Consider the following 115,343-nt stretch of genomic DNA (forward strand, 5'->3'; position numbering starts at 1 on the left):
CAGGCGTTTCGTTGCTTCATCAAGATGCGATTCAAAGTCGTACTGAGAGTTTTGAATTGACACATAAGGTTTCATTTGCATATCGGTTAAGGCAAACGACCCAATAGTAAAGTTTTGAGTACCCAACCAGTAGCCTTTCGCCTGCTTACCTTCACCTACACCTTGCAGGTTTGATAGCGTCATCTCTTCACCAGATGGAAAATCAATCTGAATAGACGGAATATCAAGTTTGTAGTCAATCTGTCCCAGTACGGTTGCATGACCAGATACTGTCGACTTAGTAATAGACACTGAAGTTTGGTTCTCAGCGCTACCCTGATGGTTCAGCTGGCTCAGCTCGAGATTAAAGCTGGTGTTGCCATTCAGTTCAGTGTTCGTAGTTAGAGTCAGTGGTAGATTCGGTTGATCTTCCAGAGTCGATAACGCATCAAGGCTAATCAAACCATGACTAACGTCACTGTTAACAACATATTCGGTTGGCAAACCATCAATGGTTAACTGCTCTTTTAAGCTCTCATCGATAATCGTAATGCGTGTTTTTACATTGGATGAGAGGTAACCGCGGTCATAATCAACAATTTCAGCCTGAATGCTAGAACTGTTTAATGTTGCGATACCATCTGTAATCGCATTCTGCCCAATCTGACCAACGGCAAGTGGCCAACAGAGTGCTAATGAAATAGCGCCACCAATGGCACCAATTTTTCTAAGCTGTTCCATGTGTTCTCTTTAATTACGATCGTTTGTAATACTCAGTCTAACCTAACAATAGCATTCAGGAAACATTGCGTTAAATCAGTCTATTGCAGAATACTTCAATCAGCTCAACAAATTACCAACTAGCTCTCATCCTTTACTGACACATATTGATACTCTAGGTGTAGGGAAGCTATAGAGGGAAACACGTGAACCAATACGCTGTTATTTGTTTAGATAATAATCCAATTAGTATTGAGCGGATTCGCAGTGAGCTCGCACCATTTTCAGCGACGTTTGATATTTATACTGCCGAAAATCTCGACGAAGCGCATCAGGCTCTGCAGGACATTCACGACAACCACCAAACCGTCGCATTGGTGATTACCCACCATCACGCTCAGTTCGATGGTGTGCAATTCCTTATCGAACTCGAGCAGTTGCCACATACTAATACGGCGCGCACGATTTTGGTTAGCGCATCGTCAGATATTCAAATTATCTTAACCGCGGTTAATGAAGGACGTTTAAATCACTGCTTGACCAAACCTGTTCCCGATCAAGTGCTGTTCAAATCTGCTCAAAAAGAGCTCACCTCTTTTATCATCAAATATGCGGCTGACGACTTACTCACTTATAGCCAAGTACTGGACCAGCAGCGAATCTTACGCGCTCATATCGAACAGAAAATACGTTCATTCCAGTCTGGCTTTATTCACGACTTTCATCAGCTCTCCGATACTGCTCTGGCAGAAAAAGTGATCAACGCACTGCAAGACTTCTTCTCCCAAGATGATAAAACCAAAGCAATTCGCATCTACTCTCCCGATCACTTGTTGACCAAAGAGGGAGAAGACAACCGCTTCCTATGGTTTATTACTGATGGAGAAGTGGCTCTATATAAAAAGGATGAGCTAGGTCAGCAACGTGAAGTGGTGAGACACACCAAAGGGAACATTGTTGGCGGCATGTCGTTTGTGACTGGTGAGCCCTCTTTTTCTACAGCAATTACGCTAACGCCAACTCATGTTATTAAGCTAGATCGAGATGTTTTCTCGCAAGTGATGCATTCAAACAGCGCCCTATTACCACTGTTCACCAATCTACTACTGCGCCATTTTAACCGCCGCCTGCAACGCAGCATTACCACTAAGCTTCGCCTGCAAGAGACATTAGAATCACTCGAATCTGCCCACCAGCAACTGATTGAGAAAGAGAAGATGGCGATGCTTGGACAACTCGTCGCAGGTGTTGCTCATGAGTTGAACAACCCGATTGCGGCGATACTGCGCAGCATCGAAACGCTTGCTGATAATCTTGACTCGATTCTATTAAATTCAACCCTACCGAATTCACCATTGACCACTCAAGTGCTCGCCACGGCGAAACAATCTAAACCACTTTCTACAGCTCAAGAGAGGGACTTAGTCAAAGCTCTCACCTCAACAATTAGTGACCGGGCAATGGCGAAAAAAGCGGTAAAACTGAACCTAACCGATCAGCCACAGGTGATTGAGACACTGAAGCACTCTCCGGTTGCTGCCAAAGAGCTACTTAACGATCTAGAACACTACCATTTGGTCGGAAATTCTATTCGCTCAATCCAGGTTTGCAGTAAACGAATTGCGGATATGGTCAAAAGCCTTAAAGGTTATGCAAGGCAAGACGACGAAGCCAAGTTACATGCTGACCTTCACGAAGGGCTCGAAGATACCTTAGTGATTTTTGAAAATAGGTTGAAAGTTCATAACGTTGAAAAACACTACGATAGCAGCCTACCTCGACTGCTTTGCCAACCATTGGCGTTGCAGCAGGTCTGGACCAATCTCTTGTCTAATGCTTTAGATGCCCTGCCCGAGCGCGGTACGATTGAGATCACAACCTCTCAGAAGCAACGCAATCAACAAACTTATTGGGTTGTCGAGATAAAAGACAACGGGCATGGTATCGACTCTGCCAATCTTGAAACCATTTTTAACCCCAATTTCACGACTAAGAAGGAGGGAAACTTCGGTCTAGGAATTGGACTCTCTATTTCTCAACAAATTGTGACTGCGCACAGCGGATTCATTACTGTTGATTCAGAGCCAGACTGCTATACCTCGATGCAGGTATGGCTGCCTCTCGATTCACAAGGAGCCTCAAATGAATAAGTACCTAATTCTATGTGTTGATGACGAGCCAGAAGTGCTCAATAGCGTCCTTCAAGACCTTGCGCCATTTGAAGACGATTTTGCGATTGAAGGCGCAGAGTCGGTTTACGAGGCAAAAGAGGTGATCAAAGATATGCAGCAAGACGGCATAAAATTGGCGCTGATACTCTGCGATCATATCATGCCAGACAAAACCGGCATCGATTTCCTGATTGAATTGAACCAGCAGCCTTCAACTCAACCCACTCGTAAGCTTCTTTTGACTGGGCAAGCGGGTTTAGAAGACACCGTGACTGCAATTAACAACGCTGCCCTTGACTTCTATATCTCGAAACCTTGGCGTGGAGACGAACTCAGAGCCACCATTATTCAACAACTCACCGATTATGTTATTCAAGAAGACGACAATCTGTTGCAGTGGACGTCGATCCTCGATACAGAAAGAATTCTTACAACTATGGCAAATAAGCGCACCAGTTTTGGTGAGTAGATAGCAAATTGAACAATCAAAGTTGCACAATGGCACTCAATTTGCTTATTTTTTAGCTAAATGACAAATGATTGGCATTTAAAAGGATTACTTTTCTACAAGTTAGACTAGAATGTCTCGATATTTATTGTTTGTGCCACTGGGTGCAAACATAAGGAATTAACATTAATAAAGGTTTACTGTCGTTATGCGTAAAATTCTACTGACTACCGCTATGCTTCTGGCATCTAGCCAAGCATTTGCAGCCGATGACCAACCACAAGTAATGAGCAACTTCAGCTACGATTACTTTGAAGCTCGTATCGGCGCAAGCCCAGTTACTTTCGGTGGTGCGTTCAGTAAGTCAATCCACCCAAATGCTCACGCTGTAGCACGCATCGATTCTGAGTTCGAAGGCGATTTCGACTCTGGTGTTGGTCTTGGCTTCCACTCTCCAATCAACAACTGGGCAGACCTTACGGGTGAAATGCTAATGCGTATCGTACAGCCAGAAGACTCTAGCTCTACAGATCTAGGTATGGAGATCAACCTAGGTATTCGTCAATGGTTAGGCCCACAACTTGAGGTTGGTGGTAAAGCGGGTTACGTATCTATCGATGACAACGACGATTGGATTGGTTCTGTTTACGCTCGTTTCCACTCTACAGAGCTATTCTCCATTGGTGCTGAAGCGCGAATCAACGACTTCTACGGCGAACAGGTTATGTTCACGACTCGCTTCAAGTTCTAAGACGTTTTTTGGCTTCAGTTAAAGTGAGCTAATACCAATCACAGTAAATAAGTGGTCAAAAATAGCGCCGGGAAAAGGCTTAAGAACAAGGCAGAATTTTTTGGTAAGTAGTTATTCTACAATCAAAAATTCTAACGCAGTTATCAAGCGTTTTAACAAGCTAGGATGATCAGTTATTTACTACGATTGGTATAAGTAAGCGATTAAATAGATAAACAAAAACCGAGGATATAATCCTCGGTTTTTATTTATATTGAATAATCTGGAACATATAGGAGGATTCTAGTGGCAGCTCTTTAATAGCTGTTGTTTGCGAGGCTCTTGAAGCAGTTTCCAGTGAATACCATCAATGGCACCGGCAAACTTCCAAAGTAGCTTTAAGTCAACATCATTGCCGTAAGTTTCACGAACCTTATTGAAAACTTCAGGTGCGCCTAACTGCATGAACATAGAGACATCTTCAACACCCGCTTTCTTAACCATACGCTCTAACGTGAGTTGCATGTTAGGTAGGTCGCGTAAACGGCGACTGGCGGTTGATTTTTTGAAACTGCGTTGCTGAACTGAATTATCGATAGAAGTTCGAATAATGCTATCCAGATCAGGGTGCTCGCAGGTAAACAGATCGGTAATATCGTAGTAATTTACAGTGGCTGTCGTTTGCTTTTTGACATGGCGATATTTTTCACAGTCTAGAGCCGTCAATTTTTCATCTAATGACTCACCACCGCGAATAAATAAACAACCTTCGCTGATCAATGCAAACATCGCATCGCTCTGGAAGAGGCCAGTACCTCCAAACATTGAACGTTTTTGGTGCTCACCAAACTTACTTACGTAGTTAATAAATGCTGTCTCAGTCATATCCATTGATCCTTAATCTTATTACCCCGATTAGTACGATCACCAGATAAGCAGCTTTTTGTATGCGAAAATAAAATGTTCTAAATATAGGTGAATATTATGGTTTGTCTTCCACCTTTAAAATAAATCATACTTCGAAACAAAAATTAAGTCTGGACTTAGCTCACAGCAATTCATTGAACATCAAAAAAATTCATGATTCATATCACACTACGCCATTATTTGGCGCTTTTATTTTGACGCCTAGTGTTATCCCGGTTCAGGTTTAGTTGTTTTTAGCTAAAACTGATTTCTGTTTTTGTACTATTGCACGGCATCACTGCGGCTTGTAAAATGAGTAGATATTGTCATTTATCCTCTTTATATGAATCATTTATCCTTTTATTGGCTTCCTGAGAACAAAGCACTTCTACTCAAGGGACTTGAAACCGAGTTCGCACAATTGGTTAGCAGTTCTATTTCCTCTGGTAAAATCAACTTACCTCCCATCCCAGATGTGGTTTTGAAAATTCAGAAACTTTGTACTCTCGAATCGACAGGAATTGCTGATGTAGCAAAATGTTTGCTCGAGGATCCCGGTTTAACCGCCATTGTGATTCGTGTTGCCAATTCCGTGGTGTTCAACCGCCGCAACATTACTTGTGTCGATATCATGACTGCTGTTTCTCGTCTTGGTATTTTGCGGGTTCGTGACATTGTGACGGCTCAAGCGATTGAGCAACTGAAACACAACATCAACCTCAGCCAAGATTGCAATCAGCTATTAAGACAAAGCGCATCGATTTCAAAAGAGCTTGGTGCAACTATGGTATTGGTCACCAATCAATTCAAAGAGTATGAACCACAAGAATACAACTACCTAGAGCAGGAAAAAGCCCTATTGGTCGGCTTACTTGCTGACATCGGTCTATTCTGTCTGGTCAGCGAATATCACTACTATTTAGAGAAAGGTAATTACCTCGACCAAGACATCGCCCTGCAAATTTTCCAAACCCAGTGCTCTGCAACCAGTCAATTGGTCTTAAAGCAGTGGGGGTTCGACCGTGATTTTATTGATGTATCTTCAAATAAGTCCTCAATAAACAGTGAGAAAGACGTTTCCTACCTCGATATTGCACGAATTGCTAATCATCTCTTGATGTTTAGAAACAATGATGAAAACATCGACTCTCACGAAGTCGAACTTAACGTTACTGGAGCTGAAGTTCTCTATCAACTCAGCAACTTAAATGACAATGAGTTCCACGGACAGCTTAACGACGTTATCAGTGCCAGCGGTTTATAAGGTGATAGACCGCTAAGTCAGCATCGAGGGAATCATGTTTACAGGGATGATCTTCATTTTTGCCCCACTTGTGGTGGGTTACCTATTTTCTATTTCAAATGAAAAGACGCTAGAAACGATCAACCGTGCAACGTCTTCTCTAATATACGTCATTCTGGGGTTAATGGGGTTGAGCCTTGCTGCGCTCGATAACCTAGGCAGCAACCTACAAACGATCTTGCTCTACACTGCAACATTCTTCGTCTGCCTAAGCGCGTGCAATCTACTTGCGTTACCTTTAATTGATAAGGCCCTTCCACTTAAAACAGACAGTAGTCAGAAGAAACTGCCACTCTCTTCTATGGCGCTGGAATCGGCCAAGTTGATCCTTGTTGTGGGCACGGGTCTTATCGCAGGTCTACTACTACCAATCGGCTTGACCTGGGTAGACACCGCGAGCGAGTGGATTCTGTTCGCACTGCTGTTCTTTATTGGTATTCAACTTCGAAACAGTGGTCTAACACTACGCCAAATCCTATTAAATAAGCACGGCATGGTGATCGCTGCCACCATTATCATCTCCTCTATGTTGGGCGGCGTGATGGCAGCCTACCTGTTAGATATCCCTTTATTTCGGGCTCTCGCAATGTCATCCGGTTTCGGTTGGTATTCTTTAGCAGGGATTTTGATGGGTGACGCTTTTGGTCCCGTTTATGGCGGCGCCTCTTTTATGCTGGAGTTACTACGTGAATTGGTCGCTCTGGTCGTGATTCCGATGTTGATACGAAGTTACCCTTGCACTTCAATTGGGTACGCAGGCGCGACAGCGATGGATTTCACCCTTCCTGTTATACAGACAACCGGTGGTGTGCGTTGTGTGCCTATTGCGATTGTCAGCGGTTTCATTTTGAGTCTCTTAGTGCCGGTATTGATGCTATTCTTTGTATCTCTTGCTAACTAGATCGCAGGAATGGCCCCTATTTTCCATTAGAATGCGTCGGTGTCTTTGTACTCGAGACTTTAAGATTGCCCAAGATCCTGAAACAGTTACCGAAATAAAAAGACACTAAGTGTCGTTGCTCAACAAATACTAATCACGGTAATCTGTGAAGACATAGTTCTACATAAAAATCAGTTCTAAAAAGAATAAACCCAAAAAGGAACCACTATGAAACGCCTTTGTGTCGCACTACTGCTAGCATCAACTTCTACTTTCTCTTTTGCAGCAGAGAGCCTAACTGGAAACCAACAATGTCTTGCTGAAAAATACGATGCGTACATCGACGCCTCTCTAAATTGGTATGCCGATCTTGCAGACCTAACTGCAGCTCAATACCCAGAGCTTGAAGAAGTAAGCCAGTGGTTCCTTGAAGGCCGTAAGCACCACTTCGAGTTAAACCGAGCAGCTGTTCGCTACTACCTAGTTAACGATTCAAGCAAAGTCGCTACCGAGCAATCTGTTGAAGGTTGGCTAAAGCTGGAACAGTATGACATCAAAGCGCTATCACAGCGTGACGATGAGCTAGGCAAAATCGCAAAAACAACCTTTGATGATCGTCAATCTAAGCCACACGCTCAAAACTACGAGCTGCGTTCTGCATTTGCAGAGCTGTTAAGCCACCCGAAACAGATCGATACAGCCCTGCAGCGTTACAACCAATCTATCGCTAAAGTAGAAAATACTCAGTGTAAATAGCGGCATAAACGTGACTCCTTCTAAAAAGTTACGTTTATGGGAAGTGGGATTTCATAATTAAGACGGGACTTTGTGCCCGTTTTCGTTTAGATTGTCCCGCTCGCGTCAATATTAGAAAAATAACTCGCTTGCTATGGTTACGGAACAAAAAACAGCAGATGTAAGCTTTGATAGCCTACTGCGTATCTTCACAGTACCGGAAGGTCCAGACTCAACACTTACACAAATCGAAGACAAACTGTCACAAAACCTGAATCAATTTCTACGAGAGCATATCGTGGCTGAAGAGAAGCCGCTTCGAGAGATTGAGAAGGATTTTTCCAATGCTTCTATCCCGGAGCAGCCTGAGTTTGTTTCTGAACATACCGAGCACCTACTCGACTCACTCGTTTCTCACTCAGTTCATACATCTGCGCCAAGCTTTATTGGTCATATGACCTCGGCTCTGCCGTACTTTTTGATGCCGCTGTCAAAGATCATGATTGCGCTTAACCAGAACTTGGTAAAAATCGAAACCTCGAAAGCATTTACACCACTTGAACGTCAAGTATTGGGAATGCTGCACCGTCTTATCTATCAGCAAGATGATGCTTTCTACTCTCGTTGGATGCACAGTGCTAACCATTCACTAGGCGCTTTCTGCTCTGGTGGCACAATTGCCAATATCACCGCTCTTTGGGTTGCACGTAACAATGCACTTAAGGCACAAGGCGAGTTTAAGGGCGTTGAGAAAGAAGGCCTGTTCAAGGCGATGAAGCACTACGGCTATGAAGGCCTAGCGATTTTGGTTTCTGAGCGCGGCCACTACTCCCTGAAAAAAGCAGCGGACGTACTGGGTATCGGTCAAGAAGGTCTTGTTTCTGTAAAAACAAACAACGACAACAAGATCTGTACCGAAGATCTGAAACGTAAGATCACCGAACTCAAAAGCAAAAACATCAAGCCGTTCGCAGTAATCGGTGTTGCGGGTACAACCGAAACCGGCAACATTGACCCACTGAAGAGAATGGCTGAAATTTGTGCCGAAGAAGCGTGTCACTTCCATGTAGATGCCGCTTGGGGTGGTGCAACACTTATGTCGAACAATCATCGTCATTTGTTAGATGGTATTGAACTGGCAGATTCAGTAACGATTGATGCGCATAAACAGCTCTACATCCCTATGGGTGCGGGTATGGTGCTGTTCAAAAAGCCTGACGCTATGACAGCCATTGAACACCATGCTCAGTACATCCTACGTAAAGGCTCAAAGGATCTAGGAAGCCATACATTAGAGGGTTCTCGCTCTGGAATGGCAATGCTTGTATACGCAGCGATGCATATCATTAGTCGTCCAGGTTACGAACTATTGATCGACCAAAGCATTAATAAAGCACGCTATTTTGCAGACCTTATTAAACAACAAAGTGACTTCGAGCTCGTTTCTGAACCTGAATTGTGCCTTCTGACTTACCGTTATGTGCCTGAAAGCGTTAAACTAGCGCTCGAAAAAGCGAATGACGCTGACCGCACAGAACTTAACGAACTGCTCAACGAACTGACGAAATTCATTCAGAAGAAGCAGCGTGAAACAGGTAAGTCTTTCGTATCTCGTACGCGCCTTAACCCTGAAGCTTGGTCACACCAACACATCATCGTATTCCGTGTAGTGCTGGCTAACCCGCTAACGGGTACTGAGATCTTAACCTCTGTGTTAGAGGAGCAGCGCGAAATTGCTAAGCTAGCTCCGAACTTAATGGGTAAGATCGCAACACTAGTCAGTAAGATTCACTCATAGTTATTCAAATTTAGTTGCATCAGATTGAAAATTTATTTCTTTTTGATGTAACTAACACGTCATTTCAACGCCTATTTGCACTTTTTTTACTCAAATCCTCTTCCAGTTTTGTAGTTTTCTAAAATTTTGTTGAGGTTTGTCATATTCTGAAGCATTCATCCCGTGTTTTTGTATTAGTAAATAGTGTGTTAGGTTTATACTTATCCTATGGTGCTAGTTAAATATATATCTATTTGAAACGGCAGTACTAAAGAGCATTGTCATTGTAACTTGTTATTGATTGATAACTCTGCCTGCTATTTGTTTCAGCCACTCCCCGGGTAAGCAGATATTAACTAGCAAGTTGTTCTCTATACCCTCGTGAACACTATGAATACATTAGAAAAAATACAAAAAAACCTGGAAAATTTCAGTAAGTCTGAGCGTAAAGTCGCTGAAGTCATTATGGCTTCCCCTCAAACTGCTATTCATTCTAGTATCGCTACATTGGCAAAAATGGCCGATGTGAGTGAGCCTACTGTTAACCGCTTCTGCCGTCGTTTAGATACGAAAGGCTTCCCTGACTTCAAATTGCACCTAGCTCAGAGCTTGGCAAACGGAACACCTTATGTGAACCGTAACGTTGAAGAAGATGATGGACCAGATGCTTACACGCATAAGATTTTTGAATCGACAATGGCGTGTCTGGATGTGGCGAAAAATAGCCTAGATTCAATGCAAGTCAACCGCGCGGTTGACCTGCTAACGCAAGCTAAGCGTATTTCATTCTTTGGTTTGGGTGCGTCTTCGTCTGTGGCTAGAGATGCTCAAAACAAGTTCATCCGTTTCAACATCCCAATCACCTGTTTTGAAGACATCGTGATGCAACGCATGAGCTGCATTAACTGTAGTGACAACGATGTTATCGTTCTGATTTCACACACAGGCCGTACTAAGAGCCAAGTTGAAATTGCGAACTTAGCTCGTGAAAATGGTGCAACGGTGATTGCCATCACAGCTAAAGACTCCCCATTGGATAAGGCAAGCTCACTGTCTATTTCATTGGATGTGCCTGAAGATACTGACGTTTACATGCCAATGGCAAGTCGCGTAGTACAAATGACGGTTATTGATGTTCTGGCTACTGGCTTCACGCTGCGTCGTGGCACTGGTTTCCGCGAAAATCTAAAACGCGTTAAAGAGTCACTACGTGATTCACGCTACGAGAAATACTCTCAGTTCTAAACTGAATGTAGACAAATTAGAAAAACGGAGCCGCACGGCTCCGTTTTTGTTTACTCAAACTGATTGTTCTCTTATACCAATCACAGTAAATAAGTGGTCAAAAATAGCGCCGGGAAAAGGCTTAAGAACAAGGCAGAATTTTTTGGTAAGTAGTTATTCTACAATCAAAAATTCTAACGCAGTTATCAAGCGTTTTAACAAGCTAGGATGATCAGTTATTTACTACGATTGGTATTATATCGTCCAGCTGTTGCCCTTTTCCACGATGCTGTTTTGTGAAGCGTAGGAGTTAATAATCGTAAAACTCGATTCCGCTCCGTTTTCAGGGAAACTTGTCTGCTGAAGCTGCGAAGAATCACAACTGCAGTCACGACACACTTTCTCTAAGATATGCACCAGCCGCGCCTTGTTGAGTGGCAGTGGGTTACCCTTGATCGCGACCGACTTCATCGCATCCTCAGCAACATCTTCAAACGGTGTTTTACAGACCCCAAATTGAATAAGACTTGGTATTTCAAGTGTGTCGAGTAGCTCTGAAAGCCAACTGACTGACTGCTCCTCAATTGCATTCTCGTCGCCTGTTACGATTGCAGCGATACGTTGATAGCGAGCCAAGATATCGTCACGACCCTGCTCTCTTGCGACCTCGATATTCTCTAGCATGACCAAAGGCGCTAAACGACCAGTAATAATACTATGTGGCGCATGTATCTTTCCGCCTAATGCCGACGCTAAGCCATGAGCCGCACCAAGTTTTGCGTTGGTAATTGCCATACCACCTAGCATCGATGCAAATGCCAGATCAGAACGTGCTTGAGGGTTATCTTCAACGCACGCTTTCACCACAGAAGCACTGAGCTTTCTTAGCCCTTCTTCACAAATCATATCCGTTAACGGATTCGGCTCTCCACAGACATAAGCTTCCATTAAATGAGTGAACGCGTCCATTGCTCCTCTGCCGGACAGATACAGGCTCGTACCATAGGTAAGCGTTGGGTCGATAATAGCCACGTCTGCAAGCATATCAGGGCTGCGTAAACTGATTTTAACCTTATCTTGCCCAGACTTAAGTACCGCATTTTTGGTGACTTCAGCACCGGTGCTTGCCGTGGTTGGAATCGCAATGAAAGGTAACGGCTTCGTCTTCAAAGGCACATTACGCCCCACGACTTCTACGTAGTCGTACACATTCCCCTGATTCGGCAGAATCGCCGCCAACGCTTTCCCCATATCAATGGCACTACCACCACCCATCGCAATCACCATGTCGGGCTTAAATCGGCGTGCCGAAGTGGCAGCCTCTTCAACCATAGTTATATTTGGCTCCCCAGATACTGCGATATGCTGATAGCGCATATTTTGTGCGTCGAGATATTCGGTAACAATTGTGGTTCTTTCTAGATTACTCCCAGTTACCAATAACACACTGTAACCATACTGATTAAACTGAGACAGTGAAGACGTCAGTGCTCCTTCACCAAAGATGATCTTTGTAGATGTCATAAATTGAAACATGGTGCCTCCTGCGCCTATGACCAAACAATACTACGAACTCTTTGTTGTTGCGGTTTGCTAAAATGCGGTTAACTGTTTATTTAAATGCCATGTGATTTATCTAACTACAAGATGCCCGTAACTGAATCTAATTTTCTTGACGCGGTGCAACTTGTCGCATTAATAACGGCTTAGTGTCAGATTATTAGCGCTGATTCACATTCTGTACCCTATCTCCTTGCGTCTAGCGAGGGCTTTCGAGCGAAGCGCTGGTGTGAATGAATACTATTTAAGCTGATAGGTACAACCTATCGCATTAACAGGCGATTCCATCTTTATTTCCCCATAGCATTAAGGCATAGTTAGTTTTAAGAATTTTGAGTCGTATCCCTTTAAGAATAGTTAACATATTTGGGTTAACGAGCTTCATCCCGTATTTAGGAGAAATGAAATGTTTGTAGTAATCTTTGGTCGCCCTGCTTGTCCATACTGTGTTCGTGCTAAAGAGCACGCTGAGACTCTTAAAGCTAAGCGTGATGACTTCAACTACCGCTATGTTGACATTCACGCAGAAGGCATCAGCAAAGCAGACCTAGAGAAAACAGTAGGTAAGCCAGTTGAAACGGTTCCTCAAATCTTCGTAGACCAAGAGCACATCGGTGGCTGTGATGACTTCGAAGCATACGCAAAAGCGAACCTAGGTCTTTTCGATTAATCGACCGCATTGATTTTAATAAGCTAAACCTGTCGCAAAAGCTCATAAAATCATAAACAAAGCCTTATTTTAAAGCTCACGTGCTTCACGTGAGCTTTTTTAATGCGTAGAACAAAAATGAATCACGTTAAAATCAAGTAAAACTGCAAATTAGCGCTTATAATTTATCTAAAATTAGATACAATTCACATCTCTACACTATCTTATGTTTCACGCCTTATACTGAGCCGCTGCTGTGAATATCGACGTTGTACTGTTGCTTGAGCAAAACCCTATTCTTCTCATCTTTGTCGTATTAGCGATTGGTCTTGCCATTGGTAAAATCCGCTTTGGAAACCTTCAACTAGGTAACTCTATTGGTGTCTTAATCACCTCATTAATAATGGGTCACCTCGGCTTCTCATTCAACGCAGAAGCACTGACCATTGGCTTCATGCTGTTTATCTACTGTGTAGGTATTGAGGCGGGGCCGAACTTCTTCGGAATCTTCTTTAGAGATGGTAAACACTACCTCATTTTGAGCTTAGTTGTGCTCTCTACCGCTATCGCCCTCACCTACTTCTGTAGTGAATACCTAGGGTTAGGATTTGGTCTATCTGCGGGTATGATGGCTGGTGCACTCACGGCCACACCGATTTTGGTAGGTGCCCAAGATGCCCTCAATTCAGGGCTCGCAGAAGTACCCCGAAACATGGATATTAGCCTAGTTATTGAAAATCTCTCGGTTGGCTATGCAATGGCATACTTAGTCGGCTTGATCAGTATGATCATGTTCGCTCGCATGATTCCAAAGCTGCAAAAAGTCAATCTACATGACTCTGCAGAGCAGATAGCGCAAGAGCGTGGTCTCGGTGCGTCTGGACAACGTAAAGTTTACCTACCGATCATTCGTGCTTATCGTGTTGGACAAGAGCTCATTGACTGGACAGACGGTAAGAACCTGCGTGAGCTAGGCATCTATCGCCAAACAGGTTGTTACATTGAACGAATCCGTCGTAACGGCATTCTTGCCCACCCAGATGGTGACGCGATTTTACAAGAAGGCGATGAAATCGCACTAGTGGGCTTCCCAGACAGCCATGCTCGTCTTGACCCTAGCTTTAGAAACGGCAAAGAGGTGTTCGACCGTAATCTTCTTGACCTGCGTATCGTGGAAGAAGAGATCGTCGTAAAAAGTGACAGCATTGCGGGTAAACGCCTATCAGACCTTAATTTGTCAGAATATGGCTGTTTCTTGAACCGCGTTGTGCGTGCTCAAATCGAAATGCCGATGGATCTGAACATAGTGTTAGCTAAAGGTGACGTTCTGCAGGTCAGTGGCGAGAAGAGCCGTGTTCACGGCCTAGCTGAGAAAATCGGTTTCATCTCGATTCATAGTCAAATGGCAGACTTAATGGCTTTCTGTAGCTTCTTCATTCTGGGGATTCTATTCGGTCTCATTACCATGACATTCGGCCAAGTTTCGTTTGGCCTTGGTAATGCGGTTGGCCTACTGCTTTCAGGCATTATGCTGGGCTTCTTACGAGCAAACCACCCTACCTTTGGTTACGTGCCTCAGGGTGCTCTGAACATGGTCAAAGACCTTGGTTTGATGTTCTTTATGGTCGGCATAGGCTTAAGCGCTGGTGGCAAGATATTCGAGCATTTGACTCAAGTCGGCCCACAGGTGATAGGTATTGCATTGATTGTCAGTGTGTTGCCGGTCATATTCGCGTACTTAGTTGGCGCTTATATTCTTAAAATGAACCGCGCACTGCTATTTGGGGCGATCATTGGTGCAAGAACCTGTGCTCCCGCAATGGACATCGTAAATGACCACGCTCGCTCAACCATCCCTGCTCTGGGCTATGCGGGTACATACGCGATAGCCAACATATTGATGACCCTAGCCGGCACTTTCATCATTATTATTAGCTAACGACTAGGTTCGTTCAGACTTTTCCAATGCACTAATTCGCAAGAGTTAGTGCATTTTTTTTGCTCAAATATTATTTTACCCATGACGAGCGAACCAACTCTTAAATCTTTTCGTATCTCGCATCCGCTCTTAGATCAAAAAAGACGCTCAATGAGCGCCTTTTAGTATTTAGACCTAGTGAAGCAGATTAGATGTCTTCTACATCAAACTCAACCGCCGGGTTAACGTCAGCATCGTAATCTACGCCTTCAACGCCGAAACCGAATAGTTTCAAGAACTCTTCTTTGTACTCTACGTAATCAGTCAGTTCTTTTAGGTTTTCAGTCGTGATTTGTGGCCATAGGTTGCGACAGTGTTCTTGGATATCTTCACGAAGTTCCCAGTCATCTAGACGTAGACGGTTCTTCTCATCCACTTCTGCTGCGCTGCCGTCTTCTTTGTATAGACGTTGGCTGAACATACGGAAGATCTGTTCCATACAGCCTTCGTGTACGCCTTCTTCACGCATTTTCTTGAATACCATTGCGATGTACAGTGGCATTACTGGAATTGCAGAGCTTGCTTGAGTCACAACAGACTTAAGAACAGCAACGTTCGCAGTACCGCCAGTTTGACCTAGTTTCTCGTTAAGAGCCGCTGCAGCACGGTCTAGGTCCATCTTAGCTTTACCTAGCGCGCCATCCCAGTAGATTGGCCACGTTAGCTCAGTACCGATGTAGCTGTACGCAACTGTTTTACAGCCGTCAGCAAGAACACCAGCTTCAGAAAGCGCGTTGATCCAAAGTTCCCAGTCTTCACCGCCCATTACGGTTACTGTGTCTTTGATCTCTTCTTCTGTTGCAGGCTCTACGCTTGCTTCAATGATCGTATCTTTGTTTGTATCAACTGCTGTTGAAGTGTACGTCTCACCGATAGGCTTAAGAGAAGAACGAACAACTTCGCCAGTCTCAGGCATTTTACGTACTGGAGAAGCCAGAGAGTAAACCACCATATCAACTTGACCTAGGTCTTGTTTGATTAGGTCGATTGTCTTTTGCTTAGCTTCGTTAGAGAAAGCATCACCATTTAGGCTTTTCGAGTATAGGCCTTCTTCTTTTGCTAGCTTGTCGAATGCTGCTGAGTTGTAGTAGCCAGCTGTGCCCGGCTTTTTCTCAGTACCAGCTTTTTCGAAGAAAACACCGATAGTTGAAGCGCCGCCACCAAATGCAGCTGCGATACGAGAAGACAAGCCATAGCCACTTGAAGAACCCACAACAAGTACACGTTTTGGTGCATTTGCAATTGGGCCTTGAGCTTTGGTGTAAGCGATTTGTTCTTTTACGTTAGCTTCACAACCAACTGGGTGTGTTGTAGTACAGATGAATCCGCGAATTCGAGGTTTGATGATCATATTCAACTTCCTTAAAAAATCCCTGTTAGGATAAAAGTTTCGTCTACAAATGGCATCTAATTTCTTCAAAAATGTGGCTAAAATGCAAGTGGTTGGAGCACTCAGGGTGTATTTGCAGACATTTGTTCAAAATTCTAGCAAAGTTCTGATGGTGTACCGTACAAATATAAAAAAGGCACCTCGAAAGGTGCCTTTTGATGAGATTTCTATCAAGCAACGCTATTTAGCTTAGGTTTCAGCTCTTTTCGCGTCAAAGTTTCACTATAGTCGTGGCTAAAGTGGTCAACTTGAATTGCGGCGTAGCGCAATTGGTCCGCCTCTAAGATTTGATCTACTTCAGCTTGTGTTAACACTTCAGCAGCCAATGCTTGCTCTAGTCGGTCAGCCAACAGACCTTTGCGTGCTACCTTGCCTTCTTTCACTGCTTTGAAGATCTTACGCTCTAGTGGTTTGATATCGTACATCGCAATGAATGCGTTCTCCATCAAACCAACGCTGTCATCTTCGTCTTGCCCAATGTAGCAGAGGTGCGTTAGACGCTCACGGTGTGCTCCTGGAGTCATTAGACTTTCAGCAAGTTTCACTGTTAGCGTATCGCTAGGCTTCTCGAAGTGGTTGCCCACTGGGAAGATTAGCCCTTTCAACACCTTACCCACTACCTTGTTAGGGAAGTTACGGTAAGCTTCCTGTAGTGACTTAGCCGCGTGGTGGAAACAGTGCTGGACTGCGTAGTGCAAGTAATCTAGGTCCGCTTGCTGACGACCTTCATCTTCGTACTTCTTAAGCGCTGCCGATGCCATGTATAGGTAACTTAGACCATCACCCAGACGAGCAGAAATCAGCTCTTTACGTTTCAGTTCACCACCTAGCGTTAGCATTGCAAAGTCAGCACTCACTGCAAGAGCACGACTTAGACGAGTCAGGTCTTGGTAGTATGGTTTCGTCGGGCCACTCATATCTGCTTTAATGAACTTAGAGCCTGTTAATGCTGCACCAAAGGCACCAAACGTGTTCTTAGTTGCATGAGAGATGTGTTTGAACAGCAGTTCATCAAACTCTTTCGCGCCTTGTTTCTCATCAGGGTTAGCCGCTGCCTCCATCTCACGCAGTACGTAAGGGTGACAACGCGTTGCACCTTGACCGAAGATCATCAGATTACGTGTCAGGATGTTTGCACCTTCCACAGTAATTGCAACAGGAATACCAAGGTACGGTGCAGCCAGATAGTTCATCGGACCGTCTTGTATTGCACGACCAGAGTGGATGTCCATTGAGTCGTTCAGAATGGTACGTGCCATTTCCGTCATGTGGTACTTGGCGATAGCAGTAACAATCCCCGGTTTCTCTTTCAAATCGAGCGACGTGGTTGTTAATGTACGAGTTGCTTCAAGTAAGTAAGTTAAGCCACCAATACGACCTAAGCTCTCAGCGACACCTTCAAACTTACCAATCGACATACCGAACTGCTTACGAACGTACGCGTATGCACCGGTTGTACGTGCTGTCAGGTGGCCCATTGCTGTGCCTAGAGCCGGTAGTGAGATACCACGGCCCGCAGACAGACACTCCACCAGCATACGCCAGCCTTTACCTGCGTACTCCGCACCACCGATTAACCACTCCATAGGGATAAACACATCGTGACCACGTGTTGGACCATTCATAAACGCAAGACCAAGTGGGTCATGACGCTCACCAATGACCACGCCTTCGTGATCAGCTGGGATAAGTGCACATGTGATACCGATATCTTCTTTGTCACCGAGAAGCTTGTCTGGATCGTGCAATTTAAATGCAAGACCAAGTACAGTAGCAACCGGCGCTAGAGTGATATAACGCTTGTTCCAGTTAAGACGAATACCTAGCGTCTCTTTGCCTTCGTGCATGCCCATACACACAGTACCAACATCTGGGATGCCACCCGCATCAGAACCCGCTTCTGGGCCCGTTAGAGCGAAACATGGAATATCTGTACCGTCAGCTAAACGAGGTAGCCAGTAATCTTTTTGTTCTTGAGTACCATAGTGAGACAGTAGCTCACCCGGGCCAAGAGAGTTTGGAACCATGACCGATACGGCAGCACTGATACTGCGAGTAGCGATCTTGGTTACGATTGTTGAGTTCGCAAGCGACGAGAAGTTTCGACCACCATACTCTTTCGAGATGATCAGTGAGAAGAAACGCTCTTTTCGTAAGAAATCCCACACTTCTTTCGGAAGGTCACGGTCTTCTTTAACGATTTTATGGTCATCAAGCATCTCGAGAAGAGTTTCTAGCTCGTTGTCCATGAACGACTTCTCTTCTGCTGTTAGCTCAGGTTTGGGATACTGGTGCAGCTTTTGGAAGTCTGGCTTACCAGAAAAAAGCTCTCCATCCCACCAAACACTACCGGCTTCCATCGCTTCCTTCTCAGTGCTAGAAAGCGGCGGCAGGACTTTTTTGAAGAGTTTAAAGGCTGGGTCACTTACCCATTTTTGTCTTAGAGAGCTCATAGTTCAGATCCTTTTGTTCACTATTTTTGGTGTGAATTTATGCTTGTTATTGTTCTTACTCTTTAGCTGACATGCCTGCCGCTAAATAAGGAATCAAGATATCGACAACAGCTTTCGCATCAACCTCTCTTCCATAATCATTTTCTGATATTTCCATCAGTGCTTGGCTTGACGCCATAGTGAATACACATGTCCCGAGGGTGAAGTGTAGTCGCCAGAATAACTGTTCTTGAGTGAGGTCTGGGTTTGCCTTCATTATCGAACTGGTAAATAGTCCCAAAACGTCACTATAACGAGTGGTAATAAACCAACGCAGGTGTCCTTGAACATCCGTATAGCCACGTCCAATTAACAGCATGAAACGACTGGTGCCGTCTGGTCTCACATCGTTGAGCGAGCGTAGTGGCGATCTCAAAGATTCAAACACATCACTCATCGTATACGTTTCGTTCAAATTAAGGTTCACTAGTGCATCTTGAAGTGCAGGCATGAAGGCTTCTAAGTACCGATTAATCACTGCACGAACCAAAGTCTTTTTATCGCCGAAGTGGTAATTTACCGAAGCTAGATTCACATTTGCTTTGCTCGTTATGGTACGTAACGAAGTGTCGTTAAAGCCGTGCTCAGCAAACAATCCCTCTGCTACATCCAGTATCTTCTCTTTGGTCGAACTTCTTGGTGCCATTTCAATCACTCGTATTAAACAACTGTTTGAAATATACCCATAGAACATTTATTTAACAAGTAGGCAACATCACATTTTCACTCATTGGTCGTACCAGTTTGACAAATAGCTTGATAACACCCTGAATTGTCTGATTTTTAGAAAATAAGAAAAAAAGAACAATTTTTCTTGGAACTGATTGGAAATTGGCAGGTCATAAGAAAGGTAACAAGAAGCGCATTTGGAAGTCTTTCTGGCCGTCAGACTTGTTTCACTCTCTTGTTACTCACTGCAATTTCCTTTATTAACTCCTAAACTTGTATCCGCCCAAACCGTGTTGGTTTGGGCTTTTTTTATCTTGATGACTTTTGGCAGTTTGAACGCATTCTTCACCTCTCTTCACTTCTTTTCAAACCCCACCCCAAATTACCCCAGCAAGCTATTGAGATAATTAACAATAAAGAACGGGGATTTGTGTTCATCAACAAGGTGCAATACGCCGTCTTGAGGGTTGCGACCAAGATCTCTGTACTGCACCCACATTAACGTTATTTTTTTTCCCTAAACTTCTCATATTCCAAGTAAATGTTCTAAGCTTCGAATACAAGGTCGGTTTTTTCTTAACACCTGAACTTGTCACCATAAAGAGACAGTCAAAAGTAGAAGGAGAACTACTTTGAAATTGTTCAAATTATCTTTGTTGAGTTGCATGATTGTTGCAACTCCTCTTGGGGCACAAACGCTAGAACAAGCAGTCGCTATAACGCTTGCTACAAATCCAGAGTTGAAAAGCATCTTTAATGAGTTTTCGAGTGTACGAAGCCAAAACGATGCAGCAGGAGGAGCGTATCTTCCTAGCATCGATTTAGATGCTGGCATTGGATATGAGGGGATCAATCCAGCACCAAATAACGGCCCGGATACCGATCTAACGCGAAAAGAGGCAACGATTTCATTAACTCAGCTGATTTGGGATGGCTCTGCCACACTCAACAACATAGACCGCACAGCTGCAGAAGCTGAATCCGTTCGTTTACAGCTTCTCTCAGATGCGGAAGATAAAGCGCTAGAAGTTACACAAATTTATCTCGACGCTGTCAAAGCGACGGAGGTTTTAGCGTTGTCGGAAAGCAATCTCTCAGTTCACAAGAAAATATACAAAGACATCAAACGTAGGGCTGAGTCTGGTATTGGTTCAACGGCAGACGTGTCTCAAGTAGAAGCACGTATCGCAAAAGCGCACGGTAACCTATTGGCGGCACAGAACAACCTGATTGATACACACACTCAGTTTAGAAGGATTGTCGGTCAAGAACCTTTAGGTTTGGTATACCCTCGAGCTGATGTATCAAAGATCCCACTATCGCTGCCTGACGCCCTAGATTTTGCTTTTGATAACCATCCAGTTATCCAGATTTCGGCGGCTGATGTCGATGCGGCTCATTTTCAATACAAGCAGTCAAAAGGCGTTAATTACCCTACTTTCTCAATAGAAGCTTCCCAAACATGGCGAGATGACGCTGGCGGTGATGAAGGCTCAAGCGAAGAAACGCTTGCCATGCTTCGTATGAGGTACAACTTGTACAATGGTGGTAGCGACTCTGCTGAGAGTGAAAGTGCAGCCTACCAATTAAACAAAGCCAAAGATCTGCGTGATACTGCCTATAGACAAGTGGAAGAGGGACTTCGTTTGTCATGGAGTGCTCTAGATTTGACACTTCAACAAAAGAACTTTCTATCCGATCACGTAGACTCTGCCGCTGAAACCGTCATTGCGTATCAAAAGCAGTATCGAATTGGCCAGCGAACCTTACTTGATGTGCTCAATACAGAAAACGAGTTATTCGAAGCTCGTAAAGATTACCTGGACGCACACTACGCTGAACAATACGCTAAGTACCGTGTATTAAACGCAACGGGAACCTTACTCGACGCTCTGTTGGTTGACGTTCCTGAAGAGTGGACAAGAGGAATGGAGTATTAATTATGAAATCTTGGTATCTCATTTTACCCGCTTGTCTTGTTTGCCAGCCAGTCATGGCTTATGAAGAAGAGCCTTACGATGAAACGCCTGTCGCGGTACAGATCGCCGACCTTCAAGACGATGATCTAGATGGTGTAATTAACGCTCGAGATGAGTGCCCTTCGACACCTAGAGGGGCTCGGGTAGACAACGAAGGTTGTGGTGAGAAAGTGCGTGCACAAGAGGTTAAGCAACTGCGAATCCTATTTGCCAATAACTCTTATGACATTAATCCTGTATTTTCAGAACAGATTCGCCAGATGGCCCTCTTTTTAGAGACCTACAAATCGGCTTCCATTGAAGTTCAGGGTTACGCAAGCAAAGTCGGTTCTGCGGCACATAACCTTGCCTTATCGAAGCAGAGAGCACACGCGGTTGAAGATCGACTGATCGCGAACGGGGTTGAACCTGAACGAGTGCGCATTGTGGGTTACGGTGACACAAAACTCGAAAGTGCTGGTGACGATGCAACGTCTCATGCTCTTAATCGACGCGTAACAGCTACGGTTGTAGGTTTGAATGAAGAGATTGTTGAAGAGTGGACCATCTTCACCACACTCGAAAAATAGATCTTAGACTGACGCTGATCGAACAATAGAGAAACACACTGAGTTCACCTTGAAGCAAGTCCAAGCAACGCAGCAGATTAGGAAAAGAGAGCTTAAATAACAAAGCCGTGATGAACAATCATCACGGCTTTTCGTTTCTTTGTCATTATAGTTTTAAAGTGTTGGTAGCTACTGTCCTAACCAGTCAACTCTTTTAAACATGTTTGTAATGATTACAGCTTAACTTCTTGATGCTTTGTCTTAGGTAGCGAGACACTCAATAGCACGTAACCTAGAATTGCCGCGGTCGTTGAACCCATCAAGATACCTAATCTAGCCAGCGTATCAAAATCTGCGTTCGTTGAGCCAAATGCCAATGAAGAGATGAAGATAGACATCGTAAAGCCGATACCACACAGCACAGACACTGCGAAGATGTTCCTGAAGTTAACACCTTCAGGAAGCTTAGCGACGCCTGTTTTCACTGCACCCCAGCTGAATAGGAAAATACCCAGTGGCTTACCAATCAATAGACCTAAAGCGATACCAAGCGGTAGCATGCCTGTTAGGTTTGAAATTGAGATGCCTTCCAGCGAGATACCTGCGTTTGCGAATGCAAAAATAGGTAAGATTGCAAAAGCTACGTAAGGATGTAGAGCATGCTCTAGGTGCTTCAATGGTGAATGTTCACCCTTGTTGCCTTTCAGTGGGATCGCAAAACCGATAACCACACCAGCTAGTGTTGCGTGAACACCAGATTTCAATACTGCAAACCACAAAATTGCACCAACAATCAGGTAAACACTTAACTTAGTTACATGCTTGTTGTTTAGCATGAACAACACACCAGTCGCGATAAAGCCGACTGTCAGTGCAAGCGTAGATAGGTCACCTGAGTAGAACAGAGCAATGATAACAACAACACCTAGGTCGTCGATGATTGCTAGTGCAAGCAGGAAGACTTTCAAGCTTACCGGCACACGGTTACCAAGAAGAGCCATGATACCCAACGCGAATGCGATATCGGTTGCTGCTGGGATAGCCCAACCTTGAAGCGCTTCAGGGTTACTTGAGTTGAATAGCACATAAATTAGTGCAGGAGCTAGCATACCGCCTACCGCAGCGATAGCCGGGAAGATTGCCGTCTCTTTAGATTTTAATGCACCTTCTAAAAGCTCGCGCTTTACCTCAAGGCCGATAAGTAGGAAAAAGACTGCCATCAGGCCGTCGTTAATCCAGTGAGACACGGACATACCAAATACGTATGTGTGCAGCATACCCTGATACATTTCGTTCAGAGGAGAGTTCGCTACGAACATTGCAACTGCCGCAGCAATTACCAAGATGATGCCGCCAGCAGATTCCATTTTAAAGAAGTCACGGATGACGTCGTTCATGATTTCGCCCTTATATTTATTATTTAAATAAACGAATAACAAAGAATAGACACGAGTGTAAAGCCAACTTTCGACGATACATAATCACTTCTTTGGATGTTTAACTTCGGTTTTTCCTACAAATACTAAACAATACGTCGTATATTCCATAATATTGTTGTTCACACTAATTTAAGTATAGATGACCAAAATTATAAGTGTAAGCTAGACGAACTCTCCATAAAGTGACCTAGAGTGCATAAAAAAGGCTATCAAATGATAGCCTTATATAAAAATCAATACCCTGTCAGTTGCATAAAACCAGACGATTCATGGCTTCCACTTGCCTTAATCGGCCCTTCCCAATAAGGAATAACAAACGGCAACCACATATCGCGACGTTGAATCCGAGTTGTGAGATTGATCTCATATTTGGGTACGTTGATGATCCATTGAAGCGGCATTCGACGACCATTGAGCAAGGTGCTATTGGGTAATGGTTTAATATCGATATCAGCATCAGTCAGCTGATAGACCTTCCCTGAACTTGTTGCCAGCGTACCAAACACATACGGCACCTGTTTATTACTGCGATAGCGGCTGACACTCAAAGCAGAACCATCATCGAGATTAAAAACAAACCAGTCCCAACCTTGCTGACCTTCGCCAAGCAGACCGCTGCCCCACTCTTTATGCAGCCAAGCATTACCCGATACTTCGATATCTTCACCATCAAGCACGAGTGTGCCATTCAGAGCCAAGAACGGCGCACTAAAGTTATAGGAAGCAACAGGCAGCATATCATGTTTCTTTTGATACCCTTTTTCGCCATTGAGCACGTAAGGTCCCTTAGTCACTGAATCAAGCTCCAAACCAAAGGTATCGGTTTCAATGCTTAAACGCCCAGGAAACGGGGTCACACCAAGCGCACGCCAGTTCCAGTTGTCAATCCAGAGACGGAATGGACGGTTTGTCATTCCTGCTTGACCAATACCGCCGCGTGCGAGTCTTTGCTCTTTCCACACTTTAGTCGCAGAGGTCACCACCACATTAGAAATATAGATTTGTGGACTTTGCCAACCACGCGCCTCGCGCTCATCGGTCGCGATTCTAAAGAAGCTCCATTGGACGGAATAATCTTTACCATTATCATCTTCTAAAGTCGCAAAGTAATGCCACCACTCATGTTGGAACTCAGGGTGGAATTGGAAATCTTTTGGCAATGACACCGTACGGTCAGGTAATACCGGTTCAAACACCTTAAACTGTTCACTCACCAATACAGAATTAACTTCATTGATGCCCTCTTCGCCCACATCCGCGAAATAAGAGTAATAAGACCAAATACCGACAAACAAACCAAAGAAGCCGATCAGTAGAGCTGAAGAGAGGACTTTGTTTCTCATCTTTTTCACGCCTTTTCTTCGCCCCATTTATAGCGCATCCCTAAGTGATTTCATCGGTGTATTACCTATCATACGCAACACTGGCAAGGCTCCTGCAATCATCAGTGCAGCCATCGACCATACAAAGGTTATAAAGTAGTCCCAAGGTATAACTTGTAACTCCAAAGACCAACCAAAAGACTGTTTAATCACGATATCAACAATCAGATTTGCCAAAGCCAAACCAAGAGGTATCGCTATCAATGACGAGATCAGACCAAAGACGAACAACTGCAAACCACCTGTGAAGATCAGTTCTTTCGCTGAAACGCCTAGGCAACGCTGCAGTGATATATGACGCTGTCTTGATACCTCACCCGCAACGGTCGCGAAAAAGATACCAAACACAGCAATAACCAAAGTAATGTTGCCCAAGGTATCAGCAATCGCAAAAGTACGATCGAAGACACGCATTGCTTGGCTATGAATATTGTTGTTGTCAAAGATACGCTCGGAGCTCAACCTAAATACTGATTCTAACCTGCTACGCAGACCGGTTGGGTTTACGTCTTCTTTGAGTATTACGCCTAGCCCAACGTTGCCCCGTCCCGCAAAGCCGTATAGCCAGTTGCGGTGAGACATCATGACTTGATGATAGGGATTTCCATAGTCGTAATAGACACCGACAACTTGCCAACCAGAGCCGAGGCTATCGTACATATCGATATAGTCACCAGGACGAATACCTAGCTTGAGCGACATCGACTCACTAATAAGGACGCCCTTGGAGTGATGTAGGTGATACCAGTAATTCGGGATACCCAGTTTAATGGTTAACGCCTCTAACTCCCCTTCAGAAGGACCAGTACTCACAACTTGGATACTGCCTACTGGAGAAGGAATATCTTTTTCCCAGCGCCACCACACTGAATCAACTTCGGGTTGACCAGATAGCCAGTTACTCATACGTGCTGCGGAGTTGTTCGTTGGATAGATATACAAATCAGCAGCAAGGCGCTGAGACAACCATTTATCTGTTGTATCTCGGAAGCTGCCCACCATAGTCTCAACGCCAATGTTTGCCGTCATCGCTAACATAAACGCCATAGTAGCAACACCGCGGTAACTCATACTTGCAGCGGCATCCGCGAAAAACCAACGTGCACGAACCCAACGCAGAGTGTATGAAAAGTTGTTAAACAGTTTCCACATCAAGAAAGGCGTAAACAAGGCTACACTCACCAGCATCAATGCAATGATGGCAAAGCCAGACTCTTGTGTCTGAGGCGCTTGGTATACCGCCACAGCAGCAACACAGAAACCACAACCAATCAAGGCTTGCCATGTAAACTCTGTACCCGCAAAACGCATCAGCGACAAACGCGATGAGAGTCGAATTGGCTGCGACTTAAGCAGACGAATAAGCGGCCAAGCACACGCTAGAAATGCACCAATTAATGCCATAACAAAACTGTAGACACTGGCTTTCCAGCTCCAGTCGATACTCAAGCCGACATTAGCGTCATAAAGGTCACCGAGACTTGAGGATACGGCTGGCAACAATTGGTTTGCCAACATCACGCCAAAGACGTTGCCGCAGATCCAACTGATAACAACTAATGCAAATAACTCAAAACAGAGTGCTTTGGTTAACTGCCAACCCGATACACCTGTTTGTCTAAGGCCACCAACCAAAGGCTGTCTCTGTATAAAAGAGAGCGACATGGCTTGGTAGAAGATGAATAGGCCGACGACAAAGGAAAGCATTCCCATTGCCGTTAAGTTCAAATGAAATGCACTGGTCAGCGACTCCAACTCTGCTTTAGAGCTACGAGAGATCGTCAATCCATTGGGCAACATGCTCTTAAGACGCTCAAACTTCGCTTCCGACATATCTGAACAGGCGATAACGGATAGACCAGAGCTGCGCTTCAACATTCTTAGAAGAGAAATGTCTGCAATCAAACGCGTGCCGTTAATCATCTTATTCTGATCGACAGCCAGAGGGCCAAGTTTAGAGCCGTCCGCAAGTTGAATATAGTCTCCGTCATGCCACTCCATATGCTTCGCTAGATCATCACTCACCAAAATTGGATATGGCGGTTTCATAAGGTTGAGTGTCGTGAGATCTTGGAGCGCAACACCCAGTTGCAATTGAAGCATCGAGACAGGGTCAAGACCTATCAACATAAAGTTGGAGCCGTTCTCGTCAGTTACGCGATGATTATCAAAAGGGGCGCACTGCTGAAAACCTTCACGGCGCAGTTGAATGTAGAAACCTTGAGGGATCTTATTAGCACTGTGTTTAGGGCGAATACGGTAAGGAAGCGGATTGGAAAATAGCTTTTCGCCATGAGCGTAGCTCTGCTTAGCATGTTGATTGATGGCAGTAACACCAACCAAAAGAGAGACGCCCAGTGTTAGACCGAGCCAAACAAGAATGATTTGAAGTGGGTAGCGTCGATAGTGACCGAGTAGCGCTTTAACTACGGGCCATAACATGAAGCTGCCCCCCTTGTAGACGGATGCAACCATCCATATGCTGGGCTACCTTTTCGCTGTGCGTTACCAACAATAGCGTGCACTCAAGCTCACGCGCCAAAGACGTCAGCAAGCGCATTACCGCTTCTGCGTTGCGCTCGTCTAGACTTCCGGTAGGCTCATCGGCAAGCAGGATCTTAGGCTCCATGTAAAGAGCACGAGCAATCGCAGCACGCTGCTGCTGACCACCAGACACCTCTTCAGGGTAGCGTCCCAATAAAGGCATAAGATCGAGCGCAGACAAAATTTGACGCCATAAGCCTTTGTCTTCAGGTAACCCCTTCAGTTGACGGCAAAAACGAATGTTGTCGGCGATGTTCAACGTAGGCAGCAGATTGAACTGTTGGAAGATATGTCCGATGTTATTGCGGCGGTAAGCAGTGCGATCACGCTCCTTCGCCACATGCATATCAAAGTTAGGGAATAGAATTTCCCCAGAGTCAGCAAGGTCGAGCCCGGCAATGAGGTTAAGCAGTGTACTCTTACCTGAGCCACTTTCTCCCATTAATGCAAGCTGGTCCCCTTGATTTAACGTTAATTCAGCACCTTGTAAAACGGGATGGAATTCTCCCCCGTCGACATAGCCCTTACATAGGTCTGATAGCTTTAACATTAAACAGCTCACATTAGTTAGAATTTGGAATGAGAATCTACACTAAATCTAAGGTTGTAGGAAGTAATTTGAAAGATAGATCACATGCTAAGTATAAAGTCACACAAATCTTACGCCTGACTTCAACTTCCTATAAGATTTTTTATCCATTTCTTACTCTTCATGCGATAGAGCGACCCACCCCATTTGATCACCTCTTCTGTTAGGAACATCAAATAGATCCATTCAGGTTCGACCCCCAAATAGACAGCTGCGATAGCCGCTAAAGGGATACTAATCATCCATTGAGCAATCAGATCTTGGTAAAGGCAGAATTTCACATCACCACCCGCTCGTAATACACCAACAATCACCGTCATTGGGATGGAGCGAACCACAATGCCCAAGCTCAAAATTAAGATGAATTTTTCAGATAGTTCACGCGTTTCTGGAGTCAGTGCGCTGAAGGAATCTAAGATTGGTGCTTGAACAAAATAGAGCACCAATGCGACCACAATACTTGTGAAAAACGCAATGATGCTGATGCCCAGTGCTTGGTAATAAACCGCTTCATTGTTTTTTGCCCCTAACTGGTTACCCACTAACACCGCCGCAGCATTAGACATACCAATTAGAAGTGCCAAAGAGATAGATTCAACCGGTGTCATCACCGAGAGCGCAGCCAAACCTTGAACACCTGATTGCCCCATGATGGCGTGATAAGCAAATAAGCCACCTGCCCACGCCAAGAAATTGAACGTGGTCGGTAAAGAGAGCTTAAGAAAACGTACCACTTTATCTAACGTTGCGGCAGCTACGACGTCAGCACGTTTAAATGCTAATAAATGCTGTTTCCAGTAAAGGTATCCATACAGTGTAATCACCTCAATGGCACCGCTCAACACAGTCGCAATCGCTGCGCCTTTGATGCCCATCGCTGGCATACCGAGGTTCCCAAATATAAGAACCCAGTTAAGGAAGATATTCGAGAGGATCCCTATACCACTAAAAAAGGTGCTCAGCCCTGGTCGGTGCATCGCACGAAGCCCTACTGCCATACTGCTCACACAAGCAACAGCAAACATGCTGAACGCGGTAATCACAATGTATTCGATACCCAAGCCGATCACTTCTTGTGAATCAGTAGTGACACCCATAACTTGCGCTGGGAACGAAACAAAGAACACCACCGTCAAAGCTGCGAACAACATGGAAACAAGCCAAGTCAGCGCGGTACTCTCTCGAACACCTTGTTTATCGCCTGCTCCCCAATACTGAGCCGTCAACAGAGCACCACCTGTCGTAACCCCAACCAACATAATCGTAGTCACGAACATGGCACGACTTGCCACACCTACAGCGGCAATATCAGCTTCTCCTAACTGCCCCAACATCAAGACGTCAACCAAACCTCTACTTGAAAACATGATGCTTTGCAGCGTAATTGGCAACGCAATTGCAATCAGTTGGCGAACAAAATCACCTTTGGTATGACGCATTATTGAAGCAAGAAGCATAAGGTCACCTTAATAGAACAAAATTAAGAAAACAGGGAACATCGAAATAGTATAACAGCGGCGTGTTCTCGCCCGCAGCGACAAGCCGAGGGTCAGAAACGATAAGAAAAGACTGTTATGAAACCTAGGGAACAACTATTAAAACACAATCGATACAAACAATGAATGAAAAATAAGCACATACAGACAAAATATAAGCTACTGAAACTGTTATTAAAAACGACATAAACAAATGAATACCTATTTACAGAAAGTTTGAATATTAAAAACCTTGCAATCTAAAAACTAGATTAATATCAATTCCTTTTTGCCAATGGATTTCACCCCGCTTGTTCAATTGCTTATACAGATCGCACGCTGATATGCTTGAGAAAGCGAACAATGTATAAACGCTATCTACCCTGTTTTTGGTAAAGCAAACAGATGTTCGATGGAGCGAGTAGCAAGATACTATTGGCTTTTTTGCATATGACACTGGTAAATTAACAGTTAGTGACGTCCCTACTTCATATCAACGAATGGAGTCTTTATGAAGAAAGTACTGGTGCTAGGCGCTTCTGGTTATGTTGGCTCTCAGCTATTACCTCAACTCCTCAATCAAGGCTATCAGGTAACAGCAGCCGCTCGTCATATTGACTATTTGCAAGCGCGAACCGAGCCCCATCCAAACCTCTCACTAGAGTACTTAGATCTTGCTGATGCCGACGCAACAAAAGAGTTAGTACCTCAGTTTGACCTCATTTTCTTCCTTGTACACGGTATGGCAGAGGGACATGACTTTATTGATTACGAGCTCACGTTGGCAAGAAACTTTGTCAATGCGCTTGGCCCTCACAATCAACATGTGATCTACCTAAGTTCACTGCAACCACAAACGGCCGATTCGGATCACCTTCAAGCACGGAAGAAAACTGGCGATCTATTAAGATCTGGCCCGGTTCCTATCACTGAGTTACAAGCGGGCGTGATCATCGGCCCGGGATCTGCAGCTTTTGAGATCATGCGAGATTTTGTTTATAACCTGCCAATCATGATCGCGCCAAAGTGGGTCGATTCTAAAGCCAACCCAATCGCCCTAAAGAACCTTAACTATTATTTGTTAAAGCTTGCCGAGGAAAATCCAGAGGCTCACCAAACCTTTGAAGTGGGCGGCCCAGATATTGTCAGTTACCGTAATCAATTTGCTCACATCGCTAAAACCGCAGATAGACCGCTTAGGTTATGGGCAACATCGCTGTTAACTCCAACTATTGCCTCATACTGGCTTGGTGTCGTGACGTCTGTACCTTCGAATATAGGACGCGCCCTCCTTGCGGGCTTAAAGCATGACTTTATTGCTAACTCCACTGCAATTCAGGAGCGCTACCCACAACGCCTGATTTCATTCCAAACCATGGTCGAGCAAGCCATTCGAGCAGAAGGTGAATTCGTTAAGAGTAACGTTTGGGGCTTCGACAAAACGGCTTTTAAACGCTGGCAAGCAGGTTACGGTTACTACCCTAAACAGACTGGAGCGACCATCCAATCTACCGTTTCCAAAGAAGAACTCTGGCAGGTGGCTCAACAGATAGGTAGCCCAAAACAAGGCTACTTTTTTGCTAATGCTCTATGGCGCACTCGTGAATGGCTGGATCTGTTCTTCGGGGGTGGCGTACCCAAAAGGCAAGAACCGGAAGGCCCAACACTAAAAGTCGGCGATCATATCGATTCATGGAAAGTGATTCGTTGTGAAGAGAACCAGTTCCTTTCTCTACTGTTTGGCATGAAAGGGCCCGGCCTTGGTCGCCTCGAGATAACAGTTTCCGACCTTGTAGACAAAGACCAAACAAGCAATCAAAGCGAGCTCAATATTACCGCTTGGTGGCACCCAAAAGGCTTCTTAGGGCTGCTGTATTGGTTTGCCATGATGCCAGCGCACCTTTTCATATTTAAAGGTATGGTGAAAGCGATAGAAAGGCAGGCGAAAGAGCAGGTGCGGGATACGAGTCGCGAGATGAGAAAGGATTAAGAGCAGATGAGAGATTCGGGTAGCGGGATGAGAAAAGATTTAAGAGCAGATGAGAGATTCGGGTAGCGGGATGAGAAAAGATTTAAGAGCGGATAATTCCGCTCTTCGTATCTCTCATCTCGTATCCCGTATCTACTACGCAGCAACAAAGCTGATTGGGATCTCGGCTAGCTGATTACCTTGGTTCGCTGGGTACACGATGTATTCACCGTGATATTTCACTGCGGATTTATAGTCAGTCACTTTATGAAGCATAAAGCCAGACTCCATAGCAGCTTGCACAAACTCAGCGTGGTTACCACGAACAAACCAGTTCATCGGTTTAGCCATCAACTCACCATCGAATGAGTCGTCACACTGCTTGCCACAAAGTGCGAATGAGTGCTCGCCATCGGTGAAAAATTGAATTTTGCCACCTGTGGTCAGTTCGTCTTCGCTTGAAACGCTCCAACCCATGTCGTACATCTTATCCATGAAGGCTTCAACGTCACTGTCTTTAAGCGGCTTTGGTTCTTCACCTTGTGGGAAGAACTTTGCGTAAAACGCAGAAATACGGCGGAAGGTGAACGTCAGATCCGAGTTATTGCCTTTAGAGCGACCCTGCTTCTGCCAGCGAATCAGATCGGCAGCGACACAGCGGTCATAAGCTTGCGATTTTATCGCCTTAGTTACCCAGCGCACCAAGTAAAGGTTATTGGCAATCGGCGCGTCTACCGCTTTACCAGATTTGTGTAGAGCTGTTAACTCATCGAGTGCTGTGTTAACCAGCTTTTGAATTTCAATGTAGTATTTTGACATTATGCCTTCTTTCCTAATGTCCAATAAAGTAGCGCTGAAAGTACGGCACACACAGCCATCACTATGACCATCGAGCCAGCGCTATCACTCGGTAGCATCGCAACAATTGCACCCACTACAGAGCCCGTACCAAAACGTAATGTCCCCGCCAGAGACGAAGCTGTGCCAGCCATGTTTGGGTAACCGCTGAGCAGCAAGCCCATTGTATTACTGCCGATCGTTGATAGTGTGCCAATAAATAGCATCACAAATGGCACAATACCCCAAAGACCAAGGTCTAAACTCCAGCCAATAAATAGACCAATACCCGCAAGTAGTTGAATCGCCAGTCCCACTCTCAACATAGTATGAGAGCCTACCTTTTTCACCAAACGACCATTAATGCTGGTCATCAGAATCATGGCAACAATGTTTAAGCCAAACAGGTAACCGAACAAATCTGGACGTACACCGTAAATATCAATGTAAACAAACGACCCAGCCGTTAAGAACGCGAACATACCCGAGAATGAAAACGCACCCGAGAAGATAAGTCCCATTGCCGTTTTGTTTTTGCACAGACGGAAGTAGTTACGCATCGTCGTTTTAAAACGCAACGGTTGACGCTTCTCTACCGGCAAGGTTTCAGGGATCTTAAACGATACTGCCAGAATCACGATTATGGCGAAGATCGCCAATACCCAAAAAATCGAGCGCCAGCCAAACCACAATGCCAAGTAACCACCAATCATTGGTGCCACCAGCGGCGCAACCGTCATCACCAAAGTAACGAACGACATGGTTCTTGCAAAATCTTCGCGATCAAACATGTCTCGCACGACAGCTTGAATGATTACGGCTGCCGCTGCGCCCGCAAAACCCTGAGCGGTACGAACATAAGTCAATGCTTCAATGCCATGCGTGGTTGCGCTGACCATAGACGCTATTGCAAACAGAACCACACCAATCAACAGAACCGGTTTACGACCATAGCTGTCTGCTAATGGGCCATGAAGCAGCTGTCCTAGCGCAAAACCAGCGGTGTAAGCTGTAAGCGTGATTTGAACTTCACCAGCGGTCACACCAAGGTCTTTGGCGATAGTTGGCATCGCAGGCAAATACATGTCGATGGCAAGTGGCGTCAAAGCACCAATTGCACCGAGAATCAAAAACAGCATTAAACCTAGCTGAGGCGTTTCGGGTTGGGAACTAGGGGTAGTTTGGGTTTGCATAAATCTCCGACGAAATACTAAGAGTTGCGCTTGCACGCAAACAGAATATTGGCTGAGACTTTCCTAGTACCAGTCAAAATGAATCGCCGACGCTATCCTTGGTCGGCGTAAAACAGAGAGGAAGATTACTTCCAGATAGAGTCGATCTCTTCTTGAGTCAGGTAACGGTACTCACCTAGCTCCAAAGATTCATCCATCTCAATTTCACCAATACGTTCGCGGTGTAACGCTTCTACTTTGTTGCCTAGTGCAGCAAACATACGCTTAACTTGGTGGTACTTGCCTTCATGGATAGTAAGAAGCACTTCACGCTCCGCACGTACTTCAAGATGTGCAGGAAGAGTAAGGCCATCTTCACTTTTCAGCTGAATACCCTCTTTGAACTTCTCTACGTAATCGTCCTCAACTGGGTCCACCAGCCAAACGCGATACATTTTTTCACACTTGTGTTTTGGTGAAGTAATACGGTGAGACCATTGACCATCATCGGTCACAAGCACTAGGCCCGTGGTATCCACATCTAGGCGACCAGCAAAGTGAAGCTTGTCCATCTTGATCTCATCAAGCAGGTCAAAAACCGTGCGATTAGAGCTATCTTCATGCGAGCAAACAAAACCTTCAGGCTTGTAAACCATGATGTAACGTGGACCTTGAACACGCAGTTCATTGCCTTGCCATTCAACAACGCACTCTTCGGTAACCTTGGTGGCACCGCTTTTCTGCATGACATCGTTCACTGTCACTGTTTTTGATTTTAAAATCTGTGTTGCTTCTTTTCGAGTGACGCCTAATGAGTCACATAGAAATTTATCTAAACGCATGAATACCTCAACTAATCTAAGTCAGGTATTATAGTCACCTTTGCTCAATTAGTTGAGCGATTTCACACTATTTTTACTACTTTACAAGACGCAGTATGTATACACTCCGCCCATATCAAGCCGACTCCGTAAAATCTGTCATCCATTACTTTCGCAAACACCAGACTCCAGCAGTTCTGGTGCTCCCTACTGGCGCAGGTAAAAGCTTGGTGATTGCTGAGTTAGCACGCCTAGCAAAAGGGCGAGTTCTTGTGATGGCACACGTAAAAGAACTTGTTGAACAAAACCACGAGAAGTACGAAGGCTATGGCTTGAAAGGGTCAATTTTCTCGGCAGGGCTAGGTCGAAAAGAGACCGACCAGCAAGTGGTGTTTGCCTCGGTACAGTCAGTAGTACGCAACCTTGATGCCTTTTCCAATCAGTTCTCACTCTTGGTTATCGATGAGTGTCACCGAGTACCCGACGAGAAAAACAGCAGCTATCAGAAAGTGATTGCTCACCTACGAGAGAATAACCCAGGCATTAAGGTACTTGGCCTAACAGCAACACCCTATCGCTTGGGTATGGGTTGGATTTACCAATACCATACTCGCGGCCAAGTGCGATCTGAAGAGCCAAGGTTCTTCCGCGACTGTATCTTTGAATTACCTATTCGTTATCTTCTCGACGAAGGCTTCTTAACCCCTGCCCGCATGATTGATGCACCGGTACTAAGTTACGACTTCTCACAGTTAAAGCCCGCCAACACAGGCCGCTACAAAGAGGCCGAGCTAGATATGGTGATCGAACAATCAAAACGCGCAACACCACAAATCGTTGAGCAGATCATTCATCTAGCGAAAGACAAACAAGGCATCATGGTGTTTGCCGCCACTGTGCGCCACGCTCAAGAGATCCTTGGTTTACTGCCAGAGGGGGAAGCGGCCATTGTGATTGGCGATACTCCAACCTTAGAGCGCGATCAGATCATCAACGACTTTAAGCAGCGCAAAACCAAGTACCTCGTAAACGTTTCAGTACTGACCACCGGCTTTGATGCCCCGCACGTGGACTTGATTGCAATTCTGCGTCCTACTGAGTCAATCAGTCTTTACCAGCAAATCGTTGGTCGTGGTCTTCGTCTGTCTCCGGGCAAAGAAGAGTGTCTGGTGTTGGACTACGCAGGTAACAGTTACGATCTCTACCAACCAGAAGTCGGCGATCCGAAGCCAGACTCTGACAGCGAAATCATCACCATCCCTTGCCCGGCTTGCGGTTTCAATAACAACTTCTGGGGCAAGCTCGATAGTAATGGTTTCTTGCTAGAACACTTTGGTCGTAAATGCCAAGGCTATTTCACCGATGAAGAGACTGGCGAGCGTGAGCATTGTGGTTACCGATTCCGAGCCAAGTATTGCGGAGAATGTGGCGCCGACAATGACATCGCAGCACGAATTTGCCATGAGTGTGACGCAACCTTAGTTGATCCAGACAAAAAACTAAAAGATGCACTGAACCTTAAAGATGCATTGGTATTTGAATGTCTAGAAATGGACCTCAACGTCTTCAAGGACGACAAAGGTAAATCTCAACTTAAAGTAACGTATCGCGGTGAAAACCAAGCACAAGTTCATGAATTTTGGTCGTTAACAACCAAGAAGCAAAAGCAAACTTTCAAAGACCAATTCGTTCGTCCGCACTTAGCTGATAGGCATCGCCCTTTTGAGGAAGCGTCTCCAACCAAAGTGGTCGCTCACCAACATCGATTCAGACCACCACAGTTTGTTATTGCACGTAAGGTCGGTCGTTTCTGGAAGATGCGTGACAAGATATTTGATGATGAACTCCAGGAGCGTTAGTCCTAGTTTACCGTTCTTGTGTCATCAACCTCACAACAAAGGCTGCTAAAGTCTCAATATGGGTACGGTTCACTTTCTGTTCATCTTCACTTTTTTATACTACTTACTATCAAGGTTACCTAGGATTCGCTATGTTTAGTAAAGCAATGATTTCTTTGCTGTCTTTAAGCTTTGGTTTAGTGAGTTCCGGCTCTGCATGGGCGGGATCACAGCCTAACGGGCACGACCTCGTTCAAGATGTGCATAAGGAAGGCACCCGCATCGAGTTTGAAGAAGATCAAGACGAAGTTTATGAAGCCGTTCAAGAAGGCTACATTCGTCCATTTTCCGAGATGTACGCTGCGGTAGAAAATGATCTACATGGTCGCATCATTAAAGTTGAACTCGAAGAGGACGACGACATCTGGGTCTACGAACTAAAAATCAACTACAAGAACAACATCATTAAGGTCGAATACAACGCTGAGACGTTAGAAATGTTGATGATCAAAGGTCGAAACTTTAAAGAAGCGATTAAAACCGACAGCGAATAAGTCGCCACAATAACGATGATAAATCGCTGCAATAGCAATATTGCCCGCTGCGAATAACGAACAACAACACACAATAACGAATAACAACAAGCAAGAAGAGCCAATCATGAAAATTCTCGTCGTTGAAGATGAACCGCGTTTAGGCGAACAGATTATTGAAACTCTCGAAGGAGCCGATTGGGTGCCTGAACTGTCACAAGATGGTATTGATGCACTTTATCGCGCAACGTCAGAAGAGTGGGATGCGATTGTTCTAGACCTCGGCTTGCCAAAACTCGACGGGTTAACGGTATTGAAAGGCATTCGAGACGAGAATATCAACACACCAGTGCTCATTCTAAGTGCACGTGACACCTTAACTCAGCGTGTAGAAGGCTTGAATGCAGGTGCCGATGACTACCTCACCAAACCTTTTGAAATGGTTGAATTGATCGCCCGTATTCGTGCCCAACTGCGCCGAGCATCCGGTTCGGCATCACCAATCCAACAAATCGGTGATTTAAGCCTAGACACGCGTAGCTCGAAAGTGCTTTGGCAAGGGCAAGCAGTAAGCTTAACCGCGCTTGAATACAAAGTGGTTGCTTACTTCATGCATAATAAAGACAAGGTTATCTCGCGTACAGAATTGGTTGAGCACATTTACAAGCAAGACTTCGACCGTGATTCTAATACGGTAGAGGTATTCATTGGCCGCATTCGCAAAAAAATCGCACCTAAGATCATTAAGACCGTGCGTGGTTTAGGCTATCAGCTTAACGCTGACTGATCCCTCTTCTCTCTGTGAGTGGTTCACTTTGACCCTAGACAAAAGTGAACCAAAATAGTGATGAATCTAAATAAAAAAACCTTCAAAAATATCAGTTTAAAAAGCCGCTTGCTCCTTGCTGCGGCTTTTTGGTTAGGCGCCATGATTCTTGCCGCTGGCATTGGTATTCCAAAGCTGGTTAATGACTATTTGGTTGATGATCAAAAACAGCAGCTAAGCTTAACTATGGACGAACTCACTGCCAATATCGAAACCAACGACTCGGGCATGCTGATGATGTTAGAGCGACTGTCTGATCCAAGATTTAATCAACCTTACAGTGGCGTTTATTGGCGAGCAGAAAGCCAAGGACAAGTGATTCGTTCACGTTCACTGTGGGATAAAGATATGGATATCAAGCGATCCCCTATCCATACCTCGATTAAAGGCCCAAACAAAGAGCAGCTGATTTATATCGAGCAACTGATCTACCTACCTGAGTTAAGTGACCCTGTCACCATAACCATAGGTATCGATGAAGATCCGCTTGAATCGACCCTCCATGATTTAACTGGTCAGGTTTGGATTATTTTAGGATTGTTGTTTGTTGGCGTTCTGCTTTTGATTGGTATTCAAGTGAGTTGGTCGCTCCTTCCTCTCAACAAAATGCAGCGCGAACTGGCGATGCTACGTAAAGGGGAACAGCAAGGTCTCAGCGATAGCTATCCCAAAGAGGTTTCCCCACTAGTCTCTGACTTGAACGCCCTACTTTTTCATTATCAAGAGTTGTTAGAGCGTGCTCGACACCATGCTGGTAACCTATCTCACGCCTTAAAAACGCCACTGTCAGTACTTAAAAATGAAGTGAACTCACTGCCTGAAGAGAACCAACACCTACTGAAGCAACCGATTGACCAAATCCAGAGCCAGATTGAATATCATTTAGGTCGCGCTCGTATGGCGGGTGCGATGAACATCCTATCGGTGAAGTCCTCGCCTTGTGAACGCGTCGAAGCGATTTCAATGGCGTTTGATAAAGTTTATGCGGCCAATGAAATCACTATGATCAACGAGTTAGATTCAGAGATTGAGGTCGCCGTCGAGAAAACCGATCTTGATGAAATGATCGGTAACCTACTAGAAAATAGCTATAAATGGGCTGCCAGCATTATCAGAGTTCACTCCAACGAGCTGAGCGAAGGTCGAATTGAGCTGATTATCGAGGATGATGGACCGGGTATCCCGGAAGAGAAAATGAGCCAAGCGGTTAAACGTGGCGTGCGCCTAGACGAAACAACGCCGGGGACAGGTTTAGGACTCAATATCGTAAACGAGATGGCCCATAGCTATCGCGGGCAACTCAATTTAGAAAAAAGCTCGATGGGCGGTTTAAAAGCTACGCTTATTCTGCAGTTGTCTCAAAGTTAAAATGAAAAAAGGTACACAACTCAATACCTCTTTTCATGTAATCGCTTTTCTTAATTCCCTTACCCTCCTATCACCAAGATATTGCCATCGGTAAAGTAATCATGGTCATCGTTTAGAACCTCGGCTCTCGCTAAGGGCTGTTGTTCTATCGATAACTGAGGAAGGTTTTGTCTCACTTGCAGTTCTAAGTTGTCACGCTCTGCATCAACATTCGGATCAATGTTATGCAAAATCGTCACAATGCCTGAGTATGGCGTTAGCTTTAATCCGTTGTCATAGCTGATCGCACCTAGCCACTTCGTCTGTTGGGTCACTGGGTCTACTCCTGCTCGCCACCATCGAATATGACTGCGTTTCATCAGATTACCAGGTAACTGAAATGCCATATCTTGTGGCTCACCTCGCCAATACAGATCGGAAACGGGCGGCGTATTTTCTTTTAGCAGTGTTAAGTAACCCGCCCATTCAATCTCGTTACGAGAAAAGGTTTGATTCTCGAGCCAACCAAGCTCACCCATCAGTTCTCGCGGGCTCTCACCTATATACACAACGTTAATTGCTTGTGCGTCATAAAAAGAAGACTTCCCCGGAAACGCCTTGTATGTAACCGCATCTAAATGTATCGCCAACCTCGCCAACTCTGAAGGTTGCGTGTTAAAGTCGTCGGCTTTCCAAAAGAAGTGAGCATAGTTTGCGTATAGCAGCCAAGCCACCAGCAGTGCACTCGATTTAAGCATCACTTTTCGCCACCTAAGTCGACGAGCAAGAGTGGCAAACACACCTACTAAAAACAGACCAATCAACAAGCTCTGATGCTCTAAGATCAAGGTTTGAACCCCTTGCAACATCGGGAAATGCTCTAGGCCATGAGCCAGTAGTGCTCCCCAAAAGATAAACTGACCACCACCCAGTATCAGACCAATGGTCGACAGCAGTGAAAACTTATGCCAAGAGACCCGGTGCGATCCAGCGATAACCGGCACAACCCAAGCAATAGGGCCAAGCAAGCGTGCAAACAGAATTATGTAGGTTCCCTTTCTGGCGACAAGGTATCGACAGCGCGCTATCAATCGCCTAGTTTTCGGTCGATGAGCCATCAACTTTCTCTGTGCCTGAAAACCCCATTTCGAACCAATAAAGTAGCTAAGTTGATCACCGATAAAGCCACCCAACATTACCCATACCAAGGCCGACCATACACCAGAATAAGCTTGATACCCTGCAGCAATGAAAAACGGCTCACCCGGTACAAAAAGATTGGGGCCGATCAGCGCATCACCTAATGCGCCTAAAAACAGTCCTAGTCCCTCAAACATAGCGATACCTTTCTGATTATTGCTCTCTGTAGTGGCCGAACTGGTAGTTCATTTCGTTGTTGCGCATTTCGCCTTTGAAGAATCGACGTACGTTTGCCTTAAGGTAAGTCATACCAGTTTCAACAACGCCATCTTGGTCTAAACGTCTTGGGTCAAAACCAAATGTCATATTGAGGAAACGGAAACGCCATGTTTTGCTGGCTCTCTTCACGTAGTCACAGTCTTCGCACAGTACAATCTCTTCATCGAAGCCACCTATCTCCTGATGAACACGCTTAGTCGAGAAAATGCAGGCACCAATAGCCGTTGGGAAAAAGAACTGGGTTGCGAATAAGCCAATGTTAAACAAGCCGTATCCAAACTTATGTACTAAAGGTAAACCTTTCGAGCTCATGTAAACGCCTGCCACTTCAAGCTTACGCTCATCGAGTTCGTACAAAGCTTTAGCTAAGAAGTTTCTTGGCAGTGCCACATCGGCATCTAAGAAAAGAATACGGTTGTATTTCGCGAGCGAAGCGCCTGTATTACGACCTAAACTCACACCTCGCTCTTGCATATGATGAACAGTAAGGGAAGGTAACGCACTCTCATACGCTTGAGCGACCTCTCTGGTTTTGTCGTCGCTATTTGAATCAACTACGATAACTTCAAACTCTTGATGCGTCTGAACACTCAGTTCTTCCATTAGACGCCCAATGCGCTTCTCTTCGTTTAACGTGATAACTACAATGCTGATCGGTTCCATAAATCCACCTATTACGTTCTGCTGTTTAAGTAGCAATAAGATTAACTAGGTACGCCTTAACCAACCCTTAGTTTGGCATTCATATTCCGTTCATTAACGTGATGATTTGATGAAGGTTAAAATGGATTTGGTGACAGTGCTGAAAACAGATAAAATAGCAAAAACGAGCACTTCCGGTGGTTTTCTCTACAAACACACCAATTTGCTCGTTTATTTTATTTCCAAGTGGGGATCTTGCTTGCTCAATCATGAATTGAGTGTTAGTATCCGCGCTCGCTCAAACATGAACTTGTTTATGTTGAGCATTACCACACACTCAAGGTCGCATTGAGGTGTGAACTTAATTTTTACTAATTTGAGAGTAAAACTATGAAATTCGAAGCAGTAGTACGTACTGAACTAGGTAAAGGTGCGAGCCGCCGCCTACGTCACGCTGGTCAATTCCCAGCAGTTGTTTACGGTGGTGAAGCAGCGCCAGTTTCTATCGCGCTAGTACACGACGACGTGATCAACCAAATGGATAAGCCTGAATTCTACGAAGCAATCACTCTAGTGATCGACGGCGCAGAAGTTAAGGTTAAGCCACAAGACGTTCAACGTCACGCTTACAAGCCAAAAGTTGAGCACATGGACTTCATCCGCATCTAATTCCCTACCAAGGAATTAGTTGGATAAATCCAACCTTTTGCATAAAAGATAAATCGACCTTACCAATCGATAAATCTAAAAATTCGAAACCCCGATGCTACCAACATCGGGGTTTCACCGTTTTTGAAGGGTACAAAAGCCCTATTGCCTTCATCTAACAAGACCAGCTCCCAGAGCCTTGCCCTTCAACCATTTCCACACCCCGTGCTCAAGCGTAACTAAAACAAACACACTGCAAACCGAAAATGCCAAGTGTTGTGAATCCATCTTGAACGCTTTGCTAGGCTACTGATTCTCAGCTATACGCCACAGCACACCACTTGGATCGGTAAGGCAAAATTCGAGCATTCCCCAAGGCTGCTCAATAAGTTCTGTGACCTTTACACCAAACTCATTGTCTAGATTGAGTTTTAAAACATGCGCATACCAACTTTGCGCACCTTCAACTAAGAGGTGCATCATAAAGTTGTTGCTGTGAGCAGGTTCGTAAAAATCTTGAAGCAAGAAAGAACAAGAGCCTGATTTGAAATATGCAATTCCGTCAAACTCAGATGCCATTTCAAAGCCAATAATCTGATAAAAGCGCTTGGAGCATTCAAAGTCTTTAGCGGGAACAAAAGACTTTATTTCTACGGTGTTCAAGTTTTCCATTTCCATCTCCATTATGTAGCAACTGCTTGTAGCCTAACGCAGCGTTTAGGGGTGAGCAACACAATGCCGAAGTTCCTGCATTGCACCTTAAACACCAAAACCAGCGTAAACCACAATTGCCAAGCGTTACGAATCAATCTTAAACGCTTGGTTATACGAATTTTTTAACTCTGCTGACTGAATAGTTGTGGTAATGAGCTCTTCAAAAAGCTCTAACTGCCCAGCTGGGATTAATTGATTCTGAATAGCTTTTCGTTTACCTGAGTCAAAAAGCCGCTCTGCCAACCAACCAATGAGATACATCAGTGAAAGGCAGCCTCCGGCAGTGGCTATGTTACCTTCTACCACTAAAGGCAGATCCTGAACGTCTCCTCCCATCTTTTGTAGAACACTTTTAGCGTCTGGATTCGTGGTTAATGACTTACCTTTCAGTAGACCGAGTTCATTAAGGATGAATGACCCAGCACAAATCGAACCAATTAGCTGTTTCTTTGGGTCAAGGTTCAATGCTGACATAAATTCAGCTTCTTTCATCACTGCTGGAATACCACGTTTACCACTAGTGATAAGAACGACATCTTGGTTAGTCACCTCTGAAATATGTCCGTCAGTTCTAACTTTCATGCCAAGCTGGGATTGGTGTTCTGGTTTAGTTCCTAGTATGCTGACCGTCCAACTATCGGTTGTCCTCCCAAGCAAATCATACATAAGAAAAAAGTCTACATCTGTGAAGTCATCAAATATAACAACGCCAACTTTGTACATAAATTTCTATTCCTTTCGCTGACCTCATGAATCGCATAATGCCACATTAAAGTGTGAACGAAGCTTGGCTATACTTGAGTGCAGCGAAACTGCCAAGCGCTGCGAATCCCTCAGAAATGCTTGTTAGTTGCACAACGTGCACTGAATTTTTTGTTTATTTTCAGTGATGTATTTTATGTCATTTAGATAGGCTTGAAGATGACCTTGCTCTATGTTTTCAGCAAAGGTTTCATTACCACTTTCAGCTTCACTGCGCATGAACAAAACTAAAGTCTGTAATCGCTCAATCATTGCGTCCGCTAGTTGATTTCTTTCGGACTTAGTTGCACCGTAACTATCACAGAACAACTTAGCTCTAGTTAACTGCTCAGAAGTTGTGCCTAACTTATCATTGCTGTCAGTTTTGAAAGGCGACCAACAATATACTGAATATGCTAAATCCCATATTCTTGGCGCAGGATGCGCAGTATCAAAGTCAAATACACCTACAACTGTGTTCTCGGAGAGAGCAACATTGTATGGGGTAAAGTCACCATGACAGATAACCTCGAATGGCTCTCTCGGTTCTAACATCCATCGATGTGCATTAACATCAGTTTGCTCCAAGAGTGAAACTGTTGAGTCATGTATTTTACGTAATAATTTACCCGCAGACATGAGTGCATCATTTGTTGCGATTGCGCCAACTAGTGGATAATTGTAGGTATTACCTGCGACAAAACTTAAGATTTCTTGGTTTTGATTGACACCTAAAAACTTTGGAGCCTCATCTACTTTTGCTCGTTTAAGATGTTTCAAAATAAGGTGAATTGTAGAACTCCATGGCTGAAGAGGTCGGTAGACAACTTCACCATCTCGATATATTGCAGATTCTCTTCCGCCTAATAATTCTTCCACGATACCTCCCTGTGCAACCAACGCCATGCTAAAGGGTGAGCAACGCAATACCGAAGCCCCTGCATACCACCTTAAACACTAAAACCAACGCATAGTAAAAATGCCACGCGTTGCGAATCTGTCTTGAGCAGTTTGTTATGTGCGTTCTATAGCGAACTCCGCCAGATACGTACCAATATCTTCATGGCTTATATAGCAATCAAACAACCTAGCTTTCTCTATGTTGTTATTATAAAAGTATTTAGGAGCAATTAGGATGGTTTGGAAGTCTGTATAGCTCTTGAACTTATCTTTGTTCATCCACTGTTTAGCTCTTTGCGAATACATTTCCGCTTGATATTCCGTAAAGTGCCCGTCGGATAATTTGTTCTCTATGTGGAAAGCAACCCTACCACCATCTTGCCCCTCAAGCACCACCAGAATATCTGTTTCAGATTGACGCCTTTCGGTCACCTTACCATTAGTTGCAGGATCAAGCCTTTCGAAGTCAATTGTTCCCCAAGGATGGTCTGAACGAGACCACAGGTACTTGTATCCACCACTTCTAAATTTTGTCTGATGAACGAACCATCTCAGAAAATCAGGATTATTTTCAAATGCATTATTCAACACAGCATCTAACTCTTTTTCTGTGAACGTCACCATTTAACCTCCAAGCGCATAACGCCCAATTCTTACGAACAACCTCATAATTTTCTTATAAAACAATGAGTAAACGCGCACCGCTCATTCTAATCTAATGAGTTTCGCCAAAAAGCCACCTGATTAAATGGATTTAAGAGGGAACCCTAACGATGCGCGACGTTCAAATTCTACAGCAAACTATTGAAGAGCAATGCCCTAACACTTACAAAAAACGACTGAGATCTCTAATACTTGCTACTAACGCCTTCATCAACGGCTCTGATCTAACTCTCACCAAAATGGGACGAGCTCTCAACACATCGTCGAGTACTCTCCATACCTAGGCTTGGTAAGAAAGTACGTTGTCACCGGATATATCGAATACAAGAGTCCTAATATCATTGGGCAATGGTGGAATATCAGTGCCTCACGCACACTTGTGGGTTAGGTGAATTGTGAGGGGATCCGCCAGTGCCTCGTTAAGGGGCAGCAACGCGCTGTCACCAAACTTCAATTTACCACCCTAAACATCAAGTCACCACACGTTGACTATCCTTCCTGAACGCTTTGTTATAGCTCAGCGATATGCGACAGAGTTTCTGGATGACGCTGAACCAGTTTTAAAAGGGTTACAGCTTGCCCATTTGGTGCGCTACGCCCTTGTTCCCAGTTCTCTAGTGTACGAGATGAAGTATGCAACAAACGAGCAAAAACACCACGAGACATATTAAACTGCTCTCGAATGCTCACGATTTCATCAGGTGAGATATTTAACTCACTGATGTCGTTAACTTGATAAGTTTTAAGGGTAAGCTTGCCCTCTGAATGCTCTTTAGCCTCAACAAGTGCTGAGCTTAACTCTGCAAATAAATCACGATTGCTCATTACGCCACGCCTCCATAAAAGCCTTTAGTTGTTTCTTTTGGTCTGCGGTTAAGTCCGACATTTCATTCTTGCCGTAAATCGTCAGCAAGTAGAAACGACGCTTTTCATCGAGGAAGTAATAGATAACGCGAGAGCCACCACGCTTGCCTTTACCTTTACTTGCAAATCGAACCTTTCGCAAACCACCTGTACCTTGAATTACGTCCCCCTGTTTCGGGTTGGACATTAACTCAGCTTGGAAAAGTCTAAACTCTTCATCACTGAGGTATTCACTACGGTACTTTTCAAATATAGTTGATTCGACGAATACACTTTTCATGCGCAAAGTATACGCAAGTGGCGTACAGATAGCAAAACTATACGTGATTAACGTAGTTATTGTCATTTGAGGTGCAGATCTGTAGTGAACTATATATGTGAGCAACGCAATACCGAAGCCGCCGCAAACCACCTAAAACACTAAAATCAACGCATATTAAAAATGCCACGTGTTGCGAATCACTCCTAAACAGTTTGTTAGCACTCATTACCAAAGGCTATTGCTTACCCAACAAGAATTTACGCAAATCTCTCTCTACACGCATAACGAACAGAACAAACACTTTGTCACCGTCTTGTTTATAGAAAACACGACATGGATTAACGACAACTTCACGATAACTTAAATGTTCTAGCTCGGGTGGAATACGACCTGACTCTGGGAAAGTTTGTAGGCGTTCGACTTTGGAAAAGATCGTTTGTACTAACTGCTTTGCAGCTACGATATTTTCAAGTGCGATGTATTCAGCGATATCATTGAGGTCAGATAACGCTGGTTCAGTCCAGATTACTTCAGCCATTTCGACATTTTGTCCTTGGCTTCATCATGACTTACCACTTTACCATCAACTATTGCACGCTCACCTCGTGCAATACCCTCAAGAATAGCTAAACGATTTTGCATAAATTCGTAATCATCAACATCAACTAGATAAGCAGATGGCTTACCATGCTCAGTAATTAACACTGGTTCTTTGGTGTCATGGAGATCGGCGAGGATCTTAGTTGCTTGACGTTTGAGTGATGTAACTAGTTCTACTTTCATGGGAGCTGCTCCAAAGGAATACTAAAGTGATACTATTCTATCACTTTAGTATAGCAAGCTCCATGACGGCTAACGAGCCTGTTAAGGTTTAAGCAACGCAATACCAATGCCGCCGCATACCACCTTAAACACTGAACGCAACGCATAGTGAAAATGCCACGCGTTGCGAATCGCTCTTAAATGATCCAAGGCGGTCGTGCTCAAGTTCGCACAGTTTTATACATGGCAATGATATCTGCCATCCAATGTAACCCTGTTTTTAAGACGACTTATGAACGATTACTTGCGGCAGGAAAACCAAAAAAAGTAGCGATAGTTACCTGCATGAGAAAGATGGTTGTGATCTTAAATTCGATGCTAAGAGATGGTGTTATGTGGGATAAGGATAGCGCCAAAAATTAACTATTGACGCCATAGTCTCTTGTTATGCTCGTCTTCCAATTAGCTCCAAAATGTCTTGTTTGATTTCATCAGAAAGGCGTTCAAATTGTTCTTGTGTTACCAAGTTTTCTTCACACATAAGCATGAGTTGCATAAATGCCTTACTTCTAGAGTGACCATCAAAGATAAGCTTCATTTGCTTTTCAGATGCTTTGGAAAACTGGCACATGAAATGAAATCTTTCCCCTGCTAACTCTGACTCGTCAGTAATAGTATTAATAACTTCCGTCAGTTGCCTTGTGCAATACAACTGAATAGCTTCCTTTTTGATCTCGCAAAAGACTTTCCAATCAGACTCTTTGATATTCATTTCAGCCTCCATAAAGTTCCATTTTCAGCATAGAGCATAGACATAATGACCCCCATGAGGTGCTAGCCTCCAATATCGTGGGTTAGCTAAAAGCCAGAGCCATAATTAGTGCGTCAAACAACTAAATTTGGAGGCTAGCATGAGTAAAGATAGCATAATTTTCATTGGCTTAGATACGCATAAGTCATTTATTCAAGTCGCTGTTTTACAAGAACATCGAGGGGCAAACCCACAACAGTTAGGCCGCATTAAATCCAATAAGTCCGCACTAATTAAATTGGCCAAACAACTGCAATCCAAGTATCCCAAAGCGACTCTGCACTTTGTCTATGAAGCGGGGCCATGTGGTTACTGGACTTATCGCTTGATTACGAGCCTTGGACACTGCTGTTATGTCGTCGCTCCATCGTTGATACCTAAGAAGCCTGGTGATCGAGTTAAAACTGACAAGCGAGATGCAGTGAAGCTCGCGAAGTTGTTAAAAGCCGAAGAGCTTACACCCATCTATGTACCGGAAGCCGAGGATGAAGCCATTCGAGACCTCTCACGTGCCAGAGAAACGGCCATGAAAGATCTCAAAGACGCAAAGTTCCAACTCAAAGGCTTTCTTCTTCGCAATAATATCCAAGCTACGGTGAATGATAACTGGTCTAAAAAGCATCTACGGTGGCTGACCGACCTCATTCTTCCTCACCATAGTCAACAAATCGTCTTACAAGAGATGATCATCACTATCAATGAACGCATACAACGCCTTCAACGACTCGACAACGAACTGCTCCATCAGGTTAAAAACTGGCGATATTATCCTGTAGTGAAAGCCATACAAGCTATGCGTGGAGTGAGGTTACTCGTAGCTCTCGGCACAATAGCTGAACTGGGTGACCTACGACGGTTCGACCATCCAAGAAAACTTATGGCTTACCTTGGACTTGTACCAACAGAAAACTCTAGTGGAGGTAAACTCGCCGCGGCAGTCTGACAAAGTGTGGTAACAGTCGGGCTAGACGGTTGCTCGTTGAAGGCGCACATACCTATAAGCACAAAGCGAACATCTCTGTAGAGCTTCAACTAAGGCAAGAAGGACTGCCTAAAGAGATCATCGATATCGCTTGGCAAGCCCAGCAAAGGTTATGTCGTCGTTACCAACGACTGCTGCAAAAAGGTAAACACCGAAATGTCGTTGTTGTCGCCATTGCAAGAGAGATGATCGCCTACATCTGGGCGATTGCGCGTGAAGTTGTCATCAGCGACGTAGATCCTAAAACACGAATCGCTCGTTTACCGGCATGAAGAAAGAATTAGTGTTATCGCATTGGATAAAGCATCGGGAGTGGCACAAACACCGACGGCGTTAGGACGGCAATATAGCTTCGGCTATATTGAACCACGAGCATAGACTGAAGACAGGTGCTACGACGGAACAAGTAAGGTAGGCTCTACTCATCAAACGATGAGCAATCCACGTATATCAGCATGAGAACCGACGACATTACTTGCTTCATCTATGTGATAACACTATCCCCTAAATAACAAGAAAGGCTCTATAAATGCGGGAGCAGAAACTTCTACGCTCTTATTGACAGTGGGGGTCATATCAACGCCCTGTTAAGGTGTGAGCAACGCAATACTGATGCCGCCGCATAATACCTGAAACACTAAACGCAACGCATAGTAAAAATGCCACGCGTTGCGAATCACTCTTAAACAGTTTGTTAGGGCTTTTTAACAGGCTGCTCGATCTTAGACACTTCACTATCTTGCGAAGTACTATATTTTGCGTAGGCTAGCTGCCCTGCTTGTGCAAGCGTAAAAATAACAGCCAAAAAACTCAAAAGTTTCACCACTGGCTTCTCCATATGGTTGTTAAGCTTTTGAGACAAGTTATAGTTAGATACTTTTACCTTACCTCTCTGTAGTAAGAAATACATCGATTGAAACCAGTAAACCTTTGACATTGTTGACTTATGGAGCCTTACAAACTCTTTGTCTTCAAAAGCTTTAACCTCTTCTTCACCACTTAGGTTATCTCGATGGTTGCCATCGTTTAAGTTTTGAAGAGTTTTCATCCTTGGGTGAGCAATACTGTCTTTGCCATACTTTTCAATAATCAGGCTAGACAAATTGTGCTTGCTTGCATCTTGGATTCTGACACCTCTTTCACCTGATAGAACTTCATATCGGTGTGACAGCGCCTCAAAACCATAATTGATATTGGACATATTCCAATGTAACCACAATGCTCCATTGTTATCACGCACAAAAGAGTAAAAATCAGCCAACATTTGCTTTTCTAATTCATTGTAGTTGTCTGCAATTTCATCTCTACCAATGTGCTTTTTTTCAGCCACTAAATGGATTGAAAAACTATGCATGGTATGGCTTTGAAGATGCAACACCGCGATTGAGGTTACACGAGGGGAGATGTTTTCATTGTTGTCGTTGAGGTTTTCGCACGAATAATGAATTACGTAGATATTGTGCTCATTCGATTTGAGGAACTTGAGCTTTTCTTTAATACTCAATGATGTCACCCGTATAAACTGTTTAGCGGAAAACCATAATTATATCATTACTTTCCATCTGTTGAATATGATGACGAGAGCCCTAACGCCGTATTAAGGTGTGAGCGGCGCTTGGCTATACTTGAGCGAAGCGAAACTGCCAAGCGTTGCGAATCACTCTTAAATGCTTTGTTAAGTGTTTCATTCGTATGCAGATTGCTTGTACAAGTTTAAATGTTCTTTTCTCAAAAGCATTGTTTGCGGTAAGTTGTCAAAAAGTGCATATCGTTCAGCTAGAGGTTTGAACTTCTCTCGACCATGCTCGGAAAGACAATTGTAAAATAGCAAAGCTAGTTCTTGATCTGATAGTTGTGAGCGAACAATTCTAATGTAAGTAGTTTTCTCCACATTAGCGTCGTCAATAAACCTAATAATATTGTAGAGGAATCTAAAGTAATGCCCTAACTCACTCTTGTGTGCCCCCCAAAAACTGCCCCACGCTCTATCAAGCCTATAAGTTTCAGAAGTTTCGTCTGTATATTGATAACCTCTTCCTACTCCTACATTCTCAGCTACTTTCTTGTACCTTTCGAAAAATACGTTAATACAATCTCGACCAAGTGTGGTTTGTTTGGACTCTTTGTTATAAATATCAATAGCCCCTAGTATCTGTTGATGAAATGATAACATATTGAATAGAGTTTGTTCGAATGACTGTTTATCAGTTACTTTATTCTGCCTGACTAGCGCATCAGCTGTCCTTTTGGCTTCTGCACGAGTTTCTCTAAGCTCTCGATTCTGCAAAACTATCGTTAATAGCAACCCCATAAACGTAAGAAACGTCAATATTGGATTAAGCACTCCCCCAAAAAAGTCACCCCATTCACCAAATGAACTTTTACCTATAGCGAAGAGATTGACCAAGAAAACCGTTAGAACGGCATAACATGCAAAAACAAATAGTTTAAATAAGCTTTTAGTAACTCCACCGCCTGAAATCCCGACAAATTCCACAAATCTTCGGTAAGCTAGCAATGTAAACTTAGCGTGAGCTTTTTTTATACTTTCAAACATATTTCAATCTCTAAAAATCAAGAAACACTTAACGCCCTGTTCTTACGAATCCCCTCATAATTTCTATATAAAACAATGAGTAGACGCACATCGCTCATTCTGATCTAATGAATTTCGCCAAAAACACACCTGAACAAATGGATTTAATAGGGAGCCCTAACGATGCGCGACATTCAAATTCTACAGCAAACGATTGAGAATCAATGCCCCGAAATTCACAAAAAACGACTTAGTTCTCTGATACTTGCAACCAAAACGGTTCTTGATGGCTCTGAACTAACACTCACCAAAATTGGAAGAGCTCTCGACACTGATACCACAGTGAAACATGCTATCAAACGTATCGACCGATTACTTGGTAATAGCAATCTACACCGTGAAAAAGAGTCCATATATAAATGGCATGCCTCCTTCATTACCCGTGCCAATCCTTTTCCCGTGGTTCTGGTTGATTGGTCGGATGTTCGAGAGCAACTGCGCTATATGACATTACGCGCTTCAGTGTCTGTTAAAGGTCGTGCCGTCACGCTTTATGAGCAGGCATTTGAGTACAAAAACTATAACTCACCCAATAGCCACCAACACTTTCTCGATAAGCTGCAGTCTTTACTCCCAGAAGGTTGCACACCTATCATTGTTTCCGACGCAGGCTTTAGAAATACTTGGTTTCGACAAGTCACCAACAAAGGTTGGTTCTGGGTTGGACGTGTACGTGGTGAAGTCTCGATTAAGTGTGGCGAAGACTCATGGCAATGGAATAAAACGTTTTACCCTCAAGCAACAGATAAGCCGCAGTTTTTAGGGGAAAGCCAACTGGCTAAACGCTCACCGCTTAAGTGCTTTGCTTACTTATATAAGAGTCATCCCAAAGGCAGAAAGGCCCATCGGCACAGCCGAACGTGCCAAAAACACTCGGCAGGAAAAGTGTTCCATAAAGGAACAAAAGAGCCCTGGCTTCTGGTCACTAATATCCCCAACCATGTGCTTAACGGCATTAAAGTAACCCGTTTATACGCCAAAAGAATGCAAATTGAAGAGTCATTCCGAGATCTAAAAAGCCCAGCCTACGGATTGGCGCTCCGCCATAATCGAACACGTTGCACCAAGCGCATTGATATCTTATTGCTTATGGCATTGATGGCCGAAATCATCATGTGGTGGAATGGCTTAATCGCCATGCAAGCGAAATGGCATTATGACTTTCAAGCCAACACCATCAAGCATCGTCGGGTACTCTCCATTCCAAGGCTTGGTAAGGAAGTTCGTTGTCATAGAAGATACCGAATACAAGAGTCCCAATATCAATGGGCAATGGTGGAATATCAGCGCCTAACGCATACTTGTGGGTTGGGAGAATTATGAGGGGATCCGCCAGCGCCCTGTTAAGGTGTGAGCAACGCTATACCTATGCTTCCGCATACCACCTTAAACAATAAACGCAACGCATAGTAAAAATGCCATGCGTTGCGAATCACTCTTAAACAGTTTGTTATGCGCAAACGAGCCTACAACTCAGCATATATCTCACGCATATGTTTATCACCTTTCTTGTACCCCGGCGGATTATCTTCAAACACATCATTAGTAACAGTTAAGCTAGATATGTCATCCACGATACATAAATCCCATTCATGACCTGGGGTAACATGACCGCCTTCTGTTTGATAGCAACGCAAAACTACATTGCCTTTTCTTGATTCCCCAATTGCAGCAGGCTGTGCAACTCGGTCGTAACCGCTGTAGGTAAAACGAATTTCAAGACGCTCATCAATAGCATCCATTAACGTTTGGATCATGTCCTTTCCTCTTTGTGTAATAAACCAAAGAAGAGAATAAACTAAAGAACTAGATACGTATGAGATCAATTGCGCATAGACATAATGACCCCCACGAGGTGCTAGCCTCCAATATCGTGGGTTAGCTAAAAGCCAGAGCCATAATTAGTGCGTCAAACAACTAAATTTGGAGGCTAGCATGAGTAAAGATAGCATAATTTTCATTGGCTTAGATACGCATAAGTCATTTATTCAAGTCGCTGTTTTACAAGAACATCGAGGGGCAAACCCACAACAGTTAGGCCGCATTAAATCCAATAAGTCTGCACTAATTAAATTGGCCAAACAACTGCAATCCAAGTATCCCAAAGCGACTCTGCACTTTGTCTATGAAGCGGGGCCATGTGGTTACTGGACTTATCGCTTGATTACGAGCCTTGGACACTGCTGCTATGTCGTCGCTCCATCGTTGATACCTAAGAAGCCTGGTGATCGAGTTAAAACTGACAAGCGAGATGCAGTGAAGCTCACGAAGTTGTTAAAAGCCGAAGAGCTTACACCCATCTATGTACCGGAAGCCGAGGATGAAGCCATTCGAGACCTCTCACGTGCCAGAGAAACGGCCATGAAAGATCTCAAAGACGCAAAGTTCCAACTCAAAGGCTTTCTTCTTCGCAATAATATCCAAGCTACGGTGAATGATAACTGGTCTAAAAAGCATCTACGGTGGCTGACCGACCTCATTCTTCCTCACCATAGTCAACAAATCGTCTTACAAGAGATGATCATCACTATCAATGAACGCATACAACGCCTTCAACGACTCGACAACGAACTGCTCCATCAGGTTAAAAACTGGCGATATTATCCTGTAGTGAAAGCCATACAAGCTATGCGTGGAGTGAGGTTACTCGTAGCTCTCGGCACAATAGCTGAACTGGGTGACCTACGACGGTTCGACCATCCAAGAAAACTTATGGCTTACCTTGGACTTGTACCAACAGAAAACTCTAGTGGAGGTAAAACTCGCCGCGGCAGTCTGACAAAGTGTGGTAACAGTCGGGCTAGACGGTTGCTCGTTGAAGGCGCACATACCTATAAACACAAAGCGAACATCTCCGTAGAGCTTCAACTAAGGCAAGAAGGACTACCTAAAGAGATCGTCGATATTGCTTGGCAAGCCCAGCAAAGGTTATGTCGTCGTTACCAACGGCTACTGCAAAAAGGTAAACACCGAAATGTCGTTGTTGTCGCCATTGCAAGAGAGATGATCGCCTACATCTGGGCGATTGCTCGTGAAGTTGTCATCAGCGACGTAGATCCTAAAACACGAATCGCTCGTTTACCGGCATGAAGAAAGAATTAGTGTTATCGCATTGGATAAAGCATCGGGAGTGGCACAAACACCGACGGCGTTAGGACGGCAATATAGCTTCGGCTATATTGAACCACGAGCATAGACTGAAGACAGGTGCTACGACGGAACAAGTAAGGTAGGCTCTACTCATCAAACGATGAGCAATCCACGTATATCAGCATGAGAACCGACGACATTACTTGCTTCATCTATGTGATAACACTATCCCCTAAATAACAAGAAAGGCTCTATAAATGCGGGAGCAGAAACTTCTACGCTCTTATTGACAGTGGGGGTCATATCAACGCCGCGTTAAGTGGTGAACAACGCCAACCACCAAACTTAACCCATTGTACCTTATACACTTAAGCTGACATGAACCAAAATCGCCAAGCGTTGTGAATCCGCCTTAAACGCCTTGTTATGTTCACATTACTCAAATAGTATGCCCACATTTTTGGCATTCGATTTTTCTATCTTTTAATGATTGCCCAAAGTTTGATTTCCCACAGTTGTCGCAAAACTTAGCGCCACGTATATTCATAAAAGTTATTAGAGATACAATGGGAACAATTACAATCCAGAATTGATGATTAACAAAGCCCTGCAAGTGTACAATGAACAAAAATAAAGCCCCTGTCACGACAGAGAATAATGGATAGTATTTCCTCTTAAACTGTGCATTTTTATTTATATAGAACAACACAAAACCGAGGAGTGAAACACCTCCCCAAACACCAAAAGCTATTAGTACTTTCTCATCCATTTTCACTATCCATATTGTGTACATAACAGCTATATTAGACAGAATAATTCTGCACTTAAATACAGAATTATTCTGTCTAGTATCTTAATGCCATAAACGATACCCCGTTTTTATGCAAACTAACAGTAACTTAAGACCTACAACCCCCTCCCCACATCCCAAAATGCAGAATTTTTCTATATAGCATGAATTGATGTGCCAAACTGAAGAACATGTATGTATAACCAGTTATAGCTTAATGAAAAAATCACCATTTTTATCGTATATACAAGAATATATGCTTGGACGACACTATGCCCTTCGCACAACGGAGGCTTACATTTATTGGATTCACCAATACATTCTTTATCATGATAAAAAGCACCCTAAAAACTTGAATTCCAGGCATGTAGAAGATTTCCTAACGCACCTCGTTGTCAACAAAAAGTCAGCGAGGAAAACACAAAGTCTGGCCCTCAATGCATTAGTTTTTTTATACAAAGAAATTATTCAAAAACCCGTAGAACTTGATATGCAATTTCGGCGTTCAGATAAATCAAGAAAATTGCCAACAGTCATGACTCCAGAAGAAACTGGAAGGCTATTCAATCACTGTTCACCTAACTACAAATTACCTTATCAACTAATGTATGGATCAGGGCTGCGTTTAATGGAATGTCTGCGCTTACGTATACAAGATATTGATTATGAATATAACTTAGTGCGAGTATGGCAAGGGAAAGGAGGCAAAAACCGCATAGTTACAATAGCACCAGAGCTATTTCCCGCTATCAAACAACAGCAACAAAAATCCGCAAGTTACTATCATCAAGATATGAATGATCCGGTTTTTTCTGGCGTATATATTCCTGAAGCTCTCGCTAGAAAATACCCAAACGCAGAAAGGAGCCTAAATTGGCAATTTCTCTTTCCCTCTAATCGTTTGTCACCAGATTTACAAACAGGCGAGCTACGTAGGCACCATATTCACCCCACAGCGCTTCAAAAGCACATTAAGATAGCAGGCCAAAAAGCCAACATTGAGAAAAATATCTCGTGTCATACTTTAAGGCACTCATTCGCTACGCACCTTCTTCAAAGCGGAGCGGATATCAGAACCGTTCAAGAACAACTAGGGCACACAGATTTGAAGACAACGCAAATCTATACTCACATCATTGATAGAGGCGCCAATGGCGTTGTTAGCCCACTATCAAGAATATTTGTAAAATAACAACAGATGAAATTCGGATTCCGAATTCTAAAATGACTTCATAATTACGAAACAAGGCACGATCGCCTGCTCCGTGGCTGAGATGTTTAGTCATACTCAAAACTCAATAACTGGATATCTAACAAACACATATTTAAAACAGTGGATTGCAGACTTACTACTCTCTACTTCGAGCTTTCTAAAAGAGTACACTTTGCGTGACCATGCAAGTTGTTAGTATCTAGGTTGGATTACATTCCCTAAACCCATCATATCAACATCACTTTACTAAACATCTCTTGGCGCGAACATAATAATCGCCATACCTAACATAGCTACGCATGCGCCGACAACATCCCATAACGTCGGACGAATCCCATCCACAGCCCACAACCATAAAATTGCGACAAATATATAGACACCACCGTAAGCCGCATAAACTCTGCCTGCAGCCGTTGGGTGTAAAGATAGCAACCAAGCAAAGAGAGCGAGAGACATAGCGGCCGGCACCAAGAGCCATATCGATTTGTCTTCTTTTAACCATAAATAAGGTAGGTAACACCCCAATATCTCGGCAATAGCTGTGACAAAGAAAAGCCCTATCGTCTTCGATTCTAACAAGTTAATTTCCTATTTCTTCTGTAGGCACTATTGTACGCTTCACCCAATTTCCACTATCGCTTTTATCCGAACCGACTTGGTTCAAGCATCTTTATAAAGAGTAAACTCTACTTATTCTCAGTAACTGGTAAATTAAAACAACTAATAAAATAGCATCTGAAAACAAAAATGCACTGGTTTGCGTTTGCATTACCAGTGCATCGAAAGTTTTTAAAGTAGTTTAGCGAGAGGCCATTGCGCCTTTGCCTACACCTTCGTAAGCGACAATCTGAAGAGACTGACTATCGTTGAGACTTGGCTTTACTTGGTCAGCAATATAGCCCGCCAGTAACTCAACCGTTGTGTCCGTTGGTAAGATTTCAGTTTCGCTCTTAGCAATGGCTAGCTCGAACTCACCTTGCGGAGCTGTGTAACGGAAAGCATAGTGGCTTTCATCTGTTACAGCTTGTGCATGCTCACTCAGGTTAAGCGCGTCTAGCGTTGTCACATCTTCTTGTGAACCGAGGTAGATATCTTCCCAGCGTTTTGCAAAAGCCTTTTCTCGCTCTGCATCTCTTGCACCGTCAACCAGAATTTCAACAGGTGAACGGTGACCATGAGCAATACGTTGGCAGTTGCCGTCATGTTTCTTAAGGCCGTGAGTGTAGTGGTAAAACGCACCGTCAATCTTCTCGTGGCGAAGGGTGATTTCTAGACCAGAAACATTACTCGGTAGATTATCACGCAGAATATCGTAGACATGTGCTGTGATACTTTCGATGGTGATCGCTTCAGCATCAATCAAGCAGTACGCTTCATCTGGGCATTGCAGGTGAATGCTCTTATCACCACGCATTACGTCAAGCGTTGAGTAGCCCGGTTTGGTCGCGTTGTGAATGATGGATGGATTTTTCATTGGCACCAGCAAGCGATGGTCAACATACTCATCAACAAGGTGTTTGATCTGCTTTTTTACCCTGCCGAAATCTAGCACCATGCTCATTTCATTGAGCTCGCCAGACATGATCACATCTAAAATCCAACTATCTCCCACGACTCCTCTGCGTTCACAGATGTATGAAGAATCGATAACGGTAAGATCTCTTACAAATAGGTTCAAGTTGAACTCCTTACTATTAATGAGATACGGGAGGCTGATTAACTTTTCAGCAGACACTTCGTCTCATTGCTTAGGTTGAATGAAATTGGAGACGCAGGATGGTACAACCGCTTGGTAAAGTCCACCTTTTTAACGCGCCTCTCATTAGAAAAGGCCAATCTCTGTACGATTTTCAACAATGTGTCGATTGAAGCCTAGTCCAGCGTCTGCAAATGAGCACAATCTCGCATTTTATCGCTACTTTCAGTGAGGATTTACAGCATTGACGCGATAATAGTTAAACGCTCATTGCGCCTTTGATCACCGTCTTCGCGCTCCCTTTAAGCTTAATGCGATGATTAGATAGCACTTCTACGCTAACATCACCGCCTCGCTTGGATGCTTGATAAGCCCTCAATGAATTTTTACCCAACTTCTCGCTCCAGAATTGACCTGAGGCACAGTGGGCTGAACCTGTTACTGGATCTTCATTTACCCCAACCCAAGGGGCAAAGTAACGCGAGATAAAATCTAAGTTCTCGTCATTTGATAGCGCTGTAACTACAACTCCTCGCCCTTGAAGTTGCTTCATTGCGTCGAAATTAGGTGTTAGATCGAGCACTGCCCTTTCACTTGGGAGTCGGATAAAGACCTTAGAATCAAACTCGCCATAAGCTTCAATGTCTTGAACTTTAATGCCTAGTGCTGCGGCTAACGGTTCGTTGATCTCTAAGTCGAGCTGAAGTTGAGTTTGCGGGAAGTCCAGCTCTATACCATCTTCCAGCACAGCTGCTGTCAATGGGCCTGATAAGGTGTCAAAAGTGACTTGTTCTCCTACACGCAAATCTCCACGCTCAACTAAAACATGGGTCATAGCGAGTGTGCCGTGACCGCACAACTTCACTTCAATCTCAGGCGTAAACCAACGCAGGTTCATATCATGTAATGTAAGAAATGCCGTTTCTGATACCGCCATTTCTTGCGCGATAGCAAACATCAAATCTTCACTTAATGGCTGTTCGGTAATACAAACACCGGCAGGGTTACCTTTAAAAGGTGCCGAGGTAAAAGCATCGACTTGGTAAATATCTAGATTCATGTAACCTTCTTTTCCTTGAAACGGTTTACTTCTATTTTTGGCAATGACGAGACTTACAAGAACTTCTCTATCAAGACCTCATCAATGTAAACATCGCCTACTTTTGCGTGTTTTTTGGCTGTGCCCACCACTTCAAAGCCTTGGCGTATATATGCGGCTAATGCACGTTCGTTGTCAGCACGCACATAAGCAAACAGCTTTTCATAGCCTTTTTGCTTCGCCACTTCGAAAGTCGATTGGAATAGTTGCTTTGAAACACCTTTACCACGGCTTTCGCTATCCACGAAGGTTCCAATAATACCCACATGATCAAAGGCTTTGGTGTATGAGGCAAAAGGTTCAATATTCTGAAAGGCGATAACTTTATCGCTATCCTTGTCTACCGCAACCGTAAACACGCCTTGTTTGGGGAAATTTACGATAAAGCTCTTCTCTTCTTCGACAGAAAAAGTGGTATCGAGAATGGTATACAGACCTTCTTCGATAATCGGATTGAGCACTTCAGTAATGCCTTGCGCATCTTCAACGTTGACTTGTCTAACTACTAGGGTCATGCAATTACTCTCTTATTATTATCAAGAGGCTTGTTGTACATCAGTTACATGGCTACAGCAATCTAATGAATTGAATATGCGATATTTTTTCTCGCGAACAGACTCAACTGATCACTATCTAGACGGTGCTGATTTAATACCTATTACCGTTGTAGACTCACCGACACCATCACTGTAAATGCTGGCACACAGGTATGCAGTATCAGGAAATCGATCTAGAAGCTGATTGGTCGCATTTTCGTATTGTGATAACTCGGTAACTCTATGAGCGAGGTGAACGCCACCAACTACTTTTCCTAGGTTCTGTACATCGAGAAAGTCACACGCTGAACTGTGGCTATCAAAAGCAAAAAGAAAATCACTGCTTTCGGACAAGCTGCGTAGGTCGACAACATCGAGGTTATTCGGCATTTCATGTGATTGCAGCTTTGCGATTAAGTTCTCAATAACCCGAGACACAGCACTCATATCATTAGAGGGGTTATCAAACACCAACAACAAAGTATCTGAGATCTGGCATAGCTCAATCAGGTGTTTGGACTGGTTAAGGTCATTAGAAGAAACAAATAACGCGTCCAGTTTTTTACTGTTCAACACAGGTTCTGTTAGTTCGGATTCCGACAAGAGATTAACATCTGTAGAGAATTGATTGTTTGGCGCGTATATCGCAATGTTGAGTTCGTCTAATTCCATCTCAATGGGGTCAAACATGGGCTGATTAATCTCCTTTTATAAGCAATGCACAATAAAGAAGATTGCCACCTCATTAGAGCCAGCAACCTTCACCTTCAAAACACAGTTAGATTAATTCGGCTTTTCCGGCCAATCACGAACATGAATATCCATTTGAGGGAAAGCAATCTCGATGTTGTTTTCTTTAAATAGCTTATCAATGTTCTTGTTAATCAAGTGAATCGTCCTCAAACGGTGTTCAATCGCAGGGATGTGTACACGCAGTTCAAAGTCTAGACTGCTGGCACCAAAGGCAAGGAACACCACATATGGGGATGGTTCTTCAAGAACCAGTGGATTGTCACTTGCGATTTGATATAGCAGTGATTCCACTTTTTCGACATCCGTACCATACGCGACACCAATTGGGATCACGACACGGGTGACTGGATCGGTCAACGACCAGTTGATCAACTTCTCGGTAATGAACACTTTATTCGGGACAACTATCTCTTTGTTATCCCAATCGATGATCGTCGTTGCACGGGTCTGTATCTTACTGACTGTTCCTGACAATTCATTGATCGTCACAATATCACCAATCCGAATTGGCCGCTCGAACAGAAGGATCAAACCAGAGATAAAGTTGGCAAAAATTTCTTGTAAACCAAAACCTAAACCGACACCGAAAGCGGCAACTAACCACTGCAAACGAGACCATTGGAAGCCTAGCATCGCAAACACGGTAAGCACACCTCCGACCAAAATCAAATATCTAAGCAGTGTAGTGATGGCATAACCGGAGCCCGGTGCAAGACTTAAGCGCCTTAAAATAAGCAGTTCTAACACACCAGGTAAATTGCGAACCCCAACCATAGTCACCAATAGCGTAATCACCGCATAAATCAGAGATTGAATGGTAATGTCTACTAACCTTGAACCCGAATCGGTGGCTTCGCTCACCTGCCAAACCACAACATTGTCAAGTTGACTTGTCATCTCTAAGGCGCTCGCCCACAAGGTTAATAATGCAATCACGAGTCCAATTAATGACAGCCCTCTAAGCAAGGTAATCGACTGTTCACTAACTTGTTCACTGCCTAAAGCTTGCTCTTCAACATCCGGTATTGACTCTCGCAGCTCAGCTAATTCTGGCGGTTCGTCTGCTTGCTCTTGCTGCTGAGCAATTAACTCTTCTCGGCGCTCTAACAATCGCTGATAGGTCAGTTGGCGATGTTCAAGTTTAAGGAAACGCTCAGCAAGTTGATAGGCGAACAAACCACCCAAAATCACGAAAATAGTCAACTGCTGATAGATAAACAGCACCCACGACGCGACATACAAGCCCACAATCGCCATTGCGAGCACTCCGACAAACGAACCTAATACCACAGCACGAATCACGAACAGAGATAGGCCTTGATTAAAGGGCGACGGGAATGTCGAAGGAAGGTGCTGTTTCTTGAGTAAAGAGCTGTATACCGCCAACATTGACGCTATGAGTACCAAGAACAGAACGCGAGAAACCTCCGCCTCTTTTGCACCAGCAGCCAGTTCCGCGACGTAAATTGCAACTAACAACAGAGTTAATGGCCAGCGGACACGCTTAGCCCCCAAGTGTAAATACTCGCAAATATAGCTCGGCCAACTGAGGTGCAGATCGAGCACGCCTTTAGGAGAGCTCAGTGAAAATATCACCTCAACCACAAACAGCCCGGTCATCGCGGCAACAGTCGTGGTTTTAATCTCTTCTGAGCTCGAAATCGGCCACAGCCAATGCACGATATACGCCGTGATTCCAAACCACAGCGGCAAAGCTATTGCCCGTAGCGCGGCCATTAAAAACAAGATAAGAGTAAACCGGAATTTATCTTTGAGTGGATGCCCAAATATTTTCTGATACGCCAATCTGCGATCAACCGCTCGTTTGGAGAAACGGCTATACAGAACAAACAATGTTGCACTATACAACGCGACTAAAGCTCCGATACTAATCAGCTGTTCTTTAGTGAGTTGATTAAGCCTCTCGATAAACGGACGTTGGTCTCCAAACCACACGTCACGATCAAGGCTGGTGAGGTGTTGCCACAACGGAACATTACTACGACTCCAAAGTTGCTGCTGTTGTAAAAAAGTGCGCGCACCATTCACTTCTATTACATATTGGCTTTTAGACGTTTGAAGCTTGCTAAGGGCGACGATCAGTTTGTCGTAACTATCCGTAAGCTGTTTTAAGACTAATTGTGTCAGTTGTCCTAACTCGTCAACAGGCTCTGTCGTTTGCTGAATTTTGACCACTGAACTCGTCACAGCAAAGTCACTTATGGTCTGCCCTATCTCATATTTTCTGATATGGGCATGAGCAATACTATTCGGGATCTCACTGCTATCGTCCACAGTAGGCAAGCGTTGCAATTGCGCTCGAATAGAGTCACCAAAAGCGGTGCTATCGCGTAGCCAATTTAGATTATCTTTAATTAACCGTAGCTCGCTGGTTAGGCTTCTACGCTGCGAATCGATCTCATGTACCGTGACTCTCGCTTGATCTATCTCAACCAGAACTTGCTCCAACTCTGCAGCGAAAGCCGTCAATCGATCCAACCTTTCCTGATCAGGCAGAGTTAAGCTGTCTCTTTGCTCTCTCAATTTATTAGTTTGATCAATAAGCTCACGTACTGAGGCTTGCTCGACTTGAGTCAGCCGCTCTTGAAGATTAATAACGAGAGGGGTTGCTAGTTTGATCTTACGATCGAGTAGCTGGCGCTCTAGACGAACAATTTCCGTGCGTTCATCTAAACTTTGTAACTGAGCCGCAAGCACTTCACGATCCAACTTTAAACTGGTCAAATTGCTCAACTCCAGCCATTGAGCCATCGCCTCTCCATTATCGCTCTTATCTAAAGTCGCTTTTTCGATCTGCCTATCTAGCTGAGCCAAATCGCGCGGCAACTCCGTTCGAGCAGTACCAAGTTGTTTCAGCTGCTCAGATTTCGTTTGATATGAGGTTCGCCACTCCACGAGAGCCGCTTGTAGCGATGCTATGGATTGAGAAAGATCACTGAACTTAACGAGCCGATCCGTTTTGAAGATATCCAGCGATTCAACATCATTGATACTTTTGATCAGTCGCTCACGTTGAACAGGAAACTGAGTGATGGCTTTGAGATATTCGTCGCGCTCGTCACGCTTTTCATCAAAACTCTCCAGCCTCGCTTTCAGAGTCTCATATTGACCAATGAGCACTTCATTAGTGGGATTTTCAGCACTCAGTTTAGTCATTTCACTGTCGATGAAATCCAGTTCAGGCAGTGCCTGTGCAAGTACATTTAAAGATGCCACGGCAATACACAAAGTCAGTATCCACAGCATCAAGAGGTTTGATAGTCGAGTTAGCCTCCAATTGAACACGTCTTTCTCCCTATATTAGGCAAACGAAACTTACCTAAGTGTAGGAAAAATTTTTAAATTCTGCTTTGTAATTCAATTAATTACCTAAAAACAGAACAGCCCGCACATTTTCAGTGCAGGCTGCTAGGTAAAACGATGAATTGACAAACAGATCGACGTTTCAATCAACCAGATCACGCATCAAGTAACTAGTCACGACGACCATTTAACACAGGCTCATGTTGATCTGCGTGCGATACAAAACGTACTCCGCCATCAGACGCGTCGTTGCGACCTTGCAGTTTTGGCTCTGGTGCGATGCGTTCAGATTGAACTTGGTTGTGTGAAGCAGGCGTCATATCGATAGTGCCTGTGAAGTTACCGTCAGCTGCAAAAGCCGTGTTCATTGAAATTGCCATTAGGCCTAGTGCGATTAGCTTTTTCATACATCACCTCGTTGTTCTTATCTATTGTTCGTTGTATCGACATCAATGGTTGTTTCCATTGTGACTCTCATCTCGATGCCTTTCGTTTCGATAAGAAGACTTTAGCGCTAAGCCTTTGCTGTCACGAGGAAAACCAAGATTTCCAAATAAGAAACCCGTGACCCCGTGTGTAATGATATTGCCAAATTAGATTTTGACCTTCCCTTGTCTTTCCGACTAATACTTATGATTAATATGAGCAGGTGGATGCGTATTCGGAGAAGGACATGAACACCAACCTTGATATTCAAAACATCTTAGTCTTGAAGAAAATGTATGAACTTCGACACGTTGGCTTGGTTGCCGACACTCTAGGTAAAACGTCGAGCGCTATTAGCAAAAACCTCTCGAAGCTCAAAAACCAGCTCGACGACCCGCTGTTTATTCAGACTAAGCAAGGGTTCGAACCGACCTCGTTTGTTGAAGCGAATATTCAGCACTTTGAGAGCATCATTAGCAGCATGAGTTTGATTAAGCCGGAAGGGTTTACTCCTGAAACCTATCAGGGTTCAGTTAAGATCTATGCCAACAACCATTTCTGGCAGCAGTTGGGTGACAAGTTGTACCTGAAGCTATTAAAAGAAGCGCCCAAGGCTACCGCATCCTTTCTCCCCTGGGATACCAATGCTAGAAATCGAATCATTGATGGTGAAGATGCGGTTGCGGCACACTACTTTGATGAAACTCTTCCGCAGTCTATTGCTCAAACTGAGTTTGGGCGCGGCTCTGTGGTCTTTTTCGTTCGTAACGACCACCCCGCGACTGATGTTTACAATCTAACAGACTACCCTGTGGTTCTGCACAAGACCGCAGGTTGGAACGATAATAAATACCCACTCATCGAGCGCCTAAGTAATGTTGGGTTTCGATTTAAACCCAAGGCAGAAGTCACGCACCCACAAAACGTCCATGATATCGTTCTGCAGACAGATCACTTTGGCGTCACAACTAACGGCAGCGTTCCAGAAGGTTGTCGAAGTATTCATTTGCCTCAAACACTGAACATCGAGATCCATTACGTCATGAGTTGTCGTCGCTCTCAACAACAATCTCCATTAAATCAATGGTTATTTAGAGTGCTCAAAGAGACCCTTTCCGAGAACCGTGGATAACCATTCGAGCTAAATGGGGTTGAGTCATTAACAGCCCGACCTGGTCAACAGACCAACATTAAAAATAAAAGGTGATGACACACATCATCACCTTTTAGTTACACTCCTTTAGCGACGATTAGTTATGACTATTATCGATCTGATAGAAGGTCACTTGGGCATAGTCACTGTCATTACTGGTGTTATCTTGTAGGTAGATGCCCGCCTTAAAATACATGTAGTTGTCGGCGTCATCGTATCCACTATTATTCATGTCGACTTCTTTTGCAGCAAGCTCAGTTCCATTTTGACTGATGGTTGTGATCAGTTTGTCACCCTCCACCACAATCGAGTATGAGAAAGTCTCATCCAAGGCGATGCCGTCACTCGGGTTACTTAGACTATTCAGATCACCATCAGACGTTACCATGTTACCCAGTAAGTTGTACCAAGTTTCATCGCCTCCAGTAGACTGCGACGTCTCATGAGCAAAATAGATTGCTCCCTTATCGTTATTAGGCAGCTTATGGTAGTACAGACGAATTGGCTCATTTTTCTCCGCGTGGATTTGACCGATCACGATTCGACCCACTTGCTCAGTATTTGAGGTGGTTGTTGTCACATGGTTAACTGCCAATGTAGCATTCAGAGTGCCATCAATACCGCCAAAGGCTGCTTGCTCGCTTGAAGGAATTGAAGAGAACGCCCAGTTATTATCCTTGCCAGATGTAGAGTAAGACGTGTCACCGCGACGTAGCATTTCACGCAGCTCAGTTCGCACATACTTAGTACCGCTCGATGTGGTGACCCCTTCAACTGGCGTATAGAACACCAAACCACCATCGCTACCAGTGTAGAAAAACTCATCTTCATAGCCCGCAGCCAAAGTATTCTCTTTGATTGACGTTGCGTAACCATCGCCTTCATCCACTGGAATACTCACATACCAATCCAGAAGGTCAAAGTTGCCCGAAGGTGGCGCATTCGGGTCTAACCCAAAATCTTGCCCCTCGTTACCATGAATCTGTACTTCAGTAATGTTAGTCCATACACTCTCAGCACTGTTTGAAAACACCTTAATTCGAACCCAACGCGCTTGAACGTCTTGTACATCGTAGCTTTCAAAATCGGATGTATTACCTCCGCTTTCACCATAGTAGACCTTATCCCAAGTACTAGAGCTTTCATCAGCTAACGCACGAATCTCAAATTTGTAGGTTTGCTCTTCGCCTTTACCCCAATCGATCTTGACGTCTTGAACGTTCTGAACAGAACCAAGATCGAGTACGAGGTTAACCGGAGCGTTTTGCGCAGCCCAGCGTGACGACCAGTTGGTGTCACCATCAATTGCCTTCGACGCAGGATAAGAAGAGTGCGAACCACCCCAATCCGATGCCGATTGAATATTTAGCTGTTCTGCCGCAACAGAACCAGAAAACAGCGCAAACATGACAGCACAAGATAGTGGTTTGCAAGGTTTAAAAATCATACAAGTCTCCATGATTTGTTTCACGTTTATTATTTTATTCCATAGGTTGCACAGCTTCCTCTGCACAACGGAAGATAATATAGATGAAGATTTGTACGACAAGCTGGCAAAACATCACACAAATAAATTATTATATTACAAATATCACAATGTGTGATATCACTCATCTTTATACCGATAATCGCATGTATGTTTGCATGTAGACTTTGAAACACATCTGTTGTCCATTGCTTATTGCGACTCTTGCAAGCAATTCTCCTACCGAGTGTGACACTCGCGGGCAAACTGATCTTTTTACTCTAAAGTGACGTAGCCTGACCTTGTTATTCGTAACTTAGTAAGCCAACCTTAGCTAATAGGAAAGCAAATTTTAACGGAGAGAAAACAATGATTAAGATGCTAGTGTGTGATTTTGACGGCACCTTGGACGGTGGTTCATCTGACGGGGTCAATCAATTGTTTGACTACTTGAGCGATCAGCCTAGTATTCGATTTGTTATTGCCACAGGGCGTACGTTACCTTCCATTAAAGTTGGCTTAGCCTCGGATAACTACCCAACACCACACAGCATTATCAGCGACGTTGGAACCCAGATTCACCATCATCAACCAATCCAGCAACCTGATATGCACTGGCACCAAAAACTAAAAGCAACGTGGGATAAACGTAAAGTTGAACAAGCGTTAGCGGGCTTCGACTTCATGGGCAAGTTGGATCCTAACCACCAAGGCGACTATAAAATCACATTTGAAGGATCATTAACTGACCATCAAAGACAGCTTGTTGAGAGTGCGCTCGTAGCACATGGTGCACAGGTTGACTTAACCTACTCTCACGATTGGTACTTGGACGTTACCCCGAAAAACGTCAACAAAGCTTCTGCTATTCACTACCTTTTGAAACAACACGACTTAACTATCGATGAAGTGTGTGTGGCCGGTGATTCCGCTAACGATACCTCAATGCTGACCATCAATGGCGTTAACTCAATTCTGGTAGCCAACCACTACCCAGAAGTCGCTCACCTTTCAAAAAGGGACAATGTCTACACCAGCAAGGCAACGCATGCTGCAGGTGTATTAGAAGGGCTTCAGTACTGGCAAAGCCAGCCTAGATAATGCTCATAAGTGTAAAGCTAGACTGAGGCAATGGTTTACTTCCAGCCCATTTTCCACAAACTATTGTTGGTAAGGTCATGCCAATCGATATCACGCGCTCGCTTTGTCATCACCGCTTCAAGAACACACCTTACAACCACATCTTCTTCAAATTCCATCTCAGTGATCATGAAGTGCTTTTCACGATTGACGGGGGTCACAGCAGTCCACTTACTGTGCAGTAACTTCCTAGGATTGATTCTGTTCATAAAACTCTCCTTTCTTTTAGTTTTATCTATAAGCTTCAAAGAATTATTCGGATCACTTAGAAATAAAAAAAGCATGGTGGCCAATCATCACCATGCTTTATTACCTGCTAGATTTTAAGCCCAAATTACCAATCGTAAGTTAAGCTCGCGATAACGTTGCGACGGTCGCCGTAGTAACAGTAATAGTTACAGGTAGCGACGTACTCTTTATCAAACAGGTTTTTCGCCGCGACTTGCAGTTTGTAATCCGCAAATCGGTAGCTTACCGTTGCGTCGTAGAGGGTATAAGACGAAACCTTATTTTGCTCGAGGTTATCGCCATAAGTTTCGCCAATGTATCGAACACCACCACCGATACTCAACCCATCTAACGCGTCATCAAAGAACTGGTACTTCGCCCAAACAGAACCAATCATGTCTGCCACTTGTGCTGGCGTTTTACCCACTTGATTCTGATCTTGGTCTTTGGTGATCTCAGAATCTAAGAACGCTAAGTTACCAATTAGAGTAAGTGACTCGGTTACATTAGCCACAGCACCCAATTCCACGCCTCGGTTACGAATTTCACCAATCTGGTTGACCTGGTTACTACCAGTGATTACATCCACCACATCTTTCTTCGTCGCTTCATACACCGCAACATTGAACTGACCCTCAAAACTCTTCGGCAGGTATTTCACACCCGCTTCGTAACTTTCACCACGTTCTGGCTTCGCCGCTTGATTAGCAACAGAGGTTTTAATGATAGGCTCAAAAGATTGTGCATAACTAAAGTAAGGTGTGAACCCTGCCGACGTCACATACGCGACACCTAAGTTGGTTGTCCATTCCTCGTAATCCGCTTTGCGAATACTACCTGTTGTCTTATTGGACTGTTCATTAGAGGTATCGTCGTAGCGAAGCCCTGCTTGGACAATCAAATCATCGAATCGAATTTGGTCTTGAATATAAAAGCCAAGTTGGCGATTTTTAGTGACTGAATTTTGCAGGTCTGCATCAGACACAGGAGATAAAGTCGGTGAACTTGGATCAAGCAAGATAATGTTGTTAGTGTAGCTTGGGTTATAAACATTGAAGGTCGGATCGTAAACACCTAGCCCAGTTAGTACATTGCCATCAGCAACAATCGGATCAGCAGCGTAATCATTGCTGTCAATGTCGATCATTTGGTAATCAACACCAGTTAGTAAGATGTGCTCGATATCACCAGTTTTGAAGTTAAACACCAATCGATTATCGATATTAAAGGCATCTGAATGCCCCTCTTCTGTAGATGCCTGACGAAGAACCGTTTGTCTTGACCCTGTAGGATCTAAAGCGGCACCAAATGTCGGATGATCCGCTGCGTACATCAATGAATAAATCTGCTTTAAGTTGATATCCATACGGCTATAACGTGCCGACTGGCCGAAGCTCAGTGCTGAATTAAACTCATGGTTAAATTCATACCCTAACGAGAGTTGCTGACGTTCAAAGGTTTCCCAATCTGGATTACCTACCGCGGTGCTATCTGAGATTTTGCCATTTGGGTTGTCTGTTAGCGTGCCTTCCATCGGTAAGAACTGCAAGTAGGGGTCGGAATCATCTTCTTGATAACTTGCTAAGAGCGTAATGTCTGTTTTATCGCTCACCTTCCACATTAGTGATGGCGCAACCATAAAGCGTTCAGCCTCAACATCATCGACCTTGGTTCCATTCTTTCTACCAAGTGCGACTATGCGGAAAGCCACATCATCATTCACCTCGGTGTTCACATCGAGAGTCACTTGGGTGCGGTCAAATGAACCAACGTCAATGCCTACTTGACCTGACCCCCCATCAAATTGTGGACGTTTGCTAACAACATTAATCAGACCACCTGGTGGGTTTTGCCCATATAGCACAGACGCAGGGCCGCGGAGTACTTCTACACGCTCCAAACCAAATGGGTCAATTTGCCAACTGTAAAAGCCTGCGGAATAGAGTCGCGTACCATCTTGATACAAGCCTGTCCCTGCTTGTTGGAAGCCACGTACGACAAACCAGTCTTGTTTGTTATCTTCACCGTAATAGTTGGTCTGAATACCCGGTGTATACTGAAGTGCATCGGAGATACTGATAGAGGCACGGTCATCCATCTGCTCACGTGTCACCACAGAAACTGCTCTAGGGGTTTCATGCAGGGCAAGTGTCGTTTTGGTTGCGGTTTGACTTTTCTCGCCAACATAACTGAAGTCCGGTCCTACCGCATTGTCATCGACCTGCTGACCAACCACGACAACCGTTTCATCCTCTTCTGCATGAACTGCTCCTCCACCAAGTAATGCAGTCACTGCAATTGAAAGTGGGGTGAGCTTAAACTGCCACTTCATCATTCTCTCCTTAACTAAATCCATATAAATACAAATTATTATCATTAACATTCACACTAAGAATTGTAACAGGAGAAAAGTTAATGTGAATTTATAAATCAAGATGATATGAAACAAGTGATCAGTAGCACGTATAATGAGTTGACTATGTTGTTAAAAGTTACACTTGGTTAAGCTTGGGGAGCAGAGAAGTTGAGAAAGATAGATAAGGGTTAGAGAAGCAAGGCATATACAACGAATTGAGCCATGATGACTCAATTCGTCCAAAAGATGCGGTTATTAAATAGAAATACCGCTACATCAAATGTCGATTACATAGAAGTACAGGTACCTTGGATAGCAAGATCGGTCTTAGTGACTTCAACTTTACCAGTTTGCTCTTCTACTTGCTCTAAGGCTGCACCGCCAACAAACACACCCATTTTGATGTATTGCTGAACGAAATAGTTACGACCTTCTTCTGTATACAAAGTTAGGTCGTTGGCTGAGAACTCGGATTCAGTACTGATCGTATGTTCTTGGTTCCCTGAAACTTGCTGGTAAAAGAAAACACCAGGTGCAGTCTCACCAACGCAATCGCCATTAATGTAGACATCTTTTTTCAATGCAGCGCCGACTGTCGAGTTATCACGATATACATATACACCCGCCATACCCTCTGCTGGCTCAGCGAATTGCTTCAATTTAGTTGACTCAGCTTTATCTGCGGTTGGAACCGTTGCACAACCTGATAATACTGACAGTGCTACTGCACTAAAAATTAGCTTAGTTTTCATTTGTTTACCTTTTGCTAAATAACGATCGTTTATAATTCAGCAAGATGATATACGCCCAAATTTATGAATCATGCTCCATTTATAAAAATCGCGACAAAGCTAACACAATGCGAGAACTTCTCATTTTTTATTTGTAAATCCGTCACATTGTTACGATTTAACACATACTTAACCTGCTGTTTTTAATATAAAAAGCCAGCATCATGAAGCTAGCGTAGATTCAACAGATTGAGTTGTTTCAACTAACCGTTTTTAGGTGGAACAAATGCTGTGAGCTCAAGAGCCGGTCCTGTGTACTTCTCCTCTTCACATGTGCAGAATTCGCTGCACAGCTGTTTGCGGAGTTTTTAAATAACTTTGCAGACCATTGACTACATCAATAAAAAAAATCGTTAAATGAGCTAGAGTTCACGGCCAATGAAATAGTATGGGAAGACAATGAGCCACCCTGAACTTTTGCAGAAAATTGCAAGCTTTGAACGTATTGAGCAGGCGCTTGAGTACTTTGAGATCGGATTTGACAGTCGATTCATCGAAGAGAACCGAACAGAGTTGATGAAACGTTTTAATGGCTATCTAATTTTGACCAAGCCGGATGATTGGTTTGCAGGGCGACGAGCACTCAAAAATGCCTATTGTAAGGTTCAACGCAGTAAACTAGACAAACATACACGTTCTGCTTGCCGCGGTTGTACATCTTGCCAACGGCGCTGAAGTTTTCAGAGTAGTTTGCTTCAAATGAAGTGTGCTAACCTTAGTGCAACTCAACTACGAGATAACAACTACAATGAAAATTTTCAGTAATTTCGAAAGCGGCAATATCAATGTCGTTAATGCAGATGCTCCACAAAACATCCAACTGACTATCCCAGCGGATAAGCACACTGACATTGCACAGTGGTTTCACTTCCGTTTAGAGAGTGAAGCGCAAGTTCCACACCATTTTGAAATCCAAGGCTTAGCAAAGTCCGCCTACCCAGAGGGTTGGAAAGAGTACGACGTCGTTGCTTCTTACGATCGCGAAGAGTGGTTCCGTATTCCAGCAACGTTTGATGGTGATACGCTACAGTTCGATATCATTCCTGAGCATGAATCTATGTTCTTTGCTTACTTCGCTCCTTACTCCTATGACCGCCACCAAGATTTACTTCACAGTGCTCAAACGCACCCTGCTTGTAAGCTTGAAACACTAGGTGTGACTAACGACAACAACGACATTAGCCTGCTTACCATTGGCGAACCGAGCCCGAAGAAAAAGAATATCTGGATCATTGGCCGTCAACACCCTGGTGAGACGATGGCAGAATGGTTCATTGAGGGCTTCTTACAACGCCTTCTTGATGAGACAGACACAGTTGGCCGTGCCCTACTCGACAAGGTTGTGATTCGCGCAGTACCAAACATGAACCCAGACGGCAGTATCCGTGGTCACTTACGTACTAATGGCTTGGGCGTAAACCTAAACCGCGAATGGCAAACACCCTCAATGGAGCGCAGCCCAGAGGTTTACCTCGTTCGTGAACGCATGTTAGAAACTGGCGTTGATATGTTCTTGGATATTCACGGTGACGAAGCTATCCCTTACAACTTTGTCGCGGGTAGCGAAGGTATTCCTTCTTATGATGCGCGTTTACAAGCCTTAGAAGAGCACTTCAAACAAGCACTCTTCACTATCACACCAGAATTCCAAGACGAAATCGGTTACGATAAAGATGAGCCGGGCAAAGCAAACTTAACTGTAGGCTCAAACTGGGTCGCAGAGCAATTCAAGTGCCTGTCTTACACCGTTGAAATGCCATTTAAAGATCATATTAGCCACGCAGATGAGCTTTACGGCTGGTCACCAGACCGCAGTGTTGCATTTGGTCACGATATGCTGGCGGCAGTATGGGCAACCGTACCAAAACTGTAATCCGTCCATACTATATGCAGGCAACTCTGTAGAGTTATCAGACCGATAGAGACAAGAAGCCCGAGAGTTATTTCACTCTCGGGCTTCTTAATGTTCTCAACTACTTTAGTCAATTCAACTACGCCGCTCTTAAACTTGCGAAAAATGCAGGGTAGCGTTGGCGGATGTGCCTCTGTTCAGACACCATGTCTTTAAAGCTCGGACCACGAGACAGTTGAATGATCACTTCATCCCCATCAAAGCGTAAAACCGCACCCGATATATCAACGCGTTTTTCATCATGTAGGTCGAGTGTGCCCGCCATCGAAAGTCCACGATAAAAGTGACTGACATTTCGTGTCATAACGCGCACGCCTTTCTCCGATACTTCACTCACTTGAAAGAGCTCATCTTTGATACGCATGATCGGCCTAGCCCCTTTGGGGTATTTTAGGCGATAGTACTGGCGTTTTTGGGTAAACGACCCGTCACTCATTTATCTGTCTCCCTACACATGGTGCAGCTTAAGCTTAGCACCCAAATCAATATCCACTCACAAGATGAACATAGCACAAATCATCATTAGAATTAATTATCGGCTATGCTTGTCAGACCTTTAGCGAAAATATCGACACGTGACGTCCGATTTTGCTAGAGGCAAAGTCCAAACGGTTCTGATTAGCTAAAAAGGTTCACTCAACCATTGCGCGCTGTTAGACTCCTCATCCATTTTCAATCGGTTCACATCATGACATTCAAATCATTAAACCTGTGTTCTGAGCTTATCGAGGCTCTGCCGCAAACGCTGCAACAACCAACAGAAATTCAAACGAAAACGATCCCAGCGATCATTGAGAAAAGGGATTTACTGGCATTGGCTCAGACTGGCAGCGGCAAAACACTTGCATTTGGTCTGGGTGGACTACACAACCTTGAACATGGCATCGATGCGGTTCAAAGTCTCATAGTGGTACCAACACGTGAACTCGCCAACCAAGTAGCCTCTTCAATAGAGCCTTTTGCGCGTGCACTCTCCATTCGTATTGCAACCTTTATAGGTGGAATGAGCGAAGAGAGTATTAGCGATATGTTGAGTCAGGAACCGCAGATGATTGTAGCGACACCTGGTCGTTTAGTGTCTCTGATCGAACATGGCTCACTATCACTCTCACAGTGCAAATCATTTGTGCTTGATGAAGCCGACCGTCTATTAGACATGGGATTTTGGCCTGACATTCAGGCGATCAAGAAATCTCTACCAGCCAAACATCAGACTCTGCTTTTCTCGGCAACACTACCGACGGAGTTAGAGCAACAAGCTGAAACCCTGCTGTTCAAGCCATTGAAAGTGAGCGTACACCCAAAAAACAGTGTGGTCGAGAACATCCAAGAGACCTTGTATTTGGTCAACAAAGGCAGTAAACCTCAAGCTCTTATCAGTCTATTGAAGCAGCATCAAAACACTCAATCTTTGGTTTTCATCGGCGCAAAAGATAACGCAGATGCTCTCACTAAGAAGCTTAAGAAAGCCAAGCTCAATGTTGAAGCACTGCACGGTAATAAGACTCAAGACGAACGCAGCCAACTCCTCGAAGCGTTTAAAGAAAGGAATATTGAAACGCTTGTTGCAACCGATGTGATGGCTCGTGGTATTCATATTGACGACCTACCTCTGGTCATCAACTTTGAGTTACCTGCTCATTCCGCAAGCTATGTCCATCGTGTCGGGCGCACCGCTCGTGCTGGCGCCAATGGTCATGCCATTTCATTGGTGAGTCACAGTGAAATGGATACCTTGAATGCAATACGTCAATTAACCAAGCGAGCATTACCAGTTCAATCGCTAGACGGCTTCCCTGTGACCGACAAGCCAGCAACCGAAGGCACACAACGCAAACGTCCTCCGAAAGACAAACAGGCCAATCGTCGAACAGCCAAGAAAAAGAGCATTAAGCAATTTAAAAGTAAGAACTCACGTCAAGCAAATTGATCGTCAGTGTCGCATCCGACAACACCCTGTTTTGAACAAAAACGGATGTTTCATCCAAAGCCCGGTTTTGAACTGGGCTTTTTTACATCTAAACCTGACGAAATAGTCATCTTTACTCATATAAAACCTCTTATTTCAACACTAGGCTCCAAGCTGTTTTGATGACATTTTTATGAATATCGCACTCAACTGATTGATTCCTCGTTGGTCAAAAAAAATACTTCAAAATCGCGTTGACGGTCACAAAACCACCAACTAGATTTTTCTATTAGTGTCTATAAACAGGAGGTCATTGAAATGAAACGTGCTAGCTCTGCATACCGATTACAACTGATTAAAGAAGTGGCAACCCGACGCGACCGTCAACGTTCCAATGACCCGATGGCTAACTACATTCAAACACTATTAGACAATAAAGATGAGAGTGATAGCTCTGTTGAACGTAACCACCGATTCAGTGGTAATCATTTTGATGAGCATATTGGTGGATGGGTAAGCGATCATTGGGGTTCCAAGTAGATTTGCCCCAAAAGTAATACTTTCGAGCCCATAATGCATAAAAGCCACTGTTTAGTGGCTTTTTAGTATTCTGTTATCACCTTGGTATCAATTTACTGTTCGTGCACTATTGGAAAGGCATATCAGAGAGGTGGGACAACACTTCCATTTGCTCTTCTTCAGTCATAGTGTGCCAATCGCGTGCGACTCTTTCTGGGTCATCTTTATCTTCTATGCGTTCTTTGTCTAACGACTTTATTGGCTTTTTCTTAATTTTTCTCTCTTTCTTACTCATACCAACATCATCCTTTCTGGCATCGTAGTCCTAGTAGTATTACACCTGCCGACCAATGTAAATAATTTGTTAAAATTAGACTATGTGAACCGCGATTATCCAAAAAGATCTTGTTGTGGATTCACAGACTCTTCTGATGGCTGTTGTGGTTTAGCGCCACTATTCAACTGAGCAAGACGCTTTCTTCTATATCTTTGTCGGCATAATTTAATGACATGCAACTGCTGAGATGGTGTCATCGACATCCAATTAAAGCGCTCTTCCCGCTTTCGCATACAACCATTGCAATAGCCTTTCTCATCGGTTGAACATACTCCGACACAAGGGCTTGGAACTTGGAAAAACTCTAACTGCTCCACGACTCCTCCTGAGTACTTTATATGCCTGCTACTATGATGACTAAACCATCGAGCCCAATGAATCCATACTAAACTATGACCGTATACTGACATATATAGTGCTTTGTTAACTATACTTTTCATCAATCAAGTTACGTAACTTTGGTAACTTTGTTTATTCCTTTGGAGCCATATTATATGAAGTTTAGTTCAAAAAAATTACTAGCAGTAGCCGCTTTACCAATCATGCTTGCTGCATGCACGACAACAGGTAGTGACGCAACGCAAGTAACAGCTACCGACTTACAGCACCATAATTGGGAACTGGCACAAATCGACGGCAAAAACATTGAGAAAAGCGTGCATCGTGAAGCACCCCGCCTTGAGATCGGTGAAAAGCTAACAGCTAATGGCGTTGCAGGTTGTAATAATTTCTTTGGTCAGGGTGAATTAAAAGATGGTCAATTCCGCATCAAACAGATGGGTATGACAATGAAGATGTGTCACGGTACAGCAATGGATATTGAACAGTCTGTATCTGCGACTCTTGTAGAGTGGAGCGACGTAACGCTAACCAACGACATATTAATACTGAAGAACGATGTACACACTCTGACGTACACACTAAATGATTGGAAAAACTAATCATCTCAACAACGTGAAAATCAAGTTTTCAAAAGGAGCCATTTGGCTCCTTTTTTCGTATCTGGAGAGTATTTCCAACTTATTAAAAAATTTCTCATTGGTTCTGTAATTATTTAGCCAAAAACACGGTCATAGATAAGGTCACATAATTCGACAAGTAATTCTTTGAATTTACTATTGAATTAGAAATTATTTCAGAACCAGATAGAATAACTTTAGGAAGTACCAAATGCACAGCCCTCGCCGGTTCACAAAGATATGGAAAAGTTTATGAACAAATTAGTTAGTACTATTGGATTACTTGCCACAACGGCCTATAGCGCAACACTTTATGCAGACAGCACAAACACTCAAGAGTGGAGCAAAATAGAGCGCGAAGCCGAAGGACAAACTGTCTACTTCCATGCTTGGGGCGGCAACCAAGAGATCAATCGCTATATCCAATGGGCTGGCAAGCAATTGCAACAAAATCACGGCGTGACACTTAAGCACGTTAAGGTCACTGACATAGCCGAAACAACAACTCGTCTGATCGCAGAAAAAGCCGCTGGTAAAAACAGTGGTGGTAGTGTCGATATGGTCTGGATTAACGGTGAAAACTTCCGTTCTATGAAGGACAATGCGCTACTGTTTGGCCCATTTACTGAAACACTACCTAACTGGCAGTATGTCGATAAGTCGCTACCCATCGATGTTGATTTTTCAGAACCTACGGAGGGCTTAGAAGCGCCTTGGGGTGTTGGACAACTGGTCTTTATTCACGACCAAGAAACACTCAACAACCCTCCGCACTCTTTCTCTGAAATGTTGAGCTACGCACAAGCGTATCCAAATCGCTTAAGCTACCCTCGTCCACCAGAATTTCACGGCACCAGCTTTGTGAAGTCGCTCCTTATTGAGCTCACCAATAACGATCCAGCCCTGTCTAAACCTGTTGATGAGAAGACCTTCCAGACGATTACTCAACCACTATGGGCATACCTTGATGAATTCCATAAGGTTGCGTGGCGTGGCGGCAAACAATTCCCTGCTGGTACATCCGAAAGCATCCAGCTGCTTGATGATGGTCAGTTGGACTTAGCGATCACCTTCAACCCGAATGCGGTTTTCTCTGCTCAAGCCAATGGTACACTGGCAGAAACCACCAAAGCGTTTGCCTTCGAAAGTGGTGCACTATCTAACATTCACTTTTTAGCCATCCCTTGGAATGCCAACGCATCGGCGGGCGCGCAAGTGGCAATCAACTACCTACTAAGCCCAGAAGCACAATCACGCAAAGGCGACCTTAACATCTGGGGCGACCCATCTGTATTGAGCAGCAAATACCTAACAGGAAGCGCGCGTAATACTCAGCAGTTCAAGTCGGTAGATGAGCCGCACCCAAGCTGGCAAACCGCACTCGAATCTGAGTGGTTAAAGCGCTACGGTAACTAAGTTTGATTCTTCACGCTCTATATTTTGTTGTTATAGCGGTGTGCATCATCCCAACTATCCCAGGGGTAGTTGGGGTTATTGCTTCATCCCTCAGTTATATACCTCCACTGGGTTTAGAACAGTTTTCAATCGTTGGTTTCGAGCAAGTTTTCGCGTGGGAAGGCGTCTACCACTCTATCGGTCTTACACTGAGCTCAGCCGTGATCAGCAGCTACCTGGCCTGTTTTCTCACCTTCTGTATTCTCCAAGCCACGTGGGACAAACCATTCTGGCGTAAAATCGAGCTTACTCTGTCTCCGATGCTAGCGATTCCTCATGTTGCCTTTGCTATCGGGTTCGCCTTTCTGTTTAGCCCAAGCGGTCTTGGCATGCGTGTCCTGCAAGGTTTCTTTGGTGAACCTTCGACGAATACTGAGCTAGCGTTACTGGTGAAAGACCCGTATGCACTTGGATTAATCGTGATGTTGGCGTTGAAGGAGATTCCATTCTTATTGTTAATGAGTATCTCTATTCTGCAACAATTAGATATTCCTAAAATAACCAAAGTGAGTGCTTCGCTAGGCTACAATCGTTCACAAATTTGGTGGAAATGTGTTTTCCCACAATGGTTCAACAAATTACGCTTCCCTATGTTGGCGGTACTCGCTTACAGTTTGTCTGTGGTTGATATCGCGCTCATTATCGGTCCAACAAACCCACCCACTTTTGCTGTATTAGTGTGGCAATGGTTTAACGACCCAGACCTCAGCTTATTACCAAGAGCTGCAGCCGGGGCCATTGTTCTATTTGGTTTAGCAAGCCTACTTATAGCGTTTGCTCGATTGGTTGAGTGGACCGTTCTTAAGTATTTTCGCGGTTGGCAGGTGTCAGGTCGCCGTGGTGTCGCTCTACCTGGACGTAGCCTGTTCTCTTTCTTGGCATTGCTAACAGCAGCCATGTTCCCATTGATGTTGATATGGAGTGTCGCTCAACGCTGGCGCTTTCCTGACCTATTACCAAGCCGTTATAGCACTCGCTTTTGGGAATACGAGTGGAACGCGATCACCGGTACCATTAGCACCAGCCTCTGGATTGCGGTTATTTCTGCGACCATCGCGTTAGTACTTGCCCTCATTGCTCATGAATACCGTATTAAGCATCGTTGGCAGGTTCCGGGATACATTATCGCGATTCCGATGCTTATTCCTCAGCTATCTGTTCTGTTTGGTTTGCAGGTTACCACTCTCTACCTCAATAGTACCGCTTATGAGTTTTGGGTGATTTGGTCGCATGTATTTTTTGCTTTTCCATTCGTCTATCTGTCATTGGACGGCCCTTGGCGCAGTTTTGAACCTGGCTTGATCAAAGCCGCTCTCAGCCTCGGGAAGTCGCCGCTTCGAAGCTGGCTCACGGTTAAATTACCTATTCTGTTACCAACGATGGTTTTTGCTTGGGCTGTGGGCATTAGTGTCAGCCTTGCTCAATATCTGCCAACCTTGATGTTGGGTGCAGGTAGAATCAGCACCATCACCACAGAAGCGGTTGCCTTGACGAGTGGATTCGACCGCAGGGTCACCGCGATTTACGCTATTTGGCAAGCCTTACTGCCACTATTCTTTTTCTCTTTTGCGATTCTTATCAGCCGTTTACAAATGAAGTATCGCCGTCTTTCATATAAAGGTTTATTACCTAATGAGTCTATCTCTCAACGACCTCGCCATCCATAAGCTCGATGGAAGCGAGTTATTCTCATCGCTCAATCTTCATTTAAAATCCGGCGAAGTGCTGGCTCTGATGGGACCAAGTGGCTGTGGTAAGTCGACTCTGCTCGACGTGATCGCTGGTCACCTTAGCAACGAGTTTGAATACACAGGGCAAGTTCACGTCAACGACGCGCGAATTGATCAAGTCGCGCCTCATCAACGTGAGGTTGGGATCCTGTTTCAAGACGATCTGCTCTTCCCTCACCTAAAAGTTTGGGAAAACCTGGCCTTTGCACTACCAAACAGTATCAAAGGAAAAGAGCGCCAACAGCGAGCGTTAGATGCGCTAAAAGACATCGAACTGACACGACTTGCCGACTCATTCCCAGACCAGATTTCTGGAGGGCAACGAGCACGAGTCAGTTTGACCAGAATGTTGCTCGCCAAACCGAAAGTTGCGTTGTTAGACGAGCCCTTCAGCAAACTCGACCCTGAATTGCGTGTTCAATTTCGCGATTGGGTATTTGAGCAACTCAGCAAAGCCAACATACCTACATTGATGGTGACCCACGATAAAGCGGATATTCCACCAGCAGCACGAGTACTGAATTGGCCATGGAGTACAGAGAATGCTAGATAAATATTCCATCAGGGTTATTCGTTGGCCGTTAACTCAGTCCGCTAAAGTTCTAAACCGCGCTGGCGTCACTGCGAATCAAACTACGTTTTTCGGCTTTTTGATCGGCTGTTTAGCCTTCCCGTCGCTTGCGTTTCAACAGTATGATTTAGCACTGCTATTTGTGGTGCTAAATCGTATCTGTGATGGACTTGATGGCGCGCTTGCTCGTATCCAGGGAATTACCGATGCCGGTGGGTTTCTCGATATAAGCCTCGATTTCTTGTTCTACTCCTTGATACCGTTTGGCTTTGTGATTGCTAACCCGGACGCGAATGCCGTTGCAGGCGCCTTTCTGATTTTCTCTTTCATCGGTACAGGCAGCAGTTTCTTAGCCTTCGCAGTTATGGCGGGCAAGCAAGGAATAGAGAACCCTGTTTATAAGCATAAATCTCTGTACTACATGTCTGGATTGACTGAGGGAACAGAAACCATCGCTTGTTTCATTGCGTTCTGTATTTGGCCACAACACTTTGCCGTCATTGCTTATGCGTTTGGCGCAGCGTGTTGGCTCACCACATTTATGCGAATCTACTTCGGCTTTCAGACGCTTAAAAACGTCAAATCCTAAAGCACTTCAATGCGACGAACACGGAATCCATAAAAAAGCGCCGCGTTACTATGAAGTAATGCGGCGCTTTCAATATGGTTTGTTCGTTTTTAGAAACTACTCTGCGGATTCTAATTTGAAGCGAAGTACTTTTAGGCTTGAATCAGCATCAACATCCACAAACTCAGGCGGGTTTGGGATACGTTCTAGATACTTAACACTCGGCGCTTCTTCCGCCATGGTATCAATCAGGAAGTTTGGTGAAACCATTGGAGAATTCACGCAAGCAATCACTTCACCGCCCTCTTTAAGAAGCTCAGGCAGACGACGCAAAATTCTCTTATAGTCTTTCGTCAGTGCAAAACTGCCTTTTTGGAAAGATGGCGGATCAATAATCACTAATTCGTATGGACCACCTTTCTTGATTTTTCCCCAACATTTAAAGATGTCGTAACCGAGAAAGTTAACTGAGCGCATGTCATGTTCATTGAGACGGTGGTTGTCGCGACCTTTGCTCAACGAACCGCGAGACATATCTACGTTGAGACACTGACGCGCACCACCCGCTAGAGCAGCCACAGAGAAGCCACAGGTGTAAGCAAACAGGTTTAATACGTTCTTGTCTTTAGCGTTCTCTTGGACCCACTGACGACCGTTACGCATGTCTAAGAACAGACCGAAGTTCTGGTTGCGACCGATGTTCAACTGATACTTAAGACCGTGCTCAACCACCACTGGTGATGAGTCTAGTTCGCCCCAAATCACTTCTGATGGGCTACCTTCAGCATAACGATGTTGCAGCACAACACTTGTGCCTTGTTTTTGTTGCCAAATCGGTTGCTCAGTCAGTTTAAAAAGCCCCTCTTTCAAACTTAATAGGAACTCTTCATCAACCTGTTTGAAAATGTTCACTAGCAGCTGACCATCCACCCAATCACAAGTTAGCTGCTCTAGGCCTGGCCAAAATTTGCCTCGACCATGAAAAATACGACGCAACTCATTAGGCACTTCGTTTAACTGTTGTTCGATATGTTCAAAAAATACCGGTAAAGCAGATGCTTCCATTATATCTCTCACTTAATGTTTAGCTTTGGCCACGCCAGTGACCAAGGTTCAAGCCAAGTATCCAAACCTGTCGATACCGTCTCTTGCGACCATTTTTGACCAAGAGATTGGTGCGTTCTCGGGTCACATACATATTGATATGCTTGGGATTGATAGGTAAATCGGATCGCAAACGCATGCAGGTAACCGCGATCAGATTGACTTGAAGAATTGTAAATTGGGTCGCCAACGATTGCCGAACCTATCGACTTCATCGCCACACGAATTTGATGAGTGCGCCCTGTATATGGTTTACAAAGCAGGAGTCTTTCCCCAGGTTCAGCCGCTGCCGATAAAAACTGAGTCACTGCTGGATTTTGTTTGCTGTTAATCAACTTCCAGCTTGAACGTCGAGAACGCTCCATATCACCCACGATCAGGCCTTGCTTCTTTTTAGGCTTCTTTGAACCGATCGCAAGGTAGTACTTTTCAACCTCTCGGTTAGCAAACAACTGAGACAACTCACTCGCCGCCGCAGCATTTTTTGCTAATAACAATATGCCAGAGGTCATTTTGTCTAGGCGGTGAACCAGATAAAGCTTCTCGATATCCAGTGATGTCGCGACTTCTTGAAGAAGCATGGTATCACCATCATCTTTATGAACGCTGATACCTGGGTGTTTATTGATAAGTAAAAAATCTGAGTGGTTTACAAGAATGTCGAACATGAAAAGGCTTACTCCGTAATCGAGCTAGAAGTATACCTTGTCCAACACCAGATACCAGCAATGAAAAAGCGAGAGCACTAAGGCACTCGCTTTCTATTCATCTTAACATTGAAAGTCTTGATTACAGTTTGATTACAGTTTCTTAGAAATCAACGCTGAACCTGCAATGATACCGATACCTAATAGCATGATTGCACCCTTACCGCTATCGAAGCCAGAAGAGATACCCATGAATGCAACGATTGCGATTGCTACTGGGATTACAAACTTAACTAATGTGTACCATAGACCGAATAGTGGGAAAGATACTTCACCGTTGTTAGTGATCTCTTTCTCTAGGTCTGCACGGTTTAGTCTCCAACCAGCGAAGATACATACCAACATACCGCCAACCGCTAGGAAGATCTTATCTGTTAGTAGGTCGAAGATATCAAATGCACCTGTGTCAAACAGTGTTGGACCAACGCCACCTAGAGATAGAGAAGCGAAGATACATAGTGCGGCCATGACAACACTTGCAGAGATAACCGCTGTTACACGCTTCATGCCTTTCTCATCGATTAGGTAAGAAACCACAACCTCAAGTAGAGAAACAGAAGATGTTAGAGCAGCAACACTTAGACCAATGAAGAACAGAAGTGCGAATAGAAGACCAATTACGCCGCCCATTTCAGCAAATAGCTGAGGAACAACTACGAATACTAGACCTGGACCTGCTGCTGGTTCCATGCCGAATGCGAACATTGCCGGGAACATTGCAACACCAGCTAGGATAGCAACACCTGTATCCATTGCTGTAACCATTGCGGTAGTTTGAACTAGGTTTTCTTTCTTCTTAAGGTAAGAACCGTAAGTCAACATACAACCCATACCTAGAGATAGTGAGAAGAATGCTTGACCAAGTGCAGCTAGGATTACGTTGCTGTCTACCTTAGAAAAATCAGGACTGAATAGAAACTCAAGACCAGCCATAGAACCTGGAAGAGTCAGACCTTTGATCGATACCACGATAAGGATCAGGAATAGCAGAGGCATTAAAACCTTACCCGCTTTCTCGATACCGCCCGAGATACCTTTCATAACGATAACAACGTTGAGAAGTAGGTACAGACCCATCCACATCAGTGGTTGAACTGGGTTAGAGATGAAACCACCGAAGCTATCGCCGATTGCTTCAGGTGCCTCTAGAAGACCACCGGCAATCTTACCGATGTAAGCAATAGACCAGCCACCTACTACAGGGTAGAAACCCATGATAAGTAGACCACTCGCTACGCCGATCACACCAGTGAACGTCCAGCGACGGTCTGTCGTTTTAAATGCACCTACTGCTGATTTTTGCGTATGACGGCCAATAGCAAATTCAGTCAGCATCACACTGAAACCGATGAAGATTACGAAGAATAGGTAGATTGCAACGAAGGCACCGCCGCCGCTCTCACCCGCTGTATATGGGAACTTCCAGATATTACCTAGACCAACAGCAGAACCTGCTGCAGCCATTACGAATCCTAATTTCGAACCCCAGGTATCACGAGGTGTTGTGGTTGTATTACTCGTAGCCACTTTAACTCCAAAATTTGTATGTTGTGTAATGTTGTGTTTGCTTTGGTGGCGTCTTATTAAAAGAAGGTGTAAATCTATGTTTACATCCTAAAAAATTTGATTGACGCTCGTTGTATAGCCAGTAAACCAGTTTAAGATTAAAATTGGAAGCCCGAACCGTACATATTTCGTTACCAATGTATAATGTTGTGGTTAAATGCCGACTTTTCATACAAAACAATCGTTTTCGTCTTAAGTTAACTAAAACTTAACAACTTTAATCTATTTACAGCTTTTACTCTATTTTGTAAATACTTGTTCTGTAAAATTCCCAAATCACCAAAATAGCATTACTATCTAAGTGTCTCTTTTTTCGAGTATTAGATGTGGAAAAGCTCTATCATTTTTTAACTTTGGCCGCTGTTGTGCTCTATTGGGTACTGGTTGCGGGTGTCACACTTCGTGTTGTACTTAAAAGACGGTCGGTGAGCGTGTCTTTGTCGTGGCTGCTTATTATTTATATCGTCCCAATTGCGGGCGTCGCCTTCTATTTTCTCTTTGGTGAACTCAATTTAGGCAGAAAAAGAGCAGAGCGTGCCCAGCGTATGTTCACGCCTTTCGGTGACTGGTTCCGCCAATTAAATCACTGCCAAGTGCACCAACCTGGCGAAGTTGGCTCACCTATCCATAAAATTGATGAATTGTGTAATAACCGTATGGGTATCCCTGCATTGAGTGGTAATACGCTCTCTTTGCAATCGTCTCCCGATGAAATCTTACATTCGATCATTGAAGATATCGAAAACGCCCAAATCAGTATCAAAATGGTTTTCTATATCTGGCATCCGGGTGGTCTAACCGATTCGGTTGCTTCCGCGTTAATCAGGGCGGCCAAGCGCGGTGTCGACGTAAAAGTACTCCTCGACTCCGCTGGTTCTCCACGCTTTTTTAAAAGCCACTGGCGCTCTATGATGCGTGATGCTGGTGTACAGGTTGTGCAGGCGCTTGAGGTTAGTCCGTTGCGTATGTTCCTGCGTCGCCTCGATCTTAGACAACATCGCAAGATCATCGTAATTGACGAAACTGTTGCCTACACAGGTTCAATGAATATGGTCGATCCTGCTCATTTTAAGCAAGGAGCAGGTGTCGGACAATGGATTGACGTTATGGTGCGGGTTACAGGTCCAACCGTAAACGTATTGTCTGCTATTCACGGCTGGGACTGGGAAGTGGAGACAGGAGAGCGCATTTTGCCCGCCCTTCCAGAATGTAAGGTCGATGAATCCGAAGTCAAACATCCCGTTCAAGTTGTGCCATCTGGCCCAGGTATGCCAGAGTATCTCATTCTGCAAGTGTTGAGCATTGCGATTAACCAAGCAAATCGCTCAGTGCGAATAACCACACCTTATTTCGTGCCGAGCGCAGATTTGCTAGAGATCCTTAAAATGACGGCACAACGAGGCGTCAATGTTGAACTCGTGATCCCGCATAGCAACGACTCGGTGATGGTTAAATGGGCATCTCGCGCTTTTTATACCGAGCTACTTGAAGCGGGTGTGAAGATTTATGAGTTCTACGGTGGCTTGCTACACACGAAATCGGTAGTGATTGATGAAGAGTTCTGCTTGATCGGCACGGTGAATATCGATATGCGCAGCTTCTGGCTTAACTTTGAGGTAACACTTGTTGTTGACGATGTGAGTTTTACACGTCAACTTGCCGACCTTCAAGAATCGTATATCGAGACGTCCCACCCAGTCAGCCTCGATAAATGGCAAGAAAGAAGCCTTCAATCACGCTTCTTTGAGCGTCTATTTTACCTCTTCAATCCATTACTCTAGGTTTTGAATCTCTCCGATAATTTCTTTCCTTGACCCTTTTTCACTAAAGGGTCTGTATACCAATCGTAGTAAATAATTGCTCATTCTAGCTTGTTAAAAGGCTTGATAACTACGTTAGAATTTTTGATTGTAGGACTACTACTGATCGAAGCTTCCTTGTTGTAGAAAAGCTGCCTTGCTCTCAAACCTTTTTCCTGCGCTACCTCTGCTCACTTATTTACTGTGATTGGTATTAATTACAAAAACTCTTTAACTTCCCTTGCTTTCGTACCCAATGGCGTGTTTTAAATAAAGGATAGTAGATTGATAAGGAATTCAGAGTATGTCCGAAAGCAAAACAACAAAACTGATCACAGCAGGTCGCGATAAAAAGTGGACTAACGGTGTGGTTAACCCACCCGTTCAACGTGCATCAACTGTTGTATTTGATACCGTTGCTGAAAAACACAAAGCAACGGTAAACCGTGCCAACAAAACTCTATTCTATGGCCGTAGAGGTACCAACACCCACTTTGCTTTCCAAGACGCGATGGTCGACTTAGAAGGTGGCGCAGGTTGTGCGCTTTATCCATGTGGGACGGCGGCGATTTCTAATGCCATCCTCTCATTCGTAGAAACGGGCGACCATATTCTGATGGTAGATACTTGCTACGAGCCAACTCGTGACTTTTGTGACACCATCATGAAAAAGATGGGGATAGAGACCACCTACTACGAACCAACCATAGGCGAAGGTATTGAAGATCTTATACGACCGAATACAAAAATCCTATTTACCGAATCTCCGGGTTCCATCACGATGGAAGTTCAGGATATTCCAACACTAGCTCGTATTGCCCATCAACACGATATCATCGTTATGCTCGATAACACCTGGGCTGCTGGAGTTAACTTTTCACCATTTGAGTATGGTGTCGACATCTCAATTCAAGCTGCAACCAAATACATTGTCGGTCACTCAGATGTGATGCTCGGGACTGCTGTTGCAAACGAAAAGCATTGGGATCAATTGCGTGAGCAAAGCTACTTAATGGGCCAATGTGTATCTCCGGACGATGCCTATCTAGGTTTACGTGGTATCCGAACACTGGATGTACGCCTACGTCAACATGCCGAGAACAGTTTGAAAGTCGCTCAGTGGCTACAAACTCGCCCTGAAGTGGACCATGTACGTCACCCTGCGTTAGAAAGTTGCCCTGGTCATGAATTCTTTAAGCGCGATTTCACTGGTGGTAATGGCCTGTTTTCGTTTGTACTTAAAACAAGCTACCCACGAGCAACGACTGCATTGTTAGATGGTATGAAGCACTTCAGCATGGGTTACTCATGGGGTGGTTTTGAAAGCTTAATTTTGGCGAACGAACCGAAGAGCTTTGATAGCCTGCGCACAATCGCGAATCCGAAATTTGAAGGGACACTTGTTCGTCTGCATATTGGTCTTGAAGATGTCGATGACTTGATTGCAGACCTAGAAGCTGGTTTTGAACGCTATAACGCGTTGCTATAGCCAATCTCGTTCGTAGAAGCAAAAACAACATCCGCTAGAAGGCAGCCACCCGGCTGCCTTTCTTCTTCTCTATCACTTTTTTGGACAATTCACTAAGTGATCGTTCACCATACCGACCGCTTGCATAAATGCGTAGCAGATCGTCTCTCCGACAAACTTAAAGCCACGCTTTTTAAGAAATTTACTCATCGCTTTTGATTGCTCAGTTGACGCAGGCACCTGAGACATCTCTTGCCAGTTATTCATGATGACCTGATGATCAACAAACTGCCAAAGCGCATTAGAGATTGAACCAAACTCTTTCTGTAACTCTATTGCGGCACGCGCATTACTAAATACTGACGCAATTTTGCCTTTATGCTTAACCACATCATAATTCTCAATGATCCCAGCAACATGTGATTCATCCATAGCTGCTAACGCCTGTAAGTCATACTCTTTAAATGCCGCTCGATACCCTTCTCGCTTCTTCAAAATTGTGATCCAACTTAAGCCAGCTTGCGCACCTTCAAGCGTAATAAACTCAAACAGAACCTGATCATCATAAACAGGAATACCCCATTCCTTATCGTGATACTCCCTTTCCAATTCGTGCTTCAATGCCCATGCACAGGTTTGTTCGACTTGTTGTGTCGTCATTGTAATTCTCCCTAACGGTCGGTATCACGACCAAAAAATAGTGCCCCTTGATGGGGCACTATAGTCTTTAACTAATAATGAAAATGTTAAACAACTTTGATTTTGTGGAACATGCGGTACAACACAGGAACCACAATCAAGGTTAATACTGTCGCAAAGCCTAGACCGAACATGATGGTAACCGCCATCGGCTTAAAGAAGATGTCCGGTAGCAGCGGAATCATACCCAGAATGGTCGTAATCGCAGCCATACACACAGGTCTAACACGACTCAATGCGGCATCCACTACTGCGATATAAGGTTCCTTACCCGATTTCATCTCAATATCGATTTGGTCGAGCAATACAATACCGTTCTTGAGCAGCATCCCCGACAGACTCAAGAAGCCAAGCAGTGCCATAAAGCCAAACGGTGTATTGAGCGCGAGTAAGCCAGTGGTTACACCAATCAATGCCAACGGTACGGTCAACCAAACAATCAGCGGCTCTTTCACTGAGTTAAATAGGAACACGGTGATCAAGAACATAAACAGGTAACCGAGAGGCATGGTAGTAAACAGCGACGCTTGCGCATCCGCTGAAGACTCATACTCACCACCCCACTCGAGTGAATAACCCGGTGGAAGTTCAATCGCTTCAATCTGGGGTTGAAGGCGCTTTTGAAGCGTTGCTGCGGTCTCTTCACCCAGTAAGTCAGGGTCAGCAAACACCGTCAACATACGCTTACGGTTTTTACGAATGATAAGTGGGTCTTCCCATTGCATCTTGTAGCCTAGGGTCACTTGTTGCAACGGAATGAACTCACTTAATGCTGGACTCCAGATCTTCATCCCTTCTATGTTTCGGATGTCGATACGCTCATCTTCTGGTAAGCGTGCCACGATAGGCATCAGTGTCGTACCATCACGATATACGCCGATCGCTTTACCAGAAAACGACATTGCCAAGAAATCATCCACATCAGACTTAGTGATACCGTAACGACGAGCCTGACTTTCGTTAAATTGAGGTTCAAGCACCTTAGTACGGTCGCGCCAATCGTGACGAACGTTAAATGCACCTGGATCAGCATGCATAATATCAATCACTTGAGCAGCAATTGAACGCAGCACTGTTGGATCAGAACCTACGATACGCGCTTCAATTTTCGCACCACCACCTGGACCCAATTCAATCTGCTTTAACTTGTAGTCAATTTCAGGGAAGCTAGCGTCAACATAGTCTCTAAAGCGCTTCATTAGAGGAGCGAGTACTTCATAACTCTTCACACGTGTTGTGATTTCACCATAAGCACTGTAGCTCTTCTCTGGTGCATAGGTCAGCATGAAACGTTGCAAACCCTTACCTGCGGTTGTCGTAATATGCTCGACTTCTTCTTGCTCAGATAACCAACTCTCCAGCACTTTTAGCTTGGTATTTGTCGCACGGATATCTGTCCCTTCTGGCATCCACACATCGACTTGGAACATAGGTGTGGTTGAAGATGGGAAGAAAGCTTGTTTCACGAAACCGAAGCCGTAAACACTCGCACCTAAACCAATCACTAAAACGACCATGGTTAACCATGCGCGCTTCATGCAGAACTCAAGGAACTTCTTATAGATAACAAAAACCATCCCGTTGTATGGATCTTTACCTTCGTTATCCGGATCCACCTTTTGACCTTTGAAGAACAAGTCAGCAAAGAACGGCGTGATTGAGATTGCAGTGAACCAACTCAGCATCAATGAGATAAGAAGCACTGTAAACAAGGTGCCACAATATTCGCCCGTCGAGTCTTCTGAAAGTCCAATAGGTGCAAAGGCTGTTACCGCAATGACGGTTGCACCTAACAGAGGCCACTTAGTTTGAGTAACGATATCGGTCGCTGCCTGCATACGCGTTCGGCCTTTTTGTGTGCCTATGAGTATGCCCTCAACCACCACGATTGCATTGTCCACCAGCATCCCAAGCGCAATCACCAGGGCCCCCAACGAGATACGTTGCAGATCGATTTTGAAGTACTGCATAAAGATGAAGGTACCCAATACCGTCAGCAACAAAATCAATCCAATCAGCAAACCCGATCGCAAACCCATAAAGAACAGCAGAACCACGATAACGATAGCGACCGCTTGCCCTAAACTGACCACAAAGCCACTAACCGACTTGTCTACCTCTTTCGGCTGGTTATATACCTCGGAGATATCAATACCTACAGGTTGCTGGTATTTCAGCTCGGCTAAGCGTCGGTCAAATGCTTCACCGACAGCGACCACGTTTACCCCTTGAGCAAACGAAATACCTAGGTTAAGCGCCAACTTCCCGTTGTAGCCGATGATATTGGTGGGTACTTCAATATAGCCACGCTTAACGTCAGCCACATCTTTCAAGTAGATAAGACCTTGTGCGCCGCCCTCAGTAAGAATTAAGTCTCCAAGTTGCTCAACGTTCTTAAACTCACCCGTAGGATGGATTCGAATATACTCACTACCGATACGCACCGCACCGGCATCCGACACCACATTTTGTGTCGAAAGAAGGTTAAACACCGTGTTTGGAGAGAGTCCCAAAGAGCTGATTTTCTTCATCGAGATTTCAATGAATACTTGCTCTTGCTGCGCACCTGAAACCGAGACCTTACTCACTCCATCCACCAGCTCTAATTCACGGCGGAGATAGTCAATATAATCGAGTAGTTCTTTATAGGAGTATCCCTCACCTGTCACAGCAAGCAAAATCCCGTAAACATCACCAAAGTCATCGATCACTTGCGGATCATTCACCCCCGGAGGAAGCTGCCCTTTGAGGTCGTTCACTTTACGGCGCAATTCATCCCAGATCTGTGGAAGGTCATCAGGGCCGTAGTTGTTTTTCATAGTCACGGTGACCTGAGAGAGTCCTCGACTGGATATCGAGTTAACTTCATCTACATAGGTAAGTTGTTGTATCGCTTTTTCAAGCGGGTATGTCACCTCTTCCTCAACCTGTTGCGGTGTCGCTCCCGGATAGGAAGTGACAACCATCGCGTCTTTGATAGTAAATGCCGGGTCTTCTAATCGACCGAGGCCAAAGAATGCTGCAACACCCCCAATCAAGAAAATAAGTGATAGCATCCAACTGATCACCTTATTACGAATGAAGTAAGCCGCAACTCCTGTTACTTCTTCATCGCTTTGAGGCTTGTTATTCAGTTCACTCATTGTTCGCCTCCTGAGACAATACTTCCACTGTCATCCCATCTCTTAGCTTCGACACACCTGCTGTCACTATGGTTTGACCAATCTCTAAACCTTTAATCACCTGTAGAGTTTTTTGATTGGCTTTGCCTAAAACGATCTGTTGTTTGGTCACTGTCTTGTCATCATTCACCACCCAAACATAAGACTCTTTGTTATCTAATGGGTCACCGTCTGCGTTAAACACCGCTTCAATAGGGATAAGCACCCCTGCTTTTAGCTCTAAGCCGATATCGCGACCATATGAAGTCACCTCCACAGCCATACCATCAAGGATCAGATCATCTTTTGGCATTGGTAGTGCGAGAGTCACGGTAAAAGTGCCAGTGCTCGGGTCCGGCTCTGTGGTGAACTCCTTAATTCGAGACTCATATTCATTACCGCTAGGGACACGAACCAAAGCTCGAATATCAGAGACCAGTGTCTCCGTAGGTTGATTCACATAAATACGATCAGGCAACTGAATCACCACTTCAACGTCTTCGACACTGTGGATATTAACGATTTGTTGGCCAACCTGAATGTTCTCGAATTGGTCAACACTTACGCGAGAAATGATGCCATCTACTGGAGCACGCAGCTTAGTAAATGAGAGACGCAGTTTTGCCAGCTCCAATTCGGCATAAGCAATTTGACGTTGCGCTGCAATTTCATCAAATTGAGATTTAGCCAATAAACCTTTCTTAACCAGTGGGCTCGAACGTTTGTACTGGCTATTCACCACCGTATATCGAGCCTGCGCGTTATCAACCTCCAATTGATAATCAGTTGGATCGAGTTCGGCAATCAAATCACCCTCTTTAACTCGCTCACCCTCTTTGACTGTTAATCGGTTAATTTCACCCGCTACGCGGAAGCTTAAGTGCGCCTTTTCAGCTGCGTTGGCAACCGCAGGGAAGTAGAGTTTGTCATGAAAATCGAGAACCTTAACTTCCATTGTTCGAACCTGAGGGACATGAATTTCAGACGTCACTTCCGGTCGTTCACAACCGACAAGTAAAGCTAAACAAGAGAGCCCAATCGCGCTTTTAATACTCTTCATATTAGAGCCCTCTCTCTTTAATCCATTCACGAACTTTTTCGCCGGGTTTCAGCTCATTAACGCCTGATGTCACGATGCGATCACCATCATTCAAGCCAGAAACGATGTGACGCTTTTCATCCGTCACTATCGCGACTTTCTCAACAATACCGTCGTTGTTGACGCGCCATACATAGGTATCGTCGTTTTCTGTAATCATCGCCGCGGTTGGGATCTTAGTTGCAGCCCCGCGATTTGATGAGAGGAATACGTTGCCAGACATGCCCGGCAGGATACCGATGTCCGTTGGACGTTCCATTATCATAGTCACTTTGTAAGAGCCAGTTTTGGGGTCCGCTTCGGTGTCGACTTCTTGGAATGTCAACGGATAGGAATAGTCCGGAAAGGCATCAAACACCATATTCGCTTCTGTTTCAAAACCGGCTGAGTAGCGTGTGATTAACTGATCCGGAAGCAGGAACACAACCTTCATGATTTGGTTGGTTTGAATGTTCATAATGCCCTCTTTAGCAGCCACATACTCATGATTCTCTGCAGGAATGATGGAGATGGTGCCGTCATAAGGAGCAACGAGTTTGGTATAACGTAGGTTGGCTTTAGCTTGATCTAATACCGCTCGTGCCGAATTGTGGTTAGCTTTGGCTTGATCGTAGTCTTGCTCTGAAACAACACGGTCTTTGCGCAGCTTTTTGGCGCGCTCGAACTGAACGTCCGCCAAAAGATAGTTGGCTCGAGCTTGCTTTTCTAGTAGTTGATATTCATCGGGGTTAAGAACAGCGAGCGTGTCACCTTTAGTGACCATCTGCCCAGCAGTGACCTCAATATTTTGCAAGAGTCCTGGAACACGAAATGCGAGGACAGCTTTATCACCGGCTTCTGTTGTGGCTGGAAAGTCGCGTTTAAAAGTGTTGTTGCCGACAGAAACGGTGAAGAGTTTGGCAGGTCGAGATTCAGGCTCGGGGACAGGAGGAAGCTCCTTACCACACCCAGACAGCCCTGCTAACGCTGTCATAAGGACAAGGGAGGCTTTATACATTTGAGATCATCCATATCTATAAATATTTTATTAACATAGATTAATCACATCTAACTTACCAGTTAATGTCCGGAATTATTTTGAGAAAATATCCAAAAAAAATAACGGCTTGGACGATAATCACCCAAGCCGTTATAGGAAGTTAATAAGTTAACGTGCTACATGTTTTTAAACTCACGATTCACTTTGAAAGTATCTGATGTCACATACGCTTCAATATTGCGCACGTCACGTTCTATCTTTTCGAAATCACTCTCTAAAGTGTTGAGTAGGAACTCTGGTGTTTGACCTTGCTCCCATGGTTTTTGCTTTAACGTGTGCTCCTGTTTTGACTTCAGTTCATCGACATAGCGTCTTGGCTGCTTTTCAATCATGAACGTCATAGCCAGATAAGCAAGAATCACTAAGAAGCTGCCGCCCAGCAAGGCTGCAGAGATAACCATAATTCTTACTAACCATACTTCTAAGCCAAAGTAATTCGCTAGGCCGGCACAAACACCTGATAACTTGCCGTTAATAGGGTCGCGATACAGTTCTCTACTCATAGTTTCGTCTCCAATTTGGGGACTCCGCATCTAAGATCTTTTCTAAGGTTTTAACACGATCTTGCATCGACTCCGCTTGTTGCGAAAGGTGGTGCAACCTTTGAAGATCCGTCTCAGACAAACCGTTGCTCGACTTCTTTTTACTGCGGTAGTGCAAAAATAACCATAGCGGAGCAACAAAAATCAGAAAGACAATCAGTGGACCAGCTATTAGAAATGATGACATAGATAACTCCTAGGTTATTTATCGCGGTTTTCGACTTGCTGCTTCAGTTTCGCCAGCTCTTTTTCAATTTCATCTTGAGCTTGCAGTTCAGCAAATTCTTGATCAAGGGATTTAGCGTTACCTGTTTTAGCATACAGATCGGCTTCTGCCTCAAGTTCGTCTACTTTACGTGACATTTGCTGAAATTTCGCCATCGCCTCATCTGTTTTGCTTGAGTGAAGATGTTTTTGAACATCACGACGATTGCTGGCAGCATTGTTACGAATCGCTAGCGCTTGTTGCTTTGCGCGCGTCTCAGCGATCTTGGTTTCAAGCTTGCCAATTTCGCTGGTTAGCTTTTCAATTGTCTCTTCAACTAGAGTTTGTTCGGTGTGAAGACTCTTGATGATGTCTTCTAGCTTTTGCTTCTCAATCAGAGCAGCTCTCGCTAAATCTTCACGCTGTTTGGTTAATGCCAGCGTTGCTTTTTGTTGCCAATCTGCAATTTGGTCTTCGATAGACTCCACCTTACGAGCCAGCTCTTTTTTGTCAGCAATGGCTTTGGCTGAATTGGTGCGAACTTCTACCAGTGTGTCTTCCATCTCTTGGATGATAAGACGAATCATTTTTTCAGGATCTTCAGCCTTATCGAGTAATGCGCTGATGTTTGAATTTACGATGTCTGCAAAGCGAGAAAAAATACCCATAAGGAACTCCTTAAATAATCAACTTAGCCAATGGTTAAACCATTGATACTGTGCGAATGGTGTTATCACTCGCGGATAAACTTATTCTTAGTAATCCAAATTGCGTGCCAATTTTATACTCATTAAAAATCAATAACTTAATATTAGGTGGTGATTATAACAACAGATGCTATGATGAGATTAACCAAGTGTTGGTATTTTTCACCACCAGCGTCACACAATCGCACTGACAAGGCTACCTAATGCAGCAAAATTTAATCGGCGAGTCCCAAAGTTTTCTTACTGTTCTAGATAAAGTCTCTCAATTGGCACCAATTGAAAGACCAGTCCTCATCATTGGTGAACGCGGCACAGGTAAAGAGTTGATTGCACAACGTCTTCATTATCTTTCCAAGCGTTGGGACCAACCGCTCATTTCACTGAACTGTTCCACATTAAGTGAAGGCTTGATTGACTCTGAACTTTTCGGTCACGAATCAGGCTCCTTTACTGGCTCAAAGGGGCGTCATCAAGGTCGATTTGAGCGTGCTGAAGGCGGTACTTTGTTTCTCGATGAACTCGCAACCACTCCCCTAGCGGTTCAAGAAAAACTACTTCGTGTTATCGAATACGGGCAATACGAACGTGTTGGTGGTCAAAAAGCACTTAGCGCCAATGTACGATTAATTTGTGCAACCAATGCCGATTTGCCCGATATGGCAAGTAATGGGGAATTTAGAGCAGATCTATTGGATCGCTTAGCGTTCGATGTGATCACACTACCGCCACTACGAGAACGAAAAGAGGACATCATACTTCTTGCCGAATATTACGCGATTAAGATGTGCCGTGAGCTCGAGCTGGAGCTATTTGTCGGCTTCTCACCTGAAGCAAAGCAGTCGCTGATCGATTACCCGTGGCCCGGTAACGTCCGTGAACTAAAAAACGTAATTGAGCGAGCTATTTATCAGCATGGTCGCAATCCAGAGCCGATTGAATCTCTTGTATTTAATCCGTTTGAACCTGCATGGAGTGATACTCAGGCCGAAACTGACAATTCCGCACCAAGCGACCATACTTCTATTGAGCGCAGCTTTTCTCTACCACTCGACTACAAAGCGTGGCAAGAGGAGCAAGACATCGCCCTCCTCAATCAAGCTTTGAAAACAAGTAAATATAATCAGAAGCAAGCGGCACAGCTACTTGGTCTTACCTACAACCAATTGAGAGGCATGGTGAGGAAGTATTCGATAGTCGGACAAAACAGTGATAAATAGCTGCTAGCACAGGATTATTATTTGGAGCGCAATAAATAAAATGTTAAATTATCCGGATCTTGAGGCTTCTCTTTTGCCTCGTTTCGAAAAGTATTTCTTTTTATGAAAGCACTATTAAGACTGTCACTAGGTTTCTTCACACTTGGCGTTTTAGCCGGATGTGGAGAGAGCGTCGATCACGATCAGATCCGACAAAAAGGCTTTGTTTATTGCGGCCAAGGTAACCCGAACACCTTTAATCCACAGTTGGTGGATAGTGGCATCACGGCGGAGTCACTAAGCCCTCAGATCTTCGATACTCTGCTGCAACTCGATCCTAAAACATATCGTCCCCAGCCTAACATCGCCTCCGAATGGGCAGTGAACAAGGCAGGTACTGAATATACTTTTAAATTGCGCCCAAATGTGCAGTTCCAGACTACCGATTGGTTCACACCGACTCGTGCTTTAAACGCACAAGATGTTGTTTTTAGCTTCGAACGCATCACGGACAGCAGCCACCCCTTTCACTATGTTGGCGGCGGCCTTTACCCTTGGTTTGCGGGTATCGATTTCTCGAATCTAATTGACAGTATTGAAGCAGTAGACGATTTGACAGTCAGGTTTAGGTTAACACGCCCTGACAACTCCTTTTTGACCAACATTGCTACCAGCTATGCAGTGATTCACTCTAAGGAGTACGCCAGTCAACTTATTCAGTTGGATGAGAAAAACCGCTTAGACTCACACCCAGTTGGCACAGGTCCATTCTATCTTGATGACTTTCAAATCAACGACCTTGTTCGTTTAAAAAAACACAAGCACTATTGGAAAAGCAAAGTGAAAATGGACCAAGTGGTGTTTGATACCTCGCAACGTGGTACGGGGACACTCGCGAAGCTACTCCGTGATGAATGTGATGTACTCAATTCACCTATCTCAAGCCAGATTCCAATTATTCAAGCTCAAGAAGAGCTTAAGATTACAGCAACACCTGCTGTAAACGTATCGTTCATCGCCCTAAACACAGAACACCCAGCTCTACGCGACGCACGTGTACGTAAAGCGTTAAACCTTGCGATCAACCGCCAGAATATTCTGGACTCGGTTTATTACGGAACAGGGAGCAAGGCGTATACCTTATTGCCACCCACTTCTTGGGCTTATCAAAAAGACCAGGTTCAAGTTCGTTACGACCGTAACTATGCCGTTGCTCTGCTCAAAGATGCAGGTGTAGAGCCCGGTTTAGAGCTCTCTATGTGGGTACCTCTGGAACCTAGAGCCTACAACCCAAGCCCGCAAAAGACTGCGGAGCTTATTCAAGCCAATCTTGCTGATATTGGTATTAGTTTAAAGCTCTATACTGACGACCGCTTCGATCGTACTCAGCTCTCTTCCATCGCTTCGACAGATCTGTTGCTTACGGGTTGGATCGGGCACACAGGAGATCCAGACAACTTCTTACGTCCACTGCTCTCTTGTCAGTCAGAACGCGCTGGCTTGAACGTGTCGATGTGGTGCAATTCCGACTTTGATTTTCTTCTTGATCTCGCGCTGGAGATCAATCAACAGAGACACCGTGTGAATTTATACCACCAAGCACAGAATATTCTTAACGAAGAGTTCCCTGTGATCCCACTGGCTCATGGCGTGCAGTTCCGCGTACACGATCGGTCTTTAACAGGCTTTAAGCAAAGTCCATTTAATGCCCAACCTTTCGATCAAGTAACAAGAGAGGTGCACCACTAATGTTTTGGTATACGTTAAGGCGCGTCAATCTATTCGTTATAACACTTGCGATTTTGACTATCGTTGGCTTCTCTTTGCTTCGCTTAGACCAAACGTCACCTTGGGCAATTCAAGAATTTTGGCCAGGTTGGTTAACCTACATCGGTGAGTTATCAACTCTGAACTTCGGTATCAGTAAACATGGTACTCTGATCTATGACGAATTAGCCGTGGTCTTCCCAGCAACGCTAGAGTTATGTTTCTTTGCATTCGTACTTGCACTCCTAATCGGTATCCCATTTGGAACCATTGCAGGGATGCGCCAAGGTAAGTTCATCGATACCACGATATCGTTCACCTCGATGGCAGGTTACTCAGCCCCAATATTCTGGGTAGCTCTGCTGATGATCATGGTCTTCTCTCTGCATTTTGAGATGTTCCCGGTTGGCGGCCGCTACGATTTGCTTTACGAGATTGAACACGTCACTGGCTTTGCAATCATTGATGCATTTTTTGCTGAAGGTCGCTACAAAGCACATGCACTGCAGAGCGTGATTGAGCATATGGCACTGCCTTGTTTGGTGCTGGCTTTGGCACCAACCACGCAGGTTATTCGTCTAATGCGAGCATCAGTGGCTGAAGTGATGACACAAAACTACATTCGTGCCGCACGAATTAAAGGTCTGTCAACCCGTGAGATCGTCACGCAACATGTGCTGCGTAATGCGATCCCACCGATCGTTCCCAAAGTCGGCGTGCAGCTTTCAAGTATGTTGACGCTCGCCATTATTACCGAGTCTATTTTTAACTGGCCGGGTATCGGTCGCTGGCTGCTTGATGCGTTATCTAACCAAGATTACGTGTCAATTCAAGCTGGAGTAATCGTGGTGGCAACGCTGGTTTTAACAGCGAATATCCTATCGGATCTGATCGGCGCGATGATCAATCCTCTAGTAAGGAAAGAGTGGTATGCTAACAAGTAACGTCTATCAAGAAGAGCACATCCCGACTCAATTTGAGCGTTTTTGGCGTAGCTTCCGCAATAACAATCTTGCGATGTTTGGCTTGTGGTGTTTGGTTCTGATTATCTTCGTCACCATTACTGCTCCTTGGCTAGCTCCTCATGATGCCCAAGAGCAAACCGGTCATTTGTTAACGCCGCCATCGTGGGATCCAGCGGGTACAGTAGAGTACTTTCTAGGAACCGACGATCTAGGTCGCGATATCCTGTCTCGACTGATTATTGGTTCTCAGCTCACTTTTGGAGCGGCGGTGGTGATCACTTTCATTGCTGCTGTCATTGGCTGTTTGATCGGCGTATTAGCGGGTATGACTCGTGGCCTACTATCAAGTACCTTAAACCACCTGCTTGATACGGTCATGTCTATCCCATCTCTGTTACTCGCCATTATTTTTGTTGCTTTCCTAGGCTTTGGAGAGTTCAACATCTTGCTGGCGATCTGTCTTGCGCTGATTCCGCGCTTTATTCGCTCCGTTTATATCGCGGTGCACGCAGAGGTAGAGAAAGATTACATTATGGCATCGCGCTTGGACGGTGCTAACGATTTCTACCTGCTTTGGAACTCTATAGTACCTAATATTCTGACCGTCATTGCCCTTGAAATAACGTTAGCACTCTCTGTTGCGATTCTCGATATTACCGCACTGGGATTCCTAGGCTTAGGCGCTCAAGCTCCAAGTACGGAATGGGGGTCAATCCTAGGTGATTCTGTAGAGCTCATCTACTTAGCGCCTTGGACAGTAACCCTACCCGGCCTTGCCATAATGTTTACCGTTATCGTCATTAACTTAGTCGGCGAAGGCGTACGCCAAGCACTTAACGCAGGGATCGAATAATGCCGTTACTTGATATTCGACATCTGACCATTGAGATCGAAACACCTCAAGGCCTAGTGAAAGCCGTAGACCGCATGAGCATTACCCTTAACGAAGGGGAAATCCGCGGCTTAGTGGGAGAGTCTGGTTCCGGTAAAAGCTTGGTAGCCAAAGCGATCGTTGGTGTATGTAAAGAAAACTGGAAAGTTTCTGCGGACCGGATGCGTCTGGGTAACATTGATTTGCTTCAACTGACACCCAAAGAGCGCCGCCGAGTCATTGCTCGTGATATAGCGATGATCTTCCAAGAGCCTTCCACCTGTCTCGACCCATCGGAAAAAGTGGGACACCAGCTGATCGAAGCCATTCCCTCTCACGCCTTTGAAGGCAAATGGTGGCAACGTTTTAAGTGGCGAAAGAAACAGGCGATTGCCCTACTTCATAAAGTCGGGATCAAAGACCACTCACGTCTGATGGACAGTTACTCATACGAGCTGACTGATGGTGAGTGTCAAAAAGTGATGATCGCAATGGCCATTGCCGCCAAGCCAAAAGTACTGATTGCTGATGAGCCAACCAATGACTTGGACCCAATCACTCAGTCTCAGATTCTGCGTCTATTAAGTCGCATGAATCAATTGCACAACACCACCATTATTTTGATTGGCCATGATTTAACCACGATTACTCAATGGGCAACACGAATTACGGTTATGTATTGCGGCCAATCGGTTGAATCTGCCGACACAGCTAAACTCTTGGATGCACCTAAGCACCCGTATACCGTCGCACTACTGAAAGCGATGCCAGACTTTAACGATTGGATACCACACAAAGAGAAACTGCAATCACTACCCGGATCGATTCCCCCTTTGCAGCATTTACCCATTGGCTGTCGTTTGGGACCTAGATGCCCGTATGCACAAAGGCAGTGTGTTGAGATACCTCACACCAGACGTGTAAAAAATCATAAATTTAACTGTCACTTCCCGCTGAACATGGAGAAGAAAAAGAAATCATGAGTGCATTATTAGAAGTCAGTGGGCTTTCCAAAGATTTTACGACTCGCTCTGGGCTTTTTCGTAAGAAGATTCATCAAGCGGTGAAACCGGTGAGCTTCACTCTAGAGGCGGGGCAAACTATTGGATTTATTGGGCAAAATGGTTCAGGTAAATCCACACTGGCTCGTATGTTAGCAGGTATGGTTGAACCAACTTCTGGTGAGATTCGGGTTAATGGTGAAAAGCTTGAACACAAAGATTACTCGACACGTTGTAAGTTAATTCGCATGATCTTCCAAGATCCGAACACTTCGTTAAACCCTCGTATCCAGATTGGTCGTATTCTCGAAGGACCACTTAAGCGAAACACGAATATGCCGCCTGAAGCACGTATGAAGCGTGTGAAAGACACGCTGCTTCGAGTTGGTTTACTTCCAGAACATGCTTACTTCTACCCTCAGATGCTGGCGGCAGGACAAAAGCAGAGGGTTTGTCTGGCTCGCGCCTTAATACTTCAACCGTCGATCATTGTCGCCGACGAAGCACTGAATGGTTTGGACATGGCGATGCGCTCTCAAATCATCAATCTGTTCCTGGAGCTACAAGAAGAGATGGGCGTATCGTTTGTCTACGTTTCACAACACATTGGCATCATTAAGCACATCACAGATAAGATCATCGTGATGCATGAAGGGGATGTGGTCGAAGCAGGTGAAACCCTTGAGGTACTCGCTAACCCCTCTCACCAAATTACTCAACGCTTGGTAGAGAGTCACTTCTTTAAAGCGCCAAACTATTAGTCATTAAAATCACGAGTCACCAAAACCATTAACCATTAACCATTGAAACTGGTTTGTGTTGGAATAAGAGGGATTAAATGAAACGGTATTCACTTTACATTTATTCCCTTTTTCTCGCTCTATTTTCAGGCCATGCCAAAGCGACCGGTTTTACTTGGCTTGACCCAAGCTTCGTGGAGCGTGCTTTCTATAGCGTAGCTCTCGAACAAGAGTACACGACCGGCAACCACCCACTGGTGAAATGGAAGCAACCAATACGAATTTGGTTGGACCATCGCGTTGGTGATGAAGTACTCCATCAAGAGCTTACAGAATTGCATGTCCAACACCTAATGCAAATCACCGGCTTATCTATCGAATTTGTGAGTAAACAATCGCAAGCCAATGTGCATTGGATTTACACACGTGAATCGCGTTGGATTAAAGACGCAAAATCGGCACTAAATCTAAAATCAACCCAGTATTTAAACAGTGCAATATGTACGGCGGGTTACAAGACCGACACCACTGGTCATATCGTCTCTGCTGCTATCGTGATACCTGTCGATCTAGCAAGAAGTCGAGGCAAGTTGTTAGCATGCGTCGTAGAAGAGATCACACAAGCGTTAGGGCTGCCCAATGATTCGGAGCATGCCTATCCTTCTATCTTTAATGATCACACACCAGAAGATCTTCTAGCGCCTCTAGACGTGGTTTTGTTAAAGCTTCTCTATGAACCGGATTTAAAAGCAGGGATGACGCTCTCAGAAGTGAAACCTGTTGTAAAACGGTTATTGAGGGAATATCAGAAAGAAGGGGTGCTGAAAGGTGCTACAAAGGAAGCCAGGCAGGCTCCCTTATATGAACTGTTTCGTTAGAGAAGAGTTAGCGCTTAGCCGCTTGCTTCTTTAGTTCGAAGTCAAACTCATCTGGGAACAGAACGACACCCTCTTCCTGCTCATTGGGGAAAACCACAACAGCAAGCTCATCGTCTTCTAAACCCATAGTCCAACGACTGTGCCACTTATTCAATGAGATCGCTTCAGCTTTACACTCAGCCCACTCACCGGTTGCCCATGACTCTGCGAACTCTTTGTTTGGCCAAACTGGTACACAATCTTCATCTTCAGTATTTAGCATCACACAACCGTGCTCGTCAGTTAGGATCCATACTTCACGATTAGCCACGATCTCCTTTACACAGTATTTAAAGCGTTGTTCACCTGTGTACTTGTTAACTTCTGCGATTTTTTGCTCGTCTAGTGGTGTAGTCATTGTTGTTTCCTACTTTTGTCAGTGCGTTCGCTCTCATACAGTGTATGCCGAGCTTTTTGAACTGCAAACAGTTCTATTCAAAGAAATAGTCTAATAAAGTGCAATTTAATGCCAAAGAAAAACGCCTGCTAAAAAGCAGGCGTTTAATTCCTCAGCAGCTTGATTAAGCAAGCTCACCTTGAAGCCAAGGCCAACCTTGCTTCTTACGGCTTAGTGTATTTTCCATCATCAATACACCATCTTGCTCGTGCTTAACTAGCTTCTCAGCCCACTCACCTTTGTAAAGAAGACGAGTTTGAGCTGTTGTAATATCAGTTAACATTACTGCAGCGAATGCTAGACCGTCTTTCTCGCAACGAGCTTCTAGGTCAGCTTCAAGAGCTTCAATCATGCCATCAACTTGCTCAAGAGTCGCTAGCTCAACTTGGCCAACTACTACGTCGCGACCGTTGAACGGGTAACCTTTAAGGTCTTTTTCTACTAGCTCAGCAGCTGATAGACCTTCGATGTTTGTTTTCGCGATTAGCAGTGCTTTGATGAACGCGTCTACGTCAGTTACACCCGCGATCTCTGCTAGCTCAGCAACCGCGTCTTTGTCTTTTTGAGTACAAGTCGGAGATGCAAAACCTACCGTGTCTGACAGGATAGCAGACATCATTAGCTTAGCGATTTGTGGTGTGATTTCGTGACCTTCAATCTTGAACATGTTGAATAGTACAGTGTTTGTACAACCAACAGGCCAGATCCACGCTTCCATTGGGTTTACTGTCATCACATCGCCTAGACGGTGGTGATCGACAATACCTAGGATTTCTGCGTCAGCTACGTCATCAGGTGCTTGAGCTAGATCTGAGTAGTCTACTAGCCAAATTTTTTCGCCAGCAACAGAAGTACGAAGCTCTGGCATATCTGCGCCAGCAACTTCTAGAATGTGTTGAGTTTCGCGGTTGATCTCGCCTTGGCGAATTGGTGTCGCTTCTTCGCCACGAGCTTTCAGAAGCTCAGTTGCAACTAGCGCGCTACAAATACTGTCACTATCAGGGTTTTTGTGACCAACAACTAAAATCATGTTTCTTCCTATTACACTAAAATTACAGCTCTACCTACAGAGCATCTCTTTATTTCGCCTACTTTACCCTATTTTTTGACAATGATCATCGCTTCGTTGCTGCCTGTTAGACTATTTACCTATAGGAAGATGGAAGAAAACCCAAAAATACAATTGATAATCACTCTCATTCGTATATAGTTATATCAAAGTCCTTAGTTACTGGGTACATCGTTATGAATCGAAGAGTCCAATTCGCACCAGATCATCAAACTTCGAAATCAATACCATCACCCCTATTTAGTAAGCGAATGTTTCTTACTTTTTCGCTCGCTACTTTGATTGTGATTGCAACGATACTGGATCTAACGGTCACGACTGTAACAGACTCCACTTTTGCTGCTGTGCTCTATATTGTATTGAGCTTAGTCGGTTACCAATGGCTAACTCTCAGCACCGATGACGAGCACGTACTGACACATCAATGTCGCTCCAATCAGGTCGTCTGTGCTTCCGTAATGGCCGCAATCCCTGGTTGTGGTGGTTTGGTAAGGGTTATGTCTCAATTTGTTTCTGGGAAGCTAGGCATGGGGGCACTTGTCGCCGCTCTAATCAGCACACTGGGCAACGCGGCATTTTTGTTCATTATCAACGACATTAGTAGCGGCCTCGCCGTGGTCGCATTGAGTGTGGTTATGGGCAGTGCTTTGGGAAAAATTATTAACCAGTCCCATGTCGATGACTTACTGCGCCCAAGCAAGCTTTAGGACCAATAAACCCCTCTTATCAATCATCCATTGCCGAGTTTCCGTTCGTTCCGAGGTCACCTGTCAGGATTACTGGTGGCCTTGGAGCGTTCTCCATAGCTCCTACTTTACTCATAGGATGCATTCAAAAGCTCGTAGGTGATTCCAAAAAATATAAGCTCTAACAGACTCAAAATGTAAAAAAGCCCCCGTAAGCATCACTTACAGGGGCTTTTAACTATGTTTCAGTAGTTATATCGAGTGCATTAAGCGACTTCGATTGGACCGCCGAATGAAGTCACTGGAGGTAACTTACCTGTGAACTTCTCAAAGTCGACCAGACATGTATTTGCCGATGTCGCTTGAGCTAGCTCAGAAGAGCCAATATCTTGAGTCAGTGTGTTTGGATCACCGTATGTATCTAGCGCACCCACTTTCTCATTCATTGGACCGTACCAAGCACCTTCCTCGATACGCACAACACCTGGAGCATAGCTATCCATAAGAACAGCACCAGCCAAAAGTTGACCACGGTCGTTGAATACACGTACCACATCACCATCTTTGATGCCTTTCTTCTTAGCATCTGTTGGGTTGATGTAGATTGGCTCACGACCTTGTACCGCGTAAGTCGCACGGAACTCTTCAGAATCACACATCTGAGAGTGCAGGCGCTTGTCTGGGTGACAAGATTGTAGCCAGTACGGGTGTTTGTCAGAACCTGGACCACCGTGTGAACGTTCAGATTTCTCGAACCACATTGGGTGCTCTTGACAGTGCTCGTAGCCCATGTTGCCTACTGTACGGCTTGTGATTTCAATGAAACCAGAAGGTGTACCTAGTGCATTGATCTCTGGGTCTTCACGGAATGAAGCGTGACGAGTCCATGGCTTACCTTTACCGAAGTCTAGGAAACCTTTCTCCCAGAACTCATCAAACTCTGGCATTTCGAAGCTGCCTTCGTTTGCCGCGCGACACTCATCATACAAAGACTTAATCCACTGCATTTCATCCATACCACGCGTGTAATCGTCGTAACGACCCCAACGCTTAGTTAAGCTAGACATGATTTCGAAGTCAGTCTTAGATTGGAACAGAGGGTCCACTAGTTTATGCATCGCGATCAAACCACGACCAGAGTACGCACCGTAACCATCAATATCATTACGCTCCCACTGAGTACATGCTGGAAGCACGATATCAGAGTGGCGACACGTTGCTGTCCAAGTAAAGTCGACTGCAACAACAGTTTGCAGGCTCTTGAACGCTTTACGCATCTTGTTGCGATCTTGGTGGTGGTGCCACGGGTTGTTACCACTGAATACCATCATCTTGATATCTGGCAGTGTTACCGTTGAACCATTCGCTTTGATCTTCTTACCTGGCTCTAGCAAGCTATCAACCCAACGAGCAACTGGGATTACGCGGCTGTAACCGTTGTAATCTGTGTTCGTGTACTTCGGCTTCTGACCTTGGTCGATGTTTAGCGGGAATGAACCCGGAGCTGAGAAGCCCGTTGATGATACACCGATACCAGAGTAGTGGTGACCGTAAGAGATACCACCGCCAGGTAGACCAATTTGACCAACCATTGCTGCAATAACTGCACACATCCAGTAAGGTTGCTCACCGTGCTGTTGACGCTGAATACTCCAACCTACAAGAATCTGTGTACGACCGTTAACTAGCATCTTAGCGAAGTCACGGATTGAGTCCGCACTTGCGCCACAGATAGCAGAAGCCCACTCAGGCGTCTTCTCAACTTTGTCTTTCGTCTCACCTTGAACGTACTTAATGAAGTCTTCAAAACCTAGACAGTAAGTCTCGATGAACTTCTTGTCGTATAGGCCTTCATTGTAAAGCACGTGAGCAACACCCAGCATGAACGCCACGTCAGTTTGTGGGTTAATGTAGAACTGCTCGTTTTCTAGGTAACGACCTGTTTTGTTTTTCACAGGGTCAACAGAAACAACGTTGATCTCTTTGTTAGCAACTTTTTCTTTCAGTTGTTCTAGGTATGCGAAAGACTCGTGAGTCTCACACGTCCAACCGACTTGAAGGTTCTTAACTGGATCGTTACCCCAAAGGATAATGTTGTCACTGTTTTCTAGGATAAGTTCCCAAGATGTACCTTGTGCATAAACTTCTGTAGAACCTAGCACGTAAGGCATGATTGTTTGACCAGCACCTGTTGAGTAGTCACCAATCTTCTTCACAGAGTAGCCGTGAAGTGCCATTGCACGTTGCATGTGGTTAGTACAGCTGTGGAACTGACCTGTTTGTCTCCAACCAGTTTGACCTGTGTGAAGCGCCCATGGGCCGTAATCTTTCTGTACGCGCTCTAGCTCGCGGTAAACAAGATCGAGTGCCTCGTCCCAAGTCACACGGATAAAGCGGTTGTTACCACGTGTATCTGCGCTGTACTTGTGCTTTTTCAGCCAGTCTAGGCGAACCATAGGGTAACGCACACGTGATGGGCTGTAGATAATGCCTTTGATACCCTTCAACATCTCTGTTGGGTGTTTATCAATTTCTAGTGGCTTGATCTCTTGAACCTTACCAGCGTAAACACGTGCACGGAATGCACCCCAGTGAGAACCTGAGACTTTCCACGTGCCGTCTGTTTCTGCTGCAGATGCAGAAGCCGACACTAATAGGCTTGGGCCCATAACTGATGCCGCACCTGTTGTCGCGACACCTTTCAGAAAACTTCTTCTTGTAATTGCCATTGTGTTACTCCAATTGACGTCTTATTAGTGATGGCCTTCAGAAAAATCTGATGAGTGCTTCTGTAGATACTTAAGAACAAGTGCTTCTGTATCAGTGTCGAAGTTAACGAATGCGATCATACCGTCTAGCATGCCTACCCAACCGTTAGCACTGAAGTGCGCTTCGTCTGGCTGTGAGTGACACGTTGAACAGTTAGACTGGTAAGCCTGACCTGCTGCATTCCAGATTGGATCGAAGTTATCAACCATAGACTCTTTCTTCATCCACAGTGCTAGGTTAACTTCTTCCCATGGAAGACCCGTTAGCTCGTCTTCTTTCTTCTCACCAACAGTGATAACGTCGCTTTGAGACACTTCTTTGGTCAAGATTGCGGTAGAGATGTTCATACCGAAGTCTTCTTGGATTACACGACCAAAGCCTTTCGCTTTACGCCAGCCGTCGATCTGAACCTTGATCATGTCACCTTTTTCGTCGATCACTGCAACTTTACTTGCTGGGCTTAGTAGACCGGCTTCAACGGTTGCTGTCTCGTCTGTGTACATTGGTAGGTGACGGATTGAGATCACGTCAGAACCGTTCGCGTAAGAAGTGCTGCCTGCAACTTGCTCAAGCTCACCAACGATACCGCTCGCTGATTCCATATCAAGTGGAAGGTTGTGCGCGATACCTTTGTGACAGTCAACACAGCTTTGATCACGCTCTGCTGCATTCTTCATTTGAATACGCGCAGTTGGACGCATGTTTTCGAAATCCATTGAGTCGTAGTTGTGACAGTTTTTACACTCTAGAGATTTGTTTGCAGAGAAACGATCCCATTCGTGTTTTGCTAACTCGATACGACGTGCTTCGAATTTTTCAGGTGTATCTAGGTCACCGAAAACTTGTGCGAATACTTCTTTAGATGCTTGCATCTTACGCGCGATTTTAGCAGTCCATTCGTGAGGAACGTGACAGTCTGGACACGTTGCACGAACACCAGATGTGTTTTTCCAGTGAACCGTGTCTTGCAGTTCTACGTATACGTTGTCACGCATGGTGTGACAGCTGATACAAAATTCTTCCGTGTTAGTTGCTTCTAATGCAGTGTTGAAACCACCCCAGAAGATAACACCCGCGATAAAACCACCCATGGTTAGTACACCAAGGCTGATGTGTACTGCAGGGCGTGTCATTGTGCGCCACAGTTTAACTAAAAATGACTTCATGATTAGCTCTCTTAAATATCTGTTCTAAAAAATGTTGTTGTGTGAGGGCATTACATGCCGCCATGAGCACCTGGAGGTCCAAATACGAACACTTGAAGCGCCCAAACTAGGAAGCCGTAGCCACCTACAAAAGCAACACTCAACAGAGGAAAGAGAACCACTGCGATGAAGAGGAATGACTTCCACTCCAACGAGCGCTTTTCGCCGGTTTCAATTTTATTAACATCACTCATACATTTTGCCTATTTTGTATTTAGTAATTTCGATAAGCCCATTCTAAGGGGCTAAAGTTCATCAGTATCTAGCAACAAATTTTAGACCACACTTAAAGTAGGGTTCAATCAAATCAATGCTCTTAGCCCTTGCTAATCAATACTTTTTTGAGCTCATCCAGAGTTGTTTTCAGTTAAAGAAACATATTAAAAAGTATTAACAAATGTGAAGAATTAAGCAGATTAATCAATTGTTAAATCAACACAAAAACCCAACAAACAAGTAACCACTTGTAACCTTTTACCTACTAAGTAGTAGCCAAATTAGACGCAAACAGCGAGATTTATGTGCCATATTTGTTAAATTTTTGCTGCAAAAACGCACCAACATCTCATTGGCAGAAAATGAAATCGAGCGGAGTTTTAGATAATATAGAGGGACTAGATAAGGAAGCTTTATGCAAGACGTTATTGATATCTCATGGTGGCAGCTATTACTCTTTAGTTCACTACTGATCCTTCCCATTGGCATCAATCACCACTTCAAACTCGGACTCGCAAAAGAAGCCAGCATCAGTATTGTGCGAATGGCTGTTCAGCTATTTCTCGTAGGCTTGTACCTTGAGTATCTATTTGGACTCGACAGTGTGTGGATCAACCTTCTTTGGTTAAGCATCATGATAGTCGTCGGTGCTAGTTCAATTGTTGAAAAGGCAAAGCTACCAAGAAAGCTGCTCTTATTACCCATCGCAACCGGACTGTCCATTACCTGCATTCCTATCGTACTTTTCATCTGTTTCTATATCATCAAGCCAACACCTTTATTTGGTGCACAGTATTTGATACCCATTGCAGGAATGCTGCTTGGCAATAGTTTGAGCAGTAATATTGTGGCGCTACAAAACTTATTCGGTGCCTTTGAAACTCAGAAGTCGGAATATGAAGCTGCAATCGCGCTAGGAGCGTCTCCTACCTACGCGTCAGCGCCATTTGTTCGAAATGCAATGCGAAAGGCCATGTCTCCGATCATGGCCTCTATGGCAACAATAGGACTTGTGACCCTTCCAGGTATGATGACAGGCCAAATTTTAGGAGGCGCTTCTCCTATGATTGCCATCAAGTATCAACTGATGATCATGCTCGCTATCTTCATTATGATGAGCACTTCACTTGCAGTAGCCTTAAGTCTGTCGCTTAAAACCACCCTCACGAAAGAGGGACGCGTAAAAGCGACGATCAAAAATAATACTTGATCACCCTTTTGATCCTTATCAATTGGGTTACTCACGGAGTTTAAGACAGGTTATCCACAGAAATTGTGGATAACCAAATCTAATCAGGTTGCCCCTACTAGATTCGGCTTGTCAACTCTCCAAATGAGTGCATTTCTCCCCTTTTCAAGGATATATAGAGGTACGTTACCAAATGGATGTTATTTTGGGCGACGTCGGCACTCCGCTAGCTAGTTTGTTTGTCCACAATAAAAAACGGCTCACCGAAGTGAGCCGTAAGAAACCGTGATTAAGAGAGACAAAATCAGTCGCGCAGATAAATTAACCAGTACCACATACCGACAAAAATACCACCACCGATAATATTACCGATTGTCACAGGCAGTAGGTTATTGACTAAAAAATCCATCATATTTAGGTCAACGTAATCGGCTGGGTTCGCTCCAGTCATCGTCCAAAATTCAGCTGGTGCAAATGTTTTGATACCGATAGCCAAAGGGACTTGAAACATGTTCGCAATGCAGTGCTCAAAGCCCGCCGACACAAACATCGCCACAGGTAGAATCATAACGGCAATTTTGTCTGTCAGAGTGCGGCCACTAAATGTCATCCATACGGCAATACACACAAGGACATTACACATGATGCCTAGCGCTACGGCTTGAATAAAATCATGGTGAAGCTTGTGTTGAGAAATGGCCATTGCATTTAAACCTACCTGACCATGATCAAACATGTATTGTTTAGTCAAAAGCATACAAGCCACCAGCAACAAGGCACCAATCAGGTTACCGATATACACTGTCGCCCAGTTTTTAATTAAGATTGCCCATGAAATCTTACCACTTGCTCTCGCAACTAACGTCAGTACTGAGCTGGTGAACAGTTCACCACCGGTTACGACCACTAAAATAAGCCCCAAACTAAAGGCAAGACCACCAATTAAGCGAGTAATACCCCAAGGCAAGTCACCTGCTCCTGTCGTGACTATGGTATAGAACACAAAGGCGATACCAATATGAATACCAGCAGAGATTGCCAATAGGAAAGATTTAATTGGATCTTTAGTTGCTTTACCTACGCCGATATCTGCAGCGCGCTCAGCCATTTGGGGCGGTAATAATGAGTCAAATTGATTTAGGTTCATGGTTGTTTACATTTTGAAACATGTCGTCGGGAGCGCGATAATCCTCTCTTTTATTTTGTATTTCAAGTGCTAATTTTAACGTGAATTATCGTGATCCAGCTCTCATTCAAAAAACAGATAGGATTTGGAGAAAAACATACGACTTTAGGATTAGCCGGAAGTCACCATTCAATTCTCAGAAAAAACTCAACAATATAATAAATATTTTAAATTCAATTACTTAAACAAAGATGAATAAAAATACTATGCGCTAATTCGATACCTAGCCTCCTCCGAAAGGAAAATTTTGACGCAGATCAATAGAAAGTAAAAAAGCGCCCGAGGGCGCTTTTAGGATTGGGTACAACTGTATTTGTTGGTCGCTACGAGTTTTCAATTTCTGCGACAGTTTCAACCTTTGATGCAGCTTCGTCGGCTGCCGGCGCAGTTACAGCTTCAACCGCTGGTTGTGCCACTGGCTCAGTTGAAACTCCACTCGCTTGCAATTTCAAGCTCGAGACCAAGTCTTCCAAACTCTTGATATGAGCATCGCTTTTTGAAACCTGCTTTGTCAGTAACTCACTCTGCTTACTCGCATCAATAAGCTGCTGTGCCTGGCGTTGGTTTTCAGTTTCTAACTTGGCCAGCTTTGCCGTTAGAGATTCAATCTCTTGAGTAAGTTCAGACGTTAAATCTGAACTCTTTAGTTTTTTAATGCTCGCAACAATCTTCTCTGATTGAAGACGTAAACCAACATCACGATAATCTTGTTCATTAACCGCTTTCGAAATATTGAGTAACTGATTTTCAGCATTCAAGACCGCTTGTTCAAACTTGTCATCTTTAATACTCGCGAGCAATTTCACTTCATGAGCGACACTGCGAACATGGTTCAGCTCAAACTCTGCGGCTGAGATTGCATCTTGGATGATCGACTTCTCACGCGGAGTGGCCTTTACTTTGCTTTCTGCGAGTTCAATTTGTGAAGTTGCTTTGGCAAAAGTGAGTGGCACCACTTCATGAAAATCTTCGTCTTCTAACAGCTCTAACTTCTCTTTTAGAGGAACAATGTATTTTTTATGTGCAACTTTCACTTCAAGTACACGGGCATTATTCAAAAACTCAACCTGTGCTTCTTGAGCGTCTTCCAACTCATCAACTAATACATAATTGAACAACTCTTGATACTCTGAATGCAGTCGTTTGTAATTCGACTTAAACATGGTATCTGCACCGAGTAGCTTCAAATAATCCATCTGCGCAATGGAGTCTGCCAGTACTTGGTCTGCTTTGTCTTTTAATAGTAGGATCGATTCGTAGTTGGACTTCACCGTTTCAATTTTCTCATCAAACGCCTGAGCGTACGTCTGACTTGAGAAGATTGAATAACTGTCTGCAATCAATGTTTGATCTTTAACGATATCTGCATAAATCTCTTGCGCGTCCGACCAAGCTCCCAACAACTCTTTGTAGTTTTCAGGTGCATACAGTGCGTATTGTGAGTGCGCTTCTAGCTTAGTTTCCCATTCAGTGTAGGTTGTTTGAATTGAATCAAACAAACGTACTTCACTGGACGCTTGAACATCCTTATTCGTTGCTTGGCTCGTATCACTTTGACCTGCTGGCGTGCTCTGACACCCAGCAACACCCAATAGCATACCCACCACTAAAGCTATCTTCTTGGCTCTCACTGACCTTTTCCTTTTTATATAATTCACACCAATTCGGTGCTATTAGATTTTTGTTAGTCCAATATATTATAAGCGTCTAAAAATGAACATCACCCATTGCTTAAATGAATGTAATTCAGCCAATTTAATTCAATATATCAAGCTATGCGTTGATTAAATACCCAATTTGGTATCAGTTATCAATTCTCTTGATTTCCTATTGCCTGCACTATCATTGCGCACTATTGTGAAAACAGAAGACATTAAAATTAATAGGTCAATTATGAAGTACACTACTGAACACATTGCAGATTTAAACCTTCTTCTTCAGTTTGATGTAAGCAGTGCCGCGACCGGCATTAAGGTGCATCAAGACGCTTCTTCTGAAATGAAAGAAGCGGTACAACGCTTGTTCGCCAAGGGCCTTTGTACTCAGCCAGACGGTGGATACCTCACCGATGAGGGTATTGAAACCGCAGAGCGTGCTGACAAGCTGCTTCGTATCCTAAAATAAACATCATATCTCTAAGAACTCCATTCGCTTCGGCAATGGAGTTTTTTCATTTATGGGATTTTCATTTTTTTATAAAGGTTTGTTAGGCTTAAAGAAGGGATTCAGACAGATTGTAAGGTCGAGTCACCCGACGATATCAGTAAAGGAAGTGAGGAATTTATGGCATCTATACTAGTCCTAGGAGCGGGTTGGGTTGGCGCCCCTTTAGCGGATCATCTAGGCCGTCACGGACACAGCGTTGTCGCAACAAAGACAAGCCCCATAGGTGTGGAAGAGCTTAAACAGCAACAAATATCCGGGGTCGAATTTTCCTTTAGTGAAAATGCGGATAACGTATCTCAGCTCTATTCTCTGCTTCTTGAAAATAACATTGAGATAGTAATAGGTAGTTTCCCACCGGGATTTAGAAAGGGCGCAGGAAAAGATTACGCTCGCCATTGGCAGCAGCTAGTAGAAGCGAGCCAAAAAGCGAATATAAAGAAGCTGATTATGGTGAGCTCTACCACGGTGTATCCTGAGAAGCCTGGCACCATTCATGAGAGTGACGCGTCGCTATTGACCGCAAATAACTCGTCAACTTATCCATTTTCTGACAACGCTAAGATCATGCTGACGGCTGAGCAATCTGTTATCGACTCAGGCATTGATTACACTGTGCTACGCTTTAGTGGATTGATTGGTCCCAATCGCCACCCTTCTCGCTTTGCTAGCAAGTTAAAACAAGTAAGCACTCAAGCGCCAGCCAATATGCTGCACCTAGATGATGCAATTCGTGGTGTCGATTTCGCAATCACGCAACTCCACAATGAAGTGGTCAATGTCACAACCCCTAATACCGTCAGTAAAGCTGAATTCTATGCCGCAGCGTTGAAAAGTGCGAACAGCAAAGAGCCCTTACCCCCAATTGTCGATACACCGGATAAAAAAGTCTCGTCAGAGAAAATTTCTAGCTTAGGTTTCTCATTCAAATATAACTCTACCTTGGATGCACTTGATGACTAAACTACACCGAGCTATTGATATTTTATGGGATTATATGCAGGTTGGTGATACACCATCACCGTCTGATTGTATCTTTGTTTTATGTAGCAACGACACTCGAGTCGCTGAATACGCTGCACAACTCTTCAAGCAAGGGATAGCTCCCTATATCGTTTTTTCTGGAGGTGTAGGACGATTCACCGAAGGTCAGTTCAATCAAAGCGAAGCAGAAACCTTTGCCACCATCGCTCGCGACTGTGGTGTTCCCGGTTCCGCAATTATCGTCGAAACGCAAGCAAGTAATACTGGCGAAAATGTACGTTTTACCTATGAATTACTTAAGAATTTAGGGGAGATTCCTAAACAACTAACCTTGGTTCAGAAGCCATTTATGGAGAAGCGAACCTATGCCACCTTCAAACAGCAGTGGCCGGATAAAGACGCACAGATTACAGTGACATCTCAAAGGCAACACTGGGTAGAGTACTATAATGAAGAGATACCCTTGGAGATGGTGTTAGGCGCATTAATCGCAGATTTCGAGCGGATCAAAGCATACCCAAGATTAGGTTTTCAAATCGCTCTTCCGATCCCAGAAGACGTAGAGTTAGCCTATCAGCAGCTTAAAAGAGTGGGATTTGAAGCTTAATCATGATTAGACAGATTGCTTTAGACATAAAAAACGGTGGCTTTGAGAGCCACCGTTTTGTTCGTTCAATTGGGACTATTTACCCAGCGCTTCTTTGTAGTGCAAACGACACACAGAGACGTATTTATCGTTGCCACCAATCGCAACCTGATCTCCTTCTGCAATCGCCACACCATGTTCGTCAGTGCGAATCACCATATTTGCTTTACGACCACAATGACAAATAGTTTTAAGCTCAACCAATTTATCTGCCCAAGACAGTAGGTATTTACTGCCTTCAAATAGCTCACCAAGGAAGTCGGTTCTTAAACCATAACACAGCACAGGAATGTGCAGTTTATCCACTACCTCAGTCAATTGATAAACCTGCTCTTTCGATAGGAAC

General features: G+C 44.4%; 107 protein-coding genes and 2 pseudogenes (2 of these 109 running past the window's edge). 48 read left to right on the forward strand and 61 right to left on the reverse strand.

Features of this window, described 5'->3' with window-relative positions; translation table 11 throughout:
- Positions 1-720: the 5' portion of a YdgA family protein gene (locus tag vsple_RS08155; RefSeq protein WP_261881700.1), read on the reverse strand. 543 nt of this gene lie to the left of the window's left edge; 720 of the gene's 1,263 nt are visible here — the first part of the coding sequence; its start codon is at positions 718-720; its stop codon lies off the left edge, out of view.
- Positions 721-905: 185 nt separating this feature from the next.
- On the opposite strand from vsple_RS08155, the gene vsple_RS08160 reads away from it, so the two are divergent.
- The 3 genes from vsple_RS08160 (at position 906) to vsple_RS08170 (ending at position 4,069) form a co-directional block, all read left to right on the forward strand.
- The gene (locus vsple_RS08160; RefSeq protein ID WP_261881701.1) at positions 906-2,849 is read left to right on the forward strand and encodes an ATP-binding protein; all 1,944 of its coding nucleotides are present in this window, start codon (positions 906-908) and stop codon (positions 2,847-2,849) included.
- On the forward strand, positions 2,842-3,339 hold the full coding sequence (locus vsple_RS08165; RefSeq protein ID WP_255230546.1) for a response regulator: 498 nt from the start codon (positions 2,842-2,844) through the stop codon (positions 3,337-3,339). Before vsple_RS08160 ends, vsple_RS08165 begins: the two co-directional genes overlap by 8 nt.
- A 187-nt stretch (positions 3,340-3,526) precedes the next feature.
- Positions 3,527-4,069 carry a hypothetical protein gene (locus vsple_RS08170; protein WP_255230545.1) on the forward strand — a complete coding sequence of 181 codons (543 nt, stop codon included), beginning with the start codon at positions 3,527-3,529 and terminating at the stop codon, positions 4,067-4,069.
- 282 nt (positions 4,070-4,351) lie between these two features.
- Here the strand turns inward: vsple_RS08170 and vsple_RS08175 are convergent, their stop codons facing one another.
- On the reverse strand, positions 4,352-4,933 hold the full coding sequence (locus tag vsple_RS08175) for a TfoX/Sxy family DNA transformation protein (protein ID WP_255230544.1): 582 nt from the start codon (positions 4,931-4,933) through the stop codon (positions 4,352-4,354).
- A gap of 364 nt (positions 4,934-5,297) precedes the next feature.
- Here vsple_RS08175 and vsple_RS08180 point away from each other — a divergent pair, with 364 nt between their 5' ends.
- The 5 genes from vsple_RS08180 to vsple_RS08200 all read left to right on the forward strand — a co-directional run bounded on the left by vsple_RS08180 (position 5,298) and on the right by vsple_RS08200 (position 10,894).
- Positions 5,298-6,218 carry an HDOD domain-containing protein gene (locus vsple_RS08180; RefSeq protein ID WP_261881702.1) on the forward strand — a complete coding sequence of 307 codons (921 nt, stop codon included), beginning with the start codon at positions 5,298-5,300 and terminating at the stop codon, positions 6,216-6,218.
- 34 nt (positions 6,219-6,252) lie between these two features.
- Positions 6,253-7,158, forward strand: a complete 906-nt coding sequence (locus vsple_RS08185; protein ID WP_261881703.1) for a LysO family transporter — start codon at positions 6,253-6,255, stop codon at positions 7,156-7,158.
- 207 nt (positions 7,159-7,365) lie between these two features.
- A complete protein-coding gene (locus vsple_RS08190; RefSeq protein WP_261881704.1) occupies positions 7,366-7,893 on the forward strand; it encodes a hypothetical protein in 528 nt (175 codons plus the stop codon).
- Between the two features lie 133 nt (positions 7,894-8,026).
- Entirely contained in the window at positions 8,027-9,670 is a 1,644-nt protein-coding gene (gene panP, locus vsple_RS08195) for a pyridoxal-dependent aspartate 1-decarboxylase PanP (protein ID WP_261881705.1), read from the forward strand.
- Between the two features lie 369 nt (positions 9,671-10,039).
- On the forward strand, positions 10,040-10,894 hold the full coding sequence (locus vsple_RS08200; protein ID WP_032548710.1) for a MurR/RpiR family transcriptional regulator: 855 nt from the start codon (positions 10,040-10,042) through the stop codon (positions 10,892-10,894).
- Positions 10,895-11,128: 234 nt separating this feature from the next.
- On the opposite strand, the gene vsple_RS08205 is transcribed toward vsple_RS08200, so the two are convergent.
- Positions 11,129-12,409, reverse strand: coding sequence for an iron-containing alcohol dehydrogenase (locus vsple_RS08205; RefSeq protein WP_261881706.1), 1,281 nt, complete (start codon positions 12,407-12,409; stop codon positions 11,129-11,131).
- A 430-nt stretch (positions 12,410-12,839) separates the two neighbouring features.
- Here vsple_RS08205 and vsple_RS08210 point away from each other — a divergent pair, with 430 nt between their 5' ends.
- Positions 12,840-13,103, forward strand: a complete 264-nt coding sequence (locus vsple_RS08210) for a GrxA family glutaredoxin (RefSeq protein ID WP_261881707.1) — start codon at positions 12,840-12,842, stop codon at positions 13,101-13,103.
- 235 nt (positions 13,104-13,338) lie between these two features.
- On the forward strand, positions 13,339-15,021 hold the full coding sequence (locus vsple_RS08215) for an aspartate:alanine antiporter (protein ID WP_255230538.1): 1,683 nt from the start codon (positions 13,339-13,341) through the stop codon (positions 15,019-15,021).
- 187 nt (positions 15,022-15,208) lie between these two features.
- Here the strand turns inward: vsple_RS08215 and fabV are convergent, their stop codons facing one another.
- The 3 genes from fabV to psrA form a co-directional block, all read right to left on the reverse strand.
- On the reverse strand, positions 15,209-16,411 hold the full coding sequence (gene fabV / locus vsple_RS08220) for an enoyl-ACP reductase FabV (protein ID WP_255230537.1): 1,203 nt from the start codon (positions 16,409-16,411) through the stop codon (positions 15,209-15,211).
- A 209-nt stretch (positions 16,412-16,620) separates the two neighbouring features.
- Complete coding sequence (locus vsple_RS08225; RefSeq protein ID WP_261881708.1) at positions 16,621-18,903, reverse strand: acyl-CoA dehydrogenase; 2,283 nt, start codon at positions 18,901-18,903, stop codon at positions 16,621-16,623.
- A 55-nt stretch (positions 18,904-18,958) separates the two neighbouring features.
- The gene (psrA, locus tag vsple_RS08230; protein WP_255230535.1) at positions 18,959-19,588 is read right to left on the reverse strand and encodes a TetR family transcriptional repressor PsrA; all 630 of its coding nucleotides are present in this window, start codon (positions 19,586-19,588) and stop codon (positions 18,959-18,961) included.
- A gap of 655 nt (positions 19,589-20,243) precedes the next feature.
- On the opposite strand from psrA, the gene vsple_RS08235 reads away from it, so the two are divergent.
- Positions 20,244-21,551 carry a TolC family outer membrane protein gene (locus vsple_RS08235; protein WP_261881709.1) on the forward strand — a complete coding sequence of 436 codons (1,308 nt, stop codon included), beginning with the start codon at positions 20,244-20,246 and terminating at the stop codon, positions 21,549-21,551.
- Positions 21,551-22,159, forward strand: a complete 609-nt coding sequence (locus tag vsple_RS08240; RefSeq protein WP_420833804.1) for an OmpA family protein — start codon at positions 21,551-21,553, stop codon at positions 22,157-22,159. Before vsple_RS08235 ends, vsple_RS08240 begins: the two co-directional genes overlap by 1 nt.
- Positions 22,160-22,371: 212 nt before the next feature.
- On the opposite strand, the gene nhaA is transcribed toward vsple_RS08240, so the two are convergent.
- From nhaA to vsple_RS08265, 5 genes are all read right to left on the reverse strand, one after another.
- A complete protein-coding gene (nhaA, locus tag vsple_RS08245; protein WP_261881710.1) occupies positions 22,372-23,535 on the reverse strand; it encodes a Na+/H+ antiporter NhaA in 1,164 nt (387 codons plus the stop codon).
- Between the two features lie 275 nt (positions 23,536-23,810).
- Positions 23,811-24,947, reverse strand: a complete 1,137-nt coding sequence (locus vsple_RS08250; protein WP_255230530.1) for a lipocalin-like domain-containing protein — start codon at positions 24,945-24,947, stop codon at positions 23,811-23,813.
- On the reverse strand, positions 24,948-27,401 hold the full coding sequence (locus vsple_RS08255) for an ABC transporter permease (RefSeq protein WP_261881711.1): 2,454 nt from the start codon (positions 27,399-27,401) through the stop codon (positions 24,948-24,950).
- Positions 27,382-28,053 carry an ABC transporter ATP-binding protein gene (locus vsple_RS08260; protein ID WP_255230528.1) on the reverse strand — a complete coding sequence of 224 codons (672 nt, stop codon included), beginning with the start codon at positions 28,051-28,053 and terminating at the stop codon, positions 27,382-27,384. The genes vsple_RS08255 and vsple_RS08260 overlap by 20 nt, the downstream gene beginning before the upstream one ends.
- Positions 28,054-28,175: 122 nt before the next feature.
- Complete coding sequence (locus vsple_RS08265; protein WP_261881712.1) at positions 28,176-29,549, reverse strand: MATE family efflux transporter; 1,374 nt, start codon at positions 29,547-29,549, stop codon at positions 28,176-28,178.
- A gap of 529 nt (positions 29,550-30,078) precedes the next feature.
- On the opposite strand from vsple_RS08265, the gene vsple_RS08270 reads away from it, so the two are divergent.
- Complete coding sequence (locus tag vsple_RS08270; protein ID WP_261881713.1) at positions 30,079-31,557, forward strand: DUF2867 domain-containing protein; 1,479 nt, start codon at positions 30,079-30,081, stop codon at positions 31,555-31,557.
- Positions 31,558-31,692: 135 nt separating this feature from the next.
- On the opposite strand, the gene vsple_RS08275 is transcribed toward vsple_RS08270, so the two are convergent.
- The 3 genes from vsple_RS08275 to rsuA all read right to left on the reverse strand — a co-directional run bounded on the left by vsple_RS08275 (position 31,693) and on the right by rsuA (position 34,387).
- Complete coding sequence (locus vsple_RS08275; protein ID WP_261881714.1) at positions 31,693-32,355, reverse strand: DUF2913 family protein; 663 nt, start codon at positions 32,353-32,355, stop codon at positions 31,693-31,695.
- Positions 32,355-33,566 carry a Bcr/CflA family multidrug efflux MFS transporter gene (locus vsple_RS08280; protein WP_255230522.1) on the reverse strand — a complete coding sequence of 404 codons (1,212 nt, stop codon included), beginning with the start codon at positions 33,564-33,566 and terminating at the stop codon, positions 32,355-32,357. Before vsple_RS08280 ends, vsple_RS08275 begins: the two co-directional genes overlap by 1 nt.
- A 125-nt stretch (positions 33,567-33,691) precedes the next feature.
- A complete protein-coding gene (gene rsuA / locus vsple_RS08285) occupies positions 33,692-34,387 on the reverse strand; it encodes a 16S rRNA pseudouridine(516) synthase RsuA (protein ID WP_032552205.1) in 696 nt (231 codons plus the stop codon).
- A gap of 95 nt (positions 34,388-34,482) precedes the next feature.
- Between rsuA and radD the strand changes: the two genes are divergently transcribed.
- The 4 genes from radD (at position 34,483) to vsple_RS08305 (ending at position 38,931) form a co-directional block, all read left to right on the forward strand.
- The gene (gene radD / locus vsple_RS08290; protein WP_255230519.1) at positions 34,483-36,225 is read left to right on the forward strand and encodes a DNA repair helicase RadD; all 1,743 of its coding nucleotides are present in this window, start codon (positions 34,483-34,485) and stop codon (positions 36,223-36,225) included.
- Positions 36,226-36,356: 131 nt separating this feature from the next.
- On the forward strand, positions 36,357-36,758 hold the full coding sequence (locus vsple_RS08295) for a PepSY domain-containing protein (protein WP_255230517.1): 402 nt from the start codon (positions 36,357-36,359) through the stop codon (positions 36,756-36,758).
- 106 nt (positions 36,759-36,864) lie between these two features.
- Positions 36,865-37,524 (forward strand): response regulator transcription factor, encoded by a 660-nt coding sequence (locus tag vsple_RS08300; protein ID WP_261881715.1) that lies wholly within the window; start codon positions 36,865-36,867, stop codon positions 37,522-37,524.
- A 60-nt stretch (positions 37,525-37,584) separates the two neighbouring features.
- Complete coding sequence (locus tag vsple_RS08305; RefSeq protein WP_261881716.1) at positions 37,585-38,931, forward strand: ATP-binding protein; 1,347 nt, start codon at positions 37,585-37,587, stop codon at positions 38,929-38,931.
- Between the two features lie 59 nt (positions 38,932-38,990).
- On the opposite strand, the gene vsple_RS08310 is transcribed toward vsple_RS08305, so the two are convergent.
- Together vsple_RS08310 and vsple_RS08315 are read right to left on the reverse strand one after the other, a co-directional pair.
- On the reverse strand, positions 38,991-40,247 hold the full coding sequence (locus tag vsple_RS08310) for an LssY C-terminal domain-containing protein (RefSeq protein WP_261881717.1): 1,257 nt from the start codon (positions 40,245-40,247) through the stop codon (positions 38,991-38,993).
- 16 nt (positions 40,248-40,263) lie between these two features.
- Positions 40,264-40,992 carry a glycosyltransferase family 2 protein gene (locus vsple_RS08315; RefSeq protein ID WP_261881718.1) on the reverse strand — a complete coding sequence of 243 codons (729 nt, stop codon included), beginning with the start codon at positions 40,990-40,992 and terminating at the stop codon, positions 40,264-40,266.
- 369 nt (positions 40,993-41,361) lie between these two features.
- Between vsple_RS08315 and rplY the strand changes: the two genes are divergently transcribed.
- Complete coding sequence (gene rplY / locus vsple_RS08320; RefSeq protein WP_255230512.1) at positions 41,362-41,640, forward strand: 50S ribosomal protein L25; 279 nt, start codon at positions 41,362-41,364, stop codon at positions 41,638-41,640.
- 285 nt (positions 41,641-41,925) lie between these two features.
- Here the strand turns inward: rplY and vsple_RS08325 are convergent, their stop codons facing one another.
- The 8 genes from vsple_RS08325 to vsple_RS08365 all read right to left on the reverse strand — a co-directional run bounded on the left by vsple_RS08325 (position 41,926) and on the right by vsple_RS08365 (position 46,546).
- The gene (locus vsple_RS08325; RefSeq protein ID WP_261881719.1) at positions 41,926-42,291 is read right to left on the reverse strand and encodes a VOC family protein; all 366 of its coding nucleotides are present in this window, start codon (positions 42,289-42,291) and stop codon (positions 41,926-41,928) included.
- Between the two features lie 126 nt (positions 42,292-42,417).
- Positions 42,418-43,056, reverse strand: a complete 639-nt coding sequence (locus vsple_RS08335) for a DJ-1/PfpI family protein (RefSeq protein WP_261881720.1) — start codon at positions 43,054-43,056, stop codon at positions 42,418-42,420.
- Positions 43,057-43,179: 123 nt separating this feature from the next.
- On the reverse strand, positions 43,180-43,953 hold the full coding sequence (locus vsple_RS08340) for a phosphotransferase (RefSeq protein ID WP_261881721.1): 774 nt from the start codon (positions 43,951-43,953) through the stop codon (positions 43,180-43,182).
- 135 nt (positions 43,954-44,088) lie between these two features.
- Positions 44,089-44,598: a hypothetical protein gene (locus vsple_RS08345; RefSeq protein ID WP_261881722.1), complete on the reverse strand. Its 510-nt coding sequence runs from the start codon at positions 44,596-44,598 to the stop codon at positions 44,089-44,091.
- A 549-nt stretch (positions 44,599-45,147) separates the two neighbouring features.
- Entirely contained in the window at positions 45,148-45,462 is a 315-nt protein-coding gene (locus vsple_RS08350; RefSeq protein WP_255230510.1) for a helix-turn-helix domain-containing protein, read from the reverse strand.
- On the reverse strand, positions 45,449-45,781 hold the full coding sequence (locus tag vsple_RS08355) for a type II toxin-antitoxin system RelE/ParE family toxin (RefSeq protein WP_261881723.1): 333 nt from the start codon (positions 45,779-45,781) through the stop codon (positions 45,449-45,451). Before vsple_RS08355 ends, vsple_RS08350 begins: the two co-directional genes overlap by 14 nt.
- Positions 45,782-45,998: 217 nt before the next feature.
- Positions 45,999-46,301 carry a type II toxin-antitoxin system RelE/ParE family toxin gene (locus tag vsple_RS08360; RefSeq protein ID WP_255230509.1) on the reverse strand — a complete coding sequence of 101 codons (303 nt, stop codon included), beginning with the start codon at positions 46,299-46,301 and terminating at the stop codon, positions 45,999-46,001.
- Entirely contained in the window at positions 46,289-46,546 is a 258-nt protein-coding gene (locus tag vsple_RS08365) for a type II toxin-antitoxin system Phd/YefM family antitoxin (RefSeq protein ID WP_261881724.1), read from the reverse strand. The genes vsple_RS08360 and vsple_RS08365 overlap by 13 nt, the downstream gene beginning before the upstream one ends.
- Positions 46,547-46,729: 183 nt before the next feature.
- Here vsple_RS08365 and vsple_RS08375 point away from each other — a divergent pair.
- Positions 46,730-46,948, forward strand: a pseudogene (locus vsple_RS08375) (IS110 family transposase); the annotation flags it as partial.
- Between the two features lie 22 nt (positions 46,949-46,970).
- On the opposite strand, the gene vsple_RS08380 reads toward vsple_RS08375, so the two are convergent.
- Positions 46,971-47,297 (reverse strand): hypothetical protein, encoded by a 327-nt coding sequence (locus vsple_RS08380; protein ID WP_261881725.1) that lies wholly within the window; start codon positions 47,295-47,297, stop codon positions 46,971-46,973.
- 139 nt (positions 47,298-47,436) lie between these two features.
- Between vsple_RS08380 and vsple_RS08385 the strand changes: the two are divergent.
- Positions 47,437-48,590: pseudogene (locus tag vsple_RS08385) on the forward strand (IS110 family RNA-guided transposase).
- A gap of 422 nt (positions 48,591-49,012) precedes the next feature.
- Here the strand turns inward: vsple_RS08385 and vsple_RS08395 are convergent.
- Together vsple_RS08395 and vsple_RS08400 are read right to left on the reverse strand one after the other, a co-directional pair.
- Positions 49,013-49,822: a hypothetical protein gene (locus tag vsple_RS08395; protein WP_047111987.1), complete on the reverse strand. Its 810-nt coding sequence runs from the start codon at positions 49,820-49,822 to the stop codon at positions 49,013-49,015.
- Positions 49,823-50,002: 180 nt separating this feature from the next.
- Positions 50,003-50,875, reverse strand: a complete 873-nt coding sequence (locus tag vsple_RS08400; protein ID WP_261881727.1) for a putative phage abortive infection protein — start codon at positions 50,873-50,875, stop codon at positions 50,003-50,005.
- A 162-nt stretch (positions 50,876-51,037) separates the two neighbouring features.
- On the opposite strand from vsple_RS08400, the gene vsple_RS08405 reads away from it, so the two are divergent.
- Positions 51,038-52,237: an IS4 family transposase gene (locus tag vsple_RS08405; RefSeq protein WP_261881668.1), complete on the forward strand. Its 1,200-nt coding sequence runs from the start codon at positions 51,038-51,040 to the stop codon at positions 52,235-52,237.
- 143 nt (positions 52,238-52,380) lie between these two features.
- Here vsple_RS08405 and vsple_RS08415 read toward each other — a convergent pair whose 3' ends face one another.
- On the reverse strand, positions 52,381-52,671 hold the full coding sequence (locus vsple_RS08415) for a hypothetical protein (protein WP_025634527.1): 291 nt from the start codon (positions 52,669-52,671) through the stop codon (positions 52,381-52,383).
- A gap of 178 nt (positions 52,672-52,849) precedes the next feature.
- On the opposite strand from vsple_RS08415, the gene vsple_RS08420 reads away from it, so the two are divergent.
- Entirely contained in the window at positions 52,850-54,004 is a 1,155-nt protein-coding gene (locus vsple_RS08420) for an IS110 family RNA-guided transposase (protein ID WP_261881728.1), read from the forward strand.
- A 439-nt stretch (positions 54,005-54,443) separates the two neighbouring features.
- Here the strand turns inward: vsple_RS08420 and vsple_RS08425 are convergent, their stop codons facing one another.
- A complete protein-coding gene (locus tag vsple_RS08425; RefSeq protein WP_043886944.1) occupies positions 54,444-54,773 on the reverse strand; it encodes a hypothetical protein in 330 nt (109 codons plus the stop codon).
- Between the two features lie 238 nt (positions 54,774-55,011).
- Here vsple_RS08425 and vsple_RS08430 point away from each other — a divergent pair, with 238 nt between their 5' ends.
- Entirely contained in the window at positions 55,012-55,986 is a 975-nt protein-coding gene (locus vsple_RS08430; protein WP_261881729.1) for an integron integrase, read from the forward strand.
- Between the two features lie 267 nt (positions 55,987-56,253).
- Here the strand turns inward: vsple_RS08430 and vsple_RS08435 are convergent, their stop codons facing one another.
- From vsple_RS08435 to vsple_RS08465, 7 genes are all read right to left on the reverse strand, one after another.
- Positions 56,254-56,586, reverse strand: a complete 333-nt coding sequence (locus vsple_RS08435) for a YnfA family protein (protein WP_261881730.1) — start codon at positions 56,584-56,586, stop codon at positions 56,254-56,256.
- A 220-nt stretch (positions 56,587-56,806) separates the two neighbouring features.
- On the reverse strand, positions 56,807-57,685 hold the full coding sequence (locus vsple_RS08440) for a 6-pyruvoyl trahydropterin synthase family protein (protein WP_261881731.1): 879 nt from the start codon (positions 57,683-57,685) through the stop codon (positions 56,807-56,809).
- A gap of 277 nt (positions 57,686-57,962) precedes the next feature.
- The gene (locus vsple_RS08445) at positions 57,963-58,763 is read right to left on the reverse strand and encodes a PhzF family phenazine biosynthesis protein (RefSeq protein WP_261881732.1); all 801 of its coding nucleotides are present in this window, start codon (positions 58,761-58,763) and stop codon (positions 57,963-57,965) included.
- A gap of 53 nt (positions 58,764-58,816) precedes the next feature.
- Positions 58,817-59,317, reverse strand: coding sequence for a GNAT family N-acetyltransferase (locus vsple_RS08450; protein ID WP_261881733.1), 501 nt, complete (start codon positions 59,315-59,317; stop codon positions 58,817-58,819).
- Between the two features lie 114 nt (positions 59,318-59,431).
- A complete protein-coding gene (locus tag vsple_RS08455; RefSeq protein WP_261881734.1) occupies positions 59,432-60,028 on the reverse strand; it encodes a hypothetical protein in 597 nt (198 codons plus the stop codon).
- A 93-nt stretch (positions 60,029-60,121) separates the two neighbouring features.
- Positions 60,122-63,397 carry a mechanosensitive ion channel domain-containing protein gene (locus vsple_RS08460; RefSeq protein WP_261881735.1) on the reverse strand — a complete coding sequence of 1,092 codons (3,276 nt, stop codon included), beginning with the start codon at positions 63,395-63,397 and terminating at the stop codon, positions 60,122-60,124.
- Between the two features lie 188 nt (positions 63,398-63,585).
- Positions 63,586-63,822 (reverse strand): VPA0252 family protein, encoded by a 237-nt coding sequence (locus tag vsple_RS08465; protein ID WP_261881736.1) that lies wholly within the window; start codon positions 63,820-63,822, stop codon positions 63,586-63,588.
- A 266-nt stretch (positions 63,823-64,088) separates the two neighbouring features.
- Here vsple_RS08465 and vsple_RS08470 point away from each other — a divergent pair, with 266 nt between their 5' ends.
- Positions 64,089-64,973 (forward strand): LysR family transcriptional regulator, encoded by an 885-nt coding sequence (locus tag vsple_RS08470; RefSeq protein ID WP_261881737.1) that lies wholly within the window; start codon positions 64,089-64,091, stop codon positions 64,971-64,973.
- A 118-nt stretch (positions 64,974-65,091) separates the two neighbouring features.
- Here the strand turns inward: vsple_RS08470 and vsple_RS08475 are convergent, their stop codons facing one another.
- A complete protein-coding gene (locus vsple_RS08475; protein WP_261881738.1) occupies positions 65,092-66,441 on the reverse strand; it encodes a polysaccharide lyase family 7 protein in 1,350 nt (449 codons plus the stop codon).
- Positions 66,442-66,828: 387 nt separating this feature from the next.
- Between vsple_RS08475 and vsple_RS08480 the strand changes: the two genes are divergently transcribed.
- Positions 66,829-67,560 (forward strand): HAD family hydrolase, encoded by a 732-nt coding sequence (locus tag vsple_RS08480; protein ID WP_261881739.1) that lies wholly within the window; start codon positions 66,829-66,831, stop codon positions 67,558-67,560.
- A gap of 35 nt (positions 67,561-67,595) precedes the next feature.
- On the opposite strand, the gene vsple_RS08485 is transcribed toward vsple_RS08480, so the two are convergent.
- From vsple_RS08485 to vsple_RS08495, 3 genes are all read right to left on the reverse strand, one after another.
- Positions 67,596-67,808, reverse strand: a complete 213-nt coding sequence (locus vsple_RS08485) for a TIGR02450 family Trp-rich protein (protein WP_261881740.1) — start codon at positions 67,806-67,808, stop codon at positions 67,596-67,598.
- A gap of 125 nt (positions 67,809-67,933) precedes the next feature.
- On the reverse strand, positions 67,934-70,159 hold the full coding sequence (locus tag vsple_RS08490; RefSeq protein ID WP_261883155.1) for a TonB-dependent siderophore receptor: 2,226 nt from the start codon (positions 70,157-70,159) through the stop codon (positions 67,934-67,936).
- A gap of 311 nt (positions 70,160-70,470) precedes the next feature.
- On the reverse strand, positions 70,471-70,935 hold the full coding sequence (locus vsple_RS08495) for a DUF2846 domain-containing protein (protein ID WP_150868889.1): 465 nt from the start codon (positions 70,933-70,935) through the stop codon (positions 70,471-70,473).
- 438 nt (positions 70,936-71,373) lie between these two features.
- Between vsple_RS08495 and vsple_RS08500 the strand changes: the two genes are divergently transcribed.
- Positions 71,374-71,649: a nitrogenase-stabilizing/protective protein NifW gene (locus vsple_RS08500; protein WP_261881741.1), complete on the forward strand. Its 276-nt coding sequence runs from the start codon at positions 71,374-71,376 to the stop codon at positions 71,647-71,649.
- Between the two features lie 73 nt (positions 71,650-71,722).
- On the forward strand, positions 71,723-72,847 hold the full coding sequence (locus vsple_RS08505; RefSeq protein WP_261881742.1) for a M14 family metallopeptidase: 1,125 nt from the start codon (positions 71,723-71,725) through the stop codon (positions 72,845-72,847).
- Between the two features lie 118 nt (positions 72,848-72,965).
- On the opposite strand, the gene vsple_RS08510 is transcribed toward vsple_RS08505, so the two are convergent.
- Entirely contained in the window at positions 72,966-73,322 is a 357-nt protein-coding gene (locus vsple_RS08510; protein ID WP_261881743.1) for a PilZ domain-containing protein, read from the reverse strand.
- A gap of 252 nt (positions 73,323-73,574) precedes the next feature.
- Between vsple_RS08510 and vsple_RS08515 the strand changes: the two genes are divergently transcribed.
- On the forward strand, positions 73,575-74,816 hold the full coding sequence (locus vsple_RS08515; RefSeq protein ID WP_261881744.1) for a DEAD/DEAH box helicase: 1,242 nt from the start codon (positions 73,575-73,577) through the stop codon (positions 74,814-74,816).
- A 297-nt stretch (positions 74,817-75,113) separates the two neighbouring features.
- Positions 75,114-75,335, forward strand: coding sequence for a hypothetical protein (locus tag vsple_RS08520; protein ID WP_032552151.1), 222 nt, complete (start codon positions 75,114-75,116; stop codon positions 75,333-75,335).
- Positions 75,336-75,441: 106 nt separating this feature from the next.
- Here vsple_RS08520 and vsple_RS08525 read toward each other — a convergent pair whose 3' ends face one another.
- Together vsple_RS08525 and vsple_RS08530 are read right to left on the reverse strand one after the other, a co-directional pair.
- Entirely contained in the window at positions 75,442-75,609 is a 168-nt protein-coding gene (locus vsple_RS08525; protein WP_255230486.1) for a hypothetical protein, read from the reverse strand.
- 95 nt (positions 75,610-75,704) lie between these two features.
- Entirely contained in the window at positions 75,705-75,968 is a 264-nt protein-coding gene (locus vsple_RS08530; protein WP_255230485.1) for a DUF1289 domain-containing protein, read from the reverse strand.
- A 177-nt stretch (positions 75,969-76,145) separates the two neighbouring features.
- Between vsple_RS08530 and vsple_RS08535 the strand changes: the two genes are divergently transcribed.
- The 5 genes from vsple_RS08535 to vsple_RS08555 all read left to right on the forward strand — a co-directional run bounded on the left by vsple_RS08535 (position 76,146) and on the right by vsple_RS08555 (position 80,955).
- The gene (locus vsple_RS08535; protein WP_255230484.1) at positions 76,146-76,592 is read left to right on the forward strand and encodes an META domain-containing protein; all 447 of its coding nucleotides are present in this window, start codon (positions 76,146-76,148) and stop codon (positions 76,590-76,592) included.
- Between the two features lie 270 nt (positions 76,593-76,862).
- Entirely contained in the window at positions 76,863-78,026 is a 1,164-nt protein-coding gene (locus vsple_RS08540) for an ABC transporter substrate-binding protein (RefSeq protein ID WP_261881745.1), read from the forward strand.
- Positions 78,027-78,031: 5 nt separating this feature from the next.
- Complete coding sequence (locus vsple_RS08545) at positions 78,032-79,732, forward strand: ABC transporter permease (protein ID WP_261883156.1); 1,701 nt, start codon at positions 78,032-78,034, stop codon at positions 79,730-79,732.
- Positions 79,698-80,348, forward strand: coding sequence for an ATP-binding cassette domain-containing protein (locus vsple_RS08550; protein WP_261881746.1), 651 nt, complete (start codon positions 79,698-79,700; stop codon positions 80,346-80,348). The genes vsple_RS08545 and vsple_RS08550 overlap by 35 nt, the downstream gene beginning before the upstream one ends.
- The gene (locus vsple_RS08555; protein WP_261881747.1) at positions 80,338-80,955 is read left to right on the forward strand and encodes a CDP-alcohol phosphatidyltransferase family protein; all 618 of its coding nucleotides are present in this window, start codon (positions 80,338-80,340) and stop codon (positions 80,953-80,955) included. The genes vsple_RS08550 and vsple_RS08555 overlap by 11 nt, the downstream gene beginning before the upstream one ends.
- A gap of 96 nt (positions 80,956-81,051) precedes the next feature.
- On the opposite strand, the gene vsple_RS08560 is transcribed toward vsple_RS08555, so the two are convergent.
- The 3 genes from vsple_RS08560 to vsple_RS08570 all read right to left on the reverse strand — a co-directional run bounded on the left by vsple_RS08560 (position 81,052) and on the right by vsple_RS08570 (position 84,272).
- Positions 81,052-81,999 carry a class I SAM-dependent methyltransferase gene (locus vsple_RS08560; RefSeq protein WP_261881748.1) on the reverse strand — a complete coding sequence of 316 codons (948 nt, stop codon included), beginning with the start codon at positions 81,997-81,999 and terminating at the stop codon, positions 81,052-81,054.
- Positions 82,000-82,007: 8 nt separating this feature from the next.
- On the reverse strand, positions 82,008-82,706 hold the full coding sequence (locus vsple_RS08565; protein ID WP_261881749.1) for a TIGR01621 family pseudouridine synthase: 699 nt from the start codon (positions 82,704-82,706) through the stop codon (positions 82,008-82,010).
- Positions 82,707-82,838: 132 nt separating this feature from the next.
- Positions 82,839-84,272, reverse strand: coding sequence for a sodium-dependent transporter (locus vsple_RS08570; RefSeq protein ID WP_261881750.1), 1,434 nt, complete (start codon positions 84,270-84,272; stop codon positions 82,839-82,841).
- 365 nt (positions 84,273-84,637) lie between these two features.
- Between vsple_RS08570 and cls the strand changes: the two genes are divergently transcribed.
- Together cls and vsple_RS08580 are read left to right on the forward strand one after the other, a co-directional pair.
- Positions 84,638-86,092 carry a cardiolipin synthase gene (gene cls / locus vsple_RS08575; RefSeq protein ID WP_261881751.1) on the forward strand — a complete coding sequence of 485 codons (1,455 nt, stop codon included), beginning with the start codon at positions 84,638-84,640 and terminating at the stop codon, positions 86,090-86,092.
- Positions 86,093-86,414: 322 nt separating this feature from the next.
- Positions 86,415-87,599, forward strand: coding sequence for a cystathionine beta-lyase (locus tag vsple_RS08580; RefSeq protein WP_261881752.1), 1,185 nt, complete (start codon positions 86,415-86,417; stop codon positions 87,597-87,599).
- Positions 87,600-87,671: 72 nt separating this feature from the next.
- Here vsple_RS08580 and vsple_RS08585 read toward each other — a convergent pair whose 3' ends face one another.
- The 7 genes from vsple_RS08585 to pspA all read right to left on the reverse strand — a co-directional run bounded on the left by vsple_RS08585 (position 87,672) and on the right by pspA (position 94,991).
- A complete protein-coding gene (locus vsple_RS08585; protein ID WP_261881753.1) occupies positions 87,672-88,238 on the reverse strand; it encodes a DNA-3-methyladenine glycosylase I in 567 nt (188 codons plus the stop codon).
- Positions 88,239-88,324: 86 nt separating this feature from the next.
- Positions 88,325-91,420: an efflux RND transporter permease subunit gene (locus tag vsple_RS08590; protein ID WP_261881754.1), complete on the reverse strand. Its 3,096-nt coding sequence runs from the start codon at positions 91,418-91,420 to the stop codon at positions 88,325-88,327.
- Positions 91,413-92,498: an efflux RND transporter periplasmic adaptor subunit gene (locus vsple_RS08595; RefSeq protein WP_261881755.1), complete on the reverse strand. Its 1,086-nt coding sequence runs from the start codon at positions 92,496-92,498 to the stop codon at positions 91,413-91,415. The genes vsple_RS08590 and vsple_RS08595 overlap by 8 nt, the downstream gene beginning before the upstream one ends.
- A 1-nt stretch (position 92,499) precedes the next feature.
- Positions 92,500-93,534: an efflux RND transporter periplasmic adaptor subunit gene (locus vsple_RS08600; protein WP_255230470.1), complete on the reverse strand. Its 1,035-nt coding sequence runs from the start codon at positions 93,532-93,534 to the stop codon at positions 92,500-92,502.
- A gap of 158 nt (positions 93,535-93,692) precedes the next feature.
- The gene (gene pspC / locus vsple_RS08605; protein ID WP_150868906.1) at positions 93,693-94,079 is read right to left on the reverse strand and encodes an envelope stress response membrane protein PspC; all 387 of its coding nucleotides are present in this window, start codon (positions 94,077-94,079) and stop codon (positions 93,693-93,695) included.
- On the reverse strand, positions 94,072-94,305 hold the full coding sequence (gene pspB, locus vsple_RS08610) for an envelope stress response membrane protein PspB (protein WP_032552132.1): 234 nt from the start codon (positions 94,303-94,305) through the stop codon (positions 94,072-94,074). The genes pspC and pspB overlap by 8 nt, the downstream gene beginning before the upstream one ends.
- 14 nt (positions 94,306-94,319) lie before the next feature.
- Positions 94,320-94,991: a phage shock protein PspA gene (gene pspA / locus vsple_RS08615; protein ID WP_032552131.1), complete on the reverse strand. Its 672-nt coding sequence runs from the start codon at positions 94,989-94,991 to the stop codon at positions 94,320-94,322.
- Positions 94,992-95,233: 242 nt separating this feature from the next.
- Between pspA and pspF the strand changes: the two genes are divergently transcribed.
- The 7 genes from pspF (at position 95,234) to vsple_RS08650 (ending at position 102,448) form a co-directional block, all read left to right on the forward strand.
- Positions 95,234-96,247: a phage shock protein operon transcriptional activator gene (gene pspF / locus vsple_RS08620; RefSeq protein WP_261881756.1), complete on the forward strand. Its 1,014-nt coding sequence runs from the start codon at positions 95,234-95,236 to the stop codon at positions 96,245-96,247.
- Between the two features lie 102 nt (positions 96,248-96,349).
- Positions 96,350-97,975 (forward strand): ABC transporter substrate-binding protein SapA, encoded by a 1,626-nt coding sequence (gene sapA / locus vsple_RS08625; protein WP_261881757.1) that lies wholly within the window; start codon positions 96,350-96,352, stop codon positions 97,973-97,975.
- Complete coding sequence (locus vsple_RS08630) at positions 97,975-98,937, forward strand: ABC transporter permease (protein WP_261881758.1); 963 nt, start codon at positions 97,975-97,977, stop codon at positions 98,935-98,937. Before sapA ends, vsple_RS08630 begins: the two co-directional genes overlap by 1 nt.
- The gene (locus vsple_RS08635; RefSeq protein WP_261881759.1) at positions 98,924-99,811 is read left to right on the forward strand and encodes an ABC transporter permease subunit; all 888 of its coding nucleotides are present in this window, start codon (positions 98,924-98,926) and stop codon (positions 99,809-99,811) included. The genes vsple_RS08630 and vsple_RS08635 overlap by 14 nt, the downstream gene beginning before the upstream one ends.
- A complete protein-coding gene (locus tag vsple_RS08640; RefSeq protein ID WP_261881760.1) occupies positions 99,811-100,812 on the forward strand; it encodes a peptide ABC transporter ATP-binding protein in 1,002 nt (333 codons plus the stop codon). Before vsple_RS08635 ends, vsple_RS08640 begins: the two co-directional genes overlap by 1 nt.
- Positions 100,809-101,591: a peptide ABC transporter ATP-binding protein gene (locus vsple_RS08645; protein WP_255230463.1), complete on the forward strand. Its 783-nt coding sequence runs from the start codon at positions 100,809-100,811 to the stop codon at positions 101,589-101,591. Before vsple_RS08640 ends, vsple_RS08645 begins: the two co-directional genes overlap by 4 nt.
- A gap of 77 nt (positions 101,592-101,668) precedes the next feature.
- Positions 101,669-102,448 carry a DUF2927 domain-containing protein gene (locus vsple_RS08650; RefSeq protein WP_261881761.1) on the forward strand — a complete coding sequence of 260 codons (780 nt, stop codon included), beginning with the start codon at positions 101,669-101,671 and terminating at the stop codon, positions 102,446-102,448.
- Positions 102,449-102,455: 7 nt separating this feature from the next.
- Here vsple_RS08650 and vsple_RS08655 read toward each other — a convergent pair whose 3' ends face one another.
- Both vsple_RS08655 and vsple_RS08660 read right to left on the reverse strand, forming a co-directional pair.
- Positions 102,456-102,845, reverse strand: a complete 390-nt coding sequence (locus vsple_RS08655) for a DUF2750 domain-containing protein (RefSeq protein ID WP_032552123.1) — start codon at positions 102,843-102,845, stop codon at positions 102,456-102,458.
- Positions 102,846-103,008: 163 nt separating this feature from the next.
- Positions 103,009-103,914: a manganese-dependent inorganic pyrophosphatase gene (locus vsple_RS08660; RefSeq protein WP_255230461.1), complete on the reverse strand. Its 906-nt coding sequence runs from the start codon at positions 103,912-103,914 to the stop codon at positions 103,009-103,011.
- A gap of 290 nt (positions 103,915-104,204) precedes the next feature.
- Here vsple_RS08660 and vsple_RS08665 point away from each other — a divergent pair, with 290 nt between their 5' ends.
- Entirely contained in the window at positions 104,205-104,660 is a 456-nt protein-coding gene (locus vsple_RS08665; RefSeq protein WP_261881762.1) for a putative manganese transporter, read from the forward strand.
- A 245-nt stretch (positions 104,661-104,905) separates the two neighbouring features.
- Here the strand turns inward: vsple_RS08665 and torA are convergent, their stop codons facing one another.
- From torA to torE, 3 genes are read right to left on the reverse strand one after another with little or no spacing between them, the layout of a single operon-like run.
- Positions 104,906-107,368, reverse strand: coding sequence for a trimethylamine-N-oxide reductase TorA (gene torA / locus vsple_RS08670; protein ID WP_261881763.1), 2,463 nt, complete (start codon positions 107,366-107,368; stop codon positions 104,906-104,908).
- A 24-nt stretch (positions 107,369-107,392) separates the two neighbouring features.
- A complete protein-coding gene (gene torC / locus vsple_RS08675; protein WP_032552120.1) occupies positions 107,393-108,574 on the reverse strand; it encodes a pentaheme c-type cytochrome TorC in 1,182 nt (393 codons plus the stop codon).
- 50 nt (positions 108,575-108,624) lie between these two features.
- Complete coding sequence (gene torE, locus vsple_RS08680) at positions 108,625-108,807, reverse strand: trimethylamine N-oxide reductase system protein TorE (protein ID WP_255230458.1); 183 nt, start codon at positions 108,805-108,807, stop codon at positions 108,625-108,627.
- A 437-nt stretch (positions 108,808-109,244) separates the two neighbouring features.
- Between torE and vsple_RS08685 the strand changes: the two genes are divergently transcribed.
- Positions 109,245-110,039 carry an ABC transporter permease gene (locus tag vsple_RS08685; RefSeq protein WP_261881764.1) on the forward strand — a complete coding sequence of 265 codons (795 nt, stop codon included), beginning with the start codon at positions 109,245-109,247 and terminating at the stop codon, positions 110,037-110,039.
- A 283-nt stretch (positions 110,040-110,322) separates the two neighbouring features.
- Here the strand turns inward: vsple_RS08685 and focA are convergent, their stop codons facing one another.
- Both focA and vsple_RS08695 read right to left on the reverse strand, forming a co-directional pair.
- Positions 110,323-111,165, reverse strand: a complete 843-nt coding sequence (gene focA, locus vsple_RS08690) for a formate transporter FocA (RefSeq protein ID WP_261881765.1) — start codon at positions 111,163-111,165, stop codon at positions 110,323-110,325.
- 362 nt (positions 111,166-111,527) lie between these two features.
- Positions 111,528-112,835 (reverse strand): ATPase, encoded by a 1,308-nt coding sequence (locus vsple_RS08695; RefSeq protein WP_261881766.1) that lies wholly within the window; start codon positions 112,833-112,835, stop codon positions 111,528-111,530.
- A gap of 262 nt (positions 112,836-113,097) precedes the next feature.
- Here vsple_RS08695 and vsple_RS08700 point away from each other — a divergent pair, with 262 nt between their 5' ends.
- From vsple_RS08700 to vsple_RS08710, 3 genes are all read left to right on the forward strand, one after another.
- A complete protein-coding gene (locus vsple_RS08700) occupies positions 113,098-113,328 on the forward strand; it encodes a TIGR02647 family protein (RefSeq protein WP_255230454.1) in 231 nt (76 codons plus the stop codon).
- A gap of 159 nt (positions 113,329-113,487) precedes the next feature.
- Complete coding sequence (locus tag vsple_RS08705) at positions 113,488-114,330, forward strand: NAD-dependent epimerase/dehydratase family protein (protein ID WP_261881767.1); 843 nt, start codon at positions 113,488-113,490, stop codon at positions 114,328-114,330.
- Entirely contained in the window at positions 114,323-114,958 is a 636-nt protein-coding gene (locus vsple_RS08710) for a YdcF family protein (RefSeq protein ID WP_261881768.1), read from the forward strand. The genes vsple_RS08705 and vsple_RS08710 overlap by 8 nt, the downstream gene beginning before the upstream one ends.
- A gap of 75 nt (positions 114,959-115,033) precedes the next feature.
- Here vsple_RS08710 and vsple_RS08715 read toward each other — a convergent pair whose 3' ends face one another.
- On the reverse strand, positions 115,034-115,343 hold the 3' portion of the coding sequence (locus vsple_RS08715) for a thymidine kinase (protein ID WP_255230452.1). Its footprint extends 269 nt past the window's final position; the window shows 310 of its 579 coding nt (coding positions 270-579); its start codon lies beyond the right edge, outside the window — the gene reads right to left on this strand; its stop codon occupies positions 115,034-115,036.

This window comes from Vibrio pelagius, from assembly GCF_024347575.1.
In the GTDB taxonomy this organism is placed as follows: Bacteria; Pseudomonadota; Gammaproteobacteria; order Enterobacterales; family Vibrionaceae; genus Vibrio; species Vibrio pelagius.

Coding starts and splice junctions, on each gene's coding strand:
- vsple_RS08165 (WP_255230546.1), top strand. CDS start 2,842: ATGAATAAGTACCTAATTCTATGTGTTGATGACGAGCCAGAAGTGCTC.
- vsple_RS08170 (WP_255230545.1), top strand. CDS start 3,527: ATGCGTAAAATTCTACTGACTACCGCTATGCTTCTGGCATCTAGCCAA.
- vsple_RS08175 (WP_255230544.1), bottom strand. CDS start 4,933: ATGACTGAGACAGCATTTATTAACTACGTAAGTAAGTTTGGTGAGCAC.
- vsple_RS08180 (WP_261881702.1), top strand. CDS start 5,298: ATGAATCATTTATCCTTTTATTGGCTTCCTGAGAACAAAGCACTTCTA.
- vsple_RS08185 (WP_261881703.1), top strand. CDS start 6,253: ATGTTTACAGGGATGATCTTCATTTTTGCCCCACTTGTGGTGGGTTAC.
- vsple_RS08190 (WP_261881704.1), top strand. CDS start 7,366: ATGAAACGCCTTTGTGTCGCACTACTGCTAGCATCAACTTCTACTTTC.
- panP (WP_261881705.1), top strand. CDS start 8,027: ATGGTTACGGAACAAAAAACAGCAGATGTAAGCTTTGATAGCCTACTG.
- vsple_RS08200 (WP_032548710.1), top strand. CDS start 10,040: ATGAATACATTAGAAAAAATACAAAAAAACCTGGAAAATTTCAGTAAG.
- vsple_RS08205 (WP_261881706.1), bottom strand. CDS start 12,409: ATGTTTCAATTTATGACATCTACAAAGATCATCTTTGGTGAAGGAGCA.
- vsple_RS08210 (WP_261881707.1), top strand. CDS start 12,840: ATGTTTGTAGTAATCTTTGGTCGCCCTGCTTGTCCATACTGTGTTCGT.
- fabV (WP_255230537.1), bottom strand. CDS start 16,411: ATGATCATCAAACCTCGAATTCGCGGATTCATCTGTACTACAACACAC.
- vsple_RS08225 (WP_261881708.1), bottom strand. CDS start 18,903: ATGAGCTCTCTAAGACAAAAATGGGTAAGTGACCCAGCCTTTAAACTC.
- psrA (WP_255230535.1), bottom strand. CDS start 19,588: ATGGCACCAAGAAGTTCGACCAAAGAGAAGATACTGGATGTAGCAGAG.
- nhaA (WP_261881710.1), bottom strand. CDS start 23,535: ATGAACGACGTCATCCGTGACTTCTTTAAAATGGAATCTGCTGGCGGC.
- vsple_RS08250 (WP_255230530.1), bottom strand. CDS start 24,947: ATGGGGCGAAGAAAAGGCGTGAAAAAGATGAGAAACAAAGTCCTCTCT.
- vsple_RS08255 (WP_261881711.1), bottom strand. CDS start 27,401: ATGTTATGGCCCGTAGTTAAAGCGCTACTCGGTCACTATCGACGCTAC.
- vsple_RS08260 (WP_255230528.1), bottom strand. CDS start 28,053: ATGTTAAAGCTATCAGACCTATGTAAGGGCTATGTCGACGGGGGAGAA.
- vsple_RS08265 (WP_261881712.1), bottom strand. CDS start 29,549: ATGCTTCTTGCTTCAATAATGCGTCATACCAAAGGTGATTTTGTTCGC.
- vsple_RS08270 (WP_261881713.1), top strand. CDS start 30,079: ATGAAGAAAGTACTGGTGCTAGGCGCTTCTGGTTATGTTGGCTCTCAG.
- vsple_RS08275 (WP_261881714.1), bottom strand. CDS start 32,355: ATGTCAAAATACTACATTGAAATTCAAAAGCTGGTTAACACAGCACTC.
- vsple_RS08280 (WP_255230522.1), bottom strand. CDS start 33,566: ATGCAAACCCAAACTACCCCTAGTTCCCAACCCGAAACGCCTCAGCTA.
- rsuA (WP_032552205.1), bottom strand. CDS start 34,387: ATGCGTTTAGATAAATTTCTATGTGACTCATTAGGCGTCACTCGAAAA.
- radD (WP_255230519.1), top strand. CDS start 34,483: ATGTATACACTCCGCCCATATCAAGCCGACTCCGTAAAATCTGTCATC.
- vsple_RS08295 (WP_255230517.1), top strand. CDS start 36,357: ATGTTTAGTAAAGCAATGATTTCTTTGCTGTCTTTAAGCTTTGGTTTA.
- vsple_RS08300 (WP_261881715.1), top strand. CDS start 36,865: ATGAAAATTCTCGTCGTTGAAGATGAACCGCGTTTAGGCGAACAGATT.
- vsple_RS08305 (WP_261881716.1), top strand. CDS start 37,585: ATGAATCTAAATAAAAAAACCTTCAAAAATATCAGTTTAAAAAGCCGC.
- vsple_RS08310 (WP_261881717.1), bottom strand. CDS start 40,247: ATGTTTGAGGGACTAGGACTGTTTTTAGGCGCATTAGGTGATGCGCTG.
- vsple_RS08315 (WP_261881718.1), bottom strand. CDS start 40,992: ATGGAACCGATCAGCATTGTAGTTATCACGTTAAACGAAGAGAAGCGC.
- rplY (WP_255230512.1), top strand. CDS start 41,362: ATGAAATTCGAAGCAGTAGTACGTACTGAACTAGGTAAAGGTGCGAGC.
- vsple_RS08325 (WP_261881719.1), bottom strand. CDS start 42,291: ATGGAAAACTTGAACACCGTAGAAATAAAGTCTTTTGTTCCCGCTAAA.
- vsple_RS08335 (WP_261881720.1), bottom strand. CDS start 43,056: ATGTACAAAGTTGGCGTTGTTATATTTGATGACTTCACAGATGTAGAC.
- vsple_RS08345 (WP_261881722.1), bottom strand. CDS start 44,598: ATGGTGACGTTCACAGAAAAAGAGTTAGATGCTGTGTTGAATAATGCA.
- vsple_RS08350 (WP_255230510.1), bottom strand. CDS start 45,462: ATGAGCAATCGTGATTTATTTGCAGAGTTAAGCTCAGCACTTGTTGAG.
- vsple_RS08355 (WP_261881723.1), bottom strand. CDS start 45,781: ATGAAAAGTGTATTCGTCGAATCAACTATATTTGAAAAGTACCGTAGT.
- vsple_RS08360 (WP_255230509.1), bottom strand. CDS start 46,301: ATGGCTGAAGTAATCTGGACTGAACCAGCGTTATCTGACCTCAATGAT.
- vsple_RS08365 (WP_261881724.1), bottom strand. CDS start 46,546: ATGAAAGTAGAACTAGTTACATCACTCAAACGTCAAGCAACTAAGATC.
- vsple_RS08380 (WP_261881725.1), bottom strand. CDS start 47,297: ATGAATATCAAAGAGTCTGATTGGAAAGTCTTTTGCGAGATCAAAAAG.
- vsple_RS08400 (WP_261881727.1), bottom strand. CDS start 50,875: ATGTTTGAAAGTATAAAAAAAGCTCACGCTAAGTTTACATTGCTAGCT.
- vsple_RS08405 (WP_261881668.1), top strand. CDS start 51,038: ATGCGCGACATTCAAATTCTACAGCAAACGATTGAGAATCAATGCCCC.
- vsple_RS08415 (WP_025634527.1), bottom strand. CDS start 52,671: ATGATCCAAACGTTAATGGATGCTATTGATGAGCGTCTTGAAATTCGT.
- vsple_RS08420 (WP_261881728.1), top strand. CDS start 52,850: ATGAGTAAAGATAGCATAATTTTCATTGGCTTAGATACGCATAAGTCA.
- vsple_RS08425 (WP_043886944.1), bottom strand. CDS start 54,773: ATGGATGAGAAAGTACTAATAGCTTTTGGTGTTTGGGGAGGTGTTTCA.
- vsple_RS08430 (WP_261881729.1), top strand. CDS start 55,012: ATGAAAAAATCACCATTTTTATCGTATATACAAGAATATATGCTTGGA.
- vsple_RS08445 (WP_261881732.1), bottom strand. CDS start 58,763: ATGAATCTAGATATTTACCAAGTCGATGCTTTTACCTCGGCACCTTTT.
- vsple_RS08450 (WP_261881733.1), bottom strand. CDS start 59,317: ATGACCCTAGTAGTTAGACAAGTCAACGTTGAAGATGCGCAAGGCATT.
- vsple_RS08455 (WP_261881734.1), bottom strand. CDS start 60,028: ATGTTTGACCCCATTGAGATGGAATTAGACGAACTCAACATTGCGATA.
- vsple_RS08465 (WP_261881736.1), bottom strand. CDS start 63,822: ATGAAAAAGCTAATCGCACTAGGCCTAATGGCAATTTCAATGAACACG.
- vsple_RS08470 (WP_261881737.1), top strand. CDS start 64,089: ATGAACACCAACCTTGATATTCAAAACATCTTAGTCTTGAAGAAAATG.
- vsple_RS08475 (WP_261881738.1), bottom strand. CDS start 66,441: ATGATTTTTAAACCTTGCAAACCACTATCTTGTGCTGTCATGTTTGCG.
- vsple_RS08480 (WP_261881739.1), top strand. CDS start 66,829: ATGATTAAGATGCTAGTGTGTGATTTTGACGGCACCTTGGACGGTGGT.
- vsple_RS08485 (WP_261881740.1), bottom strand. CDS start 67,808: ATGAACAGAATCAATCCTAGGAAGTTACTGCACAGTAAGTGGACTGCT.
- vsple_RS08490 (WP_261883155.1), bottom strand. CDS start 70,159: ATGAAGTGGCAGTTTAAGCTCACCCCACTTTCAATTGCAGTGACTGCA.
- vsple_RS08495 (WP_150868889.1), bottom strand. CDS start 70,935: ATGAAAACTAAGCTAATTTTTAGTGCAGTAGCACTGTCAGTATTATCA.
- vsple_RS08500 (WP_261881741.1), top strand. CDS start 71,374: ATGAGCCACCCTGAACTTTTGCAGAAAATTGCAAGCTTTGAACGTATT.
- vsple_RS08505 (WP_261881742.1), top strand. CDS start 71,723: ATGAAAATTTTCAGTAATTTCGAAAGCGGCAATATCAATGTCGTTAAT.
- vsple_RS08510 (WP_261881743.1), bottom strand. CDS start 73,322: ATGAGTGACGGGTCGTTTACCCAAAAACGCCAGTACTATCGCCTAAAA.
- vsple_RS08515 (WP_261881744.1), top strand. CDS start 73,575: ATGACATTCAAATCATTAAACCTGTGTTCTGAGCTTATCGAGGCTCTG.
- vsple_RS08520 (WP_032552151.1), top strand. CDS start 75,114: ATGAAACGTGCTAGCTCTGCATACCGATTACAACTGATTAAAGAAGTG.
- vsple_RS08525 (WP_255230486.1), bottom strand. CDS start 75,609: ATGAGTAAGAAAGAGAGAAAAATTAAGAAAAAGCCAATAAAGTCGTTA.
- vsple_RS08535 (WP_255230484.1), top strand. CDS start 76,146: ATGAAGTTTAGTTCAAAAAAATTACTAGCAGTAGCCGCTTTACCAATC.
- vsple_RS08540 (WP_261881745.1), top strand. CDS start 76,863: ATGAACAAATTAGTTAGTACTATTGGATTACTTGCCACAACGGCCTAT.
- vsple_RS08550 (WP_261881746.1), top strand. CDS start 79,698: ATGAGTCTATCTCTCAACGACCTCGCCATCCATAAGCTCGATGGAAGC.
- vsple_RS08555 (WP_261881747.1), top strand. CDS start 80,338: ATGCTAGATAAATATTCCATCAGGGTTATTCGTTGGCCGTTAACTCAG.
- vsple_RS08560 (WP_261881748.1), bottom strand. CDS start 81,999: ATGGAAGCATCTGCTTTACCGGTATTTTTTGAACATATCGAACAACAG.
- vsple_RS08565 (WP_261881749.1), bottom strand. CDS start 82,706: ATGTTCGACATTCTTGTAAACCACTCAGATTTTTTACTTATCAATAAA.
- vsple_RS08580 (WP_261881752.1), top strand. CDS start 86,415: ATGTCCGAAAGCAAAACAACAAAACTGATCACAGCAGGTCGCGATAAA.
- vsple_RS08585 (WP_261881753.1), bottom strand. CDS start 88,238: ATGACGACACAACAAGTCGAACAAACCTGTGCATGGGCATTGAAGCAC.
- vsple_RS08590 (WP_261881754.1), bottom strand. CDS start 91,420: ATGAGTGAACTGAATAACAAGCCTCAAAGCGATGAAGAAGTAACAGGA.
- vsple_RS08595 (WP_261881755.1), bottom strand. CDS start 92,498: ATGAAGAGTATTAAAAGCGCGATTGGGCTCTCTTGTTTAGCTTTACTT.
- vsple_RS08600 (WP_255230470.1), bottom strand. CDS start 93,534: ATGTATAAAGCCTCCCTTGTCCTTATGACAGCGTTAGCAGGGCTGTCT.
- pspC (WP_150868906.1), bottom strand. CDS start 94,079: ATGAGTAGAGAACTGTATCGCGACCCTATTAACGGCAAGTTATCAGGT.
- pspB (WP_032552132.1), bottom strand. CDS start 94,305: ATGTCATCATTTCTAATAGCTGGTCCACTGATTGTCTTTCTGATTTTT.
- pspA (WP_032552131.1), bottom strand. CDS start 94,991: ATGGGTATTTTTTCTCGCTTTGCAGACATCGTAAATTCAAACATCAGC.
- pspF (WP_261881756.1), top strand. CDS start 95,234: ATGCAGCAAAATTTAATCGGCGAGTCCCAAAGTTTTCTTACTGTTCTA.
- sapA (WP_261881757.1), top strand. CDS start 96,350: ATGAAAGCACTATTAAGACTGTCACTAGGTTTCTTCACACTTGGCGTT.
- vsple_RS08630 (WP_261881758.1), top strand. CDS start 97,975: ATGTTTTGGTATACGTTAAGGCGCGTCAATCTATTCGTTATAACACTT.
- vsple_RS08635 (WP_261881759.1), top strand. CDS start 98,924: ATGCTAACAAGTAACGTCTATCAAGAAGAGCACATCCCGACTCAATTT.
- vsple_RS08640 (WP_261881760.1), top strand. CDS start 99,811: ATGCCGTTACTTGATATTCGACATCTGACCATTGAGATCGAAACACCT.
- vsple_RS08645 (WP_255230463.1), top strand. CDS start 100,809: ATGAGTGCATTATTAGAAGTCAGTGGGCTTTCCAAAGATTTTACGACT.
- vsple_RS08650 (WP_261881761.1), top strand. CDS start 101,669: ATGAAACGGTATTCACTTTACATTTATTCCCTTTTTCTCGCTCTATTT.
- vsple_RS08655 (WP_032552123.1), bottom strand. CDS start 102,845: ATGACTACACCACTAGACGAGCAAAAAATCGCAGAAGTTAACAAGTAC.
- vsple_RS08660 (WP_255230461.1), bottom strand. CDS start 103,914: ATGATTTTAGTTGTTGGTCACAAAAACCCTGATAGTGACAGTATTTGT.
- vsple_RS08665 (WP_261881762.1), top strand. CDS start 104,205: ATGTTTCTTACTTTTTCGCTCGCTACTTTGATTGTGATTGCAACGATA.
- torA (WP_261881763.1), bottom strand. CDS start 107,368: ATGGCAATTACAAGAAGAAGTTTTCTGAAAGGTGTCGCGACAACAGGT.
- torC (WP_032552120.1), bottom strand. CDS start 108,574: ATGAAGTCATTTTTAGTTAAACTGTGGCGCACAATGACACGCCCTGCA.
- torE (WP_255230458.1), bottom strand. CDS start 108,807: ATGAGTGATGTTAATAAAATTGAAACCGGCGAAAAGCGCTCGTTGGAG.
- vsple_RS08685 (WP_261881764.1), top strand. CDS start 109,245: ATGCAAGACGTTATTGATATCTCATGGTGGCAGCTATTACTCTTTAGT.
- focA (WP_261881765.1), bottom strand. CDS start 111,165: ATGAACCTAAATCAATTTGACTCATTATTACCGCCCCAAATGGCTGAG.
- vsple_RS08700 (WP_255230454.1), top strand. CDS start 113,098: ATGAAGTACACTACTGAACACATTGCAGATTTAAACCTTCTTCTTCAG.
- vsple_RS08705 (WP_261881767.1), top strand. CDS start 113,488: ATGGCATCTATACTAGTCCTAGGAGCGGGTTGGGTTGGCGCCCCTTTA.
- vsple_RS08710 (WP_261881768.1), top strand. CDS start 114,323: ATGACTAAACTACACCGAGCTATTGATATTTTATGGGATTATATGCAG.